Source organism: Idiomarina sp. (assembly GCF_048265525.1).
Taxonomy (GTDB): Bacteria; Pseudomonadota; Gammaproteobacteria; order Enterobacterales; family Alteromonadaceae; genus Idiomarina.
On the sequence record NZ_JBLXBI010000005.1, the window covers coordinates 1 to 110,113 of the forward strand.

131 protein-coding genes and 1 tRNA gene are annotated in these 110,113 nt (G+C 47.5%); 66 read left to right on the forward strand and 66 right to left on the reverse strand.

What is annotated here, in order from left to right; translation table 11 throughout:
- The first annotated feature begins 445 nt into the window (after nucleotides 1–445).
- The gene (locus tag ACN0TF_RS10470; RefSeq protein WP_414018699.1) at nucleotides 446–1,234 is read left to right on the forward strand and encodes a hypothetical protein; all 789 of its coding nucleotides are present in this window, start codon (nucleotides 446–448) and stop codon (nucleotides 1,232–1,234) included.
- 72 nt (nucleotides 1,235–1,306) lie between these two features.
- Here the strand turns inward: ACN0TF_RS10470 and rplQ are convergent, their stop codons facing one another.
- From rplQ to rplN, 17 genes are all read right to left on the reverse strand, one after another.
- Nucleotides 1,307–1,708, reverse strand: coding sequence for a 50S ribosomal protein L17 (gene rplQ, locus ACN0TF_RS10475; protein ID WP_034822551.1), 402 nt, complete (start codon nucleotides 1,706–1,708; stop codon nucleotides 1,307–1,309).
- 39 nt (nucleotides 1,709–1,747) lie between these two features.
- On the reverse strand, nucleotides 1,748–2,737 hold the full coding sequence (locus tag ACN0TF_RS10480; RefSeq protein WP_011235123.1) for a DNA-directed RNA polymerase subunit alpha: 990 nt from the start codon (nucleotides 2,735–2,737) through the stop codon (nucleotides 1,748–1,750).
- A gap of 25 nt (nucleotides 2,738–2,762) precedes the next feature.
- The gene (rpsD, locus tag ACN0TF_RS10485) at nucleotides 2,763–3,383 is read right to left on the reverse strand and encodes a 30S ribosomal protein S4 (protein WP_011235124.1); all 621 of its coding nucleotides are present in this window, start codon (nucleotides 3,381–3,383) and stop codon (nucleotides 2,763–2,765) included.
- 28 nt (nucleotides 3,384–3,411) lie between these two features.
- Complete coding sequence (rpsK, locus tag ACN0TF_RS10490; protein ID WP_011235125.1) at nucleotides 3,412–3,801, reverse strand: 30S ribosomal protein S11; 390 nt, start codon at nucleotides 3,799–3,801, stop codon at nucleotides 3,412–3,414.
- 12 nt (nucleotides 3,802–3,813) lie between these two features.
- A complete protein-coding gene (gene rpsM / locus ACN0TF_RS10495) occupies nucleotides 3,814–4,170 on the reverse strand; it encodes a 30S ribosomal protein S13 (protein ID WP_011235126.1) in 357 nt (118 codons plus the stop codon).
- A 120-nt stretch (nucleotides 4,171–4,290) separates the two neighbouring features.
- Nucleotides 4,291–4,404 carry a 50S ribosomal protein L36 gene (gene rpmJ / locus ACN0TF_RS10500; RefSeq protein WP_006956433.1) on the reverse strand — a complete coding sequence of 38 codons (114 nt, stop codon included), beginning with the start codon at nucleotides 4,402–4,404 and terminating at the stop codon, nucleotides 4,291–4,293.
- A gap of 24 nt (nucleotides 4,405–4,428) precedes the next feature.
- Nucleotides 4,429–5,757 carry a preprotein translocase subunit SecY gene (gene secY / locus ACN0TF_RS10505; protein ID WP_253618605.1) on the reverse strand — a complete coding sequence of 443 codons (1,329 nt, stop codon included), beginning with the start codon at nucleotides 5,755–5,757 and terminating at the stop codon, nucleotides 4,429–4,431.
- 5 nt (nucleotides 5,758–5,762) lie between these two features.
- A complete protein-coding gene (gene rplO / locus ACN0TF_RS10510; RefSeq protein WP_011235128.1) occupies nucleotides 5,763–6,197 on the reverse strand; it encodes a 50S ribosomal protein L15 in 435 nt (144 codons plus the stop codon).
- A 3-nt stretch (nucleotides 6,198–6,200) separates the two neighbouring features.
- Nucleotides 6,201–6,383, reverse strand: a complete 183-nt coding sequence (gene rpmD / locus ACN0TF_RS10515; RefSeq protein WP_011235129.1) for a 50S ribosomal protein L30 — start codon at nucleotides 6,381–6,383, stop codon at nucleotides 6,201–6,203.
- A gap of 6 nt (nucleotides 6,384–6,389) precedes the next feature.
- Nucleotides 6,390–6,890 carry a 30S ribosomal protein S5 gene (gene rpsE / locus ACN0TF_RS10520; RefSeq protein ID WP_011235130.1) on the reverse strand — a complete coding sequence of 167 codons (501 nt, stop codon included), beginning with the start codon at nucleotides 6,888–6,890 and terminating at the stop codon, nucleotides 6,390–6,392.
- Nucleotides 6,891–6,899: 9 nt separating this feature from the next.
- Entirely contained in the window at nucleotides 6,900–7,253 is a 354-nt protein-coding gene (rplR, locus tag ACN0TF_RS10525; protein ID WP_011235131.1) for a 50S ribosomal protein L18, read from the reverse strand.
- Nucleotides 7,254–7,262: 9 nt separating this feature from the next.
- Entirely contained in the window at nucleotides 7,263–7,796 is a 534-nt protein-coding gene (rplF, locus tag ACN0TF_RS10530; RefSeq protein ID WP_011235132.1) for a 50S ribosomal protein L6, read from the reverse strand.
- Nucleotides 7,797–7,810: 14 nt separating this feature from the next.
- The gene (gene rpsH / locus ACN0TF_RS10535; protein ID WP_011235133.1) at nucleotides 7,811–8,203 is read right to left on the reverse strand and encodes a 30S ribosomal protein S8; all 393 of its coding nucleotides are present in this window, start codon (nucleotides 8,201–8,203) and stop codon (nucleotides 7,811–7,813) included.
- Between the two features lie 26 nt (nucleotides 8,204–8,229).
- Entirely contained in the window at nucleotides 8,230–8,535 is a 306-nt protein-coding gene (gene rpsN / locus ACN0TF_RS10540; RefSeq protein ID WP_417441889.1) for a 30S ribosomal protein S14, read from the reverse strand.
- An 11-nt stretch (nucleotides 8,536–8,546) separates the two neighbouring features.
- Nucleotides 8,547–9,086 (reverse strand): 50S ribosomal protein L5, encoded by a 540-nt coding sequence (rplE, locus tag ACN0TF_RS10545; protein ID WP_011235135.1) that lies wholly within the window; start codon nucleotides 9,084–9,086, stop codon nucleotides 8,547–8,549.
- 20 nt (nucleotides 9,087–9,106) lie between these two features.
- Nucleotides 9,107–9,421: a 50S ribosomal protein L24 gene (gene rplX / locus ACN0TF_RS10550; RefSeq protein ID WP_417441890.1), complete on the reverse strand. Its 315-nt coding sequence runs from the start codon at nucleotides 9,419–9,421 to the stop codon at nucleotides 9,107–9,109.
- Between the two features lie 10 nt (nucleotides 9,422–9,431).
- Nucleotides 9,432–9,800, reverse strand: a complete 369-nt coding sequence (gene rplN / locus ACN0TF_RS10555; protein ID WP_006956444.1) for a 50S ribosomal protein L14 — start codon at nucleotides 9,798–9,800, stop codon at nucleotides 9,432–9,434.
- A 271-nt stretch (nucleotides 9,801–10,071) separates the two neighbouring features.
- On the opposite strand from rplN, the gene ACN0TF_RS10560 reads away from it, so the two are divergent.
- From ACN0TF_RS10560 to ACN0TF_RS10585, 6 genes are read left to right on the forward strand one after another with little or no spacing between them, the layout of a single operon-like run.
- On the forward strand, nucleotides 10,072–12,861 hold the full coding sequence (locus ACN0TF_RS10560) for a monovalent cation/H+ antiporter subunit A (protein ID WP_417441891.1): 2,790 nt from the start codon (nucleotides 10,072–10,074) through the stop codon (nucleotides 12,859–12,861).
- Nucleotides 12,861–13,202, forward strand: a complete 342-nt coding sequence (locus ACN0TF_RS10565; RefSeq protein ID WP_011235138.1) for a Na+/H+ antiporter subunit C — start codon at nucleotides 12,861–12,863, stop codon at nucleotides 13,200–13,202. Before ACN0TF_RS10560 ends, ACN0TF_RS10565 begins: the two co-directional genes overlap by 1 nt.
- On the forward strand, nucleotides 13,202–14,716 hold the full coding sequence (locus ACN0TF_RS10570; protein ID WP_114982461.1) for a monovalent cation/H+ antiporter subunit D: 1,515 nt from the start codon (nucleotides 13,202–13,204) through the stop codon (nucleotides 14,714–14,716). The genes ACN0TF_RS10565 and ACN0TF_RS10570 overlap by 1 nt, the downstream gene beginning before the upstream one ends.
- A 5-nt stretch (nucleotides 14,717–14,721) precedes the next feature.
- On the forward strand, nucleotides 14,722–15,210 hold the full coding sequence (locus ACN0TF_RS10575) for a Na+/H+ antiporter subunit E (RefSeq protein ID WP_417441892.1): 489 nt from the start codon (nucleotides 14,722–14,724) through the stop codon (nucleotides 15,208–15,210).
- Entirely contained in the window at nucleotides 15,204–15,473 is a 270-nt protein-coding gene (locus ACN0TF_RS10580) for a K+/H+ antiporter subunit F (RefSeq protein ID WP_417441893.1), read from the forward strand. Before ACN0TF_RS10575 ends, ACN0TF_RS10580 begins: the two co-directional genes overlap by 7 nt.
- A 13-nt stretch (nucleotides 15,474–15,486) precedes the next feature.
- Entirely contained in the window at nucleotides 15,487–15,879 is a 393-nt protein-coding gene (locus ACN0TF_RS10585) for a Na+/H+ antiporter subunit G (RefSeq protein ID WP_011235142.1), read from the forward strand.
- A 36-nt stretch (nucleotides 15,880–15,915) separates the two neighbouring features.
- Here ACN0TF_RS10585 and ACN0TF_RS10590 read toward each other — a convergent pair whose 3' ends face one another.
- From ACN0TF_RS10590 to dusA, 15 genes are all read right to left on the reverse strand, one after another.
- Nucleotides 15,916–17,328, reverse strand: coding sequence for a carbohydrate porin (locus ACN0TF_RS10590; RefSeq protein WP_417441894.1), 1,413 nt, complete (start codon nucleotides 17,326–17,328; stop codon nucleotides 15,916–15,918).
- 166 nt (nucleotides 17,329–17,494) lie between these two features.
- On the reverse strand, nucleotides 17,495–17,758 hold the full coding sequence (rpsQ, locus tag ACN0TF_RS10595) for a 30S ribosomal protein S17 (RefSeq protein WP_417441895.1): 264 nt from the start codon (nucleotides 17,756–17,758) through the stop codon (nucleotides 17,495–17,497).
- Nucleotides 17,758–17,949, reverse strand: coding sequence for a 50S ribosomal protein L29 (gene rpmC, locus ACN0TF_RS10600; RefSeq protein ID WP_011235145.1), 192 nt, complete (start codon nucleotides 17,947–17,949; stop codon nucleotides 17,758–17,760). Before rpmC ends, rpsQ begins: the two co-directional genes overlap by 1 nt.
- Complete coding sequence (rplP, locus tag ACN0TF_RS10605; protein ID WP_011235146.1) at nucleotides 17,949–18,362, reverse strand: 50S ribosomal protein L16; 414 nt, start codon at nucleotides 18,360–18,362, stop codon at nucleotides 17,949–17,951. Before rplP ends, rpmC begins: the two co-directional genes overlap by 1 nt.
- A gap of 11 nt (nucleotides 18,363–18,373) precedes the next feature.
- Complete coding sequence (rpsC, locus tag ACN0TF_RS10610; RefSeq protein ID WP_317497210.1) at nucleotides 18,374–19,054, reverse strand: 30S ribosomal protein S3; 681 nt, start codon at nucleotides 19,052–19,054, stop codon at nucleotides 18,374–18,376.
- Nucleotides 19,055–19,064: 10 nt separating this feature from the next.
- A complete protein-coding gene (gene rplV, locus ACN0TF_RS10615) occupies nucleotides 19,065–19,397 on the reverse strand; it encodes a 50S ribosomal protein L22 (RefSeq protein ID WP_417442098.1) in 333 nt (110 codons plus the stop codon).
- A 13-nt stretch (nucleotides 19,398–19,410) separates the two neighbouring features.
- The gene (gene rpsS / locus ACN0TF_RS10620) at nucleotides 19,411–19,689 is read right to left on the reverse strand and encodes a 30S ribosomal protein S19 (RefSeq protein WP_034822534.1); all 279 of its coding nucleotides are present in this window, start codon (nucleotides 19,687–19,689) and stop codon (nucleotides 19,411–19,413) included.
- A 16-nt stretch (nucleotides 19,690–19,705) separates the two neighbouring features.
- Nucleotides 19,706–20,530, reverse strand: coding sequence for a 50S ribosomal protein L2 (rplB, locus tag ACN0TF_RS10625; protein WP_011235150.1), 825 nt, complete (start codon nucleotides 20,528–20,530; stop codon nucleotides 19,706–19,708).
- A 14-nt stretch (nucleotides 20,531–20,544) separates the two neighbouring features.
- A complete protein-coding gene (gene rplW, locus ACN0TF_RS10630; RefSeq protein WP_011235151.1) occupies nucleotides 20,545–20,847 on the reverse strand; it encodes a 50S ribosomal protein L23 in 303 nt (100 codons plus the stop codon).
- Complete coding sequence (gene rplD / locus ACN0TF_RS10635) at nucleotides 20,844–21,449, reverse strand: 50S ribosomal protein L4 (protein WP_011235152.1); 606 nt, start codon at nucleotides 21,447–21,449, stop codon at nucleotides 20,844–20,846. The genes rplW and rplD overlap by 4 nt, the downstream gene beginning before the upstream one ends.
- Nucleotides 21,450–21,467: 18 nt before the next feature.
- The gene (gene rplC / locus ACN0TF_RS10640; RefSeq protein ID WP_110013991.1) at nucleotides 21,468–22,106 is read right to left on the reverse strand and encodes a 50S ribosomal protein L3; all 639 of its coding nucleotides are present in this window, start codon (nucleotides 22,104–22,106) and stop codon (nucleotides 21,468–21,470) included.
- Nucleotides 22,107–22,144: 38 nt separating this feature from the next.
- On the reverse strand, nucleotides 22,145–22,456 hold the full coding sequence (gene rpsJ / locus ACN0TF_RS10645) for a 30S ribosomal protein S10 (protein WP_053954198.1): 312 nt from the start codon (nucleotides 22,454–22,456) through the stop codon (nucleotides 22,145–22,147).
- 208 nt (nucleotides 22,457–22,664) lie between these two features.
- Nucleotides 22,665–23,885, reverse strand: a complete 1,221-nt coding sequence (locus tag ACN0TF_RS10650) for a dipeptidase (protein WP_417442099.1) — start codon at nucleotides 23,883–23,885, stop codon at nucleotides 22,665–22,667.
- A gap of 175 nt (nucleotides 23,886–24,060) precedes the next feature.
- The gene (locus ACN0TF_RS10655) at nucleotides 24,061–24,318 is read right to left on the reverse strand and encodes a hypothetical protein (protein WP_417441896.1); all 258 of its coding nucleotides are present in this window, start codon (nucleotides 24,316–24,318) and stop codon (nucleotides 24,061–24,063) included.
- 172 nt (nucleotides 24,319–24,490) lie between these two features.
- Nucleotides 24,491–25,501 (reverse strand): tRNA dihydrouridine(20/20a) synthase DusA, encoded by a 1,011-nt coding sequence (gene dusA, locus ACN0TF_RS10660; protein ID WP_417441897.1) that lies wholly within the window; start codon nucleotides 25,499–25,501, stop codon nucleotides 24,491–24,493.
- Between the two features lie 328 nt (nucleotides 25,502–25,829).
- Between dusA and ACN0TF_RS10665 the strand changes: the two genes are divergently transcribed.
- Nucleotides 25,830–26,675, forward strand: a complete 846-nt coding sequence (locus tag ACN0TF_RS10665; protein ID WP_417441898.1) for a tyrosine-type recombinase/integrase — start codon at nucleotides 25,830–25,832, stop codon at nucleotides 26,673–26,675.
- A 645-nt stretch (nucleotides 26,676–27,320) separates the two neighbouring features.
- Here the strand turns inward: ACN0TF_RS10665 and ACN0TF_RS10670 are convergent.
- Complete coding sequence (locus ACN0TF_RS10670; RefSeq protein ID WP_417441899.1) at nucleotides 27,321–28,307, reverse strand: phage portal protein; 987 nt, start codon at nucleotides 28,305–28,307, stop codon at nucleotides 27,321–27,323.
- Nucleotides 28,307–30,073 (reverse strand): terminase ATPase subunit family protein, encoded by a 1,767-nt coding sequence (locus ACN0TF_RS10675; protein WP_417441900.1) that lies wholly within the window; start codon nucleotides 30,071–30,073, stop codon nucleotides 28,307–28,309. The genes ACN0TF_RS10670 and ACN0TF_RS10675 overlap by 1 nt, the downstream gene beginning before the upstream one ends.
- Before the next feature lie 141 nt (nucleotides 30,074–30,214).
- Between ACN0TF_RS10675 and ACN0TF_RS10680 the strand changes: the two genes are divergently transcribed.
- The 12 genes from ACN0TF_RS10680 (at nucleotide 30,215) to ACN0TF_RS10735 (ending at nucleotide 36,880) form a co-directional block, all read left to right on the forward strand.
- Entirely contained in the window at nucleotides 30,215–31,048 is an 834-nt protein-coding gene (locus ACN0TF_RS10680) for a GPO family capsid scaffolding protein (protein ID WP_417441901.1), read from the forward strand.
- A gap of 40 nt (nucleotides 31,049–31,088) precedes the next feature.
- Nucleotides 31,089–32,096, forward strand: coding sequence for a phage major capsid protein, P2 family (locus tag ACN0TF_RS10685; protein ID WP_417441902.1), 1,008 nt, complete (start codon nucleotides 31,089–31,091; stop codon nucleotides 32,094–32,096).
- 41 nt (nucleotides 32,097–32,137) lie between these two features.
- Entirely contained in the window at nucleotides 32,138–32,803 is a 666-nt protein-coding gene (gene gpM, locus ACN0TF_RS10690; protein ID WP_417441903.1) for a phage terminase small subunit, read from the forward strand.
- Between the two features lie 106 nt (nucleotides 32,804–32,909).
- Nucleotides 32,910–33,374: a head completion/stabilization protein gene (locus tag ACN0TF_RS10695; RefSeq protein ID WP_417441904.1), complete on the forward strand. Its 465-nt coding sequence runs from the start codon at nucleotides 32,910–32,912 to the stop codon at nucleotides 33,372–33,374.
- On the forward strand, nucleotides 33,374–33,577 hold the full coding sequence (locus tag ACN0TF_RS10700; RefSeq protein WP_417441905.1) for a tail protein X: 204 nt from the start codon (nucleotides 33,374–33,376) through the stop codon (nucleotides 33,575–33,577). Before ACN0TF_RS10695 ends, ACN0TF_RS10700 begins: the two co-directional genes overlap by 1 nt.
- A gap of 6 nt (nucleotides 33,578–33,583) precedes the next feature.
- The gene (locus ACN0TF_RS10705; protein ID WP_417441906.1) at nucleotides 33,584–33,955 is read left to right on the forward strand and encodes a putative holin; all 372 of its coding nucleotides are present in this window, start codon (nucleotides 33,584–33,586) and stop codon (nucleotides 33,953–33,955) included.
- Nucleotides 33,952–34,305: a phage holin family protein gene (locus ACN0TF_RS10710; protein WP_417441907.1), complete on the forward strand. Its 354-nt coding sequence runs from the start codon at nucleotides 33,952–33,954 to the stop codon at nucleotides 34,303–34,305. The genes ACN0TF_RS10705 and ACN0TF_RS10710 overlap by 4 nt, the downstream gene beginning before the upstream one ends.
- Nucleotides 34,302–35,180, forward strand: coding sequence for an N-acetylmuramidase domain-containing protein (locus ACN0TF_RS10715; RefSeq protein WP_417441908.1), 879 nt, complete (start codon nucleotides 34,302–34,304; stop codon nucleotides 35,178–35,180). Before ACN0TF_RS10710 ends, ACN0TF_RS10715 begins: the two co-directional genes overlap by 4 nt.
- Entirely contained in the window at nucleotides 35,180–35,734 is a 555-nt protein-coding gene (locus tag ACN0TF_RS10720; protein WP_417441910.1) for a 3TM-type holin, read from the forward strand. The genes ACN0TF_RS10715 and ACN0TF_RS10720 overlap by 1 nt, the downstream gene beginning before the upstream one ends.
- Nucleotides 35,735–35,743: 9 nt before the next feature.
- Nucleotides 35,744–35,953, forward strand: coding sequence for a hypothetical protein (locus ACN0TF_RS10725; protein ID WP_417441912.1), 210 nt, complete (start codon nucleotides 35,744–35,746; stop codon nucleotides 35,951–35,953).
- Nucleotides 35,950–36,420, forward strand: a complete 471-nt coding sequence (locus ACN0TF_RS10730; RefSeq protein ID WP_417441913.1) for a phage tail protein — start codon at nucleotides 35,950–35,952, stop codon at nucleotides 36,418–36,420. The genes ACN0TF_RS10725 and ACN0TF_RS10730 overlap by 4 nt, the downstream gene beginning before the upstream one ends.
- Entirely contained in the window at nucleotides 36,413–36,880 is a 468-nt protein-coding gene (locus tag ACN0TF_RS10735) for a phage virion morphogenesis protein (RefSeq protein ID WP_417441914.1), read from the forward strand. The genes ACN0TF_RS10730 and ACN0TF_RS10735 overlap by 8 nt, the downstream gene beginning before the upstream one ends.
- Here ACN0TF_RS10735 and ACN0TF_RS10740 read toward each other — a convergent pair.
- Nucleotides 36,867–37,796, reverse strand: coding sequence for a WYL domain-containing protein (locus ACN0TF_RS10740; RefSeq protein WP_417441915.1), 930 nt, complete (start codon nucleotides 37,794–37,796; stop codon nucleotides 36,867–36,869). The genes ACN0TF_RS10735 and ACN0TF_RS10740 overlap by 14 nt on opposite strands.
- Nucleotides 37,797–38,260: 464 nt before the next feature.
- On the opposite strand from ACN0TF_RS10740, the gene ACN0TF_RS10745 reads away from it, so the two are divergent.
- From ACN0TF_RS10745 to ACN0TF_RS10840, 20 genes are all read left to right on the forward strand, one after another.
- Nucleotides 38,261–38,431, forward strand: coding sequence for a hypothetical protein (locus ACN0TF_RS10745; protein ID WP_417441916.1), 171 nt, complete (start codon nucleotides 38,261–38,263; stop codon nucleotides 38,429–38,431).
- Nucleotides 38,428–38,715, forward strand: coding sequence for a hypothetical protein (locus tag ACN0TF_RS10750; protein WP_417441917.1), 288 nt, complete (start codon nucleotides 38,428–38,430; stop codon nucleotides 38,713–38,715). The genes ACN0TF_RS10745 and ACN0TF_RS10750 overlap by 4 nt, the downstream gene beginning before the upstream one ends.
- The gene (locus ACN0TF_RS10755; RefSeq protein ID WP_417441918.1) at nucleotides 38,712–39,047 is read left to right on the forward strand and encodes a hypothetical protein; all 336 of its coding nucleotides are present in this window, start codon (nucleotides 38,712–38,714) and stop codon (nucleotides 39,045–39,047) included. The genes ACN0TF_RS10750 and ACN0TF_RS10755 overlap by 4 nt, the downstream gene beginning before the upstream one ends.
- Nucleotides 39,040–39,276, forward strand: a complete 237-nt coding sequence (locus tag ACN0TF_RS10760; protein WP_417441919.1) for a hypothetical protein — start codon at nucleotides 39,040–39,042, stop codon at nucleotides 39,274–39,276. The genes ACN0TF_RS10755 and ACN0TF_RS10760 overlap by 8 nt, the downstream gene beginning before the upstream one ends.
- Nucleotides 39,269–39,817 (forward strand): hypothetical protein, encoded by a 549-nt coding sequence (locus tag ACN0TF_RS10765; RefSeq protein WP_417441920.1) that lies wholly within the window; start codon nucleotides 39,269–39,271, stop codon nucleotides 39,815–39,817. Before ACN0TF_RS10760 ends, ACN0TF_RS10765 begins: the two co-directional genes overlap by 8 nt.
- Complete coding sequence (locus ACN0TF_RS10770) at nucleotides 39,810–40,094, forward strand: hypothetical protein (RefSeq protein ID WP_417441921.1); 285 nt, start codon at nucleotides 39,810–39,812, stop codon at nucleotides 40,092–40,094. Before ACN0TF_RS10765 ends, ACN0TF_RS10770 begins: the two co-directional genes overlap by 8 nt.
- A 133-nt stretch (nucleotides 40,095–40,227) precedes the next feature.
- Nucleotides 40,228–40,824 (forward strand): phage baseplate assembly protein V, encoded by a 597-nt coding sequence (locus ACN0TF_RS10775; RefSeq protein WP_417441922.1) that lies wholly within the window; start codon nucleotides 40,228–40,230, stop codon nucleotides 40,822–40,824.
- Between the two features lie 11 nt (nucleotides 40,825–40,835).
- Entirely contained in the window at nucleotides 40,836–41,168 is a 333-nt protein-coding gene (locus ACN0TF_RS10780) for a GPW/gp25 family protein (protein WP_417441923.1), read from the forward strand.
- Complete coding sequence (locus ACN0TF_RS10785; protein WP_417441924.1) at nucleotides 41,165–42,037, forward strand: baseplate assembly protein; 873 nt, start codon at nucleotides 41,165–41,167, stop codon at nucleotides 42,035–42,037. The genes ACN0TF_RS10780 and ACN0TF_RS10785 overlap by 4 nt, the downstream gene beginning before the upstream one ends.
- Nucleotides 42,037–42,732, forward strand: a complete 696-nt coding sequence (locus ACN0TF_RS10790) for a phage tail protein I (protein ID WP_417441925.1) — start codon at nucleotides 42,037–42,039, stop codon at nucleotides 42,730–42,732. Before ACN0TF_RS10785 ends, ACN0TF_RS10790 begins: the two co-directional genes overlap by 1 nt.
- Before the next feature lie 9 nt (nucleotides 42,733–42,741).
- A complete protein-coding gene (locus ACN0TF_RS10795) occupies nucleotides 42,742–43,326 on the forward strand; it encodes a phage tail protein (protein ID WP_417441926.1) in 585 nt (194 codons plus the stop codon).
- On the forward strand, nucleotides 43,319–43,666 hold the full coding sequence (locus ACN0TF_RS10800) for a hypothetical protein (RefSeq protein WP_417441927.1): 348 nt from the start codon (nucleotides 43,319–43,321) through the stop codon (nucleotides 43,664–43,666). Before ACN0TF_RS10795 ends, ACN0TF_RS10800 begins: the two co-directional genes overlap by 8 nt.
- The gene (locus ACN0TF_RS10805; protein WP_417441928.1) at nucleotides 43,666–44,718 is read left to right on the forward strand and encodes an SUMF1/EgtB/PvdO family nonheme iron enzyme; all 1,053 of its coding nucleotides are present in this window, start codon (nucleotides 43,666–43,668) and stop codon (nucleotides 44,716–44,718) included. Before ACN0TF_RS10800 ends, ACN0TF_RS10805 begins: the two co-directional genes overlap by 1 nt.
- A 159-nt stretch (nucleotides 44,719–44,877) precedes the next feature.
- Nucleotides 44,878–46,050: a phage tail sheath protein gene (locus ACN0TF_RS10810; RefSeq protein ID WP_417441929.1), complete on the forward strand. Its 1,173-nt coding sequence runs from the start codon at nucleotides 44,878–44,880 to the stop codon at nucleotides 46,048–46,050.
- 10 nt (nucleotides 46,051–46,060) lie between these two features.
- The gene (locus ACN0TF_RS10815; RefSeq protein WP_417441930.1) at nucleotides 46,061–46,576 is read left to right on the forward strand and encodes a phage major tail tube protein; all 516 of its coding nucleotides are present in this window, start codon (nucleotides 46,061–46,063) and stop codon (nucleotides 46,574–46,576) included.
- Between the two features lie 58 nt (nucleotides 46,577–46,634).
- Nucleotides 46,635–46,961 carry a phage tail assembly protein gene (locus tag ACN0TF_RS10820; RefSeq protein ID WP_417441931.1) on the forward strand — a complete coding sequence of 109 codons (327 nt, stop codon included), beginning with the start codon at nucleotides 46,635–46,637 and terminating at the stop codon, nucleotides 46,959–46,961.
- Nucleotides 46,962–46,987: 26 nt separating this feature from the next.
- A complete protein-coding gene (locus tag ACN0TF_RS10825) occupies nucleotides 46,988–47,122 on the forward strand; it encodes a GpE family phage tail protein (RefSeq protein WP_417441932.1) in 135 nt (44 codons plus the stop codon).
- Nucleotides 47,115–50,348, forward strand: a complete 3,234-nt coding sequence (locus tag ACN0TF_RS10830; protein ID WP_417441933.1) for a phage tail tape measure protein — start codon at nucleotides 47,115–47,117, stop codon at nucleotides 50,346–50,348. Before ACN0TF_RS10825 ends, ACN0TF_RS10830 begins: the two co-directional genes overlap by 8 nt.
- Before the next feature lies 1 nt (nucleotide 50,349).
- A complete protein-coding gene (locus ACN0TF_RS10835; RefSeq protein ID WP_417441934.1) occupies nucleotides 50,350–50,793 on the forward strand; it encodes a phage tail protein in 444 nt (147 codons plus the stop codon).
- Nucleotides 50,793–51,812: a phage late control D family protein gene (locus ACN0TF_RS10840; RefSeq protein ID WP_417441935.1), complete on the forward strand. Its 1,020-nt coding sequence runs from the start codon at nucleotides 50,793–50,795 to the stop codon at nucleotides 51,810–51,812. The genes ACN0TF_RS10835 and ACN0TF_RS10840 overlap by 1 nt, the downstream gene beginning before the upstream one ends.
- Here the strand turns inward: ACN0TF_RS10840 and ACN0TF_RS10845 are convergent.
- The gene (locus ACN0TF_RS10845; RefSeq protein WP_417441936.1) at nucleotides 51,809–52,183 is read right to left on the reverse strand and encodes a helix-turn-helix domain-containing protein; all 375 of its coding nucleotides are present in this window, start codon (nucleotides 52,181–52,183) and stop codon (nucleotides 51,809–51,811) included. The genes ACN0TF_RS10840 and ACN0TF_RS10845 overlap by 4 nt on opposite strands.
- A gap of 442 nt (nucleotides 52,184–52,625) precedes the next feature.
- Here ACN0TF_RS10845 and ACN0TF_RS10850 point away from each other — a divergent pair, with 442 nt between their 5' ends.
- The 11 genes from ACN0TF_RS10850 (at nucleotide 52,626) to ACN0TF_RS10900 (ending at nucleotide 61,458) form a co-directional block, all read left to right on the forward strand.
- The gene (locus ACN0TF_RS10850; RefSeq protein ID WP_417442105.1) at nucleotides 52,626–52,820 is read left to right on the forward strand and encodes a hypothetical protein; all 195 of its coding nucleotides are present in this window, start codon (nucleotides 52,626–52,628) and stop codon (nucleotides 52,818–52,820) included.
- On the forward strand, nucleotides 52,759–52,983 hold the full coding sequence (locus ACN0TF_RS10855; protein ID WP_417442100.1) for an ogr/Delta-like zinc finger family protein: 225 nt from the start codon (nucleotides 52,759–52,761) through the stop codon (nucleotides 52,981–52,983). The genes ACN0TF_RS10850 and ACN0TF_RS10855 overlap by 62 nt, the downstream gene beginning before the upstream one ends.
- Nucleotides 52,984–53,018: 35 nt before the next feature.
- Nucleotides 53,019–55,709 carry a toprim domain-containing protein gene (locus ACN0TF_RS10860; RefSeq protein ID WP_417441937.1) on the forward strand — a complete coding sequence of 897 codons (2,691 nt, stop codon included), beginning with the start codon at nucleotides 53,019–53,021 and terminating at the stop codon, nucleotides 55,707–55,709.
- A gap of 2 nt (nucleotides 55,710–55,711) precedes the next feature.
- On the forward strand, nucleotides 55,712–55,969 hold the full coding sequence (locus ACN0TF_RS10865; protein ID WP_417441938.1) for a pyocin activator PrtN family protein: 258 nt from the start codon (nucleotides 55,712–55,714) through the stop codon (nucleotides 55,967–55,969).
- 14 nt (nucleotides 55,970–55,983) lie between these two features.
- Entirely contained in the window at nucleotides 55,984–56,220 is a 237-nt protein-coding gene (locus ACN0TF_RS10870; protein ID WP_417441939.1) for a hypothetical protein, read from the forward strand.
- Nucleotides 56,213–57,019, forward strand: coding sequence for an HNH endonuclease signature motif containing protein (locus ACN0TF_RS10875; RefSeq protein WP_417441940.1), 807 nt, complete (start codon nucleotides 56,213–56,215; stop codon nucleotides 57,017–57,019). Before ACN0TF_RS10870 ends, ACN0TF_RS10875 begins: the two co-directional genes overlap by 8 nt.
- An 84-nt stretch (nucleotides 57,020–57,103) precedes the next feature.
- Complete coding sequence (locus tag ACN0TF_RS10880; protein ID WP_417441941.1) at nucleotides 57,104–57,295, forward strand: hypothetical protein; 192 nt, start codon at nucleotides 57,104–57,106, stop codon at nucleotides 57,293–57,295.
- A 380-nt stretch (nucleotides 57,296–57,675) separates the two neighbouring features.
- A complete protein-coding gene (gene zur / locus ACN0TF_RS10885; RefSeq protein WP_034822531.1) occupies nucleotides 57,676–58,116 on the forward strand; it encodes a zinc uptake transcriptional repressor Zur in 441 nt (146 codons plus the stop codon).
- A gap of 38 nt (nucleotides 58,117–58,154) precedes the next feature.
- A complete protein-coding gene (locus ACN0TF_RS10890) occupies nucleotides 58,155–60,485 on the forward strand; it encodes a M1 family metallopeptidase (protein ID WP_417441942.1) in 2,331 nt (776 codons plus the stop codon).
- Nucleotides 60,478–60,984: a DUF6702 family protein gene (locus ACN0TF_RS10895; RefSeq protein ID WP_417441943.1), complete on the forward strand. Its 507-nt coding sequence runs from the start codon at nucleotides 60,478–60,480 to the stop codon at nucleotides 60,982–60,984. Before ACN0TF_RS10890 ends, ACN0TF_RS10895 begins: the two co-directional genes overlap by 8 nt.
- Nucleotides 60,985–60,987: 3 nt before the next feature.
- Nucleotides 60,988–61,458, forward strand: a complete 471-nt coding sequence (locus ACN0TF_RS10900; protein WP_034822526.1) for a chemotaxis protein CheX — start codon at nucleotides 60,988–60,990, stop codon at nucleotides 61,456–61,458.
- Between the two features lie 6 nt (nucleotides 61,459–61,464).
- Here the strand turns inward: ACN0TF_RS10900 and dnaB are convergent, their stop codons facing one another.
- From dnaB to rnr, 9 genes are all read right to left on the reverse strand, one after another.
- The gene (gene dnaB, locus ACN0TF_RS10905) at nucleotides 61,465–62,859 is read right to left on the reverse strand and encodes a replicative DNA helicase (RefSeq protein ID WP_011235161.1); all 1,395 of its coding nucleotides are present in this window, start codon (nucleotides 62,857–62,859) and stop codon (nucleotides 61,465–61,467) included.
- A 95-nt stretch (nucleotides 62,860–62,954) separates the two neighbouring features.
- Nucleotides 62,955–63,914 (reverse strand): DUF4097 family beta strand repeat-containing protein, encoded by a 960-nt coding sequence (locus ACN0TF_RS10910; RefSeq protein WP_417441944.1) that lies wholly within the window; start codon nucleotides 63,912–63,914, stop codon nucleotides 62,955–62,957.
- Nucleotides 63,915–64,034: 120 nt separating this feature from the next.
- The gene (rplI, locus tag ACN0TF_RS10915; RefSeq protein ID WP_417441945.1) at nucleotides 64,035–64,487 is read right to left on the reverse strand and encodes a 50S ribosomal protein L9; all 453 of its coding nucleotides are present in this window, start codon (nucleotides 64,485–64,487) and stop codon (nucleotides 64,035–64,037) included.
- Between the two features lie 41 nt (nucleotides 64,488–64,528).
- Nucleotides 64,529–64,756, reverse strand: coding sequence for a 30S ribosomal protein S18 (gene rpsR / locus ACN0TF_RS10920; RefSeq protein WP_011235166.1), 228 nt, complete (start codon nucleotides 64,754–64,756; stop codon nucleotides 64,529–64,531).
- 10 nt (nucleotides 64,757–64,766) lie between these two features.
- Entirely contained in the window at nucleotides 64,767–65,066 is a 300-nt protein-coding gene (gene priB / locus ACN0TF_RS10925) for a primosomal replication protein N (RefSeq protein WP_417441946.1), read from the reverse strand.
- 25 nt (nucleotides 65,067–65,091) lie between these two features.
- Nucleotides 65,092–65,442 (reverse strand): 30S ribosomal protein S6, encoded by a 351-nt coding sequence (gene rpsF, locus ACN0TF_RS10930; protein ID WP_011235168.1) that lies wholly within the window; start codon nucleotides 65,440–65,442, stop codon nucleotides 65,092–65,094.
- Nucleotides 65,443–65,579: 137 nt separating this feature from the next.
- On the reverse strand, nucleotides 65,580–66,011 hold the full coding sequence (locus ACN0TF_RS10935) for a signaling protein (RefSeq protein ID WP_417441947.1): 432 nt from the start codon (nucleotides 66,009–66,011) through the stop codon (nucleotides 65,580–65,582).
- Entirely contained in the window at nucleotides 66,001–66,747 is a 747-nt protein-coding gene (rlmB, locus tag ACN0TF_RS10940; RefSeq protein ID WP_417441948.1) for a 23S rRNA (guanosine(2251)-2'-O)-methyltransferase RlmB, read from the reverse strand. The genes ACN0TF_RS10935 and rlmB overlap by 11 nt, the downstream gene beginning before the upstream one ends.
- Nucleotides 66,744–69,053, reverse strand: coding sequence for a ribonuclease R (gene rnr, locus ACN0TF_RS10945; RefSeq protein WP_417441949.1), 2,310 nt, complete (start codon nucleotides 69,051–69,053; stop codon nucleotides 66,744–66,746). Before rnr ends, rlmB begins: the two co-directional genes overlap by 4 nt.
- A 194-nt stretch (nucleotides 69,054–69,247) precedes the next feature.
- On the opposite strand from rnr, the gene ACN0TF_RS10950 reads away from it, so the two are divergent.
- Together ACN0TF_RS10950 and ACN0TF_RS10955 are read left to right on the forward strand one after the other, a co-directional pair.
- Nucleotides 69,248–69,604 carry a hypothetical protein gene (locus ACN0TF_RS10950; protein ID WP_417441950.1) on the forward strand — a complete coding sequence of 119 codons (357 nt, stop codon included), beginning with the start codon at nucleotides 69,248–69,250 and terminating at the stop codon, nucleotides 69,602–69,604.
- A 37-nt stretch (nucleotides 69,605–69,641) separates the two neighbouring features.
- Nucleotides 69,642–70,229: a hypothetical protein gene (locus ACN0TF_RS10955; protein WP_417441951.1), complete on the forward strand. Its 588-nt coding sequence runs from the start codon at nucleotides 69,642–69,644 to the stop codon at nucleotides 70,227–70,229.
- A 69-nt stretch (nucleotides 70,230–70,298) separates the two neighbouring features.
- On the opposite strand, the gene ACN0TF_RS10960 is transcribed toward ACN0TF_RS10955, so the two are convergent.
- Nucleotides 70,299–70,384: transfer RNA gene (locus ACN0TF_RS10960), tRNA-Leu, on the reverse strand.
- A gap of 220 nt (nucleotides 70,385–70,604) precedes the next feature.
- Between ACN0TF_RS10960 and ACN0TF_RS10965 the strand changes: the two genes are divergently transcribed.
- Nucleotides 70,605–71,114, forward strand: a complete 510-nt coding sequence (locus tag ACN0TF_RS10965; protein WP_417441952.1) for an RDD family protein — start codon at nucleotides 70,605–70,607, stop codon at nucleotides 71,112–71,114.
- A 22-nt stretch (nucleotides 71,115–71,136) separates the two neighbouring features.
- Here ACN0TF_RS10965 and lptG read toward each other — a convergent pair whose 3' ends face one another.
- Entirely contained in the window at nucleotides 71,137–72,207 is a 1,071-nt protein-coding gene (lptG, locus tag ACN0TF_RS10970; RefSeq protein WP_417441953.1) for an LPS export ABC transporter permease LptG, read from the reverse strand.
- Nucleotides 72,207–73,316 (reverse strand): LPS export ABC transporter permease LptF, encoded by a 1,110-nt coding sequence (gene lptF / locus ACN0TF_RS10975; RefSeq protein ID WP_417441954.1) that lies wholly within the window; start codon nucleotides 73,314–73,316, stop codon nucleotides 72,207–72,209. Before lptF ends, lptG begins: the two co-directional genes overlap by 1 nt.
- Nucleotides 73,317–73,449: 133 nt before the next feature.
- Between lptF and pepA the strand changes: the two genes are divergently transcribed.
- From pepA to ACN0TF_RS10990, 3 genes are read left to right on the forward strand one after another with little or no spacing between them, the layout of a single operon-like run.
- The gene (gene pepA / locus ACN0TF_RS10980) at nucleotides 73,450–74,955 is read left to right on the forward strand and encodes a leucyl aminopeptidase (RefSeq protein ID WP_417441955.1); all 1,506 of its coding nucleotides are present in this window, start codon (nucleotides 73,450–73,452) and stop codon (nucleotides 74,953–74,955) included.
- A 1-nt stretch (nucleotide 74,956) separates the two neighbouring features.
- Complete coding sequence (locus ACN0TF_RS10985) at nucleotides 74,957–75,406, forward strand: DNA polymerase III subunit chi (RefSeq protein WP_417441956.1); 450 nt, start codon at nucleotides 74,957–74,959, stop codon at nucleotides 75,404–75,406.
- Between the two features lie 7 nt (nucleotides 75,407–75,413).
- Nucleotides 75,414–78,263: a valine--tRNA ligase gene (locus ACN0TF_RS10990; protein WP_417441957.1), complete on the forward strand. Its 2,850-nt coding sequence runs from the start codon at nucleotides 75,414–75,416 to the stop codon at nucleotides 78,261–78,263.
- 121 nt (nucleotides 78,264–78,384) lie between these two features.
- On the opposite strand, the gene rraB is transcribed toward ACN0TF_RS10990, so the two are convergent.
- The 6 genes from rraB to ACN0TF_RS11020 form a co-directional block, all read right to left on the reverse strand.
- Nucleotides 78,385–78,771, reverse strand: a complete 387-nt coding sequence (gene rraB / locus ACN0TF_RS10995) for a ribonuclease E inhibitor RraB (RefSeq protein WP_114982159.1) — start codon at nucleotides 78,769–78,771, stop codon at nucleotides 78,385–78,387.
- On the reverse strand, nucleotides 78,768–79,508 hold the full coding sequence (locus ACN0TF_RS11000) for a 1-acylglycerol-3-phosphate O-acyltransferase (RefSeq protein ID WP_034822503.1): 741 nt from the start codon (nucleotides 79,506–79,508) through the stop codon (nucleotides 78,768–78,770). The genes rraB and ACN0TF_RS11000 overlap by 4 nt, the downstream gene beginning before the upstream one ends.
- Nucleotides 79,509–79,521: 13 nt before the next feature.
- A complete protein-coding gene (parC, locus tag ACN0TF_RS11005; RefSeq protein WP_417441958.1) occupies nucleotides 79,522–81,765 on the reverse strand; it encodes a DNA topoisomerase IV subunit A in 2,244 nt (747 codons plus the stop codon).
- A gap of 26 nt (nucleotides 81,766–81,791) precedes the next feature.
- Nucleotides 81,792–83,684 (reverse strand): DNA topoisomerase IV subunit B, encoded by a 1,893-nt coding sequence (gene parE / locus ACN0TF_RS11010; protein WP_417441959.1) that lies wholly within the window; start codon nucleotides 83,682–83,684, stop codon nucleotides 81,792–81,794.
- Between the two features lie 66 nt (nucleotides 83,685–83,750).
- Nucleotides 83,751–84,212, reverse strand: a complete 462-nt coding sequence (locus tag ACN0TF_RS11015) for a DUF1249 domain-containing protein (protein ID WP_110013979.1) — start codon at nucleotides 84,210–84,212, stop codon at nucleotides 83,751–83,753.
- 9 nt (nucleotides 84,213–84,221) lie between these two features.
- Complete coding sequence (locus ACN0TF_RS11020; RefSeq protein WP_417441960.1) at nucleotides 84,222–84,839, reverse strand: NUDIX domain-containing protein; 618 nt, start codon at nucleotides 84,837–84,839, stop codon at nucleotides 84,222–84,224.
- A gap of 184 nt (nucleotides 84,840–85,023) precedes the next feature.
- Here ACN0TF_RS11020 and tolC point away from each other — a divergent pair, with 184 nt between their 5' ends.
- On the forward strand, nucleotides 85,024–86,409 hold the full coding sequence (gene tolC, locus ACN0TF_RS11025; RefSeq protein ID WP_417441961.1) for an outer membrane channel protein TolC: 1,386 nt from the start codon (nucleotides 85,024–85,026) through the stop codon (nucleotides 86,407–86,409).
- A 100-nt stretch (nucleotides 86,410–86,509) separates the two neighbouring features.
- The gene (gene lpxL / locus ACN0TF_RS11030; RefSeq protein WP_417441962.1) at nucleotides 86,510–87,451 is read left to right on the forward strand and encodes an LpxL/LpxP family Kdo(2)-lipid IV(A) lauroyl/palmitoleoyl acyltransferase; all 942 of its coding nucleotides are present in this window, start codon (nucleotides 86,510–86,512) and stop codon (nucleotides 87,449–87,451) included.
- Here lpxL and glnE read toward each other — a convergent pair.
- Both glnE and ACN0TF_RS11040 read right to left on the reverse strand, forming a co-directional pair.
- The gene (gene glnE / locus ACN0TF_RS11035; RefSeq protein ID WP_417441963.1) at nucleotides 87,430–90,276 is read right to left on the reverse strand and encodes a bifunctional [glutamate--ammonia ligase]-adenylyl-L-tyrosine phosphorylase/[glutamate--ammonia-ligase] adenylyltransferase; all 2,847 of its coding nucleotides are present in this window, start codon (nucleotides 90,274–90,276) and stop codon (nucleotides 87,430–87,432) included. The genes lpxL and glnE overlap by 22 nt on opposite strands.
- Nucleotides 90,277–90,283: 7 nt before the next feature.
- A complete protein-coding gene (locus tag ACN0TF_RS11040) occupies nucleotides 90,284–91,783 on the reverse strand; it encodes an inorganic triphosphatase (protein WP_417441964.1) in 1,500 nt (499 codons plus the stop codon).
- 225 nt (nucleotides 91,784–92,008) lie between these two features.
- Here ACN0TF_RS11040 and putA point away from each other — a divergent pair, with 225 nt between their 5' ends.
- Complete coding sequence (gene putA / locus ACN0TF_RS11045) at nucleotides 92,009–95,176, forward strand: bifunctional proline dehydrogenase/L-glutamate gamma-semialdehyde dehydrogenase PutA (protein ID WP_110013974.1); 3,168 nt, start codon at nucleotides 92,009–92,011, stop codon at nucleotides 95,174–95,176.
- 49 nt (nucleotides 95,177–95,225) lie between these two features.
- On the opposite strand, the gene ACN0TF_RS11050 is transcribed toward putA, so the two are convergent.
- The 4 genes from ACN0TF_RS11050 to ACN0TF_RS11065 form a co-directional block, all read right to left on the reverse strand.
- Nucleotides 95,226–95,675 (reverse strand): hypothetical protein, encoded by a 450-nt coding sequence (locus ACN0TF_RS11050; protein WP_417438538.1) that lies wholly within the window; start codon nucleotides 95,673–95,675, stop codon nucleotides 95,226–95,228.
- Nucleotides 95,665–97,449 (reverse strand): acyl-CoA dehydrogenase C-terminal domain-containing protein, encoded by a 1,785-nt coding sequence (locus ACN0TF_RS11055; RefSeq protein WP_417441965.1) that lies wholly within the window; start codon nucleotides 97,447–97,449, stop codon nucleotides 95,665–95,667. The genes ACN0TF_RS11050 and ACN0TF_RS11055 overlap by 11 nt, the downstream gene beginning before the upstream one ends.
- A 108-nt stretch (nucleotides 97,450–97,557) precedes the next feature.
- Nucleotides 97,558–98,256, reverse strand: a complete 699-nt coding sequence (locus tag ACN0TF_RS11060) for a general secretion pathway protein GspB (RefSeq protein WP_417441966.1) — start codon at nucleotides 98,254–98,256, stop codon at nucleotides 97,558–97,560.
- 25 nt (nucleotides 98,257–98,281) lie between these two features.
- Nucleotides 98,282–99,700 (reverse strand): ExeA family protein, encoded by a 1,419-nt coding sequence (locus ACN0TF_RS11065; RefSeq protein WP_417441967.1) that lies wholly within the window; start codon nucleotides 99,698–99,700, stop codon nucleotides 98,282–98,284.
- 109 nt (nucleotides 99,701–99,809) lie between these two features.
- On the opposite strand from ACN0TF_RS11065, the gene ACN0TF_RS11070 reads away from it, so the two are divergent.
- Nucleotides 99,810–100,922, forward strand: a complete 1,113-nt coding sequence (locus tag ACN0TF_RS11070; RefSeq protein WP_417441968.1) for a multifunctional CCA tRNA nucleotidyl transferase/2'3'-cyclic phosphodiesterase/2'nucleotidase/phosphatase — start codon at nucleotides 99,810–99,812, stop codon at nucleotides 100,920–100,922.
- Here ACN0TF_RS11070 and folK read toward each other — a convergent pair.
- On the reverse strand, nucleotides 100,919–101,428 hold the full coding sequence (gene folK, locus ACN0TF_RS11075) for a 2-amino-4-hydroxy-6-hydroxymethyldihydropteridine diphosphokinase (protein ID WP_417441969.1): 510 nt from the start codon (nucleotides 101,426–101,428) through the stop codon (nucleotides 100,919–100,921). The genes ACN0TF_RS11070 and folK overlap by 4 nt on opposite strands.
- Before the next feature lie 11 nt (nucleotides 101,429–101,439).
- Nucleotides 101,440–101,823 (reverse strand): dihydroneopterin aldolase, encoded by a 384-nt coding sequence (gene folB, locus ACN0TF_RS11080; RefSeq protein WP_417441970.1) that lies wholly within the window; start codon nucleotides 101,821–101,823, stop codon nucleotides 101,440–101,442.
- Between the two features lie 97 nt (nucleotides 101,824–101,920).
- Between folB and plsY the strand changes: the two genes are divergently transcribed.
- Nucleotides 101,921–102,511: a glycerol-3-phosphate 1-O-acyltransferase PlsY gene (plsY, locus tag ACN0TF_RS11085; RefSeq protein ID WP_317497260.1), complete on the forward strand. Its 591-nt coding sequence runs from the start codon at nucleotides 101,921–101,923 to the stop codon at nucleotides 102,509–102,511.
- Here plsY and tsaD read toward each other — a convergent pair.
- The 3 genes from tsaD to ACN0TF_RS11100 all read right to left on the reverse strand — a co-directional run bounded on the left by tsaD (nucleotide 102,495) and on the right by ACN0TF_RS11100 (nucleotide 105,716).
- Nucleotides 102,495–103,529, reverse strand: a complete 1,035-nt coding sequence (gene tsaD, locus ACN0TF_RS11090; protein WP_417441971.1) for a tRNA (adenosine(37)-N6)-threonylcarbamoyltransferase complex transferase subunit TsaD — start codon at nucleotides 103,527–103,529, stop codon at nucleotides 102,495–102,497. The two genes, plsY and tsaD, sit on opposite strands and share 17 nt — an antisense overlap.
- Before the next feature lie 112 nt (nucleotides 103,530–103,641).
- Nucleotides 103,642–104,682: a phosphodiesterase gene (locus ACN0TF_RS11095; protein WP_417441972.1), complete on the reverse strand. Its 1,041-nt coding sequence runs from the start codon at nucleotides 104,680–104,682 to the stop codon at nucleotides 103,642–103,644.
- Nucleotides 104,682–105,716, reverse strand: coding sequence for a type IV pilus twitching motility protein PilT (locus ACN0TF_RS11100; protein WP_417441973.1), 1,035 nt, complete (start codon nucleotides 105,714–105,716; stop codon nucleotides 104,682–104,684). Before ACN0TF_RS11100 ends, ACN0TF_RS11095 begins: the two co-directional genes overlap by 1 nt.
- 36 nt (nucleotides 105,717–105,752) lie before the next feature.
- Between ACN0TF_RS11100 and ACN0TF_RS11105 the strand changes: the two genes are divergently transcribed.
- The 4 genes from ACN0TF_RS11105 to ACN0TF_RS11120 are packed head-to-tail and all read left to right on the forward strand — an operon-like array spanning nucleotide 105,753 to nucleotide 108,268.
- On the forward strand, nucleotides 105,753–106,463 hold the full coding sequence (locus ACN0TF_RS11105; protein ID WP_417441974.1) for a YggS family pyridoxal phosphate-dependent enzyme: 711 nt from the start codon (nucleotides 105,753–105,755) through the stop codon (nucleotides 106,461–106,463).
- A complete protein-coding gene (gene proC / locus ACN0TF_RS11110; RefSeq protein ID WP_417441975.1) occupies nucleotides 106,463–107,287 on the forward strand; it encodes a pyrroline-5-carboxylate reductase in 825 nt (274 codons plus the stop codon). Before ACN0TF_RS11105 ends, proC begins: the two co-directional genes overlap by 1 nt.
- Nucleotides 107,288–107,295: 8 nt before the next feature.
- On the forward strand, nucleotides 107,296–107,823 hold the full coding sequence (locus ACN0TF_RS11115) for a YggT family protein (RefSeq protein ID WP_417441976.1): 528 nt from the start codon (nucleotides 107,296–107,298) through the stop codon (nucleotides 107,821–107,823).
- Between the two features lie 22 nt (nucleotides 107,824–107,845).
- Nucleotides 107,846–108,268, forward strand: coding sequence for a DUF4426 domain-containing protein (locus ACN0TF_RS11120; protein ID WP_417441978.1), 423 nt, complete (start codon nucleotides 107,846–107,848; stop codon nucleotides 108,266–108,268).
- On the opposite strand, the gene ACN0TF_RS11125 is transcribed toward ACN0TF_RS11120, so the two are convergent.
- Nucleotides 108,265–109,995, reverse strand: a complete 1,731-nt coding sequence (locus ACN0TF_RS11125) for a potassium/proton antiporter (RefSeq protein ID WP_417441979.1) — start codon at nucleotides 109,993–109,995, stop codon at nucleotides 108,265–108,267. The two genes, ACN0TF_RS11120 and ACN0TF_RS11125, sit on opposite strands and share 4 nt — an antisense overlap.
- Nucleotides 109,996–110,113: the final 118 nt, after the last annotated feature.

A 110,113-nucleotide genomic window follows, 5' to 3' on the forward strand; every position in this document is an offset into this window, starting at 1 on the left:
TCATTCAAAAGTTGCAATACAAATATTTCGTTTTGCTTAACTTCTGCAAGTGCCCACACAGTTTGCTTGGCTTGATATAATTGTTAAAGAGCGTTGCTTCTTTCGAAGCAGGGAGGCGTATTCTACACGTCCCTCTCGTTTCGTCAACCCATTTTTTTCAGCTTTTTCAGCCCGGTTAAAACAAAACGCCGTTGTCGGAATTTATTGCAAATACACTTTGCAGATAACTCATGACAACGGCGGCGAATTATAGTGATCTCTGAGTGCCTTGCAAGATCTTTTTTCGATCAAGAAACTCAACCGAACAAAAAACACTCACCTCAAAATTTAAACCTTAATTTTGATTGTTTTTAATTCTATTTTGTTGTTTTTTTGTGATTGCCTTGAACTGTTGTTATATTGAATCACTCTAATAAGTTGGACTCATATAAAGGGCTTAAATCTTATGCGCTGGAAATTAATAACTTTTACCTGTTTGCTTGTTGCAACTCTTAGTTCAAGCGCTATACGAACGAGTCATGCTGCTACTTTTGATCGCAGCCCACAAAACTCATCTTCCACTTTAAAAGATACTTACCGAAGTATTATCGAAAATCACCTCAATAAAAATTTCTCTATTATGCGCACCGTGCGTATCTTGATTAATAACTATCCGGAACATGCCGCTTATATCGTTAACGCCGCTTTTGACATAAGAGAAACCAGAGTCAAAGCTATAGTAGTAGCAGCAATGCAAGCAGAACCTGCTGTTACTTATACTGTCGTCGACATTGCTATAGCTCGTTACCCAGACTTATCTAATAGCATTGTTGAGGCTGCCATTCAAACTGAACCCGCGTATATTGATGATATCATTACTATTGCATTGCAGCGTCAACCTGATCAGGCGGAAACTATTATACGCAAGGCGGTCGCGTCCCACCCTGATTTTACTGAATCAGTCTTGAGAACTGCGGCTCAAGAAGCCCCGAGTTCAATTCTTTCCTCCTTAACTGAATCGATAAAGGCTCTACCGGAGACAGCAACATCACTAATTGCCGTTATGAAAGATTTTTTTGTCGGTTCAGATAATGAAAGCAGTGCTTACGAAATTAGCAAAGACGATTGGCGAGTATTAACTCTGGAAGCTAAGCAATCAGGGGTAAGTCGCAAGGAACTTGAATGGCTAGTAAAAGAAGGCTACGTCGAGAAAGAAACCCTTGCCAAAATTTTTAACGATGAGCTCCCGAATTAGTTTTTGCTATTAGATTTTAGACACAAAAAAGCCGGCTGAAATTCAGCCGGCTTTTTAACTTTTCGAAGCGGTTTACTCCGTAACTTCTTCAGCTACTTCTTCAACTTCTTCAACTTCTGGGCGACCAACTAATTCAATGTAAGCCATTGGAGCGTTATCACCTGTACGGAAGCCACACTTCATAATGCGAGTGTAACCACCTGGGCGTTCTTCATAACGCGGACCTAATTCATTAAACAGCTTGCCAACAACCTCTTTGTCACGTGTGCGTGCGAACGCCAGACGACGGTTTGCTACGCTGTCTTGTTTTGCCATTGTGATCAACGGCTCAACAACGCGACGTAACTCTTTTGCCTTTGGCAAAGTCGTCTTGATGATCTCATGACGCACTAAAGAGCTTGCCATGTTACGGAACATTGCCTGACGATGGCTGCTGTTTCGATTTAGTTGACGACCACTCTTACGATGGCGCATACCTATACCCTTCTCAGTAAATCTATTACTAAGGTGACCTTAGTCGTTGTCAATTAAGCTGGCTGGTGGCCAGTTCTCAAGGCGCATGCCTAGAGACAAACCACGTGAAGCCAACACGTCTTTGATTTCAGTCAACGACTTTTTACCCAAGTTCGGAGTTTTCAATAACTCCACCTCAGTGCGTTGTACTAAGTCACCAATGTACTGAATCGCTTCTGCTTTCAAGCAGTTCGCAGATCGAACAGTCAATTCCAAGTCGTCTACCGGACGCAGAAGGATCGGATCGAACTCCGGCTTCTCTTCTTTTTCTTCCGGCTCACTGATATCACGAAGTTCTACAAAGGCATCCAACTGTTCAGCTAAAATTGTTGCTGCACGGCGGATAGCTTCTTCTGGATCCAATGTACCATTGGTTTCCATTTCGATAACCAGTTTATCTAAGTCGGTGCGCTGTTCAACACGAGCCGCATCTACAGAATATGCAATGCGTTCTACCGGGCTGAACGACGCGTCGACTAAAAGACGACCGATTGGACGTTCATCATCATCAGCGGACTGACGAGATGCCGCAGGCACGTAACCACGACCACGTTCAACTTTCACTCGCATAACAAGTTCATAGTCGCCTGTCAGATGACAGATAACGTGCTCAGGATTAACGATTTCAACATCACCATCGTGGGTGAAATCGCCTGCTGTTACAGGACCTGCTCCGGATTTATTCAAAGTCAGAGTTGCTTCATCTTTACCTTCAACGCTGACTGCCAGCCCTTTCAGGTTTAATAAAACTTCAATGACATCTTCCTGAACGCCCTCTTTGCTGCTGTACTCGTGCAGCACGCCATCGATTTCAACCTCAGTCACTGCACAGCCTGGCATTGACGACAGTAAAATGCGACGTAACGCATTACCTAGTGTATAACCAAAGCCGCGTTCTAGAGGCTCCAGTGTCACCTTGGCATGAGTCGGGCTGATTTGCTCGATGTCGACTAACCTCGGCTTTAGGAATTCGGTAACAGAACCCTGCATTGTGTCCTCTCTCTATGCTTAAGCTTTACTTAGAGTAAAGCTCTACGATCAACTGTTCGTTAATTTCAGCAGACAAGTCGCTACGTTCTGGAAGACGTTTAAATGCACCTTCCAATTTGTTGTTGTCTACTTCTATCCAGACTGGTTTCTCGCGTTGTTCTGCAAGCTCCAGTGCTGCTCCGATACGTGCCTGTTTCTTCGCTTTTTCACGAACAGAAACGACATCTTCAGGACGAACCTTGAACGATGGAATGTTCACTACCTGACCATTCACAACAACTGCTTTGTGACTGACCAGCTGACGAGCTTCTGCGCGTGTTGACGCAAAGCCCATGCGATACACTACGTTATCCAAGCGCTGTTCCAGCAACTGCAACAGGTTTTCACCGGTATTGCCTTTCAGTCGTGCAGCTTCTTTGTAGTAGTTACGAAATTGCTTTTCCAGTACGCCGTACATACGACGAACTTTCTGTTTCTCACGCAACTGAACACCGTAATCTGACAAACGACCGCGACGCGCGCCGTGTTGTCCTGGTGCAGTTTCGATCTTACATTTAGAATCGATTGCGCGAACGCCGCTCTTCAGGAACAAATCTGTTCCTTCGCGACGGCTCAGCTTGAGCTTTGGACCCAAATATCTAGCCATGATCTTTCTCCAACTATCGATTCACGCCTTAAACGCGACGTTTCTTAGGCGGACGACAACCGTTGTGAGGAATCGGTGTCACATCGGTAATATTTGTGATTTTGTAACCAACGGCGTTCAGGGCACGAATCGATGATTCACGACCTGGGCCTGGACCATTCACAAATACTTCCAGGTTTTTCAGTCCGTATTCCTTCGCCATTTCACCTGCACGTTCTGCTGCAACCTGTGCTGCGAACGGCGTTGATTTCCGTGAACCACGGAACCCTGATCCACCTGCGGTAGCCCACGCTAATGCGTTACCCTGGCGATCAGTAATGGTAATAATGGTGTTGTTGAAAGATGCATGCACATGAGCCATGCCATCGGCGACTTGCTTTTTAACGCGCTTGCGAGAGCGAGTTGGTGTTTTAGCCATTACTCAATCCCCCTATTTCTTAATTGGTTTGCGCGGACCTTTACGAGTGCGCGCATTTGTTTTAGTGCGCTGCCCACGTAGAGGTAAGCTACGACGATGACGAAGTCCACGGAAACACCCGAGGTCCATCAAACGTTTAATGTTCATAGATACTTCACGACGCAGATCACCTTCTACGGCGAACTTTGATACAGCGTCACGAAGCGCGTCCAGTTTGTCTTCTGACAATGAACCAATCTTGGTGTCTTCAGCGATACCCGTAGCAGCAAGAATCTGCTGTGAACGAGTACGGCCAACACCGTAGATTGCAGTCAAAGCTATGACTGCATGCTTATTGTCAGGAACGTTAATGCCAGCGATACGGGCCACTAACACGTCTCCTTCAGTTTGTAGGCTTCAGTTGAAAAGCCCGTTAGGATACTCAACCGATTGCCGAATTGCAAATACTTCAAAGGCTGCGGCGATTAAGCCGCAAGCCTTTCCTTCGAATCAACCTTGTCGTTGCTTATGCTTAGCATCAGTGCAAATAACGCGAACTACACCGTTACGCTTGATGATTTTGCAGTTACGACAGATTTTCTTCACGGAAGCACGAACTTTCATTGCTACTCTCCGTTCTACCCAATCTTACCGGCCATAGCCTTTTAGATTGGCTTTTTTCAGGACAGAGTCATATTGATGCGACATCATATGAGTCTGAACCTGTGCCATAAAGTCCATGATAACAACTACGATAATCAATAAAGATGTACCGCCGAAGTAGAACTGCACATTCCATGCAATCATCATGAACTCCGGAACCAAACAGACAAAGGTAATGTACAGTGCGCCTGCTAATGTTAAACGCGTCATTACTTTATCGATGTATCTAGAGGTTTGTTCACCTGGGCGAATACCCGGAATAAACGCACCCGACTTCTTCAAGTTGTCAGCTGTTTCGCGAGGGTTAAATACCAACGCTGTATAGAAGAAACAGAAGAAGATTATCGCAGCCGCGTACAATAACACATATAACGGCTGACCGGGAGACAATGTCATCGATACTTGCTGCAAAATGTCTGCAACCGCACCGTCACCAGAGCCAAACCAAGTGGCGATGGTACCCGGGAATAAAATAATGCTTGACGCAAAAATTGGTGGAATAACGCCAGCCATATTAACTTTCAATGGCAAGTGCGTGCTTTGCGCAGCAAATACCTTACGACCTTGTTGACGTTTCGCATAATTAACGACGATACGACGTTGACCACGCTCCACAAAAACAACGAAATAAGTTACTGCTAAAACCACAACCCCAATTAATAACAACAATAACAGGTGCAAGTCACCTTGACGCGCTTGCTCAGCCGTTTGGCCGATAGCGGAAGGTAATCCTGCAACAATACCCACAAAGATCAGGATAGAGATACCGTTGCCAATACCACGCTCAGTAATCTGTTCGCCTAACCACATAAGGAACATAGTCCCTGTGACTAAGCTCACTACAGCAGTGAAATAGAAGCCGAAGCCAGGGTCTATTACTAGCCCGGGCATTAAATTTGGTAAGCCTGTAGCTATACCAATCGACTGGAACGTTGCCAGTATTAAAGTACCCCACCGCGTATACTGGTTAATCTTACGACGACCAGACTCACCTTCTTTCTTAAGCTCGGCCAAACGCGGATGTACCACGCTAGCCAACTGCATAATAATCGAAGCCGAAATATACGGCATAATACCTAATGCAAATACTGACGCACGCTCTAAGGCACCACCGCTGAACATGTTAAACATGGCAACGATGGTATCTTTCTGCTGTTCGAATAGCTGAGCTAATACAGCGGCATCAATACCAGGAATAGGCACAAAGGAGCCCGCTCGGAAAACGATAATCGCTCCTAACACAAACAGCAGGCGACGCTTAAGTTCCGACAAGCCACCTTGCGCTCGATTTGATTCCAATCCTGGTTTAGCCATTTGCTCTATCCTTCGATTTTGCCGCCAGCAGCTTCAATAGCTTCGCGAGCGCCTTTGGTGACTTTAAGACCTTTTACAGTCACAGCACGACTTAACTCACCAGATTTGATGACTTTAGCGTGTAGTACGTTCTTACGAACGAGACCTGCTGCTTTCAAAGTCGCCAGTTCAACGGTATCACCGTCAACCTTCGCGATTTCTGCCAAGTTTACTTCTGCAGTGACCATAGCCTTGCGAGAAGTAAAACCAAATTTTGGCAGACGACGTTGAATTGGCATTTGTCCGCCTTCGAAACCTGGCTTGACTGAGCCACCAGAGCGAGACTTCTGCCCTTTGTGACCACGGCCGCCAGTCTTTCCAAGACCTGAACCAATACCACGCCCAACGCGCTTTTTGCTGCTTTTTGCACCAGGTGCGGGAGCAAGTGTATTAAGTTCCATCGCTTATCCCTCCACCTTAATCATGTAATTAACTCGGTTCACCATACCGCGGACTGCAGCAGTGTCTTCCAACTCTACTGTGTGACCAATGCGGCGGAGACCCAAGCCACGTAGTGTAGCTTTATGCTTCGGCAAACGACCGATAGAGCTACGCGTCTGTGTTACTTTGATTGTCTTTTTCGCCATTGTTCACTACCCCAGTATTTCGTCAACGCGCAATCCACGCTTCGCCGCAACTTGCTCCGGCGATTTCATGCCGTTCAACGCTTTGATAGTCGCGCGAACAACGTTGATTGGGTTGGTTGAACCATATGCCTTTGACAGCACGTTATGAACACCTGAAACTTCCAGAACCGCACGCATTGCACCACCAGCGATGATACCCGTACCTTCTGAAGCAGGTTGCATGTATACCTGTGAACCTGAATGACGTCCTTTAACAGGATGCTGTAAAGTGTCGCCTTTCAGTTGAACGGTAACCATATTGCGACGTGCTTTTTCCATTGCTTTTTGAATAGCAGCGGGTACTTCACGCGCTTTACCATAACCAAAACCGACTTTACCTTTACCGTCGCCAACCACAGTCAGTGCAGTGAAGCTAAAGATACGACCACCTTTAACTACTTTTGCTACACGATTTACTGTGATCAACTTCTCTATCAGTTCACCGGTTTGAGCTTCTACATTTGCCATGTTCGTCTCCTAGAACTGAAGTCCGGCTTCACGAGCTGCGTCCGCTAATGCGGCTACGCGACCGTGGTATTTAAAACCACTACGATCGAAAGACACGTTTTTAACGCCCTTTTCAATCGCTCGTTCAGCGATAGTTTTGCCCACGACTTTGGCTGCGTCTACATTACCTGTAGATTTAAGCCCTTCGCGGACACTTTTCTCTGCAGTCGATGCGGCTGCCAGCACTTCAGAACCGTTAGGTGCGATCAACTGCGCGTAAATATGCCGTGGTGTACGGTGAACGACCAGGCGATTTGCACCCAACTCTTTAATTTGTTTACGTGCGCGAGTAGCACGACGTAAGCGAGCTGCTTTATTGTCCATCGTATTACCCTACTTTTTCTTGGCTTCTTTACGGCGCACTTGCTCGTCAGCATAACGGACACCTTTGCCTTTGTAAGGCTCAGGTTTACGGTATGCACGAATGTTAGCGGCAACTTGACCAACTAACTGCTTATCTGCACCTTTAACGACGACTTCAGTCTGAGTCGGAGTATCGATTGTGATCCCTTCAGGAATCTCGAACTCCACAGGATGCGAAAAGCCTAGCGTCAGGTTTAGTTTTTTACCTTGTGCTTGCGCACGGTAACCAACACCTATCAACTGTAACTTACGTTCGAATCCTTTAGTGACTCCGACCACCATGTTTTGCAACAATGCGCGAGCCGTACCAGCTTGAGCTGTTGAGTTAGCAACACCTTCACGGGCGTTAGTACGTAACTCACTCTCATCTTTTACCAGTTCAACTGCATCGTTTACAACACGACTCAGTGAGCCTTGGGCACCTTTAATCGTGACTTCCTGGCCATTTAGCGTAACTTCAACGCCAGCAGGAATTTCAATGGGTGCTTTAGCAACACGTGACATTTCCTACCTCCTAATTACGCTACGTAACCGATAATTTCGCCACCAAGACCAGCTTGGCGAGCGGCACGATCAGTCATCAGGCCTTTAGACGTCGAAACTACTGCGATGCCAAGGCCACCCATTACGTTAGGCAACTCGTTGCGTTTCTTATAGATACGCAGACCAGGCCGACTAACGCGCTCGATTGTTTCAATTACTGGCTTGCCTTCGAAATATTTCAATTCGACTTCAAGCTCAGGTTTAACAGTACTCTCGGCACTGTAACCAGTAATAAAACCTTCTTCTTTCAGAACTTGAGCAATCGCCACTTTCTGCTTAGAAGACGGCATTTTAACCGTTACTTTGTTAGCACCTTGAGCGTTGCGAATGCGTGTGAACATATCCGCAATTGGATCTTGCATGCTCATATTTGCTTTCTCCCGTGATTCGTGGCTTACCAGCTAGCTTTTTTCAAGCCAGGAATTTCACCGCGCATCGCCATCTCACGGACCTTGATTCGGCTCATGCCGAATTTACGAAGGAAACCATGAGGACGACCAGTTATACGACAACGGTTACGTTGACGCGTCGGACTGGCATCACGTGGGAGCTGTTGCAACTTAAGTACGGCTTCCCAACGCTCTTCGTCTGATGCTTTAGGGTCACTAATGACCGTTTTCAGTGCGTTGCGTTTTTCTGCGTATTTTGAAGCGATTTTAGCTCGCTTCACGTCACGCGCTTTCATTGACTGTTTTGCCATAACTCTACACCTTACTTTCTGAACGGGAAGTTAAAGGCAGCTAGCAAAGCACGAGCTTCGTCATCTGTGCCAGCATTTGTGGTAATGGTGATATCCAGACCACGTACCTTGTCGACTTTGTCATAGTCGACCTCCGGAAAGATGATCTGCTCACGAACACCCATGCTGTAATTACCACGACCATCGAACGATTTAGGGTTCAGGCCGCGGAAGTCACGGATACGTGGGATTGCAATCGAAATTAAGCGTTGCAAAAAGTCCCACATGCGCTCGCCGCGCAGAGTTACTTTACAGCCAATCGGGAAGCCTTCACGGACTTTGAAACCGGCGACAGACTTGCGTGCCACAGTACGAATTGGCTTTTGACCAGAGATAGCCTCTAGGTCAGCCACTGCGTTATCAAGTACTTTTTTGTCAGCCAGAGCTTCACCAACACCCATGTTAAGGGTGATTTTATCAATCCGAGGGACTTGCATGACGCTGTTGTAGCTGAACTCTTTCATAAGCTCAGGAACTACCGATTCTCTGTAAAAATCATGCAGTTTCGCCATCGTAAAACTCCAAGTTTGAATTAAATGATTGCGTTGTTCGATTTGAAGAAGCGAACTTTCTTGCCATCTTCAATACGAAATCCAACACGATCTGCTTTACCTGTCTCTGGGTTAAGGATCGCTACGTTCGAAATGTGGATTGCTGCTTCTTGTTCAACGATGCCACCAGATTCACCTAGAGCCGGATTTGGCTTTTGGTGTTTCTTGACTACGTTGACGCTTTCCACGATCACGCGATCTTTATCGGTAAGAACTTTTAGGACTTTGCCTTGCTTGCCCTTGTCCTTACCTGCCAGGACGACTACTTCGTCATCACGTTTAATTTTTGCCGCCATAATTGACTCCTTATAGTACTTCTGGTGCCAGCGAGATAATCTTCATAAACTGCTCTGAACGCAGTTCACGAGTTACCGGCCCGAAAATACGTGTGCCAATGGGCTGTTGGTTGTTATTCAACAACACAGCCGCGTTGCGGTCAAAACGGATGACCGACCCGTCTTGTCGACGGACGCCTTTTCTGGTGCGAACGACCACCGCATTCACTACATCGCCTTTCTTCACCTTACCGCGCGGAATTGCTTCCTTGACAGTAACTTTGATGATATCGCCGATGTTTGCGTAGCGACGGTGCGAACCACCTAGAACCTTAATACATTGTACGCTGCGCGCGCCGGAGTTATCGGCAACGTCCAGGGTAGTTTGCATTTGGATCATTTCAGTGCCCCGCTTAGTTAAAAAAACAGACCCTCTCGGGTCGTGCTGCCTTTGGTTTTTCCCTTATAAAAAGGGTCGCGAAGTGTAACAGATAAATTTTGGAAGTGGTAGGGTAATCTCAGAAAATTTCGTAGGTGTAAGGTGAATTCACCATCTTAAGAGTTTAGTTTAGTTGGATTGCAGCAGAACCAATGGTAAATTCAATACTTTACGTTGCTCAGGTAAGTATACCTTATTATAAGAGCACAGGCTGACTTGGGACTTCTATGGTATGAATCTGCTATTCATTATTTTTGCCCCATTCTTTGGTGCGCTCTTACCGCTATTATTTAAACAAGCGTCGCGACCGATAAAGACTGGGATTACATTACTTGTTCCTATTTTCTGCTTAATTGTTTTGTTTCAGTACGTACCCGCTACGCTTGCCGGTGAGGTACCTAAACAAATGGTGGAATGGTTGCCGGGTATAGGGCTTGATTTCGCCGTGCGGCTGGATGGTTTGTCACTGCTTTTTGTGGGGCTCATATTAGGCATAGGTGTCCTAATTATTGGCTATGCCCACTACTACTTAAGCAGTAACGACGATGAAGCTCGTTTTTACGCTTGCCTGCTTTTATTTATGTCCTCGATGCTGGGCATCGTTATGGCAGATAATATCTTATTAATGTGGGTGTTCTGGGAACTGACCAGCATCTCTTCCTTTTTACTTATCGGTTATTGGTTCCATAGCAGTGATGCACGTCGCGGTGCTCGCATGGCATTGGCAACAACCGGCGCCGGAGGTCTGGCGCTCTTAGCCGGATTACTAATAATTGGGCACATAGCCGGTGGCTATCAACTGGATACCGTATTCGCCGCAGCAGACCAGATAAAAGCGCACGCTTACTATGTTCCGGCCTTAATACTCGTTTTACTAGGAGCCTTTACTAAGTCAGCCCAGTTTCCATTTCAATTTTGGCTACCACATGCCATGGCAGCCCCCACTCCTGTAAGTGCTTACTTACACTCCGCGACCATGGTAAAAGCTGGTATCTTTTTACTAGCTCGTTTTCATCCGGTATTAGCTGAAACTGAGCTTTGGTTTACTCTGGTTACGTTGACCGGCTTAATTACCATGCTAGTCGGTGCTTACTTTGCTTTGTTAAAGCACGACCTGAAAGGTTTACTCGCTTTCTCGACGGTTAGCCACCTGGGTCTTATTTGTATGCTACTGGGGATAGGCACCCAAGGTGCGGTAATAGCCGCGCTATTTCATGTTATTAACCATGCTTTCTTTAAAGCTGCACTATTCATGACCGCGGGTATTATTGATCATGAGTCCGGCACTCGTGATATGCGTAAATTGCAAGGGCTTATGAGCCTGATGCCAATAACCGCTACTCTCGCCATGATTGTAGCGGCCTCAATGGCAGGAATACCGCCATTCAATGGGTTTATGTCTAAAGAGCTCTTCCTGGACCAGGCCCTGCAGCAACATTTATTCGGCGGACTGTCATGGTTCATTCCTATATTGGCGACTGTGGGAGCCATGCTGTCAGTGGCTTATTCAATTCGCTTTATTCACGATGTTTTCTTTAATGGCGACTACAAAGAACTGCCAAAAAAACCACATGACCCACCACGCATGATGTCTGCACCGGTTGCTGTGCTAGGCCTCCTTTGTATCGCTATAGGCATCGCGCCAATGACTATGGTCTCAGGTATACTTGACCAGGCAGCGGCGGCTGTTACAGGCTCTCCTGTTGAAGTAAAGCTATCGCTTTGGCACGGCTTCAATATGCCTCTATTAATGAGCGCAGTCGCAGTGGTTGGCGGCATTTTGATATACCTTTCCCGCGATCAACTGTTTACCTTTAATCGCCAATTTGACGGACAGGACGCTAAACACAATTTTGAACGTCTTGTGCAAAAAACCTCTGATGCCGCAGCAAATTTTTACGACCGCTTAGACACAGGTTCTTTGCAGCGCTACATTGCTTTTGTGCTTATCAGCGTTATTGTCGTGTTGCTTCCTTCGTTAAGCGACCTAAGTGTGGTAACTGGCGGCAAACCTCAGCTGCCTGTTGATATGGTTAGCATGGTTGGTGCTATCGTCCTGATATCCGCAGCATTTGCCACCGCTACATTGCACCGCAATCGCTTTGTGATGTTAATGATGCTATCGGTGGTTGGGCTGGTCGTGTCGTTAGCTTTCGCGCATTTCTCGGCACCGGACCTGGCCATGACTCAGTTGGTTGTCGAAGTGGTCAGTATTATCTTAATGATACTGGCGTTGTTCTTTATGCCACAAAAAACCAGTCGGGCCTCTTCTGGCCACCGAGTTTTTCGTGACATAATCATTGCCAGCTTTATTGGCGGCATTGTCGCTACCTTAAATTTCGCAATACTGACCTCACCGTTTGAAAGTATCTCGGACTTTTTCCTTGCGAATGCGAAATCCGGTGGTGGTGGAACCAACGTAGTAAACGTCATTCTGGTGGACTTTCGTGGTTTCGATACATTAGGTGAAATTACCGTTCTGGCAATAGCTGCTGCAGGTATTCATAAACTGCTTAATAAGCTAAAACCATTTATGCCTTCCAGTGATATTGACGGACGCCCCTGGCATAGAATTAGACACCCGTTGATGTTAACGACTGTTGCCAACATTATTTTACCCATGGCGATGGTAGTTGCTGCCTATATCTTCCTAAGAGGCCACAACTTACCGGGTGGTGGTTTCATCGCAGGGCTGATAGTAGCCTCGGCGATGATCCTGCAGTACATTGCCAATGGCGTCGACTGGATGAAAGAACGCTTTAGCGTTAATTATCAATCTCTAATGTCATTTGGCGTTTTGATAGCCGTGCTTACCGGCCTTGGTAGCTGGTTATTTGGCAAGCCTTTCCTGACTTCCTGGTTTACCTATTTAGACTGGCCAGTGGTTGGTAAATTTGAATTTGCTACGGCTTTACTTTTCGATCTTGGTGTTTTCCTAACGGTTGTTGGCGCTACTATGATGATTTTAAGTAACTTCGGGAAGATGACGACACGTCATCGCCCAACGCATGAGGGACATTAATGGAAACTTTATATTCTGTTACCGTTGGTATTTTGACCGCATGCAGTGTTTTTCTCATTCTGCGCGGCCGTTCATTTCCGGTGGTCGTCGGCATTACTATGCTGTCTTATGCCGTTAACTTATTTCTATTTTCAACCGGTCGTCTGACAATAGACGGAGCACCAATTTATGGTACTCAGGAAACCTATGCCGACCCTTTACCTCAGGCGCTGGTTCTCACCGCTATCGTTATCGGTTTCGCCATGACAGCGTATTCAATTATTCTGGCTGTGCGCGCCCGTGGCGAGATAGGAACGGACGAAGTTAACCAACAAGATAATAGTACGGAGGGCAACCGCTAATGTGGCAACAACATTTGGCGATACTTCCTATTTTGGTGCCGTTACTGGCTGCGCTGCTACAGCTTCTTCCCTGGGGAGACAGACCTCAGCCAAAACGCAGGGCCATAGGCCTGCTATCCAGTATATTAACCTTGATACTGAGTATTGCCCTACTCGTTCAGGTTAACCAGGATCAGATGATTGTTTATGCCTTAGGCAACTGGTCCGCGCCATTTGGAATTGTCCTGATGGTGGACAAACTTAGCGCTCTGATGATGCTGATAACGGCAATACTGGCGTTACCGGTGCTCATCTACGGTTGTTATGCCGAAGATAATCTTGGCTCTCACTTTCAGGCATTATTTCAGTTTCAAGTGATGGGCATTATGGGGGCTTTTGCTACCGGCGATATTTTCAACTTATTCGTCTTCTTCGAAGTCCTCCTCATTTCCTCGTACGCACTATTAATGCACGGCGGAGGAAAATTCCGTTTGCGCACGACCCTACACTACGTATTGCTCAACCTTTTGGGATCTGCTCTTTTCTTGATTGGTATCGGCACTCTATACGGCGTTACCGGTACGTTGAATATGGCAGACCTTGCAACGCAAGTTCAACAATTAAGTGGTGACCAGGCCGCCTTAGCTAAAGCCGGTGGTATGATGCTATTGATAGTATTCGGCATTAAAGCGGCTATCCTGCCACTGCACTTCTGGCTGCCTCAAGCGTACTCCACAACCACCGGAGTTGTTGCTGCTCTATTCGCAATAATGACAAAAGTTGGTGTTTACGCCATAGTTCGGGTCTACACACTCATTTTCGGCCCTGAAGCTAATGAACTCGCACTCATTGCACATGACTGGCTTTGGGTTATGGGTCTCATTACCATGCTTGCCGGCGCTATCGGAATTATTGGAGCTCGTGACTTACGCTTGCTGGTGGCTTATTTAGTGGTCATTTCTATTGGTACACTTATCGCAACCTACAGCTTAAATGGAGTAGCGACAACCGGCGCCATGCTGTTTTATTTAATCCACTCAACCTTTATAACTGGCGCATTATTTTTACTGGCCGACCTTATTGCGTTCGAACGTGGTAAAACCGCATCACGCATCGTATCCGGCAAGAAAATGGCCAATCATTCTACTTATTCAGTCATGTTTTTAATTGCTGCAATAGCAATAATTGGTTTACCACCTCTGTCAGGCTTTGTCGGAAAGCTTATGATTATGGAGTCGGCAAGCCCAAACGGGGCGAGTTTTTGGCTGTGGGGTGCCATGTTAGGCGCAACTCTTATTATGCTTATTTCAGTCACCCGGGCGGGAAGTAAAATGCTCTGGCATACCCTGTCGGGTAAAGCGAACGAACAATCGGCTCCTTTAGGAAAAAGAGCCGCTGTTGTTATGCTTCTGTCGCTATCGGTTGTTATGACGCTATTTGCCAGCCCAATACGCAACTATACCGATGATGTCGCTGAACAGCTTTACGACATAGACCAGTACCCATCGCGTGTACTGACAAAAGGAGTGGAATAATTACTATGAAAAAGCTATTTCCAACACCTTTGTTATCTTTTTTCTTATTGACGCTATGGGTTCTCTTATTTAACTCAGTTTCGCCTGGGGTGGTCATACTGGGAGCTTTATTTTCCTGGTTTATTCCATTTTTATTCCGCGATGCCTGGCCTAATTTTGCAAAAGTTAAGCGACCAGACCTCGCTATCGTTTACTTTTTCATTCTGTTGAATGACATTGTCGTGGCTAACTTTAAGGTTGCCGGTATGATTCTCGGGAAACCTCGCTCGATCAAACCTGCGTTGTTTGTTTTCCCACTGGATATGAAAGAGGAACTTCCGGTTACTCTTCTCGCAAGTACCATAACACTGACACCGGGAACGGTATCCTGTGAAATTACTCGGGGACGCAAGGGTATTCTTATTCACGCATTCTCAGAAGAAAGCCCGGAAGAAGTCATAAAAACGATTCGAAACCGCTATGAGCGTCGCCTGAAGGAGATTTTCCAATGTTAACGACAGTACTGCACATTGCCTTCTTGTTATTCAGTTTATCGGTATTAATGAACTTTTGGCGCCTTATTCAAGGACCAGACCTGCCAGACCGAATACTGGCGCTGGATACGATTTACATTAATTCACTGGCTTTACTGCTGTTGTTGGGTATGTACCAAAACACGCAAACCTATTTTGAAGCTGCGTTACTCATTGCCATGTTCGGTTTTGTCGGCACCATCGCGGCAGGTAAGTTTTTACTGCGTGGCGACTTAATAGAATAAAGAGGAAAACCTTATGGATGCACTAAACCAATTACCGGCATGGTCACAATGGCTAGCGGCCTTCTTTATCTTATTAGGCGCTATATTTGCCTTTATTGGCTCTTTGGGGTTAGCAATACTCCCCGACTTTTTTACTCGTTTACACGCGCCCACTAAGAACACCACAATAGGCATTGGCGGCATAGTCATTGCTTCTATTCTTATTACTTCGGTACAAGGGTCGATTAACCTGAACGAACTTCTTATTGCCATATTCCTATTTTTGACGGCACCTATCAGCGCCCACATTATGGCTAAAGCCGCATTACATACAGAACTGAAGATGTTTAATCGAACAAAGGACTTTCGTCAGGAGGGGGATTCTTACGAGCATATCTTGCCTAATAAAAAAGACATGGAACCATAAGGTTCCATGTCTTTCGCAGTCAAAGCTTAAATCGCTTTAGAAATAATAACCGAAGTTAATATTAAAGCGGTCATTGACCTCACCACCGTCAGTTGCGGTATTACCACCAATAAACGGTTGGTTTTTTGCTCTTACATAATCAACGTAGGTATAAAAACCTCCGCCTGCTGCAACAGCAACCCCTAGAACATTCATCCAGGTATCATCTTGATAACCCATTTTATCGGTCATTAAGCTGTGGTCATTATAGAAAGTTAAGCTTGTCAGAGGCCCAATATCTACCGGTAAAGTGTAAGCAACATTGGCTGTATACAGTTTCGCTTCAGTAGGAATTGCATCGTAATAAGCGTAGGCTGCCATGTAAACACCGCGGTTTTCCAGTTTTATATCGTAGTCATAGTCTGAATACTGTAACTGTACGTTCCACGGTCCGTTATTGTAGACACCGTGTGCGGCCCAGGCCATGCGATTACCAACATTCTGATTCTCATACGCCTGTGCATCTGTAAAGCCTTCAGCAGCCGTTCCTGAATACAAATTCCCGCCTTGCAAAGACACACCAAGCTCTAAGTTTTCATCATCGCTGAAGCTAAACTTACGCGCGGTTCTGAAAGCATAGCTATTACTTTCTCCTACAGGTAAACCTGGTTCATCGTAAGCGCCCTGACCGGGCAACCGAATACCCACGGTGTCGTAGTTATAGCGCGCGGTACGATCAGATGTTGAGCCGTCAATGCCGCCCTGCTCATCTGATTTCAGGTAAGCTAAATCAAAATCCCACTCATCGCCACGGTATTTAAACCGAATACCGTTATCATGTTCATCTTCCAGGCCAACATAGAAAGTACTATTAAAGAAATAGCTGTGAGAGTTGTAAGGCATGTTACCAAATGGAATTTTTACGACACCAACCTGCCCTTGAAGTTTATCGGTGAAGTCATAACCAAACCAGGCGTGTTTGACAACGTCCTGATAATTAAACCAACGATACTCAGCAGAAAGGATCACCCCCCCCATTTCTCCATCAAAGTTCAGACGGAAAATATCGAAGTCCAAATCGCCACCGCGGTTTTCATTATCTGAGTCATAATTATTGTATTCATACTGAAAGCGAACCGCGCCATGAACCTTTATTGGCCAATTTTCGTTCTCTTCCGTTTTCTTTTCCAGCTCGTCTAAACGCGCATGAACTCCGGAGTCGTAGACAACTCTGCGGTTCGAACTGCTTTCTTTGCTGGCAGTTTCATTGCCTTTTTTTACTTCTCGTTCTTTTACAACAACGACTTCTTCTTTCTCTCGCTCTTCTTTTTCTTCAAGCCGTTTTTCCAATTGAGCTAAGCGTTCTTTTAACGCCTGTATTTCCTGTTCAACCGAATTACTATCTTGAGGAGCAGCAATTACCGGACTTGCCACAAGCACAGTAGCTGCAAAAAATAAACTTTTTGACATGAATTGTCTCCCTCTGAGAACTACGCATTGGTGTGCGTATTTATTATTTCTTATGTTAAAAAGAAATTTATTTAATTTCAGGTATTTGTACTAAACCTATTAAGGTTTAGATCAAAAAAAAAGCCTCCGCAAGGGAGGCCTTTTAATTTCTTATCGCTATCTGCGTTTAGACAACAGTAGCGCGCTCAACGATTTCTTCCAGAGCCCAAGATTTATTCTTAGACAGCGGACGACATTCGCGAACAATCACGGTATCGCCAACTTTAACCTGGTTTTCTTCGTCATGCGCATGTACTTTAGTTGTACGCGTGATGTACTTCCCGTATACCGGGTGCTTTACACGACGTTCAACAGCTACAGTGATGGTTTTATCCATCTTATCGCTGACAACTTTGCCTTGCAGAGTACGAACACGTTTTTCGTCAGTCATTACGCACCTGCCTTCTCATTTAAGATGGTTTTAACACGTGCGATATCACGACGCACTTGTTTCATCATGTGAGTCTGATTCAGCTGACCAGTTGCTGCCTGCATGCGCAGATTAAACTGCTCACGACGCAAGCCTAACAACTCTTCTTGCAGCTGCTCAACGGTTTTATCTTTCAGTTCACTTGCTTTCATCACATTACCGTCCGAGTCACAAAAGTGGTTTTGAAAGGCAGTTTACGTGCCGCCAGGCGGAACGCTTCACGTGCCAACTCTTCAGGAACACCGTCCATTTCATACAGAACGCGACCTGGTTGAATCTGAGCAACCCAGTATTCGACGTTACCTTTACCTTTACCCATACGAACTTCTAAAGGCTTTTTGGTAATAGGTTTGTCAGGAAATACACGGATCCAGATTTTACCTTGACGCTTAACATGACGAGTCATTGCACGACGGCCTGCTTCGATTTGACGCGCGGTCATACGACCACGGTCAGTAGCTTTTAAACCAAAAGTACCGAAGCTGACTTTGTTACCAGACTGCGCCAGACCACGGTTGCGGCCTGTGTGAACCTTACGGAATTTTGTACGCTTAGGTTGTAACATATCGTCTCTCCTTACTTACGGTTCTTGCCGCGCTTAGGAGCTGGCTTTTCTTCAGTTGGAAGTCCACCAAGAACTTCACCACGGAAAATCCAGACCTTAACACCGATGATACCGTAAGTGGTGTTCGCTTCTGAGGTCGAGTAGTCGATGTCTGCACGTAATGTGTGCAGCGGTACACGGCCTTCACGATACCACTCAGTACGTGCAATTTCTGCGCCGCCTAAACGACCACTCACTTCAACTTTGATACCTTTGGCACCCAAGCGAATAGCGTTTTGTACAGCACGTTTCATAGCACGACGGAACATGACACGACGTTCCAACTGACCAGAAATATTGTCAGCTACCAGCTGCGAATCCAACTCAGGTTTACGAACTTCTGAGATGTTGATTTGCGCAGGAGCACCTGTCAATTTAGAAACTTGCTTACGCAGTTTTTCTACGTCTTCGCCTTTCTTACCGATAACCACGCCAGGACGTGCTGTGTGAATAGTCACACGAACGCTCTTTGCGGGGCGATCGATAACGATACGAGAGACTGATGCATTGCGCAGTTCTTTAGTCAGGAACTTACGTACCTGAAAATCACTGTGCAGGTTATCAGCGAACTCATTTGTATTCGCATACCAGGTTGCATTCCATGGTCTGGAGATACCTAGGCGAATACCATTAGGATGTACTTTCTGACCCATAATTTATCTCCTAGCTATCTGACACGACCACAGTAATGTGGCTGGTGCGCTTAAAGATACGATCGGCACGGCCTTTCGCCCGTGGCTTGATGCGCTTCATAGTAGGACCTTCGTCTAAAAAGACTCGGCTTACTTTAAGTTCATCAATATCCGCACCTTCGTTATGTTCCGCGTTCGCGATTGCTGACTCAAGAACTTTCTTGATTAAGCCAGCAGCTGCTTTGGGGCTGTATGCCAGGATATCCAGTGCTTTATCTACCGGAAGTCCACGGATTTGGTCTGCGACCAAACGGCCCTTCTGCGCTGAAACGCGGGCAAATTGGTGTTTAGCAATTGCTTCCATCACTCTCTACCTCTTACCGTTTCTTCGCTTTCTTATCAGCAGCATGGCCGCGATAAGTACGGGTTGGCGCGAATTCGCCTAATTTATGACCGATCATTTCATCTGTCACGTAGACAGGAACGTGCTGACGACCGTTGTGAACAGCGATTGTCAGGCCGATCATATCTGGGATGATCATTGAACGACGGGACCAAGTTTTAATTGGCTTTTTATCCCCGGCTTCCAACGCTTTCTCCACCTTATTTAGCAGGTGAAGGTCAATAAATGGACCTTTTTTAAGAGAACGTGGCATGTTTTATCCTCAACTCTTATTTGTTGCGACGGCGTACGATGAACTTATCAGTACGCTTGTTTTTACGGGTTTTGTAGCCCTTGGTCGGCGTGCCCCATGGAGTCACAGGATGACGTCCACCAGAGGTACGGCCTTCACCACCACCGTGAGGGTGATCAACTGGGTTCATCGCCACACCACGAACGGTCGGACGAATACCACGCCAGCGGTTTGCACCGGCTTTACCCAATTGACGCAGCATATGTTCTGCGTTACCTACTTCACCGATAGTTGCACGACCTTCAGACTGAACGCGACGCATCTCACCTGAACGTAAGCGAACAGTAACATAAGCACCGTCACGCGCAAGAATCTGGCAATAAGCACCCGCTGAACGAGCCATTTGTGCGCCTTTACCTGGCTGTAACTCTACCGCGTGAACAACACTACCCACTGGGATGTTGCGCATTGGCAGACTGTTACCAGGCTTGATTGGTGCATCAACACCAGACTGGATACGATCGCCTACTGATAGGTTTTTCGGAGCCAGAATGTAACGGCGTTCACCGTCAGCATACAAAACTAAAGCGATATTCGCTGAACGGTTAGGATCGTATTCAATACGCTCAACCTTTGCAGGGATACCATCTTTATTACGTTTAAAGTCGATTACACGGTAGTGGTGTTTATGACCACCGCCAATGTGACGAACCGTGATACGACCGTTATTGTTACGACCACCAGACTTGCTGTTTTTTTCCAGCAACGGTGCGTAAGGCTTGCCTTTGTACAGGTCCTGACCGACGACTTTAACGACGTGGCGTTGACCCGGAGACGTAGGCTTACTTTTAACTACAGCCATGTTTATTCCTCCTGTTACTCAGCGCCGCCTGAGAAGTCAATGTCAGCACCTTCATTCAAGGCAACATACGCTTTCTTCCAGTCACTGCGTTTCCCGAAACGAGAACCAGTACGTTTGGTTTTACCCTTTACGTTGACTGTACGTACGTTTTTGACTTCAACTTCAAACAATTTTTCGACAGCCGCTTTGATTTCGGTTTTAGTCGCATCAACAGCTACTTTAAAAACAACAGTGTTGTTATTTTCAGCAGTGTTGGTCGATTTTTCCGAAACGTGAGGTGCTAAAATCACTTTAAGCAAACGTTCTTCGCGCATCATGATAACACCTCCTCAAGCTGCTTGACGGCGTCAGCAGTCATCAGCACTTTCTCGAAAGCAATCAGACTGACAGGGTCAATACCCTGAACATCACGCACGTCGACTTTATGCAAGTTGCGAGAAGCTAAGAACAGGTTCTCATCAACTTCTTTTGTCACGATCAAAACGTCGTTCAGATCCATTTCTTTCAGTTTCGCTGCCAGTTGCTTTGTTTTTGGCTCATCAACACCAAACTTCTCAACAACAATCAAGCGTTCCTGACGAATCAGTTCCGACAAAATGCTTTTAATCGCACCGCGGTACATTTTTTTGTTTACTTTCTGGCTGTGATTTTGCGGTTTAGCTGCAAAAGTCGCACCACCAGAACGCCAGATAGGACTACGGATTGTACCTGCACGGGCACGACCAGTACCTTTTTGACGCCAAGGCTTCTTACCACCACCGGCTACTTCAGAACGAGTTTTCTGAGCTTTTGTGCCCTGACGAGCACCTGCAGCGTAAGCTACAACTACTTGATGGACAAGGGCTTCATTAAACTCACGTCCAAAGGTAGCTTCGGAAACCTCAAGAGCGCCTTTTGCGTCTTTCAATGTTAATTCCATCACTATTCTCCTCAGACGTTATGCCTTGACCGCTGGTTTAACGATCACATCACTTCCGGTTGCACCCGGGACCGCACCTTTGATCAACAACAAGCTGCGCTCTGCATCAACCCGAACTAATTCAAGTGATTGCGTAGTGACTTGCTCATTACCCATCTGACCAGCCATTTTCTTGCCTTTGAATACTTTACCAGGCGACTGGTTTTGACCGATTGAACCCGGTGCACGGTGAGATAATGAGTTACCATGAGTAGCGTCCTGCATGCTGAAGTTCCAGCGCTTCACAGTACCGGCAAAGCCTTTACCTTTTGAAGTACCAGTAACGTCTACTTTGTTAACTTCTGCAAAAATATCAACAGTCAGTTCAGAACCTACTGCGTAATCTTCGCCTTCGCCATTTTGCAGGCGGAATTCCCAAAGACCACGACCAGCCTCTGTACCAGCTTTAGCAAAATGACCTGCTAAAGGCTTGGTTACACGGCTCGCTTTCTTCTCGCCTGTGGTTACTTGAAGGGCACGGTAACCGTCAGTGTCATCAGATTTAATCTGAGTCACACGGTTCGCCAGCACTTCGATCACAGTAACAGGAACAGAAGCGCCGTCTTCCTGGAAGACACGCGTCATTCCTACTTTACGACCGACTAGACCTATAGCCATTGTTAAAACCTCTCGTGTGTAATCCTATTACTGCCCACTTAACCCAAGCTGATCTGTACATCAACGCCAGCTGCCAAATCTAAACGCATAAGCGCGTCAACCGTTTTGTCAGTAGGGTCCATTATATCAATCAGACGCTTGTGGGTGCGGATTTCGTACTGGTCACGCGCGTCTTTATTTACGTGTGGTGAAGTCAGCACGGTGAAACGTTCTTTCCGTGTTGGCAGTGGGATAGGACCACGTACCTGAGCACCAGTGCGTTTTGCAGTTTCAACAATCTCTGCAGTCGACTGGTCGATCAGACGGTGATCGAACGCTTTCAAACGAATCCGAATTCTTTGATTAGCCATAAATAAATCAAAGCCTCAATAAAAGAGCATTTAAAAAAGAGCACAGAAAATCGCAACCTCCCTGGCACATACCGGGGGTGCGATGTTCTACGTCAACCATTCAGTCCCCAATCGGGACTGTTGTCGAACGCCTTTCACACGGCCAAAGCCGATAAACTCAAAAGACGTGGCCGCGAATTATACCGACTCGCGGCCTGGTGTCAAGGCCTTAATGTGTTTTGGCGTAGTCTTCTACTTGCTCCCAAACACGCATTAAATTACCGCCCAGAATCATTTCAATTTCTTTATCTGAATACCCTCTGTCCATCAACCCCTGAACAAGGTTTGGATAGGTAGATACGTCTTTTAGTCCAACCGGCAAAGAGTCACCAACACCGTCGTAGTCAGAGCCCACACCGATGTGTTCAACCCCAATCAAATCACGTACATGATCGATATGGTCTAAAACGGTATCTAAAGTCGCAAATGGATACGGATTATTGGCTTCAATGTCCTTAATGCGACGTTTCGCTTCGTCGCTGTCTTCGCCATATTGCTCTTTTACTGCGGTAATCCGCTTTTTCATCATGTCACGGTAACGGTTGGCCTGCTCAGCCAAAAACGACGAACCAAAGTTAATCTGAATAACACCTTCATTTTCAGCAAGAGCCTTTAGCATGTCATCGCTCATATTACGTTCAAAGCCCGGAGTGTAAGAGCGCAGCGACGAGTGCGATGCAATGACCGGAGCTTCACTAATTTCAACCGCCTGGTAAAATGCGTCATCGGAAATGTGCGATACATCAACCATAACGCCTACATTATTCATTTCTTTGACCAATTCTTTACCGAACGGGCTTAAGCCATCCCATTGCCGGCGAATGTCATAAGAAGAGTCTGAAATGTGATTAGATAATGAGTGAGCCAGAGTAATATAGCGAATACCGCGCTCATAGAACATATGCAGGTTATCAAGATCCCCTTCGATAGGAGTGCCATTTTCCATACCCAAAGCAATTGACAGTAAGCCTTGCTCTTTATTTTCGCGGATATCATCAGTGCTATAAGCCATCGCGAACTTATCTGGTGCACGTCCGACAAGCGCTTCCATACCATCGATAAGCTCATGCGCCAACTGAACACTGCCGCCGCTCTCTTCATAAGAGGCAGGAATATAGATAGACATAAACGGGGCGTCGAGGCCACCTTCTACTGCCCGTGGGTAGTCAAAATCCCCTTCTTCAGTGGCCTCTGTTACATCTTCCCATTTATCATGAATTCGATAAGGTACATCAATATGTGTGTCTATCAGCAAATACTGCTTCGCCAGTTTTTCAGCTTTATCACTAGCGGTATATTCCGCTTGTTCAGAACCGCTGGTTGCAGCTTGCCCTGCTGCTGCGCAACCGGTAATAACTGCCAGCACAGAAGCGGCTATCAGAGACTTCATCATACGTATTCCTCTTTTTATTTTTATATGAAGATATACGCAGAGTAGCAAAAGTCTAGCTGTGTCGCATTACTGATGCGCTGAAACTTATGACAGCGCCGACAATCAAGGTTCCTAATACCGGCGCCGCCAACCAAATGAGCCACCACTGATCTAATAAAATCACGGGGGCTCCTTACTGAGTCTGCTTATTCTTTTGTTTGGAAGCGTCAGTCTGAGTTTCAGCTAGTTGTAAGTCGGGCAGAAACTCCATAACCCACTCATCAATTGACTCTGAAACCGATTGTTTGACGTTTTGCATCGCTTCTTCAGACATTTCAGCAATCTGAGCTTGAAGCTCAGCAGTGATAGAATCTCTATTCTCATCGGCAGCTGAGACCGATGCACTGAACAACATAACACCACTGGCAACACTTACGATTAACGCTTTCATGGTTTTCTCCTTTGAATAAATGACAGTGCGTTAGTTAAGTCACACTATGTAATTCAAAGGTTGTGCCATCTTTTTAAATGTTGCTAACCAGTTGTTCTATAATAACTTTTAATTTTCAACTGAAAGAAAGAAGATTATTTAGGTTAGTGTTTTTCACCAACTTTTAGTCAATTTATGACGTTAATGATGATACGTGCTGACTGTGATCATCGCGAAAAGCCAGAGCACCATAAAGCAGTTGTTCGGCGCTGGTGGCTCTCGGGCCTTTCACACTAAGATACTGGCGCCACCGCTTACCTCCGGTCATTCCCTGAAACAGTCCCAGCATATGGCGGGCCACATGCCAGGCACGCCCGCCCTGTCGAATATGGTTGTCTATATAAGGTATCATCGCGGTAACCACAGCCTCACGAGTTAACTCTGCCGACTTTGTTTCACTCAAAGAGTCAAGCTGAGTAAGTAACCACGGATTCTGATAAGCAGCCCGGCCAATCATCACACCATGGACCTGATTTAAATGCTGCTTAACCTCATGCAATTCGACAATTCCGCCGTTAATCGCAACAGGTACATCAGGGTACCTTTTTTGGGCTCGGTAAACCCGTTCATACTGCAATTCAGGAATATCCCGGTTTTCTTTCGGACTAAGGCCTTGCAGCCAGGCTTTACGGGCATGCAAAGTCAGCTGATCAACACCAGCAGCAACAACGGCATCGGTTAATTCATATAGAAAGTCATCAGAATCCTGCTCATCAATACCCAAACGGGTTTTTACGGTAACCGGAATATCAGTTACCGCTTTCATTGCTTTTACGCACTCGGCGACCTTTTCCGGTTGAGCCATCAAACACGCGCCAAAGCTACCGTTTTGCACTCGGTCAGATGGACACCCCACATTAATATTAACTTCATCGTAGCCCCGCTCTTGTGCCAAACGTGCGCATTCTGCCATAGCCGCGGGCTCCGAACCTCCAAGCTGCAAAGCAACCGGATGTTCCTCTGCATTGAATGCCAGAAAATCCTGCTGACCAAAAATAATCGCACCTGTCGTTACCATCTCGGTATAAAGCAAGGTACTCCTGGTCAGGAGACGATGAAAATATCGGCAGTGCCGATCAGTCCAATCCAGCATCGGGGCCACTGAAATTCGGTGGCCTTTATTTTTACCTGTATACCCTGTCATACCGCCCTCTTGCATTATCTTGCATAGTTTCCAAATCGCTCTGAATTGCGGTAAATTGCCATCTGTTTCCGTTCCCGGTCACCCAATAGTCACCCAAAGGAGTTGGACAATGGCAAGCCTTAACGTCGAAAAAAGAAAACGCGCCAACGGCAAGATGAGTTACCGAGCAATAATCAGAGTTAAAAAAAGTGGGAAGATTATACACCAAGAAAGCAAAAGCTTCAGGGAGGATAAATTAGCCAAAGAGTGGGGTAAGCGACGAAGGAATATTATTGAGTCAGAGTTTGCCTCTGGCCAGCCGGCCAAACGAGTGTGCTCCATAGGAGAAATGATTGACCGGTATATATCCGATGACCGGTTATGGGAGAAAGCCAAACGCTCAAGGCGGTATGTCACCAATTTGCTACGGGATTCAATGCTGGCCAACGTACAAACTGACGAGCTAACACCTCAAAACCTCATTGACTATTGCCGACTTCGAAACGATGCGGGTGCATCACCAACAACGGTTCGTATCGATATCAGTGTTCTACGGTCAACCATGCGGTTAATGTCGTCGGCTCATGCCATATCTGTCGACCTGTCCGTTATCGATAACACCGTCCCCATATTGTTCGAACTTGGCCTGGTATCAAAATCCAAACGACGCAGCCGGCGACCTACCGAAAAGGAGATTGAGCGAATAAAGAAAGCCCTATTAAAACGCCAGGCAAATGTCAGAACTAAGATCCCATACATCGATATATTCGACTTCTCTATATTGTCCTGCATGCGCATTGGTGAGGTGTGCAAATTGCGATGGGATGACCTAGATACAAAGAGTAAAGCGGTACTGGTTCGTGATCGTAAAGACCCGAGAAAGAAAGAAGGCAACCACATGTGGTGTCCGCTGCTAGGTGGCGCATTTGAAATTGTTAGCCGGCAACCAAAGAAAGGCGAGCTAATTTTCCCATACCAATCAAAATCCGTGACCGCTGCATTTCAGCGTGTGCGAAAAGACCTGGGCATTGTCGACTTGCGGTACCACGACTTACGAAGAGAAGGTGCCAGCCGGCTATTCGAACGAGGCTACTCAATTGATGAGGTGGCAAGAGTCACTGGCCACCGGAACATCAACATGCTCTGGCAAGTTTATACCGAGCTTTATCCTGGCAAGATGAGAGATTTGTTTTAGTGCTGAATTTAATACCTTTTACCCCTATATATAAAAGAAAAATAAAGTCAGGGGGGGCATCGGAAAAAGGTAACATTGGTAACATTTTTTTGAAAAAAGCCTAAAACCCTTTATTTACAAGGCTTTCAGAAATCTAGCAAAAGGTAACATTAGGGTAACTAAAGAGTTACATGTTACCTTTTAAAAGTGTAACTTTCTTATTTTTGAAAAGTGATTAAAAACAAAGACTTAGAAAAATGTTACCTTTTACGTTACCTTTTGTTACCCCTAAAAGGTAACATTGAAAAATCAATAAATTCATATAGTTACAAGTGATTTTTACGGACTGTTACCAATGTTACCTTTTTCCGACACTCCCCCCCTACCTTTGAATTCTAAACTCGGTGCTTAATCTCTGTTTTTAGCCGTTAGTTTTCGTTGCAACTCGTTACTAGATAAGGGCTACAGTCTTTCCGGCAGGCTTCTCTATTGCTAACGTTCTGGCTTTTCGTTTGCACGTAATTTTTAAAAGCAAAAGTGGGCAGGCGAGGCGGGGTTAGCACCGCGCATTTCCAGCGCAATTCTGTAATTTTCAGACAAAAAAAGACCCGGCAGGTGCCGGGCCAACTTGCAGGTATCGGATAACCTGCATCCAGGGAGAACGCTTTACTCTTTGTCTTTGGATAGCGTGTAGGGCTTGAACCGAACGATTTGCTCGCCCGCCCAGTCATTTATTGAGGTGAATATAGCTCTCAACGATTCCATTTCGTTTGCGTCGAACACTTCAGCCGCCTTGCCTGAGTCACCAAAACCGCCAGTGTTGTTCGGAACTATACCCATTAGTTGAGGTGGTACTCGGTGAGCTGCTAGTTGATCATCGCGAGATACATTTTTGACGTTCAGGAACTCATCTTTGGCCGCGACCTCCGAAACCGGCATCAATTTGATTCCGTCCTTGTTACCACCAGGTGCGTAAAGCAGGAGGTTTCGAAAGTTTCCAGGGCCCTTACTGTCTTTTAGTGCTTTGCGCAGCGAATCAATATCATCTTCTTTTTGAAGCGCATCTGTCATGTAAAGAATGAAACCAGCGTGAGAACCATTCTCATAGTACTTTCGACGAAAAAGCGTTGCCGATTCATTCAAAAGTGAAGAGTTCATTGAGGCGGCATAGTCAGGTATTCCGTAAAGCTCCTGGTTAATGTCTGCCTCGGTTAACTGAAAAATTGAATCAGGGCTAAATTCGCGTGACTCGCGAAAGTTGGGAACCCACCAGAAATTATCCGAGTTGTAGCCTTTGCGCATATATTTGGCTGGAGAACGTTTGTACTGCAGTGTTTTGCCTGTTCGGCTTTTTACCCGCTCAACGTAGGCGTTTGCAAAAATAAGGAAATCAATAGCCAGCCCGGTGAACTCAGCAGTGCTTAATTTTGGATGAGGAATAAAGCAGCTGCGGAGGATATTCCGTTTCACCTGGATAGCACTAGCGTGATGAACCGCTGCCCGATAAATTCGAGACAGCCCATCAGGTGATAATGGCATTTCATACCACTTGCCGTTGTGCATAGCTTCGAGGTAGTCGAAAATATCACGGGTATTTAAGACCGGTGCTGGCTCCCCAAAAGTGAATGCTTCCATTTTCTGATTCTTGTTCATTAGTCGTATAACTCCATAAATCCGGATTTATTTCCGCTGCTACCTTCCAACGGTTCGTTGTGTAATGCGTGCATAATTGCCCAGGCTAAATCGGCATGACTTGCCTCTTTGGTGCGGCCAGCCTCATAGGTTGGCGCTCTACCTGATGCAGTAACTGACTTGCGAATGCTGATAAATGACTGAGCGATGTCAGTGCTGCCGGCGTCAAATTCCAGCCGCCCTTTGCTGATCACGTCATGACCCTTCATAACCAGCCGACCTTTAACTACCGGTGAGTATTGAAACGGTGTTGCTTGAGGGAAGAACTGCTTAACCAACTGGAACACGCCCTCGCCGATACCCGTAATATCGATACCGATATAAGTCACTCGGTACCGCTTGGTGATTTCCCGAATGGCGTCAGCCTGGGCTTTAAAATCCTTACCTCTCCATTGGTACTTCTCAAGTATCCGGAACTTGCCGCCATCGGTGACTGGCGGAGCAATAACAGCACAGCCGGCACTATCACCAATACCGCCTTTTGCCGGGTCGTACCCAATCCAAACCTCACGGTTAGCAAGCGGGCGTCCAGCCAACGGCTTGAAGTCTTCCCAAACTTCCCAACTGTCAACCATACAACGCTGCATCATTGGCATTGAGAAGACAGAAGACGTGTCATCTATAAACTGACACATAAGCAGGTTTTGGTATTCGTCCGGGCTGTACTCCAGTTTCAACTGGTCAAGGTCGAATAGGTCACAGCCACCGCGAACAGCATCTTCAACCGTAATAATTTGACGCCAGTGGCCATCGTCACATTTTTTTCCGTCGACCAAATTCGCGTGTGAAAGGTCTAGCTGTATTTTGTCTGCTTTCGCGCGGCCTCGGTTAAAATGGTCGCCCGACCAGAACGGATAAGCGTCATGCTCCAGGCTCGAAGGCGTTGAAAAGTAGGTTTGACGCCACTTTTTGTGCAGAGCCATGCCTGACGCAACCTTTCTAAACTCTTGGAATTTGTGTATCCAGAAATATTCATCCAGGTACAGGTTACCGTGGTAACTTTGCGCTGTTCTGGCGTTGGTACCTAAAAAGTAAAGATGAGCGCCATTCGGCAGCACCATCGGGTCGCCCCTTAGCTCAACGCCTACAATGTCTTTTACGAACTGAACAATATACTGACGGAATACATGTGCCTGGGCCTTACTGGCCGATAGGAAGATTTGGTTGCGGCCAGTCTCCAGGGCATCAATAAACGCCTCGTGGGCAAAGTAAAATGTCGCCCCTATTTGACGTGATTTAAGAATGTTCCGGATGCGGTGTTTTAAGCCTGCCTGGTACCAACCTTTTTGATAGTCAAACATCGTTTCGTGAAACGACTCAATCAGCTTGCTTTGCTGATCATCATCAATCGCGTTTCGCTCAGGCTTTTTGCGTGGTCCTTTATTGCGGTTAGCAACATTGGGGTTTAGGTCGGCTTCATTGCCGCCGTCGCTGTAGCGTTTCACTCTGGCCATGCGTTCTTGCTGACGCATGAGAAGGTCAATTTCTTTAAAATCCTTGCCTTCCTTTTGCTCCTTGTTGATAAGGGCAATCAGTCTGGCTTCAAGGTTTGCCTCGACCCTATCGAGCGGTTTTACTTTTTCCCACTGCTCGTTTTTCTTCCAGGTACTAATGGTCGACTCCGGAATGTCGAGCATTTCAGATATTCGGCGCAGCCGATAGCCCTGCCAATATAAATTCCTGGCCTGCAGCTTCGGGTCTAAATCGGGGTTGGTTCTTATTTTCATGCGGTCAGTCTACAAGCCGCAAAGCCACGTCCTATGCACTTTCAGTTGTTTATTAGCCTTTTACAACCCCAGTAAATTGACCGCACGCGCCTAGCTACTGACCATACCGATTAAAAACCCGAAACCGACAGGACCCTGACCATGGCTAAAAGCAAATTCTTTCGTGTAGCAACTGAAGGCGGCACGACCGATGGCCGAGTTATTGAACGCAGCTGGCTTGAACAGATAGCTGCAAACTACGACCAGGACAAATACGGCGCCCGCGTATGGCTTGAACACATTCGCGGATTACGACCAGACAGCGACTTCAAAGCGTACGGAGACGTGGTTGCCGTTAAAACCGAAGAGAACAGCGAAGGCAAATTGGTGCTTTATGCTCAGATTGAGCCAACCGAAAGCCTTGTAAAACTAAACCGCGACAAGCAGAAAATCTACTCATCCATTGAAGTTGAACCTAATTTTTCTGATACCGGCGAAGCCTACCTGATGGGTCTTGCGGTTACCGATAGCCCGGCAAGCCTTGGCACGGAAATGCTGGCATTCTCCGCAAAAACAGAGAACAGCCCGCTGGCCGGACGCAAGCAAAGCCCGACCACGTTATTCAGCGCCGCCATAGAATTCGATCTTGAACTTGAGGATGAAAACTCTGAGAGCGAAACGACAAAAGGCTCTGTTTTGCTCAACAAAGTTAGAACCCTTCTGAGCAAGCACAAAACGGCATCAAAAACCGACTTCACTGAAGTACATTCAGCGGTTGAGGAAATTGCCACACAGACCAGCGAGCTAATGGGCCAGTACAAAACTCAAATTGGCGAACTGGAAAAGCTGCAGAGCAACTTCAACGCACTCAAAAAAGAGTACGACGAAACAGCATCAGCATTCACCGAGTTGAAAAGCCAGCTAGACAGCGAGCCAGCTGGTCCACAGCGCCCTGCTGCTACTGGTGGCGGTGACACTGTAGCCACCGACTGCTAAGAGCGGCCAAGCAATCAACTGTTAATTAAGGAAAACAGAAATGCGCAACGATACACGAAAGCTTTTTAACGACTTCCAAACCCGGCTCGCTACCCTGAACGGTGTAGATAGTGTTGGAACGAAATTCAACGTTGAACCGAGCGTTCAGCAGACACTAGAAACCCGCATGCAAGAGAGCTCCGAGTTCTTGAATCGCATCAACGTGGTTGGTGTCGATGAACAGCAAGGCGAAAAACTGGGCTTGGGCATTAGCGGTACTATCGCTGGCCGAACCAACACAAGCCAGAATGACCGACAGCCGACTGACCCAACCGACATGGAAGGCAGCTCGTACTTCTGTAAGCAGACCAACTTCGACACGGCCTTACGCTATAGCAAAATCGATGCCTGGGCGAAGTTCCAGGACTTCCAGACCCGCATCCGTGACGCTATCTTAAAACGCCAGGCACTTGACCGCATCATGATCGGCTTTAACGGTACATCAGCAGCCACTCAGTCTGACCGCGCTACTAACCCATTGCTGCAGGACGTTAACATTGGTTGGTTGCAAAAAATGCGTGACCACGCTGCAGAGCGTGTTATGACCGAAGTGGTTGCCACTTCCGGAAAAATTACCGTTGGTGCCGGCGCTGATTACGAAAACCTTGACGCCCTGGTTTATGACATGGTGAACAACCTGATTGAACCTTGGTACCAGGACGACACCGAACTGGTCGTGCTAACTGGCCGCAAATTGCTTTCAGATAAGTACTTCCCGCTGGTGAATTCTGACTTACCACCAACTGAAAAAGCAGCAGCTGACATGATGATTAGTCAGAAGCGCTTAGGTGGATTACAGGCAGTTCGCCCTCCTCACTTCCCGGCCAACACCATCATGGTGACGCGCTTGGATAACCTTAGCCTGTACTGGCAGGAAGGCTCTCGCCGTCGCCACATCGTTGACAACCCGAAACGCGACCAAATCGAGAACTACGAGTCAAGCAACGACGCTTATGTAATCGAAGACTACGATTGCGCCGCGGTTGCTGAAAACATAGAGCTGGCTTAATTGCCGGCTCTGCCTCTTTTTTCTAACTTAGGGAGCGAGCTATGACCCCCGCAGAGAAACACCGCCACCGCGTACTGGCGGGCAAACGCACAAGCGATGATGAAAATGCATCACGCAAAGGCGCCAACCAGTACGAGCTGATGTTAATGCAGTTGGCTGAGCACAAGCGCAGCCTGAAACAAGCGCAGAGCATTGAGCGCAAAAAAGAAATGAAGTCAAAAATCGTGTCGGAATACGACGCCTACATTGACGGCGTTCTTGAGGCGCAATCAGGACAGCAGGACGACGTGCTAATGACCCTGCTTATCTGGCACATCGATGCCGGCAACTATGGCCGGGCATTAGAAATTGCTGAGTACGCCATCATTCACGACCTGCAAACACCTGATCAATACGAGCGCACCACTGGCTGCTTAATTGTTGAAGAAATTGCAACTGCAGCCCTGGCATCAGAAAACGACGAAGCGCCGTTTAGCCTGGAAACACTGAACCGTGTGCAGGACCTTACCGCTGAACTCGATATGTTTGACCAGGTGCGAGCTAAGTTCCTACGCGCACTGGCCGAAGCGCATGAGCGCCAAGGCAATGACGAAGAAGCCATTGGCTACTACGAAAAAGCGTTGAAACTGCATGACCGTGTTGGCTGCAAGCAGGCGTTAACCGCCCTTAAGAAGAAAGTTGAAAAAGACAGTGAGAGCAAAGGCTAAGCCTTTACTCGCTAACCGAGCGTAACCCGCGCGTCAGGCCGGCTCACTCCCTAATTTCTGCTCGCTGAATGATGGGAGTGACCACCGGCCACCCACGGAGGTAAATGTGAGTTTTTTTGCCGTAGAGCCTACACAAGACAGCCAGCAGATAATCCAAAGCTCTGCGTTCTGGCCTGACATCGATACAGCCAAACTCAGGGCCACGATGCGCCTGGATGGCACCGTGACTGACGAGCGCCTAATTCACTCAACCATCAATGCAGTGTCGTCCGTTAACAGTGAGCTCAAAGACTGGCGACAGGAGAAGCAAACCGAAGGCTATGAATCTCTGGATGCAGTACCAGCTGAGAAGATTAATAGCGAAAGCGTTTATGTCCACCTGTACGCCCGCGCTATCTATTCACTGACTCGGGCAAACCTGATAGAGCGGTTGCGAGACTATGACACCACCGGAGCCGGTGACAATGATGTTGACGCCCTGGCTGACACTATCACCAACCTTCACCGCGATGCTCGTTTTGCTATTCGCGACATTCTCGGCAAGAACCACTCAACCGTGGAGCTTATCTGATGGAGGTTAGAGCACAACAAGGCGACACCGTTGATGTTATTTGCCAACGCCATTTAAGGCGTACAGCTGGCGTTACTGAGCAAACACTTGAACTTAACCCGGGCCTTGCAGAGTTGGGGCCTGTTATTCCGAGAGGGACGCTAATAACACTGCCAGAAGTGACAGCGCCACCTCGTAAAAAGATGATCCAACTATGGGACTAGGCAGCGATGAATGAACCAGTAGGCGCAACTGCAGCGACAACAACAGCAACTACCGCCGCCTTGGCCGCCCCACTGCTAGGCATTGACCCTCTTATTGCCATTGGCGCAGTGACCGGTGCCGGCATTTTTATTATGAACGAACAGGGACACAGCAAAATAAAAGCGGTGTTTCTTTTCCTTATATCGGTGGCCTGCGGCTGCCTTGGCGCAAGCATTGCGGCAGACCTAATTGCCACCCTTTTACCAGGGAAGATAGACGTTAGCCACGGAGTCGGCGCCATACTCTCAAGCGCCGTATCAGTCCGCATCGTGCAAAAAGTAATTGCACTGACTGAAAGCCAGGCGCTGCACAATCTGCTAAAGGGCAAAACCAAATGACTATTCTCGGTATTGTTCACATTCTTGTTCTGACCGTTGTCGCATTCCGGATCATGCTGTTCACCCGAGCCGGAAGGCACAAACCCATCATTTCAGTGCTTGCCTACATCATCATGGTGTCGGCATTAACTGAGGTGATTGTGCATATCTCCATGCCAGCAACGGTAAGCCTTTCTCAGGTCATGATGGAAGCCGCTCTTGCCTTAGCGCTTATAGCACATCACGGCAACGTGGCCGAGCTTTTCAAAGCCACAAAAGACGGCTCTAAATTAAGCCAGCTTCTTTGCTGGACCAGCCAAAAAAAGAAGCGCAAGACAAAAACCAATAAACACCACGAGGTGAGCCCATGAAAGTCGGAAGCAAAGGACTGGACGTAAGAACGCTGCAGCAGCGTCTAAATAAAGCAGGTGCAAAGCCAAAGCTGGTTGTTGATGGCTGGTTTGGTGAGTCGACAAGGGTCGCTGTCATTGCGTTTCAAAAAGCCAACGGCATCATCCCTATAGGCATTGCCGGCCCCCGAACCCAGCGTGCCCTTCAGGGTTCAGTTGATCCGAAGCAGGCCAGTCAGAAAGACCTGCAAAAAGCAGCTGACCAGCTGGGTGTTAGCCTTGCGGTTATGGCAACCATCGCAGAGGTTGAGTCGGTGGGCGAAGGCTTCTTTGAGAGCACTGGTAAGCCCGTTATTTTATTTGAGCGGCATGTATTTTTCGAGCGCGCCAAAGCCACAGGCCTGTTTGATGAAGCACCCGCCCTACAAGGTAAATACCCAAACGTTTGCAACCCATCGCCAGGCGGCTATGCCGGTGGCACAGCAGAGTACCAACGCTTTAAGTTTGCCAGCACACTGTCTGCCACGGCGGCAAAAGAAAGCTGCAGCTGGGGCATGTTCCAAATCATGGGTTACCACTGGGAGCTTTTAGGGTACGACAGCGTCAACCACTTTGTTGAGGCCATGCACGAGAGCGAGGCTGCCCACCTCGATGCGGTCGTTAGTTTTATCCAGGCACATCAAGAAATGTACCAGGCATTAAAACAAAAAGACTGGGCTGAGTTTGCCCGTATGTACAACGGCCCTGCGTATCATCGCAATCTGTATGACGTGAAGCTGCAACGTGCCTATGAAGAAAGCCTTGAAGCTTTTCCTGAGTCAGAGGCTAAAACTCCAGAGAAGGCCAAGCCGGCACCAAAACGCAAGTCATCGCGTAAACCTCGGGGGCAAAAATAATGGACTGGTCAGATATAAAAGGCTTAGTCGGTACAGCTGCGCCGCTTCTGGGCTCTTTACTCGGACCCGCAGGCACAGCTGCAGGCGGCATGATAGCCTCCGCCTTAGGTGTTGAGGAAAGCCCTGAAGCCGTCATGCGGGCGATACAGCAAGACCCTCAAGCGGCGGTTAAGCTGCAGCAGATAGAGCGTGAGCACGAACGCGAACTGCGGAGTATGTTAATACAGGCCCAGACTGCTCAACTCACCCAGATAAATGAGACCATGCGAGTAGAGTTAAATACCGATGGTTGGTATAAGTCAGGTTGGCGTCCGATGATCGGTTATGTCACCAGCTTTTCATTTGCGGGGCTCATGGCTGGCCTAGTTTACGCACTATTTAAAGAGCCCGGGAAGGCCTCAGACATTATTGCCGAAGCATCTATTGTGCTGACCGCTATGCTGACCGTGTTAGGCGTTAACATCAGCAACCGCAGCGGTGATAAGCGTGCTCAATTAGGGCAGAACACACCTGGGATACTTGGCTCAATTGCTGAGCGTATCCGCAAACGGTGAGGTAGCGACATGAATAACAACGTGAACGTGATACTGCCAAAAGACGGCGCTATTCTCTCGGTACCTGGCGACACTTCAAATGAAGCCTTGCAAAAACTTGCCGAGCAACTGAACTCTATTTGGCCAGACCGCAAATTTTTGATGGTAGCCGGCGACGTCAAGAGTGTTTCCGAAGCTGAAATGAACCAGGCGGGTTGGTTTAAGCGAGATGATAAATGAATAAGCCAGGCGAACTCCGGGACATCATCAGCAATGCTGTGCCCCACCTAAAGAAAAACCCCGACACTCTGCACATATTTATCGACAAAGGTAAGTTGTACGCTACAGGCGCAAATCAGAACCTCAGCTTTGAATATCAGTTTGACTGCGTTGTTCTGGTAACGGACTACCGTGGCCACAGCGATGACATCATGGTTCCTATTCTTGCCTGGGTGGCTCAGCATCAACCTGAACTGATAAACAACCGTGATAAACGCGAGGATGGGATCACCTTTCGGGCTGAGCTCATCAATAAAAACACGGCTGATATTGAGGTCACTATAAAAATGACCGAACGCGTTAAGGTGAGTAATGATGGTAGTGGCAATGTGGTTGAGCATTTACCCGAACCACCCTTTGATGCTTACGAAGGGTTTGATTGGGAGCTTTACATTCAAGGCGAGAAGGTAGACGACACCAATGGCTGATGGTGTTCTTGATCCATTCGTTGACCGTATTCAGGCGCTGTTAGTTAAGCTGAATGACGGTCAACGCAAAGCTTTGGCCAGAGATATTAGCCGCCATCTTCGCGGCAGCCAGGCGAAACGCATACGTGAAAACAAGAACCCGGACGGCAGCGACTTTGAAGACCGCAAACCCCAACCAGAAATGCGCAAGCGTAAAGGTAACCTGCGCATGTTCCGCAAAATTCACAGGGCCAAAAACCTAAAAGCAAAAGGCACAGCAGACGAGGCTAGTGTCGCTTTCACTGGCTTCGCTAACCGTGTCGCCCGCGTTCACCAGTATGGATTACGAGACCGAGTGAACGAGCGAGGCCTGCAGCATAAATACCCTGAGCGGGAACTGCTAGGCCTGACCGATGAAGAGCGAGACTACATTGAAGAAACGATGGTTAAGCACGTCGACGCCGCACTTAATGACGATTAAATGCAGCCAGGCTTTTCTCTACTGACTCAATGACCTCACCGGTTTTACAGTTAACCATGCTTTCTATTCTGTCACCCCGGAATGTTCTTAACGCCCTGCGTTCATGGCAATAGGCATCCATGTATTGGCGCCCGTTACTCCCCCGTGCGCTTCTAAAATCCACCTTACGAATACTGACGTTAAAGTTAGCGTCGAAATAGGTGAGCTCATATACATCGCCACTATGAAGTTCAGAAACTCCCCGCGAAGGCTTTGGGTTAAACGACTTTTCCTTTTTATTTGCGGGCTTTTTGGGCTTATATTTTGGTTTAGCCGGCTCCGGCATTACCTTTCGCTCTAACTCAAGGTCGCAAACCTCACCGAGTAGCACTCGAATTTCGTCTGCCTCAGCTTTATCCAGAACACCGTCAGAAAGTGCGTGGTCAGTTGCCTGAAACAGCGTTCTTGTCACCGGGTCCATTAGGTAAGGCGGTGTGCAGTTTAATAGCTCCAGCAGCTGTTCCGCTTCCTTTTGCTCAACCTTGTCATCTTCAAGTATAAATTTGGCAAGAATGATTAGCTCATTTGATGGCTTCTCTGCAGGCCCCTCCTGCTTGCTCCCATCGGCTTTTTCAGCAGCATGTTTTTTTTGCTTCTCATTCATTTCGGCGCGCTCTTCCGGTGTCATGTTGTCATGTGCATAAGCCGCCCATCGAGCAAGTACCAGAACAACAGAAATAATGATACCGATAGTTACAGGAACCCAGCCTTCACTAACCATCATGGTTAACAATATGGAACAGACAACGAAGCCCACCACAAAGCCTGCCATGTGACGAACAACAACCCCTTTTCCCTTAGCCCTCATTGAGCGAACAACAAAACTCCATGCACAACCAAATACGAGCCATGCTAAAACTGAAGTGAAAATTTCCATATCAAATCCCTGAATCAATTTATGCCATAGCATCTTGCACAATCTCACATTTCTTTACAAACGACTTGTTAAAAAACAGTTCAAAACGTAATGTTTTGGCGCGCGCAATTCATTAACCCGCTAACCGGTTGGCACTTATGGAGTACACTTTTATGGAATCGAAAAATTTCCAGCCGGCAGACTTTACGGATCACGTAAACTGTGCAAGACTTATTGCAGTTGGGGTAAGCACCCAACGATTGAGCAGGCGGATTAAGCACCCGCAAGCTTTGACTCACGTAGGACATAGAAGACCCAATTTCCCCACATTCAGCCGCCTGGCTGGTGTTTTCAGCACGCACGCTGGTTTCGGGGGCATGGGTCGGGAGCCAAAGAAAACGCCCCCGTCTGTGCCTTCCTACGTGGGGCACTGCTTTGCGGCTACCCGATCCGCCTTATCTAAACACGTAGATAAGGTATTCAACATGATTTACACCTTCATTATTGCCCAACCGCGGCAAAAAATTGCGCAACTTAAGCGTGTCCGTACCGTCAGCGCCTTTGGCCGCACCGAAGCCGAAGCCCGCCGCGCCTTTAAAGGCCTGCCCCTTGTGCTGAAAAGCCGCACTCCGGACAACCAGGAGGACGCAGCATGAGTAAGTGCAATTGTTTTGAGCAAACCCTTAAAAAAATTGACGCTAAAATCAGGGAGCAGATTCCTGATAATGCGCGAGATGTTTCTATTGATTGGGAGAACCGCGTATTTATGTTTAACGGCGGTGACCACTCTCCTGTCAGCCCCAAAGTAAAGCTGGAATATCGCAAGATAAAACGCGACGGCGAGCCGGCAGCCAGTCTGACCAAAGACAGCATTTCAATTCTTCCTAGTTACTGCATGTTCTGCGGCCGCGAGTACCAGAAAGATGGAGGTGAGTCATGAGCTACGCATCAATCATTAAGCTGGACAGCAGCCACAACGAAAGCCTGATTGAGATATTCGAGGACAACTCTCTAATATCAAATGACCTGGTTGTTCGTGCCGGTCAGTTTTCTATGAACGCGACGTTCGAGCGCTGGATATTAACCCTCCAGAAGACACTGGAAAAACCTCATAACGAGTACGGCACACTGAGCGTTAACCACTCATGTGAGAGCAAGGCTTTTTCAGTGTTCAGCAATATCATTCTTACACCGGAAGAGGTCGCTGAAATTCGCAAGGCGTTGCCCACACTAACGTTCATCGACCGTCGCAAGGGGGTGCAGCATGGCTAAACAACCAGACATATTGCTCCGCCTAGCACAACTGGCGTACAAATCTGAAACCACCGTGGACGCCGCGAAAGAAATTGCGGCACTGCGTCAGAAGTGCGCTTATTTGCAGTCAGCCCTGGCAAGAACTGGGCACCCTAATGCGCTCCAGTTTCTGGCTAACGCCCGGGCAATTGATGATCATAAAGTTGTCGACTTCAACCAAGCCAGGGAGGTAACTCGTCATGTTTGATGCAGTAACCTACTGGCGTGAACGGCCAATTAAAAAGTTCGTCGTTAAGCTGGTTGACGGTGACGAGTTCCAGAACTTACTGGTGAGCGCACCGAACGAAACCCGAGCGCGAGAGCAGGCACTACAGAAGACGTCCCTTAGCAGTGAACATGCAGTGGTTAAGGAAATGCGACTGGCAGAGCCTGCCGACCTGGGCATTATGAACATTGACGCAATGACTCTGCACGACCACGAGAACGACTGGTACCGGAACATTGCCAATGAAACAGGCCTTAGCCTGGTTGAATATGGTGAAGTTAATGGCACCCGTCATTTCTACCTTTGCTCGATACCGGCACACAGGAAGATGAACGAGTGGATGTCAGAGCCAGACGAAGAGCTGAACCCGGCTATCACCAAAGAGCAAATGCATTCTGCCCTGCGTGATTGCATAAAAGCAATGCACAAAGTACGCAGTTTTGAAGGCACTGAAGAAGAGTTTTACAGCGCCTTACGCATGGCCGAATACCTGACACTAGAGCAGGAGGTGGAACATGCCTAGCGAAACCAAACAAGCAACCTACGAGGTAACCGCAGAGGAAGTCGCTAAAATTGCCGAACGCCTGACAGTTGCAAATGACTCTCTGTTTGACGCAATAGCGGTCTCCGATGGACTTTCCGCAATTGTTGAAGGCTTTCGTGACAACAACGAGCCAGGCAGTATTAGCCCGGCTCAGGTATCCCTGTTGCTCGAATGCTTACAGCAACGACTATCAACCTCCCTGGTTGATATCATGCAGTCGTTAAGCGACGCCTCTGAGGTGCTGCCCTTCGAGTAAGGCAAGTTAAAAGCCCGGCCAAGCGCCGGGCTTTTGTTTACTCCCTCGCCAACTCAATTACTTTCAGTTGTTTATTCTGCTTTTACAACCGCACCCAATAGCCCAAACCACACCGCCTCGGCACACTTAGCGCATGAGAGAATACATCGCCGACATAAACCGCCGCCTTGAGAACATGCTTCGCCTCGGAACCGTCAAAGAGGTTAAGCAGGGCTACTGCCGAGTAAAGACCGGCAGCCTCGTTCTTGACTGGCGGCCTTACTGGACTCAGCGAGCTGGCACGGCAAAAACTAGTTGGCGGCCAAGCGTCGGCGAGCAGGTATTAATTTTTTCGCCAGGTGGTGATTTGCACGGCGCGCTAATTGGACCGTCGTTTTACAGCGACGAGAACGACCAACCGGACGAGCACGAAACTCGTGACTACATCGAGTACCCGGACGGCGCCAAGATAATCTACGACCCGGAGACCAGCGAGCTAATTGCCCAGGGAATGAAAACGGCCCTGATCCAGGCATCTGAAAAGGTAACGGTCGACTGTCCTGAGACAGAAACCACCGGCAATTTAACCGTAAAAGGCAAATTAACAGTCGACGGTGAGAGCTTGCTGAAAGGCGCTAACACAATGAAAGCCGGCACAACCATTACCGGCGGCGCAGAAATTGACGGCATTAAGTTTGGCGAGCACAAACACCCAGGTGACAGCGGCGGCAAAACGGGAGTTCCTGAGTAATGTGGCAGGGCATGAACAAAAGCACAGGGCGAAAAATTACAGACGCTGAGCACATCAGCCAGTCTGTTACTGACATTATCAGCACGCCCATTGGCAGCCGTGTCATGCGTCGAAACTACGGCAGCTATGTGCCTCGGTTACTGGATTCGCCACAAAATAACGTTACCCGGATGCGTTTAGTTGCCGCAACCGTTATGGCATTAACTGAATTCGAGCCGCGCATTAGAGTTCGCAAGGTGGAAATCTACGCAGACGAAGGCGGTAAAGCAATGATGACTATTTTTGCAGACCGCTCAGACACCGGCGAAAGCTTAGAGATAGACCAAATTAGGATCGCAAGATGAGTGAAATAGATCTAAGCAAATTACCAGCCCCCGATGTTATCGAGAACACTTCTTATGAAGAAATACTCAGCGAAATGGTTGATGATTTAAAGGCATTAGACCCAGAAATAACACTGGTTGAGTCTGAGCCCTCATATAAAGTACTTCAAGTAGCTGCTTACAGAGAAATGATTCGCCGGCAGCGGGACAACGAACGCGTTAAGGGTCTGCTTGCAGCTTATGCGAAAGGCTCAGAACTCGACCATATTGGAGTCACTTATTACAACACTCCTCGACTGACAATAGTCCAGGCTAACCCTGACGCTTCGCCTCCGGTTGACGCAGTGATGGAGTCCGATGAGGATTACCTAAAGAGATTTTTACTCTCACCTGACGGCTGGAGTACAGCAGGGCCAAAGAACGCATACAAGTATCATGCTTTAAGTGCCGATGCTGATGTACTCGATGCTGTCCCATCTACCCCCGAACCAATGAAAGTAGTTGTGACAATCCTGTCTCGCACAGGAAATGGGAAAGCCTCCTCAGAGTTAATAGATAAAGTTTTCGAAGCATTAAGCGCTGATGAGGTTCGCCCTCAAACTGATTTAGTCACGGTATCTAGTGCCCAAATTGTGGAGTATCAGGTTTCAGCACAGCTAACAATTGAGGCAGGGCCCGACCCCGAGATAGTGCGAGCTGAAGCAGAGTCTTCGGTTTCAAAGTTTATTGCAGAACAAAGAAAGATTGGCAATACAGTCGTCAGAGACGCCCTGCTTTCTTCACTCTACGTTGAAGGTGTAAGAAGAGTAACCCTAAACCTTACAGGTGATGTGGTGTGCAACCAAAGCTCGGCCGCACACTGCACTTCAATAGAAGTAGGAATTTCCTAATGGAGTCTCTTCTACCTCCAAATTCAAGCAAGCTTGAAAGGAACCTCGAAAAAGTAACTGAACGGGCATCTAACATAGACGCCAAGTTTGCTTCTTTGTGGGACCCATGGGAGTGCCCAAAGCCCGTCCTACCATGGCTGGCGTGGGCGGTTGGAGTTAAAGAGTGGTCGTTATCCTGGCCGGAGTCGAGACAACGTTCAGTTATAGCGTCCTCAATGGATATTCGCCGTTCTGCAGGCACTGTTGCTGCCATCAGGCGTGCTGTTGAGTCCCTTGAGATTCAGAGCATTGAATATAGGGAGTGGCACGAATACAACGGCCAACCTGGGACATATCGCATAAATGCGACCCTGGAAGACCGAGGTATGACGCAAGAGCAATATGAGGAGCTGGTTCGCGTTCTAGAGTCTGCAGGCCGCTTATCGGCCTGGATGGACCCAGCCGGATTTACATTGGTTGGACGTGGTAAATTTTACTCTGCAAGCACTACCAGTAGCGGACAAATAACCACCGTACGCCCCCGATTGACCACTCAAACGACTCAAAACCATTCTGTGTTATCAGGCTCAGCTATCCATTCCAGCATAGCTGTATCTCTGCGACCTGATTTAACAACCCAGGTGACGCAGATTCAGAAAATATTATCGGGCTGGGCACTGAGAGCCACAGCGTTTATTACTGTTTACCCGGCTTAGGAGAAAACCATGGCAGGCGATTTTTACACCGTCCTGACGGACATCGGAAAACAAAAACAGGCTACTTACCAGGCTGGTGGCCCCGCTGTTGAACTTGCAACGATATGTGCTGGTACCGGTGGCGGAGACAGCTATTACAGTAACTATAACAAAGCTGAGCTTGAAGCTTTGGCCGACCTGGTAGATAAGGTTTGGGAAGAACCAATTAACCACCTGGGTGTAGACGAGAACAACCCTAACTGGGTTGTGACTGAAGGCGTCATCCCTGTTGATGAAGGTGGATGGATGATCCGTGAAGTTGGCATAAAAGACATCGATGGAGACTTGATTGCCGTTGGTCGCTTTCCTCCTACTTACAAGCCGTCTCTTAATGATGGCGCAGCGCAAGACCTTTTGATTCGCTCTATTAGTGAGTGGGGCAACGCAGAAGCGGTAGCGCTTAATGTCGACCCCGCTATAGCGCTTGCTTCCCGTGGAATGGTTGAAACTCACGTGGCCGAGCGAATTCAGCGTGAAGACCAGGTGACGGGTAAGCATTACAAACTGGTTTATGTGAACGGCTACATAGGAACTGAGGAATTAAGCAATGATTAGTATGCCAAGAAATAGCCTGAAAACAGCTCAGGACTTCGAAAGAATGCACGCTTTAGCTGTCTCTGGAGAGCTAAAGGAGTCATGCACTGAATGCCTAAAGGTATATTGGCAGTCACTACTAAACGGCCAATACCGTTATGACCGCACGCGAAAACTTGAAGCAGGAGAGGAACCGGCCGGAGGCGAACCTGACTACAAAGTGATAGATGAGCCAAACGAAAGCGGTGAAGTCGAACGGTGGCAATATGATCGTGTCATTGATGACCGTTCACGGATTAATGCACTGGGTTTCACTCCAGAATATGTGCAAACGAAAATAGATGAATTGGAGCAACTGTAATGATTCATATTGAAGCAGCGAAAATGCCTGGTTTTATCGCGATTATGGGGCAAGTTGCAGCAGCTGGTGCAACCACACTGAACATTCCTGATATGGCAGTAAACATAGGTGGCCATGGTCAGGGCTTTATCATCAATGCTCTATCGGGCTGGTCACCTGTCGACAACCAGGACGGAACTATCGGCTCTGAAATGCAGCTTGGAGATGATATTTACCTTTATGCTACGGCTAACCCTACTGGTGTTGCCGACTTAGTTGCGTCTAAAAACATTACGGCGCCTGACGGTTACGACACCTTAAACTCGCGCAGAATTGGCGGCTTTCACTTTGGTCTCTGGCGCCCAACTTCTGAGCGTTACAACAAAGCATATGTACCCCAAACTATAATTGTACCGACGTCTGTGTGGGATCAAAATCACCGCCCAACCTGCGACCCTTCCGGCATGGTTGAAGTCATCAAAGGGCAGCTATGGGCTGACATATATTTATCTAGTGAAGATGGAACGCCATGGCCGGAAACTGTTCCCCTATCGCGTTATGGCGCAACACCTCTGTCGGGAGCTAACGGGTTTAGTCGATTTTTAGACACTCCAATTCTCGCAGCTAACTCGGGGAAACGATTACCGACGGTAGCTGAATTTTTCCGTTATGCAGATGGTAGTCCCGAGGGTGACGATACCAATAACGATACAGCTTGGTGCGCAACCTCAAACTCAGATCATGCTGCCACTGGAACGGTAGTTAAAGCTGTAAGCTGTGTTGGCGTCGTTGATGCAGTAGGAAATCTTTGGGAACCAACATCAGAACATTACGATATAGGTAGCCTGAACGACAGTGACTTCGTGGACGTTCGCACCGATTTAGAGAACGGTAAAGATTCTTCGCATATGCGAGGCGAAGCTAATATTGTTAAATGGCGCCTGTACCTAGTGGGTGGCGGGAAAGTCAACGGTTCATCTGCAGGAGCCCGCACCATAGCAGCTAACAATAACCCAGTTAATGTTATTTCATCAGTAGGTTTACGCTGTGTCGCACCTGCTCGACAAGTATAAACTAATTTAACGAACAGAGGCGGCACGTCGCCTCTGTCACGCCCTTTTTGTTGTTTATTCTCCTTTTACAACCGCACCCAATAGCCCACACGCCCTGCCAAATGCACACTTAGCGTTGCAAATACCAAACTGTATTAGTCAACCGGACCGGAGATAATCATGACTGAATACCATCACGGTGTGCGGGTCGTTGAAATAAACGATGGCACACGCACCATTAGCATTGTGGCCACAGCGGTTATCGGCGCAGTCTGTACTGCATCAGACGCTGACGCTGAAATGTTCCCGCTGAACAAACCCGTATTATTCACACGTCCTAAAGATGCTCTTGCCGGGGCAGGCACTGAAGGCACACTACGCAAGACCTTAAAGGGCATTTCTGACATGGTTAATACGCCAACCGTCATTGTGCGTGTAGAAGAAGGCGTCGATGCCGCAGAAACTACCAGCAAGGTTATTGGCGCTGTAGAAGCTGACGGCTCTTACACTGGACTGCAGGCGTTATTAATAGCTCAGTCTTCGCTTGGCGTTAAGCCTCGAATTATCGGCGCTCCTGGACTCGATGAGCAAGCCGTAGCCACCGAGATTGGCGCTATCACTAAGAAGCTTAGAGGCTTTGGTTATGTCAGCAGCGCCGGCGCGGCCACCAAAGAGGAAGCCATTACCTACCGCGATAACTTTGGCGAGCGCGAACTGATGGTTATTCATGGTGACTTCACAGCTTGGAATACCGATACTAGCGCATCAGAGCAAAGCTACGCAACGGCACGTGCATTAGGCTTACGCGCTTATATCGACAAAACTTTTGGCTGGCACAAGACACTGTCTAACGTTGCGGTCAGCGGTGTTGATGGTTTAACCAAGCCTATATTCTGGGACCTTCAAGATCCATCAACTGATGCCAATCTCTTAAATGAGAACGACATTACCGTTCTTATTCGTGAACAAGGCTTCCGTTTCTGGGGCTCTCGCACCTGCTCTGCAGATCCTTTATTCCAGTTCGAAAACTACACTCGAACCGCTCAGGTCTTGGCTGACACCGTAGCAGAAGCTCACATGTGGGCAGTTGATAAGCCGATCACGCCAACGTTGATAAAAGATATTGTCGACGGCATCAACGCCAAGTTCCGGGAGCTTCGCACTCAGGGTTATATCGTTGATGCGCAAGCTTGGTACAACGAGGAAATTAACGATAAGGATACGCTGAAAGCCGGCAAACTCTTTATCGATTACGACTACACGCCAGTGCCTCCGTTGGAAGATTTGCAGTTCCAGCAGCGTATCACTGACCGTTACCTGATGAACTTTGCCAGCGGCTCAGCTGCAGCATAAGGAGTAGAACATGGCTTTGCCACGCAAACTAAAACACATGAACATGTTCCTGGACGGCGATAGCTGGGCAGGAATTGCAGAATCTTTCACCCCTGCAAGCCTAGCTCGCAAAACCGAAGCGTACCGCGGCGGTGGTATGCCAGGCGGAGTGAAGGTCGACATGGGCTATGAAGATGACGCCCTAGACACACAAGCCGTTATCGGCGGCTTTGATGAGCGGATTCTTCGTCATCATGTCAAAGAGACCGTCGATGGTTTACAGGTTCGTTTCCTCGGCTCATATCAGCGCGACGACACTGGTGAGGTTGTCGAGGTTGAAATAGTTCAACGAGGACGAATCCTGAGCGACGACCAGGGCGAACAAAAAGGCGGTGAGAATAACCAGAATACCGTTTCTTTCGCTAATACCTACTACAAATGCACAGTCAACGGTGAAGTGCTCCGCGAAGTAGACCTGGTTGCCATGATTGACAAGGTTGGTACCGAAGACCGAATGGAAAAACATCGCACAGCCATCGGTCTATAACCTTTGAACTAACTGGCCCCTTTCCGGGGCCTCATTTCTAAAATTGGAGAACACACTTATGAGTCAAAAAAATGCGCCGGTTACCGCAATTGTAGACCTTGACTACCCTATCAAGCGCGGAGACAAAGAAATTAAACGCATTGAGCTACGCAAGCCGCGTGCTGGAGAAATGCGCGGACTTTCATTAACTGACGTGCTGCAAATGGAGTACAACGCATTAAACCGTTTGTTACCTCGCATCACTCAGCCAACTCTAACTGAACCCGAAATCATGAACTTAGACCCAGCTGACTTGCTGCAGATTGGAACCGAGGTGACCAATTTTTTGTTAAGCAAGAAGATGCGTGGGGAGATGGACGAGGAAGCTCAGACGCAGAGCAGTTAGAGCTGCCCAATAAAGTTGATGACTTGATGGCGGATATTGCCGCCATCTTCCAGTGGCCACTCAGCGACATGTACGAGCTAGAGCTTGACGAACTCAGCGCGTGGCACGAAAAGGCAATTGACCGGTATAACCGGATGAACGGAGTTAATAGCCGTGGCTAAACAATTAAAGCTTGAGGTGCTGCTGGCAGCAGTCGACAAAGTAACTCGACCGCTTAAGGCTATGAACGAAACTGCCGGCAAAGTATCTTCTGAGTTTCGGCAAACAAAAGCTCGTCTTAATGACTTGAATAAGCAAGCTGGCATGATTGACGGCTACCGAAAAAGTAATAGCGCTTTGCAGGCGACATCAGAGAAACTGGATAACGCCCGCAATAAAGCCAGCCGGTTAGCGCGTGAGTTTAAAGCCACTGAGAATCCGACCAAAGCAATGAAGCGAGAGCTGGACAATGCCCGTTCGACGGTTAAAAGCCTCGACGATTCGAAAACAAAACTCACCCGGACGGTCCAGGAACAGCGTCAAAAATTGGAACAAAACGGGGTATCGACAAAGAACCTTTCCTCAACTCGCTCTAAATTACGTAATGAAACTAAACGGCTGAACAGCGAGTTAGCTGAGCAAAAAGACCGTCTGAGTGCTGTCACAAAACAGCAGGAACGTTTAAATAAAGTCTCAAAAACCTACCAGAAAACAAAGGAGCTGCAAGGTAAGTTAGCCGGAGCCGGCACCCGTATGGCCGCAGCCGGAGGTGGCGCACTGGCCCTTATGGGTGCGCCTGCAATAATGAGCGAGCGCCAAGGTGCAGCGGTAGCAGCTGAATTAGGTCAGTCAGACCTTAGCGCAGAATACCAACTGGTTATTAAAGAGGTATACGAGTCTGGTGCCGGCGATGGTATTGCGGGAATATCCGAAGCCATTTCAGCCGTATCGAGCTCGCTGGGTTCACTCAAGAATACAAGCCAGGCCAATATCGTAGAAATGACACGTCAGGCACTAACACTGTCAAGAGCTTACGGACTTGATGTGACTCAGGCAACGCAAACCGCAGGTCTCCTGATCAAGAATGGACTCGCTAAAAACGCTAATGAAGCGTTTGACTTAATGACCAGCGGCATGCAGAAAGTCAGCAAAAGCATGCGCGATGAGCTGCCGCAAATCATTGACGAGTACAGTACCAACTTTAGAGCGCTGGGATTCTCCGGAGCCGATACTTTCAATATGTTGGTTGCCCAGGCTGAAAAAGGAAAGTACGCCCTGGATAAAACCGGCGACGCATTGAAAGAGTTCACCATTCGCGGCTCTGACATGTCAAAAGCAAGCACCGAGGCTTATGCCGCCCTTGGTATGAATGCCACTAGAGCATCTGCAGCAGTTGCTGCCGGAGGCACTGAAGCCCGAGCTGTCCTGAATGAAACAGCTCAGAAGCTGCTGGCAATAGAAAACCCAGCACGGCGCGCCAATTTAGCTATATCGTTATTCGGGACGCCGCTTGAAGACCTTTCTGTTGACCAGATACCCAGCTTTTTAAAAGGCCTGGGGCAGATGGAAAATAAGCTAGGTGATACGTCTGGCTCCACGCTTGAGCTCGATGCTGCACTCAGAAACAACACTGGCGATGCACTGATTCAAGTCCAGCGGATAATTTCCGGCTCGTTTATGACGATCATAAAAGAGTTGAGTGGCGATATAATTGCACTGGGCAAGTCATTCTCTGCCTGGGCAAAAGAGAACCCTGAGTTGTTGGCCACCATCGCAAAGGTCTCTGCAGTAATTGCCGGTCTGGTTGCAGTTGGTGGGGCGTTAACATTAACCATAGCAGGCTTGCTCGGTCCCATTGCTGCCGTCAGGCTGGCTTTCTCAATACTGCATATTAAGACCTTCCCGGGTGTTACTGTTGCAGCCAAGACTGCCGGAGGCGCTCTGCTATCAACCGGCAAGTCGGCACTTATCGCAGCCAAGTCAACAGGCGCTAAAGCCTGGGGCTTTTTAACCGGAAAAATTAAAGCGGCCACAGCGGCCACAGTAGCTTACCGCAAATCAAACGGGTTACTAGCCACTGTCATGGCAAGCTCAAAGGCGATGTTATTCGGTGTTGGCAAAGTCATTATGTCGGCATTGTTAGCGCCACTGGCATTCCTTAAAGCGGCAATTATGGGTGTCACGAAAGCTCTGATAATGAACCCTATCGGAGCCATTATTGCGGCAATAGCAGCTTCTGCACTCTTGATATATAAGTTCTGGGGGCCAATAAAGTCCTTCTTCGTCGGAATGTTCCAGGGCATAAAAGAAGAACTCGCCCCGCTGGGCGAAGCCATGAGTGGTGTGTTCTCTATACTTGGCTCTGTGCTATCGCCATTAAAGCCTCTGTGGGACGGTATATCGTCTGCTATCAGCACCGTATGGAGTTGGGTTAGTGCTCTGTTTAAACCATTTAAGGCGACCTCTGAGCAGCTGGAATCGGCAACGAACGCGGGACACTCCTTTGGAAGAGTGTTCGCACAAGTATTTATGCTGATACCAAACCTGATCATCGGTTCCATAAAAATAGTAATCAACCTCTTCAAGAAAATTCCTGACGCTGTTGGCTCTTTATGGAATGGCATGAAAAGCATCTTCAAGTGGTCTCCTGTCGGCTTAATATCCCGGGGGTTCAGCGGAGCTTTGGACTGGGTATCAAATGTTGACTGGTCAGGAGCTGCGTCTAAAGCCTGGGACATCATGAAAACAATATTTAAGTGGTCACCGGTAGGCTTAATCATGAGAGGCTTTAATGCCGCTTTCGACTGGCTCGATACCCTGCCGGATAAGTTCTCAGATATGGGAGGCCAAATTCTGGAAGGTTTAATCAATGGCATAACAGGCATGCTCGGTAAAGTAAAAGACAGCGTTGTTAATGCTGCAAGCTCTGTGGCTGGATGGTTTAAAGAAACACTGGGCATTAACTCGCCCAGCAAGGTCTTTATGAATTACGGTGACGACACCATGAATGGCCTGGCTATTGGGCTTAAAGGAAATGATGAGCCAGTTAAAGAAGTGAAACGAACCAGTGGGCAACTAAAACGTGCAGCTGCAGGGCTGGCTTTAACCGCGGCTGTATCCGCTCCGGTAGCCGCAGAACAGGTCAACCTCAGAGGTATCCAGGAAACGGTTCAGCGCATTCATACCAGGGAGGTTGAACGAACAACTGAAACTCAGCAGGTAGTGCAAGGGCCCAGTAAGCAGGTAACTATGGATAACCGTCTGATATTGAGTGAAGGCGCTATTGTTATTCAGGCCGGTGCCAGCTCAGACCCGCAAGAACTTGCACGCCAAATACGTATGGAACTGCAGAAGCTCGAACGTCAACGCGCTGCAGAGAACCGCTCAAAATTAAGGGACTTAGACTAATATGATGACACTTGGATTTTTTGTATTTAGTTTAAAAACCGCATCGGCTGATAGTATTGACGAGCAAAGAAGCTGGCGACATGCCAGCAATAATCGAGTCGGCTCAAACCCAGCTTACCAGTATGTTGGCCAGGGACCACAAACGGCGAAATTGCCTGGCATTCTTTACCCTGAAATAACCGGAGGCGAAGAGCAACTGGATGAACTGAGTAAAATGGCTGATAGCGGAAAAGCCTGGCCATGGGTTGACGGCTCCGGAGCGTTAAAAGGTTATTACTTCATTACCGATATAGAGAAGAAATCAACCGAGTTTTATCCGGACGGTACCGCACGTAAAATAGAGTTTTCATTAAGCCTTACCAGGGCAGATGAAAACAACTCAGAAAGTTTAGCCGGCAACGACATGCTTTCGATGAACGATGGCATGGGAGGCTTGATAGCCTAATGTCTGAGCTTGTAAAAATCCCCGACTATGAAGTACTGGTTGACGGCAAGGACATCAGCGGCCTGCTGCGCTCTCGCCTAGTAAGCTTATCGATAACTGACAAACGCGGGTTCGAAGCTGACACGGCCACGGTGGTTATTGATGACGCTGACGGTATGGTTTCGATACCGCCACGCGGTGCAAAAATGCAGGTTTCTATCGGCTGGAAAGGTGAACCGCTATACAGCAAAGGCACCTTTTTCATTGATGATATTGAGCACTCCGGGGCACCTGACCAGTTGACCCTGCGCGGTAAGTCAGCAGATATAGCCAGCACCTTCCAGAAGCTGCGCGAAGAGTCCTACCACGAGAAAACGCTTGGCGATATTCTCGATGTTATTGCCGGGCGAAACAATGTCGACTCTCTCGTTTCTGAGGAATTAGCCGGCACAGCCATAACGCACATGGATCAGCAAAATGAATCAGACATGGCTTTTATGACACGCCTTGGCGAAGAGTTCGATGCGCTGGCCACAATAAAAGAAGGTAAGCTTTTATTCATGCCAAACGGCCAGGGAAAGAGTGGGTCCGGGATATCCTTACCAACATTCCCTATCAGCAGGAAGTTAGGCGACCAGCATAGCTTTACCGCTAATGACCGGAACGAATATACCGGCGTTGTTGCCAGATGGCAGGATGACCGAGCAGCGGAAATAAAAGCCGATGAGAAAGACGGAGCCGCCCCTCAATTCCTTGCCGGCTCAAACGGCAACGTAAAAGTTTTGCGCCACCTCTATGCCAGCGAGAGTGAAGCTAAACGAGCTGCAGAAACCGAATGGTCAAAAATGAAGCGTTCAGGCGCTAAGTTCAATATCACCTTGGCCGTTGGTGAACCCGGATTATTTCCTGAAGTACCAGTTAAAGTGTCAGGATGGAAACCTGAAATTGACCAGGCTAAATGGATATCAAAACAAGTGCACCACGAAGTCAGCGACTCAGGCCTTATTTCATCAATAGAGCTTGAGTCGCTAAAAGACTAATCATTCAATAGTAGGTTAATCAGCTCCTGAACGGCTTGCTGAGCTCGTTGGTCTAGTTCTGCAAATCGCTTTTCAATATACCCTTCCGGGTTGGTTACCCTTCTTCCTGTCAAAATAAAGCAGACATCAGCCCCAGTTTGCTCCAGCTCTAAAAGCTTATCGGCTGGAATCGACCGTTTTCCTTGCTCATATCTAACATAGCTTGTTAAAGCGATACCCATAGCATCAGCGAAAACGTTTTGGTTAAGCCCTATTCGCCTTCTCTCACTTTTAAGCCTTAATGAAATATCACCATTTGGTGCATCTTTACTTGCATTATTATCCATTTGGTTTAATAATCCTGATTGTGACATCTTATCTTGCATAATCATAATGGTGGTTTTCCCATGAAAAGACAACAACCGCATCGACCTTACCGCTCGCCGAAAGGCGTTGTAACTAACAAACCAATCTACGTCCGACTCATGCCTGATGAGTTGGAAAAAATCCAAAACATATCCAGCCAGGAAGTCAGGTCAATCAGCGCCCAAGCCCGGCTTTTCATAATTGAGGGTATGAATTCTTACCTTGACGAAGCCGAGCACCAATAAAGCTATAGGTACTGGCTATCAACCGCACTCAACTTAAATTGTTGAAGGATGATCGTAATGAGTAACAAGAAAACAGGACGTATAGAGAGCACGCTTCGCAGCGCTCTCAATGGATCAGCCAGGCATGATGTCCGCGAGGCCATAGGTTGGGATGACAGCCAGGTATCTCGCTTCCTGAGTGGCCAGCAAGGGATAACCATTGACCGAATCGAAGACATGTTCAATGCCGTCGGTATATCCCTGGTTACCAGAAAATATTTGGACGCTATGGCAACGCTGTGTGAAGTCGGAGCGAGCTGTGAATGTGCCAGAAATGGCAACGGAGAATGCGGAGTTAGAAGATTATGAGCAGAAGAATGAGTTCAGTGTGTCCTCATTGCGGAGGAATTGCCACCGTCAGGACCAGCAAAAGTATTAGTCCGTTGGTTACCCAGCGTTACTACGTCTGTAAAAATCATTTGTGCGGGCACACCTACAGCGCTATCGAAGAAATAACCCACTCAACGTCTCCATCGGCAACACCTAATACGCAAGTGCGTTTAGAAGTTCGGCCAGTAGTACGAGCAGAAAAACAAAACTAGGCACTGCGCGCGGGTAACCAACTGTCGGAGGGAGAATGAACTTACAATTACGAGAAGAGGTGGTAACACGCCTCCTGCGAGACTTTGAGTTTAAAACAAACAATAAAGACTTTTTTCAGCAAGGCCGCTGCCCCAGTTGTGGCAAAAAAGAGTTATACGCGCCGGCTGAAAGTCCCTGGGTAGTTCGTTGTGGCCGCATGAATAAATGCGCTGCCGAGTACCATATAAAAGAATTATACCCGGAGCTTTTTGAGTCCTGGTCTGATCGCTATAAGCCAACACCCCAAAGCCCAACTGCATCAGCCGATGCTTACTTGCAGACCGGCCGTGGCTTTGACATTTCCAAAATAAAAGGCTGGTACACGCAAGGCAGCTACTACTGCACAGACCGTCAAATTGGTACCGCCACTGTTAAATTCCAACTTCCTAATGGCGCCTCATGGGAACGCTTTATTGATAAGCCGCAACGATTCGGCAAGATGAAAGCAAACTTCGCGGGTAAGTACAAAGGCTATTGGTGGCAGCCGCCGACAGGGCTTCCGGAAGACGCAACAGAAATATGGTTAACCGAAGGTATATTTGATGCCATAGCGCTGATCCAGTCTGGTACTGCTTCAGCCAGCTTAATGAGCTGCAATAATTACCCGGGCTTGGCACTAAAAGAGCTTAAAACCGAATACGCAAAATTAGGAAAGCCACTCCCCCGACTGGTGTTTGCGCTTGACGATGGCCCCGCAGGCGAATCGTTTACCCGAAAATTTGTTAACTACGCCCGTAAAGAAGGTTTCCCTGCAACGGCTGCACAACCGCCAAAAGGCAAAGTAAAGCTGGACTGGAACGAACTTTTTCAGCGTGGCCGGCTAACTGATAAAGACATAAAAGAATACTTGTACCTGGGTAGTTTGCTGATCGCCAAAAGTGCGACAGAGAAAGCCAAACTAATGCACCAGAAGACGCAGAAAAAAGAGTTTCCGTTCCGCTTCGACAACCGCCTTTTCTGGTTCAAAATTGACTACGACCGCTACGTTAAGGCAATGGAAAACCAGGGACTTAGTGTCGACGCTGGCACTCGCACCGAGGAGGACGACGAGGCAATAGAAAACGCACTTAAAGAGTCTTCTTCGGTTATTGAAGTTGCGGCGTGTTATCCAGAGGCTCTTTATTACCAGGCACACGAAGTAACAGACGAAAGCTGGTATTACTTCCGAGTTTCCTTCCCACATGACGGTGCGCCCATTAAGAACACCTTCAGCGGCGGCCAGCTATCCAGTGCGAGTGAATTTAAAAAGCGTTTAATGAGCGTTGCACCTGGTGCGGTATGGACCGGCTCAAGTGGTCAACTCGACCGTTTAATGAAGCAGCAGCTGTACGACATTAAGCGAGTCCAGGGAATTGACTTTGTTGGCTACTCAAAAGAGTACGGCATTTATATTTTAGGTGACCTGGCAGTAAAAGACGGGATCACAAAACCACTGAACGACGAAGACTTTTTCGACTTCGGTAAGCTCAACATTAAAACGTTGAACAAGTCAGTTTCACTAAATGTTAATCCGGACTTGAAAGAGCTCAATCCAGAATGGGAGCAGCACCTTTACACAGCATTTAAAGAGAGCGGCTTAATCTCTCTGGCTTTTTGGTTTGGCTCTTTGTATGCAGAGCAGATACGGGCCGTTGATAAAACTTACCCGTTCCTCGAGCTTATTGGTGAACCAGGCTCTGGTAAGTCGACCTTAATAGAATTTATGTGGCGCCTCTGCGGCCGTCCGGACGAAGAAGGCTTTGACCCGGTTAAGTCTACTGCAGCAGCTCGTGCCCGCAGGCTCTCTCAAGTATCTAACTTGCCAGTGGTGTTAATTGAAGGTGACCGTGGCGACTCTAAAGACATGAAGCAAAGAAGCTTCGACTGGGACGAGTTAAAGACAGCGTATAACGGTCGGTCTCCGCGAAGTCGTGGTGTTAAAAATGCCGGCAACGAAACCTACGAACCGCCCTTTCGCGGCACCATTATCATTTCACAGAACGCGGAAGTTCAGGCTTCGCAAGCTGTGCTTGAACGTATCATTCATATTAAAACTGACCGCAAAGGTCACAATTCAGAAACTCGTCAAGCAGCACGAGCACTGGAAACAATGCCCCTTGAACAGGTTTCCGGCTTCATTCTTAAGTGTGCAATCGCTGAAAAAAAGGTGGTGGACCTCTACAAAAATAAGGTGCCTCACTACGAAAGTATGCTAGCCAGCCAAGATGATTTGAAAACCCATCGGATCATAAAAAACCACGCACAAATAATGGCCATGTTGGATTGCCTGGCATTGGTAACCGGTTTTAAGAATAGCCAGATTGAAGCAGCAAAAGAAAAGCTGGTTGAGCTCGCCCTGCAGCGTCAGCAAGCCATCAGCGCAGACCATCCAATGGTTCAACAGTTCTGGGACGTATTCGACTACCTGGAAGAGAAATTCGAGTGGGCTGTTGTTGATCATTCAAAAGACGACAAATTAATAGCGGTAAACCTTAACCACATGGAAGAAGAAGCCGGTGAGTTCCGTCAAAAACTGCCGCCATTACCCGAGCTTAAAAAGCACCTTAAGGCCTGCAAGTCACGCAAGTTCCTGGGCATTAAAACCGTTCGTAGTGCAGTTAATGAACGAATGAATAGCGGTACGGTTTCAGGCACCACGAGAAGGCCTTCCAGCGTTAAGTGCTGGATGTTTGAAAAGGAGCTGTAGCAGTGAACACAGTATTTTTACTGATGGCCAAGTACGAACGTTCGCCGGTACCACTGGGTGAAGTCTGCGAAGAGTTCTTTGGCATCAAGGAAAAACAGGCATCCATGTTGGCCGCTGCACAATCGCTCCCGGTACCAGCATTTAAATTGCGTGATTCAGAGCGCGCAAAGTGGATGGTCGACTTACGCGACCTGGCTGAACACATCGACAAAAGAAGAAGCCAGGCAATTAATGATTACACCGAAGTAAGAGCAATTTGAATAGGGAGAACCTAATGAAAAACAAAATGATGGATTTACATAACCACCTATTTGCTCAGCTTGAAAGACTAAGTGATGAAGACTTGAAAGAGGAAGCGCTAAGTCAGGAGCTGAAGCGAGCTGACGCGGTCGCTAAGGTCTCTATGACCATAGTCAAGAATGCTGAAGTTTGTCTTAAAGCTGAGCGCATGCGTACTGAGCGTTTAATCGAAAAGTCCCCGGAGATGCTGGAGGCGAAAAGAGATGGCTAGATTTATCTACGAACAGCACCACATTGAGTTCCTGATAGAAACGTATGCTGAATATGGAGTGGCTGATACAGCACGACTTTTCAACGCGGCTTTCGGCCTTAACAAATCGACGGCTCAAATTAAGTCGACATTAAAAAATCATCATATTACCTGCGGTCGGAAAACTGGTGAACTAAACAAAGGTAAATTGCGAGCGTTTACTGAAGAGCAAAAGCAATGGATTGAAAATGCTTATAAGAAAATGAGCCTTGCCGAAATGACTCTTGCATTTAATAAGCGCTTTGGTCTGAGTAAAACTGAAAGCCAAATCCGATGCTTCACCCGAAACCATAAAATTCGTTCAGGTCGTACAGGATGTTTTGAGAAAGGCCGCGAGCCGGCTAATAAAGGTATTAAGGGTTGGCAGGCTGGTGGCCGCTCTAATCAAACTCAGTTCCGTAAAGGAAACGTTCCCCACAACCACCAACCAGTTGGAACCGAAGTAACGGATAGAGACGGGTATCGGAAAGTCAAAGTTTCTGAACCGAATAAATGGGCATTCGTCCATCGCCTAGCGTGGGAGAAACACAACGGTCCAATTCCAGAAGGTCAGTTTGTCCGTTTCATAGATGGAAATTCGAAGAACTGTGACATCGAGAACCTGACATTAGTCGACCGCGGAGCTCATGCAATACTAAATCGCTGGAGCGCCCCTCTTAGCGAATCAAACCCTGACTTGAGGCCATCAATTATTGGTATAGCCAAACTTCAATCAGCTATAAAAAAGCGCTCTAAATTAGTCAGCGAGGTGGCTAAATGAAGGAACTCCTCCAGCGCGCTTCAGTTAAAGAAATTGCTGCAAGCCTACAACTACATATTGATTATTTAAAGAAGGAGATTACATATGGCTGACAACATCGACAGAGCAAACGACATAACCGAGAAGTTGAAGGAGAGGCAAATAAAAGCTGCAAGGGCAAACACCTCCGTTGCTGACGCGACAGGCTACTGCCTGAATTGCGGTGAAGACCTGAACGACAGCCGGCGCTGGTGTGACGCAAGTTGCCGGGATGACTGGGAGAAGCTGAACGGGTGATTTATGAACTACGCAATGAAAGAAAGGCTCAGGTTTATTGATTGTCTGGTGCAATCGATTCGGCGGAAGCCTTTTACATAAAAACTGGGAGCCCAGTCACCCAAGAGCTTTAAAGGGTCACCCAATAGTCACCCACGATTTATTGCAGCCCTTTAGAATTAAGAAAGTATTACCAGTCCAGCATGGGCGCTACGGAGAGCTTATAAGAATATGGTTCGGTCAAAACATCCACCCGGTAAAAAGTTAACCGACAAAGTCAGTATATTTAGCAGACTATTTTAACTCAGAATACACCAGTAAGCAGCCTCTTCCGTAAAACCCTTTTCCTTACCCTTAAAACTCTCTACAATGACTAAAATGATCATAAATTGTAGTCAATAATGAAAGCTCAAGAAGCACAACGACTTATACAAAAAGCTGAAAAACTCTGTCAGCAACGCGGTGCCCGCCTGACAAATACCCGCCGTGAAGTTTTCGCAATTCTCGCAGAGCATTCGGGAGCCGTGGGTGCATACGATTTACTTGATCAACTGCGGGAAGTCGTACCAAATGCCAAACCCCCGACTATCTACCGCGCTTTAGACTTTTTACAAGAACAAGGCTTCGTTCATAAAATCACTTCGTCGAATAGTTTTGTTCTTTGCTCGCATTTCGACCATCAACATCCGGTTCAAATGTTAATCTGCAGTTCCTGCGGCGATGTTCAGGAAATTCAGTCCGAAGGGGTTTATGACGAATTGAAGCGTCAGGCCGAAGATCAAGGTTTTAAGGTTCAAAGCCAAACTATAGAAGCACATGGTTTGTGCACCAAATGCCTTTAAATAAATAGCGCTATTAAATAATAACAATAGGTAACACTATGAAGCTCAGTCATCTTATCGCCACTGCTGCGGTTTGTTTAACCGTTAATCAGGCGGCAACTGCTCAAGCTTTTGAAGACAAATTTCGTCAACTTAATGATGATAAATTCCGTAGTCCGAACATTTATCGTACCGCGTCCGGTGCTCCAGGACATGCTTACTGGCAACAGGAAGCGGACTACAAAATTGAGGTTGCTCTGGACGATGAGAATCAGAGTATTACGGCACAAAGCACCATAACTTACACCAATAATTCCCCCGATACTTTGCGCTATTTATGGGTTCAGCTTGACCAGAACCGTTTTAAGAAAGATTCCATAGGACCACAAAGCCAGGCCACGGGAGATTTAGATCGGGTGAGTTTTTCCAGAATGGAAAGCATGCTCACTCAGGAAGAATTCCCGGCAGGTTATGAGCTTACTGAAATCAGTAACGAAGATGGTGAGCCCCTAGCACATTACGTTAATGACACTATGCTAAGGCTGGATTTGGATGAGCCCCTAAAAAGCGGCGAAAGTGTCACTTTTAATATCAACTGGCAGTTCAATATTATTGAAGCCGAAGTACTTGGTGGTCGTGGCGGTTACGAATACTTTGAAGACGACGGTAACTACCTTTATGAGATGGCTCAGTGGTTCCCTCGCATGGCCGCATATTACGACGCGGAAGGTTGGCAGAATAAACAGTTTATTGGTAACGGCGAGTTCGCTTTAGAGTTTGGCGACTACCGCGTGGAGATAACGGTTCCAGCTGATCATATTGTTGCTTCTACCGGTGTTTTGCAAAACCCCGATGAAGTACTCACTTCTACTCAGCGTCAACGCCTGGAAAAAGCCCGTAGTTCAGACAAGCCGGTAAAAATTGTCACTGAAGAAGAGGCATTAGAAAACCAGAAGGAAGGCACCGGTAATACCAAAACCTGGATTTTCGAAGCCGATAAAGTTCGTGACTTTGCCTGGGCTTCATCGCGCAAGTTTATCTGGGACGCGCAAGGTTACAAAAAGAATGACACCGATGTAATGGCGATGTCGTTTTACCCTGAAGAAGGCAACCCTTTATGGGAACGTTACTCAACGGCCTCTATTATTCACACCATCGAGCACTATAACGATTACAGCTTTGACTACCCTTATCCTGTCGCTATATCGGTGAACGGCCCGGTTGGTGGTATGGAATACCCAATGATCACCTTTAACGGTCCGCGCCCTTACGTTGACGAGGATTCAGGTGAAAAATACTACTCTAAACGCACCAAGTACGGCCTAATTTCGGTCATTATTCACGAGATTGGTCATATTTACTTCCCAATGATTGTCAATACAGATGAACGTCAATGGACCTGGATGGATGAAGGTATCAATACTTATCTGCAGTTCCTGGCTGAACAAAAATGGGAAAAAGACTACCCGTCGTGGCGCGGTGAACCGCGTAACATTACCAGTTACATGGCCAGCAGTAACCAAATGCCGATTATGACTAACTCAGAGTCGATTCTGCAGTTTGGCAATAATGCCTACGGAAAGCCCGCTACCGCGCTTAATATACTGCGTGAAACTATCGTTGGTCGTGAACTCTTTGATTTCGCGTTTCGTCAGTATGCGCAGCGTTGGAAGTTTAAACGCCCGACGCCAGAAGACTTATTCAGAACATTAGAGGATGCTTCTGGTGTTGATTTAGACTGGTTCTGGAGAGGCTGGTTCTATTCTACCGACCATGTCGATATTGCTCTTGAGCAAGTCAATCAGTTAACTATTAACACGCAAGATCCAGAAGTCGAAAAAGCATGGCAAAAACAGCAAGACGATGCTGAGCCAGAGTCTTTGACAACTGAGCGTAATGCCGGTGTTAATTATAAAATTCATCAGCAACCAAATCTTGCTGACTTTTATAATGAGAACGATGACTACACTGTCACTAACGCTGACCGCAACAAATATAAAGAGCTGATAAAAGGGCTAAATGAAGAGCAGCAGGAAATGCTGAAGAACGGCAGCAACTTCTACGTACTTGATTTCGCCAATAAAGGCGGCTTAGTTATGCCGATTCTGCTTGATCTGCATTTTGAAGATGGCAGTAAAGAACATGTTCGTATTCCAGCCGAGGTATGGCGTCGCTCTCCGGAAAAAGTGAGTAAGTTATTAATTCGCGATAAAACTTTAACTCAAGTTGTCGTTGACCCTAACTGGGAGACGGCAGATGTTGATACCAGTAACAACTACTGGCCAGCGAGAGCAGTTCCATCTCGAATTGAACTGTTTAAGCGTGAAGACCGTAATAAGAGCATGATGGAAGACTACAACGAAGAGTTGGAGTCTGGTAACGATGATTAAACTGGTTGCTGCTACTGTTTTTTTGTTCGCGCTGATACCTTCTGTATCAGCGCATCGCTATTTTTTCGGGTTAACCGAAATAAGTGCGAATAAAAACACGCAAGCAATAGAAATCATTCATCAGTATACTTTGCATGACGTACAACAGGTGCTTAAAAAGCGGCTGGGCAAGACTTTTAGACTGGAAGAAGAAGGTTCTGAAAAACATATCAGGGACTGGATAACTGAAAAGTTTCAACTGGTAAACTCACAAGGAAATAAAGTTGAGCCAAACTGGGTAGGTTTTGAAGCTGACTACCAGAAAATTTGGGTTTATCAGGAGATACCGAAGCGTGATAACCTGTGTGGGTGGGGTGTTTCAAATAAGCTGTTAATGGATAGCTTTTCTGCTCAGGTAAACACTATCAATGTCGTCGATGATCATGGCAATCGTAGCCTGATTCTGACCATTGAAAATACATCTGACACAATCACGTGTCAGCAAGAGATAAAGGAATAGAAAATGAATGCCGAGTTCGTAAACCCATTTCTTCAAGCACTGCAAAATGTCTTGTCGATGATGGCTCAAATGGAATTGAAGCCCGGTAAAGCGCAACTAAAAAAAGATGAGTATGCGCGTGGCGATGTATCTGGCATCATCGGTATGGTGGGCCCACAGATAAAAGGGTCATTCTCAATTTCATTTGAGGAAAATCTTGCCTGTGAAATCATGAATAAAATGCTAGGCGAGTTACCAAACTCAATTAACGAAGATGTCTGCGATATGGTCGGCGAAATCACAAATATGGTTACTGGCGGAGCCAAAAAGACTCTAGGTGAAAAAGGTTACGACTTTGATATGGCCACCCCAATTGTGGTTTCAGGGAAAGACCATACCATTTCGCATAAATCTGAAGGCTCGAAACTGATTATGCCGTTCAACCACGTTTCAGGCAAAGCATACATCGAAATCTGCTTCGATAAGATCAAGTAGCGACGACTAGTAACGCTCGTCGCTGGCATGGCGGGCATAGTTGTCAAACCTCGATAATTGCCCATGGAATTTCAATTCAATCTTACCAATAGGTCCATTACGCTGTTTCCCGATAATAATTTCAGCTAAGCCTTGCTCAGCTGAATCTGGGTGATAAACCTCGTCACGGTAAATAAACATAATAACGTCAGCATCCTGCTCAATAGAGCCAGACTCACGCAAATCTGAGTTAACGGGTCTTTTATCGGAGCGCTGCTCTAGTGAACGGTTTAGCTGAGACAACGCCACCACAGGCACTTCCAGCTCTTTCGCTAAGGACTTCAAAGAACGAGATATTTCTGCAATTTCCAGCGTCCGGTTTTCCGACATGCCCGGAACTGTCATTAACTGCAAATAATCCACCATAATCATGGATATTCCTTTGTGCTCTCTATGAATCCTGCGAGCACGGGAGCGTACTTCTGTCGGCGTTAGGCCAGACGAGTCATCTATGTAAATATTATTCTTATCGTTTAGCATGTTCATAACAGACGCGATACGAGCCCAGTCGTCATCTTCAAGCTTACCTGTACGTACTTTATTCTGATCGACCCGGCTAAGTGAAGCCAGCATACGCATCATCAGCTGCTCTGCCGGCATCTCTAAACTAAACACCAATACCGGACGGTCGTCATTGAGTGCGATGTTCTCTGCCAGGTTCATAGCAAAGGTTGTTTTACCCATAGACGGGCGTGCCGCTACGATGACCAGGTCGGACGGCTGAAGGCCTGCAGTCATCTGATCGAGGTCAGTAAAACCGGTAGAAACACCGGTCACACCGTTATTATTTTTCAGTTTACTCAACTGTTCAATACGGCTAACCGTGCGCTGTAGAATTAAGTTGATGCCTTGCGGGCCTTCGCTGGAGCTTACCCGCTTCTCAGCAATTTGAAAGACTTTTGATTCAGCCAGATCGAGCAATTCTGCGCTGCTGCGGCCCTGAGTATCGTAACCTGACTCGGCAATATCATTTGCCGCCCCAATCATTTCTCTTAACACTGCTCGTTCGCGGACAATGTTTGCGTAAGCTAATATATTTGCCGCGCTGGGGGTATTTTTTGCAATTTCACCAAGGTAGGCAAAACCACCTATTTGCTCAAGCTCTCCCGCCGTTTCCAGATTTTCGGAAACCGTCACTAAATCCATTGGCTGACTGCGTTGAGCAAGCTCATGCATGGCTTTAAAAATAAGTCTGTGCGAACGATGATAGAAGTCTTCAGCGATAACGCTGCCGGCAACATTGTCCCAGGCATCATTATCGAGCATTAAACCGCCAAGAACGGATTGTTCAGCTTCAATTGAATGGGGTGCTGAGCGCAGCGCTTCTATTGACGCGTCGCGTTTTTTTGACTTCTCTGCCATGGGGAAAGTTGTCTCGCAAAGGGAAATAATAAGAGGGGATTACTATACAAAATCCCCTCTTGTTTAGAAAGCGAAGCAACACCTAACAGCACGATTTAATTTTTATCGAGTGTTATTTCACCACTAACCGTTGTCGCGGAAACAGATGCTCCACCGTCACCAACTGTAAACTCTAACTTAGAGGATGGTCCCCACTCGGCTTCAGTTGCTTTTTCGTCGCTTAAGCGGTTTGTAATTTCACCGCCCGCATTAGACTTAATATTGAAGTCTGCGTGGATGTCACCTACCCACTTAAAAGTTAAATCGCCACTGACTGAATTTGTCTCTATACGCGCGCTCCCGGATAGACCGGCAGTTAATATTGCATCGCCGCTAACCGTAGTCATCTTAGCCTTAGTCAGCGTGCCAACTTTTGCGCTAATATCTCCCGAAACCGATTGTGCAGTAAATTCAGAAATAGAATCAGATTGACTGGTAATATCACCACTAACAGACTGGTAAGTTGCCGAGTCAGCACTGTTATCTATATCCTTAATATCGCCACTGACCGTCTCAAAACGAACATCGCCGCTTATCTTTTCAGCCTCAATATTCCCACTTACGGTCTTCAACAGTACGCGATTGTCAATTTTATTGACTGTTATATCTCCACTAACCAGTCGAATTTCCAATCCACCATTGAATCCTTCAGCGGTTACTTCCATAGACACGCCATTCACTTTAATATCCATAGAGTCAGGCAAGTATATTTTCAGATCGGAACCTTCATCATCGGAGGAAAAGTTAAAGCCCTTTTCTTGCGGCGTTTCAACTTTAATTTGGATACCATTTCCTCTTTGTTCAAAAATGAACCGCTCAGTTTTTTCATCTAAAGTACCAACGACTCGGATCTCGTCTTTATCATGGGTAATGAGTTCGACCTTTCCTCTCATGTTGTCAATTAACACTCTTGCTCCGGGCGATGTCGACAATGTCTCATCGACTTTTTCCTGGGCTATGCTAACCGAACTTACCGTCAATAGTATGAATCCAACTAAAGATAATATTTTGTTCACTTCTCGCTCCCTATTTTTTGCTCCATGGTTACAGCATATTGCCATAAGAATCACGTTAGTGACGAAAATTTTGCAAAAAAAAAGCTGCCCGAAGGCAGCTCTTTTAGAAAGTGCAATGACTTATTCAGCCGGTACAACTTTCAATGTAATATTTGCAAATACATCGGCGTGCAAGTGTAGTTCGATATCAAACTCACCTACTTCACGTAATGTACCATGCGGCATTAACACTTCGCTCTTCTTCACTTCAACGCCAGCAGCTGTTACTGCATCAGCGATGTCGCGAGTACCGATAGAGCCAAATAGTTTGCCTTCATCACCTGCTTTAGAAGCAATAGTAACAGCTTCCAGAGCGTTAACTTTCTCAGCACGGGCTTGAGCAGCTGTTAATTGATCAGCTAACTTCGCTTCATACTCAGCGCGACGTTGTTCAAATAAATCAACGTTGCTTTTGGTTGCAGGTACAGCTTTTCCCTGTGGGAAAAGAAAGTTACGTGCATAACCAGACTTTACACTGACTTGATCGCCAAGGCTTCCCAAGTTAGCAATTTTATCTAACAAAATGACATTCATTTCTCGCTACCTCTACTTTTGGTAATCGAACCGGTGCTAGCTTACTGATGTGAATCAGTATAAGGCAGCAGTGACAAATAACGAGCACGCTTGATAGCGCGCGCTAACTGACGCTGATACTTAGCGGATGTTCCAGTAATACGGCTAGGAACGATTTTACCAGTTTCAGTAATGTAGTTCTTAAGCGTAGCGATATCTTTATAATCAATTTCTTTTACGCCATCTGCTTTAAAGCGGCAGAATTTGCGGCGACGAAAAAAACGAGCCATGATGGTCTCCTTAAATCAATTCGAGATGCTGAGCATGAAGTACCAAACGAGGTGAGCCATTGCTATCCTCGTGACGGTGCAGAAAACCTTCTGCTAAAACTTCACAACCCACCGTCAATTTTTCTAACCAGTGTTGTAAACCTTCACCACTTAAAACGACCTGAATACGCACATAAGATTGACGATTCATACCAGCTTCCGGTTGCATAGACCGATGTTCAAGCACTAATTGTAAATGCTCAATACCTGAAGGGCTGGTTTCCAGCTTAGGTACTTTGCCAAGTGTTCCGGTTAAATGCAGTCGATTCATAAGGGTTTATTGAAAGTCAGCAAGCTTACGCTGCTTCACTGTCACCTTTACGATCTTCCTTCGGCTTAGTCAGCGGCGAAGGCTCAGTAATAGATTCTTTTTTACGCATGATCATATTGCGCAATACTGCATCGTTATAACGGAATGCAGTTTCAAGCTCTTCCACAACCTCTGCAGACGCTTCAATGTTCAACAGAACATAATGCGCTTTGTGCAGTTTGTTGATTGGGTAAGCCAATTGACGACGGCCCCAGTCTTCTAAACGATGGATTTGACCACCACCTTGCTTGATCGTTTCGCTGTAGCGCTCGATCATGCCAGGTACTTGCTCGCTTTGGTCCGGGTGGACCATAAATACGATTTCGTAATGACGCATTACAGTTTCCTTTTGGTTCGTATAGCCTCAGTTTAGCTCAGCCGCACTAACATAGAAGCAAGGAACACATTCAGTAAAATGAAAATATGGCTGATTTAAGCCGCGCGATACTAACTAAAATGAACGCCAATTGCAAATTAATCGGCGTTTTTATGGGCTTTTTCAATGCGGGAGCTGAGTAAAGCGACAACGCGGTCAGCCAATTCGTTTGCTACGGCTTTTTCGCCGCGCACCACAATATGGTCCACGACTTTTTCCTGGCGACGAGCTGTAGCATCAATTTGTACCGCATCCTGCTGTTCAGCGAATACAAGAGTGACCTGCCATTCAGCATTACTATCCTCGACTCTGTGCCATTCATGCCTGACATCCAGTCGATTACTAATATCAAAGGCAAGGTTCTGCACAGACTGGGCTGCGTCATCTTCTAAGTCAAAATGAAAAGCGACATAGGGTTTCTCTGAGCGCAGCCAGGTTGGTGATTCCCAGTTAGGCGTCCAGCTGACAAACAATACTGCCACCATAGCCAGAGCAATGGCTATGGGCAAAAGGCGACGTTTAAGATCCATTGCGCTGTCTGACAACCTCAAATAAACAAACCCCACTGGCTACAGAAACATTTAAGCTACTGACACTACCAGACAAAGGAATGGAGACTAAATCGTCACAGGTTTCGCGGGTAAGGCGTCTCATGCCTTTACCTTCGGCCCCCATAACCAAAGCGACAGGCCCTCTGTAATCAACATCATAAACAGATTGAGTTGCTTCGCCTGCTGTACCGTATACCCACACGCCCAACTCCTGTAAGTCACGAAGCGCCCTGGCTAAGTTGGTTGCCACAATAAGAGGAACGTTCTCGGCAGCACCGGATGCCACCTTACGAACGGTTGGGGTAATTTGAGCCGACTTGTCTTTTGGTACAATAACACCCGTGACGCCAGCCGCATCAGCTGTGCGCAGGCAAGCACCTAAATTATGCGGGTCGGTCACGCCATCGAGTATTAAGAACAGCCCGGCTTGCTGACTTTGTTCCAGTAATTTAGGCAAGTCGTGCTCGGTTAAAGTAGGCGGCGACTGAACTGTCGCGACAACTCCCTGATGATTACCGCCTTCCGCTCGTTTTTCCAAAGCTTGTTTAGGCACCCATTGAGGTCTGACGCCAGTCGCGTGACATTGATTGACAATATCACGCACCGAATCATCCTGGCGCTCTTTAGAAACATAAAGCTCTACCAAGCGGTCTGGATGATTTTTTAATATGGCTCGCACCGCGTGCAAGCCAAATACGGTCACTTTTTGACTCATGACTTGCTACGTCCCTTATTGCTGCTGCGATTACCACTTTTCCGCTGGCCGCCTTTTCCACGAGACTGTCCTTTTCTCTTACCTTTGCCTGAACCTTTAGCTGGCATATTTCGTTTCTGGCCACCCGGACTCGTCGCTTCCAGCAAAGTTAAATCAATTTTACGATCGTCCAAGTTTACGTCTTTCACTTTAACCTTAACATTGTCACCCAGGCGGAAAACGCTGTTACTGTTCTCTCCGATTAGCATTCCTTTTTGCTGATCAAAGTGATAGTAGTCGTTGTCGAGGTTACTAATATGAATAAGGCCGTCAATTTGGTAATCACTTAAACGTACGAACAAACCAAAATTGGTGACCGAGGAAATAACGCCCTCAAACTCCATACCAATATGATCTAGCATGAATTCACACTTCAGCCATTCATCAACCTGACGGGTGGCATCATCTGCACGTCGCTCGGTCATTGAAGTATGCACGCCCAGTTCGTCCAATTGCTTCTCTGAGTATGCCCATGCACCCACTAAGCCTTTCTCTTCACCTTTTTTCTTGCGCAAAATTGCTTTTATCGCGCGGTGCAAAATAAGATCAGGGTAACGACGAATAGGCGATGTAAAGTGTGCATAAGACTTCAATGCCAAGCCAAAGTGGCCTTTATTCTCTGCTTGATATACCGCCTGCTGCATAGAGCGCAACAACATGGTTTCAATCAGTTCATGATCCTGGCGATCTTTCACTTGCTCAAGCAAAGTCGCGTAATCTTTTGGAGATGGCTCATCACCACCTTCTAGATTCAGGCCTAATTCACCCAGGAAGCTACGGAAGTTGTTCAGTCGTTCATCAGCCGGAGTTTCATGCACCCGGAACAACGCGCCAACTTCTTTATCAGACTCAATAAGCTGAGCAGAGGCGACGTTTGCCATAATCATGCACTCTTCAATAATTTTGTGAGCAACATGACGTTTAACCGGTTCGATACTCTCAATTTTACGCTGAGCGTTGAAAATAAAGCGGGTTTCCTGCGTATCGAACTCAATAGCTGAGCGGCGCTTACGAGCTGCACTTAATGCGTTATAAAGTCGCTCAAGTTCCTGCACATTGTCCATGACGTGCTGGTACTGTTGTTGCAGTTCTTCATCGCCATCAAGTAGCTTTTTAACTTTATTGTAAGTCAGTCGCGCATGGCTTTTCATTACTGCCGGATAGAACTTCGTAGACTTCAATTTTCCTCGAGGCCCTAATTCCATTTCAGCAACCATGCACAAACGGTCGACATCAGGGTTTAACGAACACAAACCATTGGACAGCTTTTCCGGTAGCATTGGAATTACATTGCTGGGGAAATAAACTGAATTACCGCGTTCCGTTGCAGCTTTATCTAGAATGGTGTCCGGACGAACATAATAAGACACGTCGGCAATTGCCACCCAAAGGCGCCAGCCTTTCTCTTCCTGCACGCAACAAACGGCATCATCAAAGTCGCGAGAGTCCTCACCATCAATAGTAATAAGCGGCAGGTCACGTAAGTCTTTGCGGCCCTCGTAGGCCTCTGCCGGGACTTCTTCGCTATATTTTTTCAGCTCTTCATCAACCTCTGCAGGCCATTCGGTAGGAATATCGTGCTCACGAATCGCGACCTGAATTTCCATACCCGGTGCCATATGTTCACCCAGCACCTCGCTGACCCGACCAATTGGGCTGGTTCGGCGACTTGGGCGTCGGGTAATTTCAACGACCACAAGCTGTCCATGACGCGCGCCATTTTTATCCGCATCAGGAATAAGAATATCCTGACTAATACGGCCATCATCCGGTACTACTATGCCCAGATCATGTTCAACGAAGTAACGGCCAACAATATTGCTGTCGCGGGGCTCTGTAACTCTAACGATACGACCCTCGGTGCGACCACGGCTATCTTTACCGCTGGTTTTAACCAGTACGCGATCACCATGCAAAACTGAATACATTTGATGATGCGGGATAAACAGGTCTTTACCGCCATCTTCAGTCTGACAAAATCCAAAACCGTCTTTATGACCAATGATACGACCTTTGATCAAATCCATACGCTCAGGCAGACCATAAGCATTCGCTTTGCTGTATATAAGCTGTCCGTCGCGCTCCATAGCGCGCAAACGCCGTTTTAAGCCAATTGCCTGGCGCTCATCATCTAAACCAAAGTGACGAATGAACTCATCAAACTGAACCGGTTTACTGTTTGAGGTTACAAGTTCAAGCAATTGCTCACGGCCCGGAATTTCAACTTCATATTCTGGCGTACTGTTGTTCTGTTGATTATCTGACATAGAATCCTATTGTAGTTGCACGGTTAAGGAGAACCGATGGGCAACAGTATACGTGCTGAATTTCATAATGTCAGTGCTTCGCTTGTATTTTGAACAAAACGTACCCATATATTACGTAATTGATAAAAAATGAGTTGTCGAATCGTCCTATATACTCTAGTTTGAGAACTGAAACATTTACTAAGATCAAACAAATGCAAAAATACGCAGTACATAAAGCTGAATTAAACTGGCTCCAAAAAGGATGCTATCAGCTATTGCTGTGCTTATTGCTTGTCGCATTTAGTACTTCTAGCTATGCGGCATCCGCCGAAAACGCCGAGAAACATCTAACAGATCAGCCAACCCCTGACTCAGTTTTCATTGCCGATCTCTCGTCATCCGTTTTTGAGGTTCAGGCTGAAGAGCCTGAATTCGACAAAGCAATAGATGTTTCATCAAGAGTGTTTCAAAGCGTTCTGGCGCTCGCTCCTCTCACACAGAGACAAAGTAAACCGAAACTGACTCAATGGAATTGGCATCTCGTCAGAGGACCACCCGCTCACCTTTAAAAATTCTGTATTTTTCTAATTTTTAAAGGAGTTTGTCATGAGTGAGTTTAAAGAAATTCAATGGTCTTCTGCAGCCGATAAAATTGCAATACACCACAACTATGAGCGTCAACCATTAATTAGCTGGCACGATAGCGCTATGCATGTTGTTGATGATTTCACAAAAGTATCTCCTCTAGAGATAAAGGAGAGCACTCTGGTCAGCGACGCCGAGCAAAAACTTCGTGGTGCCAATCGTCGTTATGCCTGCATAAAAAATCAAAGTGATGAGATGACAGGTTTACTTGCGCTGCGTGAGCTTCACGGACGCAAAGCAACCCAGCTAAGTACCGTCAAACAAATTGGCTGGCGGGAATTGGCAGTAAAAGAGTTGATGTTACCTCTGATTGCATTACCACAGGTAAAACTTGAGGATTTAAAGAAAGCTAAAATCGGTGACGCGGCGGCGACTCTCAAAGCCAGTGGTCGCGACTTTCTTCTCGTGATTAACGATGGAGAAGTCTGTGGCGTAGTATCATCGCTTAGAATAGCTGAATTAACAGGTGAGTCAGTGAACGTTTACCACCTGCCCTCAACTTTTGCTGAAATTATTTCAGCGATAAATCATCATGAGGTCATTGACTGAAATCGGTTATATGTCAGAAGTGCTTTTGCGCTTCTGGCATTTTCAGTACCAACTACGAAGGGAAAAGCTTGGTGGCGCTGGACGGACTTGAACCGTCACTCCCAGAAGGAACCTGATTTTGAATCAGGCGTGTCTACCAATTCCACCACAGCGCCATGCTTTATAAGGTGAAGGCGTTGCGTAACAAAGCAACGGGACGGAATTATACTCGTCCACTCTCTCTAATCAAGCAATAATTCACTAAAACACCTTATAATCCAATTAACTGCTGATTCCTTATACAACTAGAGTACAGCTGAGCGCAAAACTGAGGTAGCTGTCAGCCCGCTTAGCTCATGATATGATTAAAACACGATTGAGTTACATGAGTTTCACATGAGTTCCGAAGCACAAAAATTACACGCCAGTTTCCCCAGTGCCGGCTTTCCCAGACGTTTTGTCTCCTGGGTTTATGACTTTTTAGTCGCAGTAGCTATTATTATGCTCGCTTCAGCTGTGGCTTTACTCTTTGCCGCGCTGCTGACTGCTTTTGATTGGTTAGTGCTGCCAGAAGGAATGGATCACGCCGCCTGGTTGGCTCAGGGACCATGGTACAGTTTGTATCTTATATCCGTTGTTTCGCTATTTTTTGGCTGGTTCTGGAAGCGTTCGGGTCAAACCTTAGGCATGCGCGCGTGGCGCCTGAAGCTCCAGAATCGTGATGGTTCACGGCTGACTAATCGTCAGGTTTTCATCAGGCTGCTTACTTGTTGTGCAGGCCTTGGAAACCTCTGGGTTCTGGTGGATTTTAAAAACAAGCGTGCCTGGCATGATTACGCTGCCGGCACCGAAGTTGTCACGCTTTCAAAAGAAGCAAACCAGCTGTTCTACTGGAATGAACTTTAGCCTTTAAAGGTACGGCCAATTGTCAGGCCGTACGCCCCCGCATAAAGTAAACCGCCACTCCGGCAAATAAAATACTGGGCAGTAAAGCCCCCAGAATAGCCGGAATTTGATATACCTGAGCCAGCGGCCCAAAAATTTCGTTACTGACATGGAAGCCAAAACCAGTAATAACACCAAGTAATATCCGGGCGCCCATTGTAGTTGAACGAAGCGGACCAAAAATAAAAGACAAGGCCACCAACAACATAACCGCCACCGTTATCGGTGCGAAAAGTTTTCGCCATAACGCCAGTTCGTAGCGCTCCGCGGATTGCTGATTACTCTCCAGGTAAGTTAAGTAGTCCAGCAGCCCGGTAATAGAAAGCGACTCAGGCTTTATGGTCACTACTCCGAGTTTATCTGGCGTTAAGCTCGATTGCCAAACCATGCTTGGTTTTTCATCGCGTAACATGCGGCTATCATTAAGCTGCGTGACAGTCACTTGCTGCATACGCCATTTGTCACCGCTAAAGTTAGCGGTTCGGGCGTAAGTTACTTTTTGCAATTCACGATTGTCGTTAAAGTCGTAAATCAATACGTCGTTAAGCCGTCCGGTATCCTCTACTTCGCCAATATTGATAAAGTCTGAACCATCTTTCGCCCACACTCCCTGCTGAGCGGATATTAAACTACCACCGGAAATAGCCTGTGAACGTATGGCTCGGCCCTGAGCTTCCATCGGCGGAGCTATCCACTCTCCAATGGCCATAACCGCAACCATCATAATAATGGCTGACTTCATTACCGCACCAATAATGTTTAAACGTGACCGGCCGGCAGCCATCATAACCACTAATTCGGAGTTACTGGCCAGCATGCCCACGCCAATCAGTCCTCCGAGTAAGGCCGCCATAGGAAAGAAAGTTTCAACATCACGCGGCAGGCTGTAAAACACAAAGAGTGCCGCATCCATAACATTGTAGTCACCACGACCAACCGCTTTAAGCTGCTCGACAAAGCGGATTAACGAGGAAAGCCCAGTTAATACAGCCAGACTTAAAAGCGATGTCCGTAATACGGAAAGGCCAATGTACTTATCTAAAATACTAAACATCAGTGCCCCCGCGCAGCGCCAAAGCGCAAGTTCGCCAGTAATCTCAATCCGAGCGGACGTCCCTTACCTATCAAACCCAGCCCAAAAATCAGCAAAATGAAGTGTATCCACCACAAGCCAATAATAGGCGGAATAACGCCGTCCCTGATAGCTGACTTAGCTGCCATCAACAATAAAAAGTATCCCAGATAAATAAGCAGAGCCGGGGCCATTCTGCCGAACTTGCCCTGGCGCGGGTTTACCCGACTTAGCGGCACAGCAATAAGTGTTAATAATGGCATTGCCAGCGGGATAGCAATACGCCATTGCAACTCTGCAACCGCTGCCGGTTCCTTCCGCGATAACAGTTCAACAGTTGGATAGGCCTCAAGTTTTCTTAATTGCTCACTTGCCTGCTGCTCTTTAATTTGCAATTGATAACTGTCGAACGACATCATCTGATAGCTGTCATCATCGCCGGCATAACGTTTTCCCTGGCCCAGTTCCAGCCACTGCGATCCCGTTGTTTCACTAATCACCTTGCCGGTTTTGGCCATCACCACACTACCAGACTGTAACTCGCCCTGATTGTGCGTATGCTGCGCAACAAAAACTTCTTCCAAATCACCATCATCACCAACACTTTGTACAAAAATAACCGCCTTCTGGTTGCTGGCTTGCTGGAATCGCCCGGGCATAAGCGCTGTTAACCCGCTTTCCGAGCGCGCCTTATCTTCTAACTTTTGTTCCTGATCAAGCGACCAGGGCACCAGCCACAAAGTAAAAGACGCGGTGATAATAGCCAGAATCAGTGAGAGCACCAGCGTTACCCGGGTCACGTACCACTCACTGACGCCACAAGCGTGCAAAACTGTCATTTCATTGTCGGCGTAGATACGTCCGTGAGCCAGTAAAATCCCTAAAAACAGGCTAAGAGGCAAAATCAGTGACAATAATGCCGGCAGGTTCAACGACAACAGTTGAAAAATAATAGCGCCCGGTATGTCCCCTTCTGACGCATCCGATAACACACGGACAAATTTCTGACTGACAAAAATTGTCATCAGGATAAAAAGTACAGCAAGCTGCGACTTCAAGGTTTCACTGATCAAATATCGGAATATGCGCACTGGCGTTCACTCATAACTTAGGTTTTTACTGGAATAGCTGTGATTTTTAAGTAAACTTGTTATTTTAACAACAAAGTGTCTTTATAGCGAAACTATAGCAGGCATTGAAGCCACCTGAAACAGGAGCACTGTCATGGAGTTCAGCGTCAAAAGTGGTAATCCGGAAAAACAACGCTCTGCTTGTATCGTTGTTGGCGTGTTTGAACCTCGTCGTCTGTCTGGCGTTGCCGAACAATTAGACAAAGTCAGTGATGGTTATTTGAGCAACCTATTACGCCGCGGAGACCTCGAAGGTAAATCCGGTCAGGTTTTGCTGTTACATCATGTCCCCAATATTCTTGCCGAACGGGTTTTACTGGTCGGCTGTGGTAAAGAACGCGAACTTGATGAGCGTCAGTACCGCCAAATTATCGCCCGTACTATGAACACGTTGAACGAAACAGGTTCAATGGAAGCGGTGTGCTTTCTCAGTGAACTGCACGTTAAAGGTCGCGATACCTACTGGAAAGTTCGCCAGGCTGTGGAGTCTGCGCGGGCAACATTGTATAACTTTAATGAGCTCAAAAGTAAAAAAGAAGAGCCTCGCCGCCCGTTACGCAAATTGGTTTTTAACGTTCCAAGCCGCAAAGAGCTGGCTTTGGGCGAACAAGCTGTGCAGCACGCATTAGCTGTGGCAACCGGAATGGATATTTGCCGCAACGTAGCAAATATGCCACCGAACATTTGCACGCCTCGTTATCTGGCCGATCAAGCCAAATTAATGGCTGATAATTACGACAACTTATCGGTTACCACGGTTGAAGAAGCCGAAATGGAAAAGCTGGGTATGAATGCATACTTAGCGGTTGGTCGCGGTTCAGAGCATGAGTCAGTGCTCACATTAATGCATTATAAAGGCGCACCCCATGACCAGGCTCCTATTGTGCTGGTAGGTAAAGGTCTGACATTTGATTCTGGCGGTATTTCAATTAAGCCGTCCGCGAATATGGATGAAATGAAATACGATATGGGCGGTGCCGCCGGCGTTCTAGGCGCTATGCAGGCTCTGGCCGAATTGCAGCTACCTATTAACGTTATTGGCGCAGTAGCTGGTTGTGAAAACATGCCAGATGGCAAAGCCTATCGACCGGGCGATATATTAACCACGATGAGCGGCCAAACCGTTGAAGTACTTAATACTGACGCAGAAGGCCGACTGGTATTGTGCGATACCCTGACATATATCGAGCGATTTGAACCTGAATCCGTGATTGATTTAGCCACGCTGACAGGCGCCTGTGTTATTGCTTTAGGCAGTCATGCTTCCGCCGTGCTCAGCCAGCATAATCCGTTAGCTCACGAAATTCTGAACGCTGCTCAGCAAAGTGGTGACAAAGCCTGGCGCATGCCGCTTTGGGACGAGTATCAGTCAATGCTGGATAGCCCGTTTGCGGATATGGCGAATATTGGCGGGCGTGAAGCCGGCACTATTACCGCTGCCTGTTTCCTCTCGCGTTACACTAAAAAGTACAACTGGGCGCACATGGATATCGCAGGTACTGCCTGGCAAGGTGGTAAAGACAAAGGCTCGACAGGCCGTCCGGTGCCACTGTTAACTCAGTTCTTAATTAACCGGTGCAACACCGAGGCAGCTGAATAAAATGTCGTCAGCCACCTTTTTCTTAATGCCGGACGGAGCCGAAGATGAGCAAAACCGGCTTATCTGCGATAAGATAGCGGAACTGTATCGAAAGCATAAAAAGTTGCGGGTCTGGGCCCGCAATCAACAACAGGCTGAAGCTCTGGACGAACTCTTGTGGCAACAACCAAGTGATGCTTTTATTCCGCATAACTTACACGGCGAAGGCCCGGCTACCGGTGCTCCGGTAGAGTTTTGCTGGCCTGAGGCAGATGCGGTAAACAACCGGCCGGGTTATGCACTGTTTAATCTGGCGGAAGATATTCCGGTACAAGCCCAGCAGAGCCAACAGCTTTATGACATTGTTCCAGCCGATGACAATGGCAAAAAAACAGCTCGCGAGCGTTACAAACATTACAGGGCGCGCGGTTGCCAAATGCAAACCGAGCCCCTGACATCCGAACAGAAGTAAGGTCATTATGGATAAAACATACTCCCCTGCAGCGATAGAACAAGATCTCTACCAACAATGGGAAGACAAAGGCTATTTCAAGCCTTCAGGTAAAGGCGATTCCTACTCGATTATGATTCCGCCGCCCAATGTTACCGGCAGTCTGCATATGGGCCATGCCTTCCAACACACTATTATGGATACGCTTACCCGTTACCAGCGCATGGATGGCCTTAATACATTATGGCAGGTAGGTTCCGACCACGCAGGTATTGCCACGCAGATGGTCGTTGAACGCCAGTTGGCGGTTCAGGGACAAACTCGCCAGGAACTTGGTCGCGACGCTTTCATTGATAAAATATGGGAGTGGAAAGAACAATCCGGTGGCACAATTACCCAACAAATGCGCCGTCTGGGCGACTCAGTTGACTGGGATCGCGAGCGCTTCACTATGGACGAAGGTCTTTCAGATGCAGTGCGTGAGGTCTTCGTAAAACTGCACGAAGACAACCTGATTTACCGTGGTAAGCGCCTGGTAAACTGGGATCCGGCTCTGCAGACCGCTATTTCTGACTTAGAAGTCGAGAACAAAGAACAACAAGGTTCTATCTGGTATTTACGCTACCCGCTCGCCGATGGTGAGAAAACAGAAGATGGTAAAGACCATTTAGTAGTCGCAACCACCCGCCCGGAAACCATGTTAGGCGATGTTTGTGTTGCCGTGCATCCCGACGACGAGCGTTTCGCACATTTAGTCGGTAAACACCTTGAGTTACCTATTGTTAACCGCCGCATTCCGATAGTTGCCGACCATCACGTTGACAGCGAATTCGGTACTGGTTGCGTAAAGGTAACCCCGGCGCATGATTTTAACGATTACGAAATTGGCAAGCGTCATCAAACTGGCATGATTTCCATTTTTGATGACACAGCTCACGTTATGGCAAAAGCAGGCCTATACACCAGTACTGGTGAAGCGCTTGAAGAGCTGAACGGATTTAACGGTACACTACCTGAACAGTACGCTGGTAAAGAGCGTTTCGAGGCTCGTAAACAGCTTATTGCTGAATTTGACGAACTCTGCTTGTTGGAAAAAATTGAAAAGCACACCAACAAAATACCTTATGGCGACCGGGGTGGCGTTCCTATTGAACCGCATTTGACCGACCAATGGTATGTCCGCGTTGAGCCTATGGCCAAACAGGCAACCGAAGCGGTTGAAGACGGCCGCATTGAGTTCGTGCCTAAGCAATACGAGAACATGTATTTCAGCTGGATGCGTGACATTCAGGACTGGTGTATTTCGCGTCAGTTGTGGTGGGGGCACCGCATTCCTGCATGGTACGACGAACAAGGCAATGTTTATGTTGGTCGCACCGAAGAAGAAGTGCGGGACAAACATAATTTAGGCGATACTCCTCTTCAGCAGGACGAAGACGTATTAGATACCTGGTTCTCTTCCGCGCTATGGACCTTTTCTACTCTCGGTTGGCCAAAAAATACCGAAGACTTAAAAACCTTCCATCCGACCGATGTGCTGGTTACCGGTTTCGACATTATTTTCTTCTGGGTTGCCCGCATGATCATGATGACCATGCACTTTATGAAAGACGAAGAAGGCCAACCGCAAGTTCCGTTTAAGAAAGTCTATGTGACCGGCCTTATTCGTGACGAAGAAGGCCAGAAAATGTCTAAGTCTAAAGGTAATGTATTAGATCCGCTGGACATGATTGACGGCATTAGTGCTGACGAGCTGGTAGCTAAACGTACCGCGAATTTGATGCAGCCTAAAATGCGCGAGAAAATTGAAAAACGCACCCGCAAGGAGTTCCCTGAAGGTATTACCGCTCACGGAACCGATGCATTGCGTTTTACATTAACTGCGCTTGCCTCAACAGGTCGCGATATCAATTGGGACATGAAGCGCCTGGAAGGTTATCGCAACTTCTGTAACAAGCTATGGAACGCCAGCCGTTATGTGCTAATGAGTACCGAGGAGCATGACTGTGGTCTCGAAAACGACGATATGACCCTGTCACTGGCAGACGAATGGATCATTGCCCGTTTTAACAGCACAGTAAAAGACTTTCGTCAGGCTTTGGATACCTACCGTTTTGATCAGGCTGCGGCTATTGCGTACGAGTTTACCTGGAACCAATTCTGTGACTGGTATCTGGAGCTCACTAAGCCGGTGCTGCAAAATGGTACAGAAGTACAACAACGCGGCACTCGCCACACACTGGTGAATGTTCTGGAACAGCTACTGCGTCTTCTACACCCAGTCATGCCTTACATTACTGAAACCATCTGGCAACGCGTTAAGCCGCTGGTTGGTAATACGGGTGAGACCATTATGCTGCAGCCGTTTCCTCAGGTTGAGGACAACGTCAGCCATCAGGCAATGCAGGACATGGAGTGGCTTAAGCGTGTTATTTTGGCTATTCGTAATATTCGTGGCGAAATGGATTTATCACCGAATAAGCCTTTGCCTCTGCTGCTCTCAAATGCTGATGCAATGGCCAGGGGCCGTATTGAAAATAACCAAAGCTTCCTCAGTAGCCTGGCAAAACTGGAATCTATTGAGTTTATTGAAAGCGACGATGACGCACCAGCCAGTATGACCGCGCTGGTTGACACGTTGAAGCTACATATTCCAATGGCCGGTTTAATTGATAAAGAAGCTGAGCTGCAGCGTCTGCAAAAGTCTATTGAGAAAGCAAATAAAGAGTGGCAGCGCCTGAATGGCAAATTAAGCAATGACAACTTTGTCAGTAAAGCACCTGAAGCTGTCATTGCCAAAGAACGTGAAAAGCTTTCAGAGGCCGAAACAACCCTGAAGCAGTTGCAGGAGCAACAGGACAAAATTAAAGCTCTCTAATTTTGTACTACGCCATTGCTGAACAAAAAAGCCCGGATCATTAGATTCGGGCTTTTTTTAACGTCATCTATTCTAAAACAAAACTTGTAACCTTGAATTGCTAATAAAAGCAGAGAGAGGCTCACTCCTCTCTGTCATCTAAGCCTTCATCGTCAAGTTCTTCGTCTTCAATCAGCGTACCCCAGCCGTCATACTCCACTTCGCACTCATCAGCTATAGCGGCTATTTCACGCACCTGACGGTTTAAAATATCGTTATCAAGCTCAGCGTCTGTTACCGCCATAAACGCAAACCAACGCTTGCCTCGTTCGTCTTCAAACTCGTCGGCATCGTCCACATGATATCCCTGCTTAACCAGTTCAACAGCGGCTTTTTCCAGTTTGGTAAAGTCCTGGCTGGCTAAGTGATGTTCAATTTCATACAAGAGTTCTGTTTCTGCACCATCAGCAATCAAAGCCTGTACAGTTTCTTCACTTTGCGTAAGTAGATCATTAAGATCTCGACTCATGTTTTTTCCTTTTTAGCCTGTTCTTGCTCAATGCTCGCGTTTAACTGCTTAATTTTATCATCCATTTTTTGATGACAGTGAGCACTTAGTTCACGTAGATTCTCTCGCTGATAATTGGCAATTCTCACCGGTTCAAGAAACGCCACTTTTAACACTCCGTTATTCCAGCGGTTCATTTTTATCTTACCGTGTAATTCAGATACACAAACCGGTACTACGTCCACCTGAGCCCGGTACGCAGTATGAAAAGCACCGTTTTTAAATGGCAACAAACCACGTCCGTAACTGCGGGTGCCTTCAGGAAACATCCACACCGAAATATCGCGCTGCTTTATCGCATCAGCCGTCTGCCCGATTGTGCCATGGGCTTTACCAGCATTTTTTCTGTCTATAAGGATATTGCCTGCCAACCAATAGAGCCAGCCGAAAAAAGGTATCCACCTAAGGCTCTTCTTGCCGACAGTAACTGTATTTTTTGGCAGCATTGCTGCTATGGTGAAAATTTCCCAGCTATTTTGATGATTACAAATAAAGACATAAGGCCCGCCTTTTTCAATATCCGGGTGCCGGCTGACCTCAATTCGCATCCCCAAAACCCGTATTGCCCAACCAAAAATATGGGCAAAACGATAGGTATTGTTGCGGTGGAACGGCCGGACAATACAAAACAAGCAGCCTACGACACCAAACACCACAACAAAACCACCAAGAAACAACCATCGCAACAAGGCTAACATCCAAACTCCCCAATTAATCCTTGTTTTCCTCAACCACTATTTCGTCGACACGTTGTAACCCGCGCGGCAGTTTATTGCCCCGGCGACCACGTTCTCCGTAATAATGCTCTAAATCAGCCGGCTTCAGAGTCAGTTTGCGTTTACCTGCAATGAGAGTAATGGCAACATCCGGCGCTGCGGTCGCCAGAGCAACCACATACTCCTCGCGGGATTGCGCTCTTAAGGCCGGAATACTGATTAACTTATTCCCTTTTCCTTTGCTCAGCTGTGGTAAGTCTGCAACCGGGAAGACCAACATCCGGCCCTCGTTGGAAATAACAATGACTTTGTCGTGTTGCAGGTCATTCACGTTATTCGGCGGCAGGATCTTAGCCCCGGTAGGTAATGTAATAATGGCTTTACCATTTTTATTACGACTGACTAAGTCACTAAACTGACAAACAAATCCGTAGCCTGCGTCAGACGCCAGCAGCAAATGACTTTCATCTTTTGCCATTAAAACATGCTCGACATTCTCACCAGCAACCAAGCTGAAACGTCCAGTCAGAGGTTCCCCCTGACTTCTCGCTGATGGCAACAGATGAGCTTCACAGGAGAAGCTTTTCCCCGAAGTATCCAGGAACACCACCGGTTGATTACTCTTACCCTCAGCCGACGCCAGATAACTGTCACCGGATTTATAACTGAGCTTATCACCCTCAATATCATGACCTTTGGCTGTACGTACCCAGCCTTTCGTCGAGAGCACGACAGTAACGGCTTCAGCAGGCGTTAAGTCTCGTTCGCTTAGCGCTTTTGCTTCAGAACGTTCAACAATAGGTGAACGACGTTCATCGCCATAATTCTCAGCATCCGCCAGCAACTCTTTCTTAATTAAAGTTTTCAGCCGACGATCAGAGCCCAGCAAGGTCTCAAGCTTTTCTCGTTCTTTATTCAATTCATCTTGTTCGCCAGTCAGCTTCATTTCTTCCAATTTAGCTAAGTGGCGTAACTTCAATTCAAGAATAGCTTCGGCCTGCTTATCGGTGAGCGCAAAACGGCTCATCAGCTCTTCTTTCGGCTTGTCTTCTGTACGAATAATCTCAATAACTTCATCAATATTCAGATAAGCAATGAGTAAGCCTTCCAGAATATGCAAACGCGCCAGCACTTTATCTAAACGGTGCTGCAAACGGCGGGTAACCGTGGTCTGACGGAATTCCAGCCACTCTTTCAAAATGCCCACCAAAGGCTTCACTTTCGGTCGGCCGTCTAAGCCGAGAATATTCAGATTAACCCGATACTGCTTTTCTAGGTCGGTGGTAGCAAACAGGTGGTTCATTAACTGTTCGGTATCGACCCGGTTTGAACGCGGAACCACAACCAACCGGGTCGGGTTCTCGTGGTCAGACTCATCCCTCAGGTCAGACACCAGAGGAAGTTTTTTCGCCTGCATCTGATGCGCTATTTGTTCTAAAACCCTTGCGCCGGAAGCCTGATGTGGCAGTGCCGTAATAACAACTTCGCCGTCTTCAACACTGTAACAAGCTCGCATTTTAATGCTGCCACGCCCGGTTTCATACAGTTTGACGATGTCTTCCGACGGCGTAATGATTTCTGCATCCGTCGGATAATCCGGACCCTTCAACACTTCCATTATATCTTCAAGCTGACTACCGGGCTTTTCCAGTAACATCGCACAAGCATTTGCTACTTCACGGGCATTGTGCGGAGGAATATCCGTCGCCATGCCAACTGCAATGCCGGTAACGCCATTCAACAAAATATGGGGTAACCGCGCGGGCAGAACCTGTGGTTCTTTCATGGTACCGTCAAAGTTGGGTATCCAGTCGACGGTGCCCTGACCCAGCTCGCTTAGCAATACCTCGCTAAACTTAGATAACCGCGCTTCGGTATAACGCATGGCCGCGAAAGACTTAGGGTCATCCGGCGAACCCCAGTTACCCTGACCATCCACCAGAGGATGGCGATAGGTAAAGGGCTGCGCCATTAATACCATCGCTTCATAACAAGCGCTATCACCATGCGGGTGAAACTTACCCAGCACATCACCCACGGTACGAGCCGATTTCTTATATTTTGCTAATGCAGACAAACCCAGCTCTGACATTGCGTAAACGATGCGTCGCTGTACCGGCTTCAGACCATCGCCAATATTTGGCAATGCCCTGTCCATAATTACGTACATGGAGTAATTAAGGTAGGCCTCTTCGGTAAAGCGACTCAGTGGGCGGGTTTCTGTAACTTCCGTCGTCATTCTGACTTCTCCTTGCTCACAAGTGCTTACAGTTCAGCCAAATCGGCCATGTTACCTTTGCTTTCCAGCCAGGTACGGCGATCACCAGCGCGTTTTTTCGCTAACAGCATATCCATTAACTCTTCCATTACTTCGCCGTCATCAATGGTCAACTGGACTAACCGGCGAGTATTAGGATCCATCGTGGTTTCTCGCAGTGTTAGCGGGTTCATCTCACCCAGACCTTTGAAACGCTGCACATTCACTTTGCCTTTGCGCTTCTCTGCTTCAATCCGGTCCAGAATGCCCTGCTTTTCTGCTTCATCTAGCGCATAAAACACTTCTTTGCCCACATCGACACGATACAACGGCGGCATCGCTACAAAAATATGGCCATGCTCGACCAAAGGTCTGAAATGCTTTACGAACAATGCACACAGCAGAGTAGCAATGTGCAGACCGTCAGAGTCGGCATCGGCAAGGATACAAATTTTTCCATACCGCAATTTGTCTAAATCAACACTGTTTGGATCAACCCCGACCGCTACCGAAATGTCATGAATTTCCTGCGAGGCTAAAATTTGCTCTGGGTCGACTTCCCAGGTATTTAAGATTTTTCCCCGCAACGGCATCACCGCCTGAAACTCGCGATCGCGGGCTTGCTTAGCAGAGCCTCCTGCCGAGTCCCCTTCCACTAAAAACAATTCACTGCGGCCAGGTTCCTGACTTGAGCAGTCGGTGAGCTTGCCAGGCAGCGCCGGACCCTGAGTCACTTTTTTACGAACAACTTTTTTACTGGCTTTCAAGCGTCGCTGCGCGTTACTAATACAAACATCAGCTAAGAGCTCGGCTTGATCGGTATGCTCGTTCAGCCACAGGCTAAAAGCGTCTTTTACCACGCCGGAAACAAAACTGGCCGACTGACGGGATGACAAGCGCTCTTTGGTCTGTCCGGCAAATTGCGGGTCCTGCATTTTTGTCGACAAGATATAACTGCAACGTTCCCACACATCTTCCGGTGTTAATTTGACACCTCTGGGTAACAAGTTACGAAACTCACAAAACTCGCGCATCGCTTCCAGCAAGCCCTGGCGCAGTCCATTAACGTGTGTACCGCCGAGCGTAGTAGGAATGAGGTTAACGTAACTTTCTGAGACCCCTTCTCCGCCTTCCGGGAGCCAGGTAACAGCCCAGTCAACGCCTTCAGTCTGAGAGCTAAAACTTCCGTCAAACGGCATTTCCGGCAACGTCGGTACATCTTTTACCGCTTCCACCAGGTAGTCGGTCAGACCGTCCTGATAGAACCAGGTATCTTCTGTGTCATCTATTTTATTGCGGAACGTTATTTTAAGCCCGGGGCAGAGTACCGCCTTAGCTCGCAAAATATGTTTTAGTTTGGTAACCGAGAATTTTGCCGAATCGAAATATTGAGGGTCTGGCCAAAAGTGAACCCGGGTGCCGGTATTTCTCTTGCCTACTGTACCGGTAACCTCCAGCTCGCTGACTTTATCACCGTTTTCATAGGCCATTTCATAAACCTGGCCGTCACGCTTAATAGTCAGCTCAACGCGCTTAGAAAGCGCATTAACAACTGAAATACCCACACCGTGCAAACCACCGGAGAATTGATAATTTTTATTTGAAAATTTACCGCCGGCGTGCAGTTTGCTCATAATCAGTTCAACGCCGGGAACCCCCTCTTCCGGGTGGATATCCACTGGCATTCCCCGTCCATCATCTGTCGTTTCGAGAGATTGATCGGGATGCAGAATAACAAGTAATGATTTAGCGTGCCCCGCCAGAGCTTCATCGACACTGTTATCTATAACTTCCTGACCCAAATGATTAGGTCGAGAGGTGTCAGTGTACATACCGGGGCGGCGCTGAACCGGTTCCAGTCCGTTCAGCACCTCAATGGAGTCGGATTTATAGTCTGTCATGAGTCCCTGTTTTTATTATTGGCTCGATCCGCGAAAAGTGTGCCTCAATTTACCGCTAACTGGCGTCTATTTGAAGTAGTAAGGCATAAATTTCTGAACGGCTTCACTGAGTTTTGGTTGAATATGACCTTGCTTACGACACAATGTTAACCAGTCAGCCAAAAACTGATTAACCTGATGCTTTTCGTCGCGGTGTCGCATTTCGCGGTTAGGTTGTTGATAACGTGCCGCTAATCGGGTAACCCCCTGACTGGATATGATCTCAGCCATACGCACATCATGGTATAATCTTACCGTCATTTTTGCCTGTAAGTAATCCGCCCAGTTTGGCTTCAATTGTTCAATTTCTATATCTGAGGTGTAGCGCGATTCGCTAACATTACGTAAATTGAAGGCTAAGTTTTCGCCCGCGTAGAGTGTTACCTCAGCTTCAGATTCAAGCTGAGACAGCAGCGGCAAAAGGCCTGCGTAATTTAGTTCAGTTAGCCGGTGCAGTTCCGCAACGTCGACAACATAGCGCTGTTGCATAATAAAACCTCAGTTTTGCTCCTGGTCAGAGAACATCTTATCACGATGTAATAGCAACCATTGTAACCCAATAACACTTGCCGCGTTGTTGATTTCTTCACGTTCGAGCATGCTAATAACCTCTGTTCTGGGTAAAACGTGGACTCGGATATCTTCGTCTTCTTCAGGTAACCCGCCAAAACTGGCAGCCAACTGACTATCGACTTCGGCAATATAAATGGTCAGTTTTTCGTCAGTACCACCCGGACTTGAATAATAGCTGGTCGCGTAGATTAACCGTTTAGCTTTTAACCCTGCTTCTTCTTCTAATTCTCGCGTAGCGACTTCCTCTGCGCTCTCGTCAGCGTCAAACATACCCGCGACAAATTCATACAACCAGGGACCATTTTTATCATCGAGCGCCCCAACCCTAAATTGCTCCAGAACAACCAGTTCATCGCGGACTGGGTCATAAGGAATAACCACAACAGCGTGCCCGCGTTCCATTAATTCCCTGTTTATCTCCGGACTCCAGTCACCAGAGAACAGCCGATGTTGTAAAGAATAGCGATAAACCGATAAAAAACCTTGATAAAGAGGTACCTTTTCCTTTACTTTCACATCATCTCGGTGAAAACGAATCGTCATACTTACTGTCCTTTCTTAGGGGTAATTAAAGACAAACATTCTGTTACACTTGAGCGAATTCTGAAACCATGTTTTTCTTAAACTATCTGCGCAAATCATTTACACTGGTAATCATTCAACACTGTATGTAAACTATGCGCAATCATTGAACAATTGCATGTCAAGTAACAGGAATCTGACTACCATGAAAAAGCATATTTTGTCGGCAGCTGTCGGTCTGGCATTGACCACAGCCTCTTTTACGTCAAATGCTGAAGATTTGGCTCAAATTTACCGTTTAGCCGTAGATAACGACCCGACCTTATTACGCGCTGCAGCAGAACGCAATGCCGCACAAAAAGGCATTGATATTGCCAAATCAGGGTTCCTGCCACAAATTTCAGGTGAAGCGGGTTACAGCGATTCAACCAGTGAATCACCACAAGTTTTTGAATCCGGTATTCAGGTGTTCGATAGCGACAGCAGTGGCTGGCAAGCAGGCGTAACCTTGAACCAGAGCATTTTTGACTGGAGCGTTTGGAAAAATTCAGACATTGCAGAGAAACAAGCTTATCAGTCTGAAGTTGCCTACAGTAACGCTCAGCAAGACTTAATGCTTCGCGTTGTTAACGCTTATTTCCAGGCATTACAGGCTCGCGATGATTTATCCTTTGCTGAAGCTGAGAAAAAAGCGATTGAACGTCAGCTTGAACAAACCAAACAACGTTTTTCTGTTGGGTTAACTGCAATTACTGACGTACACGAGGCTCAAGCGCAGTATGACAGCGCAGTTGCCCGCGAAATTCAGGCTCGTAACGCGGTGGAAATTGCACTGGAAGATATCCGTGAAATTACCGGTCAATATCCACAAACTCTGGCCGCACTGGATACCGACACCTTTTCTCCCAGTAGTCCAGCACCGGACGATGTTCGTCAGTGGGTAAAAAAAGCCGAAAGCGGTAACTTAAGCTTATTAGAAAGCAAAGTTTTGGTAGATATTGCTGAGCAACAAATTCAATTGAATCAAGCTGGGCATTATCCAACCGTTTCTTTGCAGGCGAGTTACTCCACACAAGACAACGAACGCACAATAACGACTGACAACGGACAGCAACAAACGACAAACTTACCACGTCTGGACAGTCGCTCGATTGGCATCAATGTCAGCGTACCCATTTTCTCAGGGTTCCGTACCTCGTCTGAAGTTGCACAAGCGCGCGACAACTACGTTGCCAGCAGCCAGCAAATGGTACAGACTCGCCGCAATATTGAGCGCGAAGTGCGAAACGCCTACTATCAGGTAACAGCGTCTATTGCCAGCATCAATGCATTCCAGCAGTCAGTAGTATCTGCCGAGAGCGCATTAAAAGCTACTGAAGCGGGTTTCGAAGTGGGTACACGTACTATTGTAGACGTACTCGACAGCACCCGTAACCTGTATAACGCAAAACGTAACTTGTCAGAAGCGCGCTACGGCTATATTCGTCAAATTTTGACACTTGAACAAGCCGCTGGACAACTGCAGGAACAAGACCTGATGGCTATTAACAGCAGCCTTTCTGAAAACGTACAAGGCACTGCCGCAGACTAGCTGCGCAGACCACGGCACCGCCTGACTATTGGCGGTGCCTCATTTTTGAATTTTTATGTTACTATCCGCGGCAAATAGCGAATAATAAGCGACATCAGCTGTGATCGAACCTCCCAAATTTAAATTCTACTTTTTACATCCTAAGTTTTGGCTTACCTGGCTCGGTGTCTTAATCCTGTATAGCGTGTCATGGCTGCCTTATCGACTGCAGCTTGCCATGGGTCGCGGGTTGGGCTTGTTGTTTAAAAAACTCATGCCGCGCCGGGTGAATATTGCCCGTACCAACCTAAAGCTTTGCTTCCCGGAATACAGCAATGAGAAAATCGAGACATTGCTAACCGAAAATATGAAGAATACAGGAATAGCATATTTTGAAGTTGGCATGGCCTGGTGGTGGCCTAGCTGGCGGATTAAACGTAAGCTGCATGTTCATGGCGAAGAGCATTTGCGTCAGGCTCAGGAAGATGGCAGTGGTGTTCTGCTACTGCTATTTCACTTTCTTAGCCTTGAAGTTCACGCTCGTTTACATGGCTTTGTCGAGCCAGCGGTTGGCCTTTATCGTCCACACAATAATGCGGTCATGGAGTTCTTACAAACCCGCGGCAGAGGGCGTTCAAACAAATATATGATTCAGCGTCGCGATGTCAAAGCCATGATGAGATCACTTACCGAAGGTGACATCGCTGGCTATCTTCCGGATCAGGATTATGGCCGTCGTCGCGTCGAGTTTGTTAAGTTCTTTGAAGTGCCGGATGCTTCAACAACCTTGGGTACCATGCTTTTTGCCCGCAACCCTAACTGCAAAGTTATGGTAAGCCGTTGCGTCAGACGTGACGACGGAAGCGGTTACGATCTCTTTTACGAACCGCCACTTGAAAATTTTCCCACGGGAGACAAGAAAGCGGATGCCGAACGCGTTAATGGTTTAGTGGAAGATGCAATTCTAAAAGCTCCGGCACAGTATCTCTGGGTTCACCGCCGGTTTAAAACCCGCCCAGAGCCTGACATGCCAAGCTACTATCAGTCGTCTTCCAGTAAGTGATTCCAGCAATTGAGTACAGCCTGACGTTCATTATCCAGGTTGTGCTCCTCCAATAACTGCTCCCCCTGTAACGCCAACGAATGACTTTCACAACGGAAAATTTGAAATGCGTTAATTAAATTTTGAGCATCCACTTCCGTTAGCAAATGTAACTGCTGGGCTTCAGTCAGAAGCCTGACGTTATCGCTGTATTTGCATAGCTTCGGATGTTGATGTGCATAACGCAAAACCAGGTACTGAGTAATAAATTCAATATCAGCGATACCGCCCGGGTCTTGTTTTAAGTCGAACTTCCGGCTGTTTCTTTGTGTCAGATGCTCACGCATTTTTTCACGCATATTAACAATACTCTGACGCAGTTCGTGTTCATCTCGTTGTTGAGAAAGAATGCTCCGACGTATATCCATAACCGTATCCCTGAAAGCCGGAACACCAAATACAGGCCGCGCCCGCACTAGTGCCTGCAATTCCCAGGTCCAGGCGTCGTCCCGCAAATAACGTGCAAAAGAACTCACCTGTGTCACCAGCAGGCCAGCCTGCCCTGATGGCCGTAAGCGTAAATCCACGTCATACAAAATGCCTGCAACGGTCCGGGTAGTGAACAAATGCAGAATCCGTTGCGCCAGGCGTAAGTAAAACTGCTGAACCTCAATTGGTCGTTGACCGTCTGTTTGCCCCTGATAGTTGGCATCCGTTACAAAAACCAAGTCAAGATCGGAGCCATAACCCAGCTCCTGTCCGCCCAATTTTCCGTATCCAAGAACAGCGAAACCGGTATTGTCAATGCTGGTTCCTGCAGGCTTTCCATGTTTTTGTGCCAGTTGTTGCCAGGCCAGACCAACCACTTCGGCGATAGTAGCTTCTGCCAGCGCACTCAAATGATCACTAACGTTCATCAGTTCCAAAACGCCACTGATATCCGCTGCAGCAATTTTCAGTTGCAGCGCCTGCTTTGCCTGACGCAACGCATCCATTTGAGTTTCCAGATCTTGTTCAGGAATACGTACAAGATATTCCCGCAGCACGGCCGCATAGTCCTTTGACTCAGGCAGGCTGTAAAGCTGCTGCGGGTCTATCAGTTCATCCAGAAGTATGGGGTGCAAAGCCAGCTGTTCGGAGATCCACGGGCTAGCCATACACAATTTACAAAGCTGCTCGCGGGCGCCGGGGTTTTCAGCCAGCAATTCAATATACGCCGTTCGGCTCATAACCGCTTTAATAATAGAAAGCAGCCTTTCCAGCAACCGCTCTGGATGCTGATGCTGAATAGCATGCCGGAGCATTATCGGCATTAACCTAGCTAATGCAGAACGCCCCCTTGGGCCCGAACTACGACGGCGGCTCTCCTGGCGAAAATTTTTAATTAGAGTCCATAATGCCTGAGGTTCGTCAACGCCCTCGCTCTCTATGATTTCTATCGCAGCATCATCATCCAGCATGTCCTGCCACAAAACCTGCAAGCCTTGTTCATCCTCGTCATCTTCAGACTCCGCGCCAACCACTTGCTGGAACTCAGCATGAATGCGCTCCATGCACTTGTCTATTTTTCTCTGCAAGGTTTCCCACTCAGGTTCATTCAGCATTGTGCACAACCGTGCGCGGCCAGTTTCATCGCTGGGTAATTGCTGAGTTTGCTGGTCATCAATTTGTTGCAGGCGGTGCTCAATAACCCGCAAATACTCGTAATCTTTTAATAGCTGACTGGCATGCTCCGAGCTTATCAAATCCAGTTCCACCAGGCCGTTCATGGCGATATAAACTGAACGTGTCTGCAGTGATTTTTCCTGCCCCCCGCGGATAAGCTGATGCGCCTGAACAATAAACTCAACTTCACGAATCCCGCCGGCACCCAGCTTGATGTTATTTTTAACTCCCTGTCGGCGGGTTTCCTGGGTAATTAAAAGCTTCATTTTACGCAGCGCTTCAATCGCACCAAAATCAATATAGCGGCGGTAAACGAAAGGTCGTATCAGCTGCTGAAACGCTTGCTCATACTGTTCATCTGCCCCTATCATGCGGGCTTTAACCATGGCGTAACGTTCCCAGTCACGCCCCTGCTCCTGATAGTAATGTTCCAGCGCATTCAAACTGGTTACCAATGGGCCCGACTGGCCAAAAGGTCTTAACCGCATATCGACCCGGAACACTTGCCCGTCTGCAGTCGTCTCGTCAAGTAACCCAATAAGTGACTGCGCCAGCCGCTTGTAAAAAACCCCGTGCTCCAGATTACGTCCGGGCCCCTGAGTTTCGCCTTGTTCAGGAAAAGCAAAAATAAGGTCAATGTCGGACGAGAAATTCAGCTCTTTTCCGCCCAGTTTACCCATACCAATGACCAGCATAGGCATTAGCTGATCATTAGCATCAAGCGGTTTACCGTGGCGTTGGACAAAACGTTCAAACAGCCACTCCAGACTTTTATTGATTGCTGCATCAGCAAAGGTACTGTAGTGGTGCAAAGATTCTTTTAACGACACTTGCTGCAGGATGTCGGCTGCGGCGAGCTTCGCCATCCAACAGTGCCTTAGCCTACGGAGGCATTTTTTAGCGTCATCTTCATTCGTTATTTGGCTTAACGACTCTGCTATACGGTCACCGTAGCTGTCAGCATCAATCAAATAGACAGTGGTTCCACTGCCGTCAAAAAAATCGGTTATAAGATGCTCTGGATAACTTTCAGCAACCCTGCCAATAAAAGGACTAACAGCAAACAATGCCCGTAATCTTTGCTCCTGTTCAGCTGTGAGCTTAATACTCTCTGCAACCTCTTTAAAACGTTCCCAGGCTGTTTCAGTCTCGCTCATCAATTTATTGTCGGGAGTCTGCATAACCACCTTAATTTAACCAGTATGGTTCACGTTTCAGCGCAGCTTTACGCGAATATTCAAGAGCTTTTAACAGGGACTCACGCTGTACTTTTTGCCAGTCCATCAGCTTTTCATCCACTTCATCGTCGCGGTCCCGAATACGCTCATGCAAAATATGCAAAGCGGTAATTTCACGAATCCCCCGGGCTAAATCCTGCCACGGCAAACGAAAGCTTTCTCTCAAATCCACATCGAACAAATGTCCGAAACAAGTCCCCATCAAAAGGCTATTTTGTAAAGGTGTCAGCAGTTTAAGATAACCTTCCTCACTAAGCTTTTCATGCTCAGAAAATGCCGTTTGTACCAGCTGCCAGTCGCTCTTCAAAAGTTGACTGCTCCAGGGCAAAACCGGCTGCTCCAGCTCCTCTGTCATTTCTTCTTTCAACAGAAACTCTGACAACCCCAGTACGGTTTTCTGGTATGCGGCAGAATGCACTAATTCAGCGACTTCATTCAGGCGAATAACATCCTCCTGACTGTTGACCAAAGATTCATACAATTTGCTGTAACGCTTAAGCGCACGATGATAAGCCCCATCTTCAGCGGTTAGCTCATCCAGTCCTTCAAAGCGCTTTAGCCATTGCAGTTTCGAGGTTATTTGCGAGATGCCAGTCAGCAATCGTCGTTCACCAACCCCGTTCTCAATGAGCTGTTCCAACACAACCCGCACCATTTGCATGCCGTCCGCCATTCCCTGTACCGCCCGGACACTGGGTTGGAAGTCCAGGCAGGCTTCATTGTGCTGCCAATGACGCAAGCCCGACTCTAACGACCGATAAAGCGCCTGCCCGACATTATGCTCAGAATGGATTGGTACGTAGTGCATTTGTGTAAAAGGCTCCAGCAAGCTTTTTCCGGCTAGCAGATAGCCTCTTGCGGCTTTACTTAATGAGCCTACCCGCGCACCGGCCTTTTTCACTAACTCCTGCGCCAGCCGATAAGCCTCGGTCAAAGAGCCACCCTGTAACTCCAGTTCAATTTCCGCTATTGGCTCTCGCTGCTCGCCCGACTCTATGTGGCCTTCATCAAGAACCATTTCGATAACACCTTCGCCACTGGGAAGCCGCCAACGGGTCCGGGTAAAATCGGTCACAAACAAAGTATCCAAGTCGCGCTGAATATCATAAACCGGAAAGTCATCCGGCCATATTTCGTTATCAAACAGGGTTAAATCTGGTTTGTCGCTATCAATTTCAATATTGTATTCAGGCCTTTGATGCATACCACCCATAACCCGACCAGCCATTTTCACCGTCTGCTCTTTATGATCTTTATCGCTGCGTATCCGTAATCCAATATCGAACTGACGTAAACGTAAATCGGACGTGTCAAAGTAGGCATTTTTGAGTTCAAACTGCTCTTTGCGGGGTTTTGCCTGATGAGAATCCGCCAACGACTGGCAGACTTCGAGCGCTTTTTCTCGCTGTTCTGGAGCAATTAATAGTTTGAGCTCAACTTCTTGTGACATAAATCGATTCCGATGCGTTTAATAAGTTAGATTAAAGGTACTGGCTTGGCGGCTAACGGTCAACAAACACGGGCATTTAGTTCACTTGACACCAAGGGTGAAAAGTTGCAACGTGAGATCCGACCATGAAGGGTCTTTACCCGCGCAAAAATAAGCTTATACTTGCGCCGATTCCCAACTTTGGGGAAGCACGCCGAGCTTCGGCCTGGCTACACAGGAGATGCTATGTTCAAAGCGAGTGAGGTGCTATCCAAACAGCATCAGGCTGAGGACTTAAAGTCCTTACAGCAGGCAATTACTGACAATTATATTGTTGATGAAGACGAATATATGCGTGAGTTGTTGCCGCTGGTTCCTGCCGATGATGATACGGTTAGCGCAGTAACCGAGCGCGCAGCTAAGTTAGTTGAGCAAGTGAGGGAACAGGCAGATAACGGCGTCGTCGACGCATTTCTGCAAGAGTACAGCCTAGATACCAAAGAAGGTATTATTTTAATGTGCCTTGCCGAGGCACTATTGCGAATTCCTGATGCTTATACAGCCGACGCGTTAATTCAAGATAAACTCTCCGGCGGAGACTGGCAGAAACATATGGGCCAGAGTGCGTCCTGGTTAGTTAATTCAGGTACCTGGGGGCTGGCACTGACAAACAGTGTGACAAACCCTACAGGTAAAGCTATGGAAACCCCTCGTGGTGCTTTTCGTCGTCTTGTTCGCAAACTCGGTAAACCCATTATTCGCAAGGCAACCTACACCGCCATGCAAATTATGGGTAAACAGTTCGTACTGGGACGTACCATTGAGGAAGCCTTGAAAGAAAGCCGCGATAACCGTGACAAGGGCTACACTCACGCTTACGATATGCTAGGCGAAGCCGCATTAACCATGAAGGATGCGGATTACTACAAGCAGCAGTACGTCAACTCAATCAAGACGATAACCAAAGAAGAATTCAATAACCCGGATGCGCCACGCCCGACAATTTCAATTAAATTGTCAGCCTTGCACCCTCGTTATGAAGCATCAAATCACGAACGTGTACTGACTGAGCTGGCCACCACGTTGACCGAACTGGTCAAGCTGGCCAAAGAAGCCGATGTTGGTGTGACCATTGATGCCGAAGAAGCCGATCGCCACGAGCTTTCAATGGAGCTGTTTGAGAAAGTCTACCGCAGCGGTGTCTGTAAAGGCTGGCCTCGTTTTGGTTTGGTTGTACAGGCCTACTCGAAGCGTGCACTACCAACCTTGTGCTGGATAACGGCACTGGCAAAAGAGTGTGGCGATGAAATTCCTGTACGCTTGGTAAAAGGGGCTTATTGGGATAACGAGATTAAGTGGACTCAGGAAAACGGTCTGCTTGGTTACCCGGTATTTACTCGTAAGTCACACAGCGACATTTCATACCTGGCCTGTGCACGTTACTTATTAAGTGACGACACTGACGGTGCCATTTATCCGCAATTCGCGACTCACAACGCGCAAACCTTTATGGCCATTCAACAAATGAATGAGACCCATCAGCGTCGAATTGAGTATCAGCGTTTGCACGGCATGGGTGATAGCTTGTACGACACCATAATGGAGCAAAATCCAGGTATGGTGGTACGTATCTACGCACCAGTAGGCCCTCACAAAGATTTGTTGCCGTATTTAGTCCGCCGGCTTTTAGAGAACGGTGCTAACTCGTCGTTTGTCCACAAGCTGCTAGATGCAGACACACCGGTCAATGACTTAGTCGAGCACCCGATGAAAACCGCGTCCGGCTACGAGAAGTACGCTAACAGCAAAATTCCACTTCCCTCAGAAATGTATGGGGATCGCACAAATTCATTAGGATTGAATATGAATATTCACTCACAAGCAGATGATTTTATTGCAGCGGTTCAACAGTACCGTGACAAACAATGGCAAGGCGGCCCCATCGTCGATGGGAAAACCATAGAAACCGATCACCACGTCAGTATTACCAGCCCTCAGGAAACCTCGAAGCAGGTTGGCAGTATCTACTGGGGTGATAAAAAGCTCTCTGAGCAAGCACTGAAAAGTGCGAACGCTGCCTACAAATCCTGGCGTAACGTTCCGACCGAAGAGCGGGCGGAATGCTTAGAGAAATTTGCCGACTTAATGGAAGCTAACCGTAACGAGCTTATCGCTCTGTGTTCTGTAGAAGCTGGCAAAGGCTTACAGGACGGTATCGACGAAGTTCGCGAGGCCGTTGATTTCTGTCGTTATTACGCCAACCAGGCGCGTGAACTCATGGGTGGCCCTATTCAGTTACCGGGTCCGACAGGCGAAGACAATGAGCTGTTTGTTGAAGGTCGTGGAACTTTCATTTGTATTAGCCCATGGAACTTCCCTCTTGCCATTTTCGTCGGCCAGGTTGCAGCCGCTTTGGTTACCGGTAACTCAGTTATTGCTAAACCAGCAGAGCAAACCGGGCTTATCGCATACCGCGCAGTGCAGCTGGCTTTAGAAGCAGGCATTCCGGGTAACGTATTGCACTTTATGCCAGGCAGTGGTGCCGAGGTCGGTAGCTATTTAACCAGCCAGGAAGACATTGGTGGCGTTTGCTTTACCGGTTCGACTTATACTGCTCAGGCCATTAACCGCGCACTAGCGGCACGTACTGGTCCAATTGTGCCATTGGTTGCTGAAACCGGCGGACAGAATGCCATGATGGTTGACTCTACCGCTCTGCCGGAACAGGTTGTCACCGATATCGTTGCCAGTGCCTTCCAGAGTGCGGGACAGCGTTGTTCAGCCCTGCGAGTTCTATTCGTACAGGATGATGTTGCTGATCGTGTTCTCGACTTACTACGTGGCGCTATGGAAGAACTGCAAGTTGGTGACCCACTGCTGCATGAAACTGACGTTGGTCCGGTTATCGACGGTATTGCAAAAACTAACCTGGAACAGCACATATCAGATATCCAGCAGGCCGGCCGCCTAATTGCTCGTGCACCACTGCCTGATTACGCTATGGGCGGTACTTTTGTTGCACCTACAGCAATCGAAATTGACAGTATCAGCCAGTTGGTAAAAGAAAACTTCGGGCCAATTCTTCACGTTATTCGCTTTAAAACGAGTGAAATTGACGAGGTTATAGAGAGCATCAATAACACAGGCTTTGGTTTAACTTTCGGTATTCACAGCCGTAACGAGACCTTTGCTCACGACGTAGCTAGCCGTATTGATGTTGGTAACGTTTACATTAACCGTAACCAGATAGGTGCGATTGTCGGCGTACAACCATTTGGTGGTCGCGGCATGTCAGGTACCGGACCGAAAGCCGGCGGACCACACTACCTAACCCGCTTTGTTACCGAAAAAACGCGTAGTGATAATATTACTGCCGTTGGCGGTAACGCTACCTTGTTGTCTTTGGACGATTAAAGGCCAGCAATAGACAGAAAAGCCAGCGAGAAATCGCTGGCTTTTTACTTTATTCTTCGTTTATTTCTTCGTAACTTTTTAGCTCTATCTGGTAATTTTCCAGTTGCCGTTTGAGGCTGTCATTTAAAATGACAATAATTTCCTGCCTGCGCCCTTTTTCATCAACAAAACTCAAACCGGCTAAATCCTTTTCATACTGTTGCAGTACCGGCGGGTTTTCCAACTGGTAAGTTCTGGGAGGTAAAATGAGGCGTTTTTCCATTAACTCAAGGTCATTATAAAATGCGGCCGGTTGCAATGGTCTAAACTTCACTACAATTGCCATAACAATAGCCATGGTCAGCAGCGCGCCCGTAACGATAATCCACAAGGGAACCGCATCGCCAATATAAATTGCCATCCATATCGCTAAAAAGAAGCCGCCCCAGGCCTGAGGGCGGCGACTATCACGATAAAACGTCAGTGCATTGCTTTCTTTTTTTTCGTCTTTAGAATTCATCGTCACTATGTAAGTAAAGGCTTTCACTACCATCTTTTATCGCAGCTGCCAGGCTATGAATGCGAGGCAAAATGCGGGCAAAATAGAAACGTGCCGTTTTTGCTTTAGTTGCAAGGTATGGCTTGTCGTTTAACAGTGGCTCTGCGGCTATTGCCATTTTCAACCACAGGTAAGCGTAAGAAACATAGCCTACCAGATGCAGATACTCAACCGCCACGCTGTTCACTAAATTCTCATCACCAGCCGCTTTTTGCAGTACTTCCTCACTGACACCATTGAGAATATTCAACGCCTGCTGCAGTTGATCACGCTGCTTTATCCATTCACTACTGGTCGCAGTTTCATCCAGAAAGCTCTGAATTTCTTCGTTAAAGGGCTGCAATAGCTGACCTTGTGAACCAAACACCTTACGACCCAATAAGTCCAGCGCCTGAATACCATTAGTGCCTTCGTATATCTGAGCTATACGAGTATCGCGAACCAATTGTTCCTGGCCCCATTCCCTGACATAACCGTGCCCGCCAAAAACCTGTTGGCCATGAATGGTCGACTCCAGTCCAGTGTCGGTTAAAAACGCTTTCGCAACAGGCGTTAATAACGCCACCATGGCATCGGCTTTTTGTCTAACCTGATCATCTCCGGCGTATTTGGAACGATCGAGCTGCTGCCCAACCCAGGTCGAAAACGCCCGACCACCTTCAGTCAGAGACTTCATAGTCAGTAACATACGGCGCACATCGCCGTGCACTAAAATTGAGTCGGCTTCGGCTTGGTCGTTACGAGTTGCTTTTGCGCCGCGTCCCTGAATACGATCTTTAGCGTATTCCAGAGCATTTTGGTACGAACGTTCTGCCGCTCCCAGCCCCTGAATACCAACGCCTAATCGCTCATAGTTCATCATGGTAAACATAGCCGGTAAACCGCGATGAGGCTCACCAACCAGCCAGGCCTTAGCTCCATCAAAGTTCATGACACAAGTTGCTGATGCGTGAATACCCATCTTGTGTTCGATAGAACCACAGCTAACATTGTTGCGTTCGGTCAGGTTACCCTGCTCGTCGGATAAAAACTTAGGCACCACAAATAAGGAAATACCTTTTGTTCCCGCCGGTGCGTCCGGCAATTTAGCTAGCACCAAGTGCACAATATTGTCGGTTAAGTCGTGCTCACCGCCAGTAATAAATATTTTGGTGCCGCTAAGTGAAAAACTGCCGTCTTGCGCGGGAATAGCCTTACTGCGAATAATGCCTAAATCCGTACCGGCATGAGGTTCGGTCAGGCACATGGTACCTGTCCATTCACCCGAGACCATACGCGGTAAATAATGATTCTTCAGCTCATCACTGCCATGCGAATTAATTGCCATGATAGCGCCGGAGGTTAAACCCGGATAAAGAGAAAAGGCAATGTCCGCGCTGCAAAGCATTTCCTCGTACTGAGCAGATAAAGATTTAGGCAGACCCATACCGCCAAAGTCGGGATTTGCCGTCACACCAACCCAGCCACCTTCAGCCAGCTGGCGAAAGTTCTCTTTATAGCCTTTAGGTGTTGTCACCTCGCCGTCTTTAAACTTAACACCTTCTTCATCCGCCTCACGGGCTATGGGGGCAACTAAGTTTTCCGCTACTTTTGCGCCTTCATCAAGAATAGCGCCAGCGGTTTCAACGTCCATCATGTCGGCAAGTTCAGGAGTCTGCTGCCAGTCATCAGCAACGCGGAATACATCATGCAAAACAAAATCCATGTCGTCGCGGGGAGCTCTGTAGTCAGCCATATCATTACCTCTTATAGAAATTCCGAAGCATTCAAACTAATAATTTAAACGCTTGTTTAAACTTTGTCGCACAAGAGTATGAATCCCTTCGCAGGATGTCAATAATTTCTATTGTTGCCAGTCTTCTAAAGCTGGCTGGGAGAATGCCTGTGAGTCTTTAATCAAAACCACTTTTTGTGGCTCTATTCGCAATATTGTAAGCTGATTTAACGCATCGCCCTCGTACAGTCGCTGCCCATTCAATTCAATCCACCGCTGAGATGCACTAGAGCGGTACATGTGGCTGTCGTAACTAAACGCTGGTACCTGTCGCTGAAACGAGCTCGAGAGTTCACTTAATGAAGGTATGACACTGGTATCGACTCTATTATCATCGTTATTACTAGTGTCGTTCACTGCCGCTTCGAAGCGCTGCAACAAGTCTGGCGAAACAGTCGAAAGATCCAGAGCTTGCCTGCTTGGCACCGATTCTGACGATTGCTGTTGGCCACCGCTTTGCGTCACTTCCGGCTCTTCCTCCGGAGCGGGTTCGGGCTCGGGTTTTGCTTCCCATTCAACCGGTTCAATACTGGCGGTTTCCCCCCAACGGAAGCCTTCCGCTTCAGGACGTTGAGATTGATTTTTTTCACCAACCCACGCCGCTCCGACAGAACCCAGTCCCGTGCCGAGAATAAGCACCAAAAGCCAAAGTAACCAACTCCAGCTACGCCGGTGTTTATCGTTAGCCATAAGCGAGGCATCAAGCACCGAGGTTTGTTTTAATAATGGCGACTGTTGCTGCTTTAACGCTTTTAATAAGGATGACATTACTTGCTCTCTTTACTCGCTCTTTTTATTCGCTTTCTTTACTCAATCTGGGCCCAAAATCAGATGCTCGCGATGCCAGCCATGCCATTGTCGCTTCATCCAGCTCCCCGGTTACCCGCAGCCCCTGACTTTTTTGCAGTGCTTTAAATTGTTCAGCCGATGACTGACTTTCCCATTCAGAATCCAAGTGTTTTGCCAGCTGTTCACGGACCCACTGTTGGTGTGCGTCGGCATTTTCAGCCAACGGCTGTTGATACAGAAGAAGGAAAGCACCGTTCCAGCCATTAGTATCTATCGCTGTACCATTCGTTATTAAATCAGCGCTTTTATTTCGTTTGTAAAGTAATGCCGGATAATTAATGCTGCGCAGCTGCTGCAGGCTTTGATTTAACTCAAGACAGGCAAGATCATATTGTTCTACCCACTGACAAAAATCAGCATCTACCGGGGGGTCCGGCAAACCCCAGACACTCGCCAGCTCCTTTGCGGCCTGATATTGACTGCTGGTCGTAGTTTCCGACGGTTTTTCCGTATCGTTAATCAGGGTGTAACTGCCAACGGCGCTGGCGACAAGAAGCAAAAAAGCCCCCGCCCAACGCCATAAAGCTGAGTGCGGCTGTCTATTCCTGTTGCCGGTAGTACCATTCAGTTCAATATGCGCTTGCTGTATATGCCTGGGCAACACTTCGCTACTAGATTCCGTATAAGCTGCCAACAATGCCCTGTCACAATAAAGATTTAATAAGCGGGGAATGCCCTGAGTTAACTGATGCGCCTTTCGCCCTGCAGCTGAACTAAATAAAGGACGGTTTGCACCTGACACCTGCAGGCGGTAAGCAATGTAGCGTTGCGTGTCCTGCTCTGTCAGCGGCAAAATATGATAACGGGCGGTAATTCGCTGTGCCAGTTGGCGAAGCTCCTGCCTGCGCAGTAAGTCCTGTAATTCCGGCTGACCAATTAAAATGACCCGAAGCAATTTACGATCATGGGTTTCTAAATTGGTCAGTAACCTCAGCTGCTCCAGAACCTGCGGGCGTAAATGCTGAGCTTCATCAATCAGCACCACACACTGGCGACCATCCTCATTGGCTTTCAGAAAAAACTGGCTGAGCTTATCGGTCAGAGTTTTACGGGTCGCAGAGCGTTTTTGATAACGAATACCAAATTCATCGCACAAACTCGCAAGCAGTTCGTCCTCATTCAGCATAGGATTAAGAATGAACGCCGTTTCTGTTGACTCAGGCAACTGCTCCAGTAAAGCTCTGGATACCGTGGTTTTGCCGGTTCCCACTTCCCCGGTTAACAGAATAAAGCCACCACTGCCTTGTAGCCCTTGCGTAAGATGCGCCAAAGCCTCCTGGTGCCGATCACTCAGGTAAAGGTAGTTCGGGTCCGGGGCAATGGAAAAAGGCTCTGCCTGAAGACCAAAATAGTTCTGATACATATCGGTCCGCTATTGTGCTGATAGTATTATTTGTTCAACAGTGTAACGACTTGCTTGCACATCGACCAGTGATTCGACATGATCATGCCAAACAAAGTTGAGGTGAACAGTGGACGTATACTTAGTTGGCGGCGCAGTACGTGACAAACTTCTGAAATTACCCGTGCACGAACGTGACTGGGTAGTGGTGGGTTCCCGTGCAGAAGACTTGTTAAAGCAGGGGTTTCAGCAAGTAGGTAAAGACTTTCCGGTGTTCCTGCATCCCAGTACCCACGAAGAATACGCACTGGCCCGGACTGAGCGTAAATCCGGTAAAGGCCACACCAGCTTTGACGTTTTTGCCTCTCCCGATGTAACTCTGGAAGATGATTTAGCCCGCAGAGATCTAACCATTAACGCCATTGCGCAAAGCGAGGACGGCGAAATAGTCGACCCGTACAACGGCGTTCAGGATATTGAAGCCCGTAAATTACGCCATGTTTCTGGAGCGTTTACCGAAGACCCACTACGAGTATTAAGAGTGGCGCGCTTTGCCGCACGCTTTGCCCACTTAGGCTTTACCGTCGCCGAAGAGACTCAGCAACTGCTGCAACAAATGTCAGCCAGTCAGGAACTCAGTCACTTAGTCCCTGAACGGGTCTGGCGGGAATGGGGAAAGTCACTGACAACCCAAACGCCAACCGTTTTTTTAACTCTGCTTAAAGACATACAGGCGCTTTCTCAGGTGTTGCCCGGAATAACCGCCGATGATGCACAACTGCAGCGTTTGCAAAGAACATCGGCTTATTCAGACTCAGCCACGCTGCGATTTGCCAGCTTGTTTATAGAGCAATCAACACCTGAGAGCCTAAAGCCATTCTGTCGGCAACTGGCCATACCGAATCATTACCGTGACTGCGCTTTGCTGGCAAGAAATCACGAAGGCTTTATTACCGCACCTCAGCTACCCGAAAAAACCCAACTGGCGGCAATACTGAAACAAATTGACTACTGGCGTCGCCCCGAAAAGCTCGAGCAGTTACTGCAGTTAAGGCAAGCTGAACATAGTGAATCTAAGCAACAACAAAGTGTCGCTGATCAGCATAAAAAATTACGTTCAGGGGCAGAAAAAGCAGCAGCACTTAATGCTGAGACTTTGCAGCAGCAAGGTCTCACCGGTAAAGCCCTGGGTGATGCCTTACGCGAACAGCGTGAACAGATACTGGCTGAGGCAGTGAGTTAATCTTCCAGCCAATGGGTATCATTAATAGGCTCTAATTGTTGCGGCGAGTCTTTATGGGTCTGCTGGTATTGTTCCCACAACTGCCGGTAGCTCAAATTTAAAAGCGGATGCAAGCGGTGCCCGGCTATTTCAGCCAGAGGCCAGAGCACAAAAGCATTTTCAAGGATTTCACCGCGAGGCAACTGCGGTTGTTGCTCCCGAATAACGTCATCGTACAACAATACATCAATGTCTAAGGTTCGCGGGCTGAACTTGGCACTACCCGGAACCCGTCCGTTTTCCTGCTCAATGCGCTTACATTCGGCAAGAACTTCGGTAACAGAAAGGTCAGTTTCTACCTCGACCACCAGGTTGTAAAAATCACTTCCGGAAAACCCGACCGAAGCGCTGCAAAAAATTCTTGAACGTTGCTGCCAGGTAAAGCTCTTTGCAATGGCTTTCAGCCCTGCCCGAATGTGTTTTTCACGTTCCGTATTAGAACCTATTCCGAGAAAAACTTGCGCCACAACTTATCCTCTTACCCAAATGGGCTGTCGAAAACACTTCGGCGAACGCTTACAGCGACCGTTTTAGCATTAGGCACAGCTCCGGGTTTAGCCACCCGCACTTCAACGTTCTGCACTCCGAACTCATTCAAAATGAGGCTGGCAACGCCTTCCGCGACCGTTTCTATTAGCTGACGCGGCTTTTCAGCTACCCAGACAGACACCCGCTCGCTCACCAGTGCATAATCTAAAGCGTCGTCAATATTGTCAGTGGTTGCGGCGCGCTGGTTGTCCCAGCTCATCTGAATATCCAGCACCAACTGCTGTTTTTTTTCTTTTTCCCAGTCATAGACACCAATGATGGTCTCTACGGTTAAGCCTTCAATGCTAACGACATCAATATCTGCTTGTTCCATTTGTGTTAACCCGTGGTAATTGCCCAAAAAACCGCTTATTCTAGGGGCATTGACTTTTAATCGCAGTCTACCTTAACCAACGAGGGATTCGTACCCCATGACAGCGCTTACTTTACTGATGATACTTTCAGCCTACCTTCTGGGCTCTATCAGTAGCGCTGTGGTTATTTGCCGACTTTGGGGCTTACCAGACCCGCGCAAAGAAGGCTCAGGCAACCCCGGAACCACTAATGTTTACCGGGTTGGCGGAAAAGTCCCTGCGTTATTAACTCTTTGGTTTGATGTTTTAAAAGGTATGGTTCCGGTGTGGGGCTCTTACTTTCTCGGCATTGAGCCGTTTTTCCTTGGCCTAATTGCGGTTGCAGCCTGCCTTGGCCACATTTTCCCGCTTTACTTCCATTTCCGTGGCGGCAAAGCTGTTGCTACCGCCTTAGGTGCTATGTTCCCGGTTGCCTGGGAAATGGCTTTGTTGCTTATTGCCACCTGGTTACTGGTTTTCCGTATCAGCCGGGTATCTTCTTTAGCGGCTTTAGTGACCGTTTGTCTGGCTCCCTTTTATGCCTATTGGATAAAGCCCCAATATACGGTGCCGGTTATTATGATTTCGCTATTGATACTCTGGCGGCATCAGGCCAATATTCTGCGCTTGTCCTCGGGCGAAGAAAAAGCCTTTAAACGGCGTCGCTAATATTTGCCATCGGTTTCAAATCTGTCATCGGCCATCTCGGATAGGTTTTCACTGCCAATGGCTCACGTTCTCCCGCTTGTAAACGCAGAGCGCCCGCTAAGGCGATCATCGCACCGTTATCAGTGCAAAATTCCGTGCGCGGGTAAAACACCTGACCCTTCTGTTTTTCTAATAAAGCTTCAAGTTTTGCGCGTAAATGCTTATTGGCACTAACACCACCAGCAACGACCAAACGCTTGTAACCGGTTTCTTTTAGCGCCCGGCGACATTTAATCACCAATGTATCAACCACCGCATCTTCAAATGCCCGCGCAATATCCGCCAGGGTCTGTTCATCACTGTCATTTGCGGCCAGAGTATTAGCCGCAGAAGTTTTCAAACCACTGAAAGAAAAATTAAGGCCGGGTCTGTCTGTCATTGGTCTCGGAAAGGTAAAACGATCGCTGTTGCCCTGTTCAGCCAAAGCGGCCAGACGAGGACCGCCCGGATAATCTAGTCCCATCAGCTTAGCGGTTTTATCAAAAGCCTCGCCTGCGGCGTCGTCTACTGATTCGCCCAGCAAGTGGTAATCGCCTATGCCTTTAACTTGAACCAGTTGAGTGTGACCGCCGGAAACCAACAAGGCAACGAAGGGGAATTCAGGTTGGTTTTCTTCCAGCATCGGCGCCAGCAAGTGGCCTTCCATATGGTGAACTCCAACCGCCGGTAAGTTCCAGCCAAACGCCAGGCTGCGGCCGATGCAGGCACCCACTAGTAAAGCGCCAACTAACCCAGGTCCCATGGTATAAGCAATGCCATCCAGTTGCTGATGAGTGATACCGGCTTCTTTTAGGGCAGCTTTAATCAGCGGTAAGGTTTTACGTACATGGTCGCGCGATGCCAGCTCGGGCACCACGCCGCCGTAGTCGGCATGCAGTTTCACCTGCGAGTACAACTGGTGTGCTAATAAGCCCTTTTCGGTGTCGTACACCGCAACACCCGTTTCATCACAAGACGTTTCAATACCCAATACCCGCATAGTACTAACCAATTCTGCTATTTACCGACAATTGAAGCTATTTTACCTGATTTTTATTCACATGACTCGCTGAAGTTAGAACACGTCACGAAAACACTGCATCGTAAACCGCCTAGTCTGGTTGTAACTGATTCAGATTGAGTTTACGAGTGTCGAGCGGCCGGCCGTCAACATCACGGAGTGTTAGCTCCAGTTCCGGCTGCTCTTTCCAAATGACTTCAATTTGACCATAACGGCTTTCAGCATAAGCCTCACCGTCGCGATAACTAGATGAGTAAGGCGTTTCACCGTCAACGTTAATAGACCCCGGCGTCACCTGCCAGAGCGGATAAGGCAGGAATTCATCTGACTTAGCGAACTCACCGAACAAGCGGTCACCGCTCGCCAGCAATAAACCTGAAGGTTTCAGTTCCGTTAACAACTCTTTTAAACGGTTTTGTTCGCGCAAGTAAAGTGCCCAGCTGTCATAGCCGTTAGCAGGAGCTATCACCGGGGTCGCGCTCATAATAATGCGGACTTCCGCGGGCTTTTTTAATTGCTCCGCAAGCCACTGCCATTGCTCATCACCCAGCAAATCGCCGGTATTATTCGACTGATAAGGGCCTAAATCAGCATTAAACCGGCGAGTCTGACGCTCTACCCAGCCCACCTGACTCAGTGGGTCACGGTTCCAGCGGCCGTCCAGAACAATAACCTGCACACGTTGCGGTTCATTCCCAAAAATTACGCTCTTTGCAATACCATGACTTTGAAACAGCCGTTCCGAGGTTGCCGGCTCACGCCAAAAGGTAAGAAAGTGGTTGCGAACGGCATAGCGGTTCGGGTTGTTTTTTCCGCTCTTGCTATCCAGACTGTAATCGTTACTGTTCCAGACCGACATAACCGCAGAGTTGCGTCGCAGAACCCGTGGCCCGCGGTAACGGTTAAACACCTCATAGGCATCCAGTAAGTCGTCCATATCACCGGCGTTCTCATCGATAGTATCGCCCAGGAACACAAAGACTTCAGGCTGCGCATGATTAATTGCATCCCAGACTTCCTGTCGCTTGGTATGGTCAATGCAACAGCCAAAAGCCACTCGTGTTGTCTGCTGTGCGGGCGCGCTAAACGCCACAGCCAACAGCAGAAGCAGCCAAACGCTCCGTATTAGCATTAGAAATCCTCTTTAGTCACCGCACAGCGGCGTGCCTCTTCTGCATCTATATCGCCACGAGCCAGTAATTTCTTGAGTGCCTGATCTAATGTTTGCATGCCCCGCTCTGCTCCGGTTTGAATAGAAGAGTACATTTGCGCCACCTTGTCTTCTCGAATCAAGTTTTTAATAGCTGGCGATGACAGCATAATTTCATGTGCGGCAACACGACCACCGCCAACTCGTTTTAGCAAGTTCTGCGAGATAACGGCACGTAAAGATTCAGACAGCATGGAACGGATCATGGGTTTATCATCCCCCGGGAACACATCAATAATACGGTCAATGGTTTTTGGCGCCGACGTTGTATGCAAAGTACCTAAAACCAAATGTCCAGTTTCAGCTGCCGTCATGGCTAAACGAATGGTTTCCAAATCACGCATTTCCCCTACCAGAATCACGTCCGGGTCTTCGCGCAGCGCTGAACGAAGCGCCGCACTGAAACTGCGAGTATCCCGATGAACTTCGCGCTGACTGACCAGACTTTTTTGATTGTCGTGAACAAATTCTATGGGGTCTTCAATGGTCAAAATATGCAACGCCCGGTTTTGGTTCAAATAATTCACCATGGCCGCCAGTGTGGTTGATTTACCCGAGCCGGTCGGCCCGGTCACCAACACTAACCCCCGGTTGGCACTGACAATGTCCTTAAATATCTCCGGAGCATCGAGCTGCTCTAAAGTGGTGACTTCGGCAGGTATCATACGAAAAGCCGCTGCAATGCCTTTACGCTGGGTAAACACGTTGGCACGGAAACGCGCAACTCCTTCTATTTCAAAGGAAAAATCACACTCAAATTTTTCCTCGAACTCCTGCCACTGGCCTTTGGTCATCACCTCAAACAACATGTCTTTCAGCTCATCCGGCTGATGCTCAGGTTGATTTAGCGGACGAATGTCCCCATCCACTCTAATCATAGGGACACTGCCGGAGGACAAATGTAAGTCCGAGGCATTTTGTTTCACACTGAAGGCCAGTAATTCGTTAACATTCATATATCTTATCCCTGAATAAGTGAGATGACGGTGGCAATGACGACTAAGGTAGCAGAAAAGATAACAAATAATCTCGCGGAAATACGTCAGCAATTGCAGATTTTATCTGAAGAATCGCCACACCAGCAGTCGGTCAAATTGCTGGCGGTGAGTAAAAAGCACTCTTTGGAAGCAATAAAAGCAGCTATTGCCGCCGGACAAATGCATTTCGGCGAAAACTATGTTCAGGAAGCCGTCGACAAAATTACTCAGCTAAAAGAACAAACTACTGAGCCGGTACAGTGGCATTTTATCGGTCCGGTTCAGTCGAACAAAACTAAAGACATAGCTCAGCACTTTGATTGGGTGCAAAGCGTAGAAAGGGAAAAAATAGCTCGTCGCCTCAATGAGCAGCGCCCCGACGATTCGCAACAGCTCAACCTGTTATTGCAGGTTAATATTGATGATGACGACAACAAATCGGGTTTAGCTCCCGAGCAGGTTGAAGCTTTAGCGGAATACGTTATGAATTGCCCTAAACTAAAATTACGCGGTTTAATGACTATTCTTAAAGCTGGGACAACAGAAAACGAACGGGAAAAAAGCTTTCAGCAGATGTATAAGCTCTACCAACAGTTGCAACAAACTTATGGCGAGCAAATTGATACCTTATCCATGGGGATGTCGGGTGATATGCGACAAGCGGTGCTTGAGGGTGCTAACATGGTACGTATTGGAACAGCAATTTTTGGAGAACGGGAGTCCTAATGAACGACATTCGGAATATTGCCTTCATTGGCGCAGGAAATATGACACAAAGCATTGTCGGCGGTATGTGCAAAAGCGGTTACCCTGCTGACAAAGTCTGGGTCAGTAACCCAAGTAACGCCAAATTAGAGAAAATGAAGTCGGAGCTTGGCGTTAATACCAGTAACGACAATCTGGAAGTGGTGAATAACGCTGACGCTATCGTACTGTCGGTTAAGCCTCAGTTAATGGCGGAAGTTTGCGCTCACTTACGTGAAAACGTTCATAACCTGACAGACAAATTAATAATTACCATTGCCGCCGGTATTCGTATTCCTAAATATCGCGAGTATTTAGGCGAAAACATCCGTATTATCCGCGTTATGCCAAATACGCCGTCACTGGTAGGTCAGGGCATGTCAGGTTTAGTTACTGACGATTCCGTTGACGAAGCCGATAAAAACTTTGTAACCGAAGCCTTTAATGGCGTAGGTGAAACACTCTGGGTTAGTGACGAAGATCAACTCGATATTCTTGGCGCCGTAGCAGGCAGTGGGCCAGCTTACTTTTTCGAGTTTATGGACAGCCTGGCAAAAGCTGCAACCGAGCTTGGTTTTGATGCCGAGAAAGCGCGCGCTATGGTTCAGCAAACCTGCTTAGGTGCCGCTCAAATGGCTAAAGAAAGTGAGTTATCATTGGAAGACTTGCGCAAACAAGTCACCAGTAAAGGCGGCTCAACAGCAAAAGGTGTTGAAGCCTACCAAGATTCAGACTTACACGGCATTTCGGAAAAAGCGGTAAAAGCCGCGGTTAACCGTAATCAGGAAATGGCGAAACTCTTTTAGGAGTCACTATGAATAACGCCCTTACATTTTTAGTCGCAACCATAATTGACCTGTATTTGGTCATCGTACTTTTGCGACTCTGGATGCAGTTAACTCAAGCTGACTTTTATAACCCGGTCAGCCAGTTTGTTTATAAGGCAACCCAGCCTGTAGTGGGTCCGCTGCGCAGCTTTATGCCAATGCTGGGCAAGCTGGATACAGCCAGCTTAATTTTTGCATTGGCATTAGGTATGTTAAAAGTCGCCGCTCTGGTTTGGCTAAATGACTTAGCTGTTAGCCCGTTGGTTATTGTCATTCAGGGAATATTAACGGCTGTAAGCAGTTTGCTGTCAATGTTGTTTTGGGTACTGGTTATTAGGGCAATACTCAGCTGGTTCTCACAAGGGTACAACCCGGTAGAAGCCATGCTGCACCAAATCACAGAGCCGTTACTAGCGCCTGTACGTAAAATTCTTCCTCCAATAGGAGGCTTAGATTTATCGGTACTGGTTGTCATTATTGCACTGCAGTTTTTACGTATATTGATTGGTGTTTAATACTACTGGTGGAGGAAAAGTGATGAGTAAAGCATTCTTTGTTAAAACAGTAATGGTCGTTTCTTTAATATTTTCAGGCATTGTTATGGCTGAACAGAAAGAGACGCTCGGCGACTGGGATGTTCACTACAGCGCTTTTAACTCCACCTCTTTATCTCCTTCTATTGCGACGCAATACGACTTAACACGGAGCGCATCGAAAGGCGTTCTCAATATTGCGGTACTGGATAAAAAGACTCAAAAAGCGCAAACACCAGGGGTAACCGGACAAGTGGTTAATCCGCTGGGACAAATACAGGAGCTGGATTTTCAACAGGTGACTGAAGGTGATGCCAGTTATTATCTGGCTCAGTTTGAGTACTCCAATGCCGAAACCCTGCGTTTTACCATTCAGGTTGGTGAGCAACAGTTTAAATTTAATCAGGAGTTCTGGTTAAATGACTAGGCTGTTACCGGCTTCACACCAATGGACTGAATATCACCTTTATCACTGACTTGTCTTACGGTCAGAATAACATCACCTAAACGTATCATGTCGCCAATCACCACACGGCGGTGGAACTTCAGTAAAAAGTAGTCAGATATCGTGGTGCTCAATAAGCCTTCATTAAGTTCCCCTACGGGATAGAAACTACCAACATCGGCCAGGGTAAGATCTCCTCGTAAGGTGAAATCACCAAAGAAGTCGTTCTCGGATACTTTTAAGCCTTTACCACCTGAAGCGAGAATTCGACTGACCTCATCAATATCTTTAACGGTTGCAGCTACCAATAAACCGTCGCCCTCTTCAACCATAGGCTGAGTTTCCGGCTGTAACCATTCACCATCGCGAATTAGCCCCACGAAGGTAGCCGGCGCCGTCAGTTTTAGTTCCTTCCAGGTATGGTCACAGGCAGGTGAGTTTTTATCAATGCGATAAAGCCAAACCTCCAGCGCCTCTTTACTGGGCACCGATGATAGTGGCATACGTTGCTGAGGTTTTGCTTTTAACGGCACCTCAAGACCTAACCAACGCGCTACCGGGGCAATACTCCACCCCTGAATAATGAGTGAAATCATCACCACCACAAAGGCGATATCAAAATACAGTTCTTGATCAGGTACGCCACTCAACCAAGGGAATAAGGCCAGTATGATAGGAACCGCACCTCTTAAGCCTACCCAGCTGATAAACACCTGTTCACGCCAGGGAAAGCTAAATGGCAATAAGCTAACAACCACAGCTAACGGGCGGGCAATAAAAATTAAGGTAAAGGCAATACCAATGGCTACCGGCGCGTTAGCTACTAAATGAGAAGGAACAACCAATAACCCCAGAATAAGAAACATGGCTATCTGACTTAACCAGGCTAATCCATCCTGCACTTGCAGTATATGCACTAGCTGGGGCAGCCTTGCATTACCAATAACAAAACCCATTAAATAGACTGCCAGAAACCCACTCGCATGGAGTTTGGCTGTTAGCGCATAAATGGAAATAGCACAGGCTACCGCCAGCAATGGAAAGAAGCTGAAACTAAGAGGTAATTTACGTGCGGCAATAATAAATAACCGACCACCTAACCAACCTATGGTCAGTCCCCCAATTAGCTGCCAGACAATATCCAGGCCTACCCAGTACCAGTCAGGGAAGCTACCGCTGGCTACGGCACCGGTCATGGTTAAAGTCAGAATAACGGCCATGGGGTCGTTACTGCCCGACTCTATCTCAAGGGTGGATGCGACCCGCTCTTTAATCTGCAACCCGCGGGATTGAAATATGCCAAACACCGCCGCGGCATCTGTTGAGCTGAGTATCGCTCCCATTAGTAAAGCCGCAGGCCAAGGCAAACCAAACCAATATACCGCGGCGGAAGCCACCAGAGTACAAGTTAACGCAACACCTATAGTTGCCAGGCTAATAGCGGGCCAGAGGGCTACCCGAAAACGCTCAGGGTGCGTGCGCATGCCTCCATCAAACAAAATAATAACCAGAGCCGCAGAGCCAATAAAAAATGCAATATCCGGATTGTTAAATTCGACACCTAATACACCTTGCTCACCCGCAAGCATTCCAATTAACAAAAAGGTCAGCAGTACAGGTGCACCCAGCCGGTTGGATGCTACAGCGGCTAAAATGCTGACGACCAGCAGCAAGCCACACAATAAAATCAAGGTGTTAGCCGAATCCAAATAGAATCTCCTTATCTTTGTCTCTGCTTGTTCATCATAGCAGGTTTCACTTAGAGGCTAATGTTAGATTTCAAATCCCGTTAAAACCCTTTATCCTGTGCCTCTTGATAATTAGGGT

Coding starts and splice junctions, on each gene's coding strand:
- ACN0TF_RS10470 (WP_414018699.1), top strand. CDS start 446: ATGCGCTGGAAATTAATAACTTTTACCTGTTTGCTTGTTGCAACTCTT.
- rplQ (WP_034822551.1), bottom strand. CDS start 1,708: ATGCGCCATCGTAAGAGTGGTCGTCAACTAAATCGAAACAGCAGCCAT.
- ACN0TF_RS10480 (WP_011235123.1), bottom strand. CDS start 2,737: ATGCAGGGTTCTGTTACCGAATTCCTAAAGCCGAGGTTAGTCGACATC.
- rpsD (WP_011235124.1), bottom strand. CDS start 3,383: ATGGCTAGATATTTGGGTCCAAAGCTCAAGCTGAGCCGTCGCGAAGGA.
- rpsK (WP_011235125.1), bottom strand. CDS start 3,801: ATGGCTAAAACACCAACTCGCTCTCGCAAGCGCGTTAAAAAGCAAGTC.
- rpmJ (WP_006956433.1), bottom strand. CDS start 4,404: ATGAAAGTTCGTGCTTCCGTGAAGAAAATCTGTCGTAACTGCAAAATC.
- secY (WP_253618605.1), bottom strand. CDS start 5,757: ATGGCTAAACCAGGATTGGAATCAAATCGAGCGCAAGGTGGCTTGTCG.
- rplO (WP_011235128.1), bottom strand. CDS start 6,197: ATGGAACTTAATACACTTGCTCCCGCACCTGGTGCAAAAAGCAGCAAA.
- rpmD (WP_011235129.1), bottom strand. CDS start 6,383: ATGGCGAAAAAGACAATCAAAGTAACACAGACGCGTAGCTCTATCGGT.
- rpsE (WP_011235130.1), bottom strand. CDS start 6,890: ATGGCAAATGTAGAAGCTCAAACCGGTGAACTGATAGAGAAGTTGATC.
- rplR (WP_011235131.1), bottom strand. CDS start 7,253: ATGGACAATAAAGCAGCTCGCTTACGTCGTGCTACTCGCGCACGTAAA.
- rplF (WP_011235132.1), bottom strand. CDS start 7,796: ATGTCACGTGTTGCTAAAGCACCCATTGAAATTCCTGCTGGCGTTGAA.
- rpsH (WP_011235133.1), bottom strand. CDS start 8,203: ATGAGCATGCAAGATCCAATTGCGGATATGTTCACACGCATTCGCAAC.
- rpsN (WP_417441889.1), bottom strand. CDS start 8,535: ATGGCAAAACAGTCAATGAAAGCGCGTGACGTGAAGCGAGCTAAAATC.
- rplE (WP_011235135.1), bottom strand. CDS start 9,086: ATGGCGAAACTGCATGATTTTTACAGAGAATCGGTAGTTCCTGAGCTT.
- rplX (WP_417441890.1), bottom strand. CDS start 9,421: ATGGCGGCAAAAATTAAACGTGATGACGAAGTAGTCGTCCTGGCAGGT.
- rplN (WP_006956444.1), bottom strand. CDS start 9,800: ATGATCCAAATGCAAACTACCCTGGACGTTGCCGATAACTCCGGCGCG.
- ACN0TF_RS10560 (WP_417441891.1), top strand. CDS start 10,072: ATGAATCTGCTATTCATTATTTTTGCCCCATTCTTTGGTGCGCTCTTA.
- ACN0TF_RS10565 (WP_011235138.1), top strand. CDS start 12,861: ATGGAAACTTTATATTCTGTTACCGTTGGTATTTTGACCGCATGCAGT.
- ACN0TF_RS10570 (WP_114982461.1), top strand. CDS start 13,202: ATGTGGCAACAACATTTGGCGATACTTCCTATTTTGGTGCCGTTACTG.
- ACN0TF_RS10575 (WP_417441892.1), top strand. CDS start 14,722: ATGAAAAAGCTATTTCCAACACCTTTGTTATCTTTTTTCTTATTGACG.
- ACN0TF_RS10580 (WP_417441893.1), top strand. CDS start 15,204: ATGTTAACGACAGTACTGCACATTGCCTTCTTGTTATTCAGTTTATCG.
- ACN0TF_RS10585 (WP_011235142.1), top strand. CDS start 15,487: ATGGATGCACTAAACCAATTACCGGCATGGTCACAATGGCTAGCGGCC.
- ACN0TF_RS10590 (WP_417441894.1), bottom strand. CDS start 17,328: ATGTCAAAAAGTTTATTTTTTGCAGCTACTGTGCTTGTGGCAAGTCCG.
- rpsQ (WP_417441895.1), bottom strand. CDS start 17,758: ATGACTGACGAAAAACGTGTTCGTACTCTGCAAGGCAAAGTTGTCAGC.
- rpmC (WP_011235145.1), bottom strand. CDS start 17,949: ATGAAAGCAAGTGAACTGAAAGATAAAACCGTTGAGCAGCTGCAAGAA.
- rplP (WP_011235146.1), bottom strand. CDS start 18,362: ATGTTACAACCTAAGCGTACAAAATTCCGTAAGGTTCACACAGGCCGC.
- rpsC (WP_317497210.1), bottom strand. CDS start 19,054: ATGGGTCAGAAAGTACATCCTAATGGTATTCGCCTAGGTATCTCCAGA.
- rplV (WP_417442098.1), bottom strand. CDS start 19,397: ATGGAAGCAATTGCTAAACACCAATTTGCCCGCGTTTCAGCGCAGAAG.
- rpsS (WP_034822534.1), bottom strand. CDS start 19,689: ATGCCACGTTCTCTTAAAAAAGGTCCATTTATTGACCTTCACCTGCTA.
- rplB (WP_011235150.1), bottom strand. CDS start 20,530: ATGGCTGTAGTTAAAAGTAAGCCTACGTCTCCGGGTCAACGCCACGTC.
- rplW (WP_011235151.1), bottom strand. CDS start 20,847: ATGATGCGCGAAGAACGTTTGCTTAAAGTGATTTTAGCACCTCACGTT.
- rplD (WP_011235152.1), bottom strand. CDS start 21,449: ATGGAATTAACATTGAAAGACGCAAAAGGCGCTCTTGAGGTTTCCGAA.
- rplC (WP_110013991.1), bottom strand. CDS start 22,106: ATGGCTATAGGTCTAGTCGGTCGTAAAGTAGGAATGACGCGTGTCTTC.
- rpsJ (WP_053954198.1), bottom strand. CDS start 22,456: ATGGCTAATCAAAGAATTCGGATTCGTTTGAAAGCGTTCGATCACCGT.
- ACN0TF_RS10650 (WP_417442099.1), bottom strand. CDS start 23,885: ATGAAGTCTCTGATAGCCGCTTCTGTGCTGGCAGTTATTACCGGTTGC.
- ACN0TF_RS10655 (WP_417441896.1), bottom strand. CDS start 24,318: ATGAAAGCGTTAATCGTAAGTGTTGCCAGTGGTGTTATGTTGTTCAGT.
- dusA (WP_417441897.1), bottom strand. CDS start 25,501: ATGACAGGGTATACAGGTAAAAATAAAGGCCACCGAATTTCAGTGGCC.
- ACN0TF_RS10665 (WP_417441898.1), top strand. CDS start 25,830: ATGATTGACCGGTATATATCCGATGACCGGTTATGGGAGAAAGCCAAA.
- ACN0TF_RS10670 (WP_417441899.1), bottom strand. CDS start 28,307: ATGAACAAGAATCAGAAAATGGAAGCATTCACTTTTGGGGAGCCAGCA.
- ACN0TF_RS10675 (WP_417441900.1), bottom strand. CDS start 30,073: ATGAAAATAAGAACCAACCCCGATTTAGACCCGAAGCTGCAGGCCAGG.
- ACN0TF_RS10680 (WP_417441901.1), top strand. CDS start 30,215: ATGGCTAAAAGCAAATTCTTTCGTGTAGCAACTGAAGGCGGCACGACC.
- ACN0TF_RS10685 (WP_417441902.1), top strand. CDS start 31,089: ATGCGCAACGATACACGAAAGCTTTTTAACGACTTCCAAACCCGGCTC.
- gpM (WP_417441903.1), top strand. CDS start 32,138: ATGACCCCCGCAGAGAAACACCGCCACCGCGTACTGGCGGGCAAACGC.
- ACN0TF_RS10700 (WP_417441905.1), top strand. CDS start 33,374: ATGGAGGTTAGAGCACAACAAGGCGACACCGTTGATGTTATTTGCCAA.
- ACN0TF_RS10705 (WP_417441906.1), top strand. CDS start 33,584: ATGAATGAACCAGTAGGCGCAACTGCAGCGACAACAACAGCAACTACC.
- ACN0TF_RS10710 (WP_417441907.1), top strand. CDS start 33,952: ATGACTATTCTCGGTATTGTTCACATTCTTGTTCTGACCGTTGTCGCA.
- ACN0TF_RS10715 (WP_417441908.1), top strand. CDS start 34,302: ATGAAAGTCGGAAGCAAAGGACTGGACGTAAGAACGCTGCAGCAGCGT.
- ACN0TF_RS10720 (WP_417441910.1), top strand. CDS start 35,180: ATGGACTGGTCAGATATAAAAGGCTTAGTCGGTACAGCTGCGCCGCTT.
- ACN0TF_RS10725 (WP_417441912.1), top strand. CDS start 35,744: ATGAATAACAACGTGAACGTGATACTGCCAAAAGACGGCGCTATTCTC.
- ACN0TF_RS10730 (WP_417441913.1), top strand. CDS start 35,950: ATGAATAAGCCAGGCGAACTCCGGGACATCATCAGCAATGCTGTGCCC.
- ACN0TF_RS10735 (WP_417441914.1), top strand. CDS start 36,413: ATGGCTGATGGTGTTCTTGATCCATTCGTTGACCGTATTCAGGCGCTG.
- ACN0TF_RS10740 (WP_417441915.1), bottom strand. CDS start 37,796: ATGGAAATTTTCACTTCAGTTTTAGCATGGCTCGTATTTGGTTGTGCA.
- ACN0TF_RS10745 (WP_417441916.1), top strand. CDS start 38,261: ATGATTTACACCTTCATTATTGCCCAACCGCGGCAAAAAATTGCGCAA.
- ACN0TF_RS10750 (WP_417441917.1), top strand. CDS start 38,428: ATGAGTAAGTGCAATTGTTTTGAGCAAACCCTTAAAAAAATTGACGCT.
- ACN0TF_RS10755 (WP_417441918.1), top strand. CDS start 38,712: ATGAGCTACGCATCAATCATTAAGCTGGACAGCAGCCACAACGAAAGC.
- ACN0TF_RS10760 (WP_417441919.1), top strand. CDS start 39,040: ATGGCTAAACAACCAGACATATTGCTCCGCCTAGCACAACTGGCGTAC.
- ACN0TF_RS10765 (WP_417441920.1), top strand. CDS start 39,269: ATGTTTGATGCAGTAACCTACTGGCGTGAACGGCCAATTAAAAAGTTC.
- ACN0TF_RS10770 (WP_417441921.1), top strand. CDS start 39,810: ATGCCTAGCGAAACCAAACAAGCAACCTACGAGGTAACCGCAGAGGAA.
- ACN0TF_RS10775 (WP_417441922.1), top strand. CDS start 40,228: ATGAGAGAATACATCGCCGACATAAACCGCCGCCTTGAGAACATGCTT.
- ACN0TF_RS10780 (WP_417441923.1), top strand. CDS start 40,836: ATGAACAAAAGCACAGGGCGAAAAATTACAGACGCTGAGCACATCAGC.
- ACN0TF_RS10785 (WP_417441924.1), top strand. CDS start 41,165: ATGAGTGAAATAGATCTAAGCAAATTACCAGCCCCCGATGTTATCGAG.
- ACN0TF_RS10790 (WP_417441925.1), top strand. CDS start 42,037: ATGGAGTCTCTTCTACCTCCAAATTCAAGCAAGCTTGAAAGGAACCTC.
- ACN0TF_RS10795 (WP_417441926.1), top strand. CDS start 42,742: ATGGCAGGCGATTTTTACACCGTCCTGACGGACATCGGAAAACAAAAA.
- ACN0TF_RS10800 (WP_417441927.1), top strand. CDS start 43,319: ATGATTAGTATGCCAAGAAATAGCCTGAAAACAGCTCAGGACTTCGAA.
- ACN0TF_RS10805 (WP_417441928.1), top strand. CDS start 43,666: ATGATTCATATTGAAGCAGCGAAAATGCCTGGTTTTATCGCGATTATG.
- ACN0TF_RS10810 (WP_417441929.1), top strand. CDS start 44,878: ATGACTGAATACCATCACGGTGTGCGGGTCGTTGAAATAAACGATGGC.
- ACN0TF_RS10815 (WP_417441930.1), top strand. CDS start 46,061: ATGGCTTTGCCACGCAAACTAAAACACATGAACATGTTCCTGGACGGC.
- ACN0TF_RS10820 (WP_417441931.1), top strand. CDS start 46,635: ATGAGTCAAAAAAATGCGCCGGTTACCGCAATTGTAGACCTTGACTAC.
- ACN0TF_RS10825 (WP_417441932.1), top strand. CDS start 46,988: ATGGCGGATATTGCCGCCATCTTCCAGTGGCCACTCAGCGACATGTAC.
- ACN0TF_RS10835 (WP_417441934.1), top strand. CDS start 50,350: ATGATGACACTTGGATTTTTTGTATTTAGTTTAAAAACCGCATCGGCT.
- ACN0TF_RS10840 (WP_417441935.1), top strand. CDS start 50,793: ATGTCTGAGCTTGTAAAAATCCCCGACTATGAAGTACTGGTTGACGGC.
- ACN0TF_RS10845 (WP_417441936.1), bottom strand. CDS start 52,183: ATGATTATGCAAGATAAGATGTCACAATCAGGATTATTAAACCAAATG.
- ACN0TF_RS10850 (WP_417442105.1), top strand. CDS start 52,626: ATGCCGTCGGTATATCCCTGGTTACCAGAAAATATTTGGACGCTATGG.
- ACN0TF_RS10855 (WP_417442100.1), top strand. CDS start 52,759: ATGAGTTCAGTGTGTCCTCATTGCGGAGGAATTGCCACCGTCAGGACC.
- ACN0TF_RS10860 (WP_417441937.1), top strand. CDS start 53,019: ATGAACTTACAATTACGAGAAGAGGTGGTAACACGCCTCCTGCGAGAC.
- ACN0TF_RS10870 (WP_417441939.1), top strand. CDS start 55,984: ATGAAAAACAAAATGATGGATTTACATAACCACCTATTTGCTCAGCTT.
- ACN0TF_RS10875 (WP_417441940.1), top strand. CDS start 56,213: ATGGCTAGATTTATCTACGAACAGCACCACATTGAGTTCCTGATAGAA.
- ACN0TF_RS10880 (WP_417441941.1), top strand. CDS start 57,104: ATGGCTGACAACATCGACAGAGCAAACGACATAACCGAGAAGTTGAAG.
- zur (WP_034822531.1), top strand. CDS start 57,676: ATGAAAGCTCAAGAAGCACAACGACTTATACAAAAAGCTGAAAAACTC.
- ACN0TF_RS10890 (WP_417441942.1), top strand. CDS start 58,155: ATGAAGCTCAGTCATCTTATCGCCACTGCTGCGGTTTGTTTAACCGTT.
- ACN0TF_RS10895 (WP_417441943.1), top strand. CDS start 60,478: ATGATTAAACTGGTTGCTGCTACTGTTTTTTTGTTCGCGCTGATACCT.
- ACN0TF_RS10900 (WP_034822526.1), top strand. CDS start 60,988: ATGAATGCCGAGTTCGTAAACCCATTTCTTCAAGCACTGCAAAATGTC.
- dnaB (WP_011235161.1), bottom strand. CDS start 62,859: ATGGCAGAGAAGTCAAAAAAACGCGACGCGTCAATAGAAGCGCTGCGC.
- rplI (WP_417441945.1), bottom strand. CDS start 64,487: ATGAATGTCATTTTGTTAGATAAAATTGCTAACTTGGGAAGCCTTGGC.
- rpsR (WP_011235166.1), bottom strand. CDS start 64,756: ATGGCTCGTTTTTTTCGTCGCCGCAAATTCTGCCGCTTTAAAGCAGAT.
- priB (WP_417441946.1), bottom strand. CDS start 65,066: ATGAATCGACTGCATTTAACCGGAACACTTGGCAAAGTACCTAAGCTG.
- rpsF (WP_011235168.1), bottom strand. CDS start 65,442: ATGCGTCATTACGAAATCGTATTTATGGTCCACCCGGACCAAAGCGAG.
- ACN0TF_RS10935 (WP_417441947.1), bottom strand. CDS start 66,011: ATGGATCTTAAACGTCGCCTTTTGCCCATAGCCATTGCTCTGGCTATG.
- rlmB (WP_417441948.1), bottom strand. CDS start 66,747: ATGAGTCAAAAAGTGACCGTATTTGGCTTGCACGCGGTGCGAGCCATA.
- rnr (WP_417441949.1), bottom strand. CDS start 69,053: ATGTCAGATAATCAACAGAACAACAGTACGCCAGAATATGAAGTTGAA.
- ACN0TF_RS10950 (WP_417441950.1), top strand. CDS start 69,248: ATGCAAAAATACGCAGTACATAAAGCTGAATTAAACTGGCTCCAAAAA.
- ACN0TF_RS10955 (WP_417441951.1), top strand. CDS start 69,642: ATGAGTGAGTTTAAAGAAATTCAATGGTCTTCTGCAGCCGATAAAATT.
- ACN0TF_RS10965 (WP_417441952.1), top strand. CDS start 70,605: ATGAGTTCCGAAGCACAAAAATTACACGCCAGTTTCCCCAGTGCCGGC.
- lptG (WP_417441953.1), bottom strand. CDS start 72,207: ATGTTTAGTATTTTAGATAAGTACATTGGCCTTTCCGTATTACGGACA.
- pepA (WP_417441955.1), top strand. CDS start 73,450: ATGGAGTTCAGCGTCAAAAGTGGTAATCCGGAAAAACAACGCTCTGCT.
- ACN0TF_RS10985 (WP_417441956.1), top strand. CDS start 74,957: ATGTCGTCAGCCACCTTTTTCTTAATGCCGGACGGAGCCGAAGATGAG.
- ACN0TF_RS10990 (WP_417441957.1), top strand. CDS start 75,414: ATGGATAAAACATACTCCCCTGCAGCGATAGAACAAGATCTCTACCAA.
- rraB (WP_114982159.1), bottom strand. CDS start 78,771: ATGAGTCGAGATCTTAATGATCTACTTACGCAAAGTGAAGAAACTGTA.
- ACN0TF_RS11000 (WP_034822503.1), bottom strand. CDS start 79,508: ATGTTAGCCTTGTTGCGATGGTTGTTTCTTGGTGGTTTTGTTGTGGTG.
- parC (WP_417441958.1), bottom strand. CDS start 81,765: ATGACGACGGAAGTTACAGAAACCCGCCCACTGAGTCGCTTTACCGAA.
- parE (WP_417441959.1), bottom strand. CDS start 83,684: ATGACAGACTATAAATCCGACTCCATTGAGGTGCTGAACGGACTGGAA.
- ACN0TF_RS11015 (WP_110013979.1), bottom strand. CDS start 84,212: ATGCAACAGCGCTATGTTGTCGACGTTGCGGAACTGCACCGGCTAACT.
- ACN0TF_RS11020 (WP_417441960.1), bottom strand. CDS start 84,839: ATGACGATTCGTTTTCACCGAGATGATGTGAAAGTAAAGGAAAAGGTA.
- tolC (WP_417441961.1), top strand. CDS start 85,024: ATGAAAAAGCATATTTTGTCGGCAGCTGTCGGTCTGGCATTGACCACA.
- glnE (WP_417441963.1), bottom strand. CDS start 90,276: ATGCAGACTCCCGACAATAAATTGATGAGCGAGACTGAAACAGCCTGG.
- ACN0TF_RS11040 (WP_417441964.1), bottom strand. CDS start 91,783: ATGTCACAAGAAGTTGAGCTCAAACTATTAATTGCTCCAGAACAGCGA.
- putA (WP_110013974.1), top strand. CDS start 92,009: ATGTTCAAAGCGAGTGAGGTGCTATCCAAACAGCATCAGGCTGAGGAC.
- ACN0TF_RS11050 (WP_417438538.1), bottom strand. CDS start 95,675: ATGAATTCTAAAGACGAAAAAAAAGAAAGCAATGCACTGACGTTTTAT.
- ACN0TF_RS11055 (WP_417441965.1), bottom strand. CDS start 97,449: ATGGCTGACTACAGAGCTCCCCGCGACGACATGGATTTTGTTTTGCAT.
- ACN0TF_RS11060 (WP_417441966.1), bottom strand. CDS start 98,256: ATGTCATCCTTATTAAAAGCGTTAAAGCAGCAACAGTCGCCATTATTA.
- ACN0TF_RS11065 (WP_417441967.1), bottom strand. CDS start 99,700: ATGTATCAGAACTATTTTGGTCTTCAGGCAGAGCCTTTTTCCATTGCC.
- folB (WP_417441970.1), bottom strand. CDS start 101,823: ATGGAACAAGCAGATATTGATGTCGTTAGCATTGAAGGCTTAACCGTA.
- plsY (WP_317497260.1), top strand. CDS start 101,921: ATGACAGCGCTTACTTTACTGATGATACTTTCAGCCTACCTTCTGGGC.
- tsaD (WP_417441971.1), bottom strand. CDS start 103,529: ATGCGGGTATTGGGTATTGAAACGTCTTGTGATGAAACGGGTGTTGCG.
- ACN0TF_RS11095 (WP_417441972.1), bottom strand. CDS start 104,682: ATGCTAATACGGAGCGTTTGGCTGCTTCTGCTGTTGGCTGTGGCGTTT.
- ACN0TF_RS11100 (WP_417441973.1), bottom strand. CDS start 105,716: ATGAATGTTAACGAATTACTGGCCTTCAGTGTGAAACAAAATGCCTCG.
- ACN0TF_RS11105 (WP_417441974.1), top strand. CDS start 105,753: ATGACGACTAAGGTAGCAGAAAAGATAACAAATAATCTCGCGGAAATA.
- proC (WP_417441975.1), top strand. CDS start 106,463: ATGAACGACATTCGGAATATTGCCTTCATTGGCGCAGGAAATATGACA.
- ACN0TF_RS11115 (WP_417441976.1), top strand. CDS start 107,296: ATGAATAACGCCCTTACATTTTTAGTCGCAACCATAATTGACCTGTAT.
- ACN0TF_RS11120 (WP_417441978.1), top strand. CDS start 107,846: ATGAGTAAAGCATTCTTTGTTAAAACAGTAATGGTCGTTTCTTTAATA.